This is a genomic window from uncultured Pedobacter sp. (assembly GCF_913776295.1).
Taxonomy (GTDB): domain Bacteria; phylum Bacteroidota; class Bacteroidia; order Sphingobacteriales; family Sphingobacteriaceae; genus Pedobacter.
The window spans coordinates 1-112,078 of sequence record NZ_CAJYOJ010000010.1 but is presented as its reverse complement, the minus strand read 5'-3'; the positions used below and the strand labels follow the sequence as shown (position 1 = coordinate 112,078).

The 112,078-nt window shown below is 38.9% G+C and carries 89 protein-coding genes and 1 tRNA gene; 48 read left to right on the top strand and 42 right to left on the bottom strand.

Annotated features, from left to right (window positions below; all coding sequences use genetic code 11):
* Nucleotides 1-240: 240 nt before the first annotated feature.
* From QZ738_RS02090 to QZ738_RS02080, 3 genes are all read left to right on the top strand, one after another.
* Nucleotides 241-759, top strand: coding sequence for a DUF2911 domain-containing protein (locus QZ738_RS02090; protein WP_293783825.1), 519 nt, complete (start codon nucleotides 241-243; stop codon nucleotides 757-759).
* A 584-nt stretch (nucleotides 760-1,343) separates the two neighbouring features.
* Nucleotides 1,344-3,440 (top strand): glycoside hydrolase domain-containing protein, encoded by a 2,097-nt coding sequence (locus QZ738_RS02085; protein ID WP_293783822.1) that lies wholly within the window; start codon nucleotides 1,344-1,346, stop codon nucleotides 3,438-3,440.
* Nucleotides 3,441-3,497: 57 nt separating this feature from the next.
* A complete protein-coding gene (locus QZ738_RS02080) occupies nucleotides 3,498-3,689 on the top strand; it encodes a hypothetical protein (protein ID WP_293783819.1) in 192 nt (63 codons plus the stop codon).
* 212 nt (nucleotides 3,690-3,901) lie between these two features.
* Here the strand turns inward: QZ738_RS02080 and QZ738_RS02075 are convergent, their stop codons facing one another.
* Nucleotides 3,902-4,561 (bottom strand): hypothetical protein, encoded by a 660-nt coding sequence (locus tag QZ738_RS02075; protein WP_293783816.1) that lies wholly within the window; start codon nucleotides 4,559-4,561, stop codon nucleotides 3,902-3,904.
* 109 nt (nucleotides 4,562-4,670) lie between these two features.
* Between QZ738_RS02075 and QZ738_RS02070 the strand changes: the two genes are divergently transcribed.
* Complete coding sequence (locus tag QZ738_RS02070; RefSeq protein ID WP_293783813.1) at nucleotides 4,671-5,129, top strand: NUDIX domain-containing protein; 459 nt, start codon at nucleotides 4,671-4,673, stop codon at nucleotides 5,127-5,129.
* Here QZ738_RS02070 and QZ738_RS02065 read toward each other — a convergent pair.
* Complete coding sequence (locus QZ738_RS02065) at nucleotides 5,118-6,221, bottom strand: DNA alkylation repair protein (RefSeq protein ID WP_293783810.1); 1,104 nt, start codon at nucleotides 6,219-6,221, stop codon at nucleotides 5,118-5,120. The genes QZ738_RS02070 and QZ738_RS02065 overlap by 12 nt on opposite strands.
* Before the next feature lie 160 nt (nucleotides 6,222-6,381).
* On the opposite strand from QZ738_RS02065, the gene QZ738_RS02060 reads away from it, so the two are divergent.
* Nucleotides 6,382-7,236, top strand: coding sequence for an NAD(P)-dependent oxidoreductase (locus QZ738_RS02060; protein WP_293783807.1), 855 nt, complete (start codon nucleotides 6,382-6,384; stop codon nucleotides 7,234-7,236).
* A gap of 73 nt (nucleotides 7,237-7,309) precedes the next feature.
* Here the strand turns inward: QZ738_RS02060 and QZ738_RS02055 are convergent, their stop codons facing one another.
* The 4 genes from QZ738_RS02055 to QZ738_RS02040 form a co-directional block, all read right to left on the bottom strand.
* A complete protein-coding gene (locus tag QZ738_RS02055) occupies nucleotides 7,310-8,521 on the bottom strand; it encodes an ATP-binding protein (protein WP_293783804.1) in 1,212 nt (403 codons plus the stop codon).
* A gap of 104 nt (nucleotides 8,522-8,625) precedes the next feature.
* Nucleotides 8,626-9,027: a DUF1634 domain-containing protein gene (locus tag QZ738_RS02050; RefSeq protein WP_293783801.1), complete on the bottom strand. Its 402-nt coding sequence runs from the start codon at nucleotides 9,025-9,027 to the stop codon at nucleotides 8,626-8,628.
* Between the two features lie 11 nt (nucleotides 9,028-9,038).
* Nucleotides 9,039-9,872, bottom strand: coding sequence for a sulfite exporter TauE/SafE family protein (locus QZ738_RS02045; protein WP_293783798.1), 834 nt, complete (start codon nucleotides 9,870-9,872; stop codon nucleotides 9,039-9,041).
* A gap of 4 nt (nucleotides 9,873-9,876) precedes the next feature.
* A complete protein-coding gene (locus QZ738_RS02040) occupies nucleotides 9,877-10,527 on the bottom strand; it encodes a FadR/GntR family transcriptional regulator (RefSeq protein ID WP_293783795.1) in 651 nt (216 codons plus the stop codon).
* A gap of 273 nt (nucleotides 10,528-10,800) precedes the next feature.
* Between QZ738_RS02040 and QZ738_RS02035 the strand changes: the two genes are divergently transcribed.
* The 3 genes from QZ738_RS02035 to QZ738_RS02025 are packed head-to-tail and all read left to right on the top strand — an operon-like array spanning nucleotide 10,801 to nucleotide 15,592.
* Nucleotides 10,801-11,190: a BlaI/MecI/CopY family transcriptional regulator gene (locus QZ738_RS02035; protein ID WP_293783792.1), complete on the top strand. Its 390-nt coding sequence runs from the start codon at nucleotides 10,801-10,803 to the stop codon at nucleotides 11,188-11,190.
* A gap of 33 nt (nucleotides 11,191-11,223) precedes the next feature.
* On the top strand, nucleotides 11,224-13,110 hold the full coding sequence (locus tag QZ738_RS02030) for a M56 family metallopeptidase (RefSeq protein ID WP_293783789.1): 1,887 nt from the start codon (nucleotides 11,224-11,226) through the stop codon (nucleotides 13,108-13,110).
* 34 nt (nucleotides 13,111-13,144) lie between these two features.
* The gene (locus QZ738_RS02025) at nucleotides 13,145-15,592 is read left to right on the top strand and encodes a TonB-dependent receptor family protein (protein ID WP_293783786.1); all 2,448 of its coding nucleotides are present in this window, start codon (nucleotides 13,145-13,147) and stop codon (nucleotides 15,590-15,592) included.
* Nucleotides 15,593-18,023: 2,431 nt separating this feature from the next.
* Here the strand turns inward: QZ738_RS02025 and QZ738_RS02020 are convergent.
* Nucleotides 18,024-19,271 carry a YdcF family protein gene (locus tag QZ738_RS02020; RefSeq protein WP_293783783.1) on the bottom strand — a complete coding sequence of 416 codons (1,248 nt, stop codon included), beginning with the start codon at nucleotides 19,269-19,271 and terminating at the stop codon, nucleotides 18,024-18,026.
* Nucleotides 19,272-19,595: 324 nt separating this feature from the next.
* Here QZ738_RS02020 and QZ738_RS02015 point away from each other — a divergent pair, with 324 nt between their 5' ends.
* Entirely contained in the window at nucleotides 19,596-22,880 is a 3,285-nt protein-coding gene (locus tag QZ738_RS02015; protein WP_293783780.1) for a TonB-dependent receptor, read from the top strand.
* Between the two features lie 10 nt (nucleotides 22,881-22,890).
* Nucleotides 22,891-24,420, top strand: coding sequence for a RagB/SusD family nutrient uptake outer membrane protein (locus tag QZ738_RS02010; RefSeq protein WP_293783777.1), 1,530 nt, complete (start codon nucleotides 22,891-22,893; stop codon nucleotides 24,418-24,420).
* Between the two features lie 412 nt (nucleotides 24,421-24,832).
* Here QZ738_RS02010 and QZ738_RS02005 read toward each other — a convergent pair whose 3' ends face one another.
* A complete protein-coding gene (locus tag QZ738_RS02005; RefSeq protein WP_293783774.1) occupies nucleotides 24,833-25,486 on the bottom strand; it encodes a S24 family peptidase in 654 nt (217 codons plus the stop codon).
* Nucleotides 25,487-25,585: 99 nt separating this feature from the next.
* Here QZ738_RS02005 and QZ738_RS02000 point away from each other — a divergent pair, with 99 nt between their 5' ends.
* From QZ738_RS02000 to QZ738_RS01955, 10 genes are all read left to right on the top strand, one after another.
* Nucleotides 25,586-26,761, top strand: a complete 1,176-nt coding sequence (locus QZ738_RS02000; protein WP_293783771.1) for a hypothetical protein — start codon at nucleotides 25,586-25,588, stop codon at nucleotides 26,759-26,761.
* Nucleotides 26,733-27,572: a HEPN domain-containing protein gene (locus tag QZ738_RS01995; RefSeq protein WP_293783768.1), complete on the top strand. Its 840-nt coding sequence runs from the start codon at nucleotides 26,733-26,735 to the stop codon at nucleotides 27,570-27,572. The genes QZ738_RS02000 and QZ738_RS01995 overlap by 29 nt, the downstream gene beginning before the upstream one ends.
* Before the next feature lie 139 nt (nucleotides 27,573-27,711).
* Entirely contained in the window at nucleotides 27,712-29,181 is a 1,470-nt protein-coding gene (locus QZ738_RS01990; RefSeq protein WP_293783765.1) for a hypothetical protein, read from the top strand.
* A 13-nt stretch (nucleotides 29,182-29,194) separates the two neighbouring features.
* Nucleotides 29,195-29,788, top strand: coding sequence for a hypothetical protein (locus tag QZ738_RS01985; RefSeq protein ID WP_293783762.1), 594 nt, complete (start codon nucleotides 29,195-29,197; stop codon nucleotides 29,786-29,788).
* A 188-nt stretch (nucleotides 29,789-29,976) separates the two neighbouring features.
* Nucleotides 29,977-30,567 carry a hypothetical protein gene (locus tag QZ738_RS01980; protein ID WP_293783760.1) on the top strand — a complete coding sequence of 197 codons (591 nt, stop codon included), beginning with the start codon at nucleotides 29,977-29,979 and terminating at the stop codon, nucleotides 30,565-30,567.
* Between the two features lie 179 nt (nucleotides 30,568-30,746).
* Nucleotides 30,747-31,430 (top strand): hypothetical protein, encoded by a 684-nt coding sequence (locus tag QZ738_RS01975; protein WP_293783758.1) that lies wholly within the window; start codon nucleotides 30,747-30,749, stop codon nucleotides 31,428-31,430.
* An 832-nt stretch (nucleotides 31,431-32,262) separates the two neighbouring features.
* Nucleotides 32,263-32,775 (top strand): hypothetical protein, encoded by a 513-nt coding sequence (locus QZ738_RS01970; RefSeq protein ID WP_293783756.1) that lies wholly within the window; start codon nucleotides 32,263-32,265, stop codon nucleotides 32,773-32,775.
* A gap of 163 nt (nucleotides 32,776-32,938) precedes the next feature.
* Nucleotides 32,939-33,271, top strand: coding sequence for a hypothetical protein (locus tag QZ738_RS01965; RefSeq protein WP_293783754.1), 333 nt, complete (start codon nucleotides 32,939-32,941; stop codon nucleotides 33,269-33,271).
* A 342-nt stretch (nucleotides 33,272-33,613) separates the two neighbouring features.
* On the top strand, nucleotides 33,614-34,453 hold the full coding sequence (gene kduI / locus QZ738_RS01960) for a 5-dehydro-4-deoxy-D-glucuronate isomerase (RefSeq protein ID WP_293783752.1): 840 nt from the start codon (nucleotides 33,614-33,616) through the stop codon (nucleotides 34,451-34,453).
* Nucleotides 34,454-34,556: 103 nt separating this feature from the next.
* Nucleotides 34,557-35,321 (top strand): SDR family NAD(P)-dependent oxidoreductase, encoded by a 765-nt coding sequence (locus QZ738_RS01955; RefSeq protein WP_293783750.1) that lies wholly within the window; start codon nucleotides 34,557-34,559, stop codon nucleotides 35,319-35,321.
* A gap of 170 nt (nucleotides 35,322-35,491) precedes the next feature.
* Here the strand turns inward: QZ738_RS01955 and QZ738_RS01950 are convergent, their stop codons facing one another.
* The 3 genes from QZ738_RS01950 to QZ738_RS01940 form a co-directional block, all read right to left on the bottom strand.
* Nucleotides 35,492-36,118, bottom strand: coding sequence for a carbonic anhydrase (locus tag QZ738_RS01950; RefSeq protein WP_293783748.1), 627 nt, complete (start codon nucleotides 36,116-36,118; stop codon nucleotides 35,492-35,494).
* 390 nt (nucleotides 36,119-36,508) lie between these two features.
* The gene (locus tag QZ738_RS01945; protein ID WP_293783746.1) at nucleotides 36,509-37,117 is read right to left on the bottom strand and encodes a hypothetical protein; all 609 of its coding nucleotides are present in this window, start codon (nucleotides 37,115-37,117) and stop codon (nucleotides 36,509-36,511) included.
* A 318-nt stretch (nucleotides 37,118-37,435) separates the two neighbouring features.
* On the bottom strand, nucleotides 37,436-38,071 hold the full coding sequence (locus tag QZ738_RS01940; RefSeq protein WP_293783744.1) for a Crp/Fnr family transcriptional regulator: 636 nt from the start codon (nucleotides 38,069-38,071) through the stop codon (nucleotides 37,436-37,438).
* A gap of 78 nt (nucleotides 38,072-38,149) precedes the next feature.
* On the opposite strand from QZ738_RS01940, the gene QZ738_RS01935 reads away from it, so the two are divergent.
* The 4 genes from QZ738_RS01935 to QZ738_RS01920 all read left to right on the top strand — a co-directional run bounded on the left by QZ738_RS01935 (nucleotide 38,150) and on the right by QZ738_RS01920 (nucleotide 40,885).
* The gene (locus tag QZ738_RS01935; RefSeq protein ID WP_293783742.1) at nucleotides 38,150-38,845 is read left to right on the top strand and encodes an HAD family hydrolase; all 696 of its coding nucleotides are present in this window, start codon (nucleotides 38,150-38,152) and stop codon (nucleotides 38,843-38,845) included.
* Nucleotides 38,842-39,486: a chloramphenicol acetyltransferase gene (locus QZ738_RS01930; RefSeq protein WP_293783739.1), complete on the top strand. Its 645-nt coding sequence runs from the start codon at nucleotides 38,842-38,844 to the stop codon at nucleotides 39,484-39,486. Before QZ738_RS01935 ends, QZ738_RS01930 begins: the two co-directional genes overlap by 4 nt.
* Nucleotides 39,487-39,885: 399 nt before the next feature.
* Nucleotides 39,886-39,959, top strand: a tRNA-Ala gene (locus QZ738_RS01925).
* A gap of 335 nt (nucleotides 39,960-40,294) precedes the next feature.
* The gene (locus QZ738_RS01920) at nucleotides 40,295-40,885 is read left to right on the top strand and encodes a hypothetical protein (RefSeq protein WP_293783736.1); all 591 of its coding nucleotides are present in this window, start codon (nucleotides 40,295-40,297) and stop codon (nucleotides 40,883-40,885) included.
* 138 nt (nucleotides 40,886-41,023) lie between these two features.
* Here QZ738_RS01920 and QZ738_RS01915 read toward each other — a convergent pair whose 3' ends face one another.
* Nucleotides 41,024-43,696: an alpha-L-rhamnosidase gene (locus QZ738_RS01915; protein WP_293783733.1), complete on the bottom strand. Its 2,673-nt coding sequence runs from the start codon at nucleotides 43,694-43,696 to the stop codon at nucleotides 41,024-41,026.
* Between the two features lie 307 nt (nucleotides 43,697-44,003).
* Between QZ738_RS01915 and galB the strand changes: the two genes are divergently transcribed.
* On the top strand, nucleotides 44,004-46,469 hold the full coding sequence (galB, locus tag QZ738_RS01910; RefSeq protein ID WP_293783730.1) for a beta-galactosidase GalB: 2,466 nt from the start codon (nucleotides 44,004-44,006) through the stop codon (nucleotides 46,467-46,469).
* A gap of 174 nt (nucleotides 46,470-46,643) precedes the next feature.
* Here the strand turns inward: galB and QZ738_RS01905 are convergent, their stop codons facing one another.
* The 8 genes from QZ738_RS01905 to QZ738_RS01870 all read right to left on the bottom strand — a co-directional run bounded on the left by QZ738_RS01905 (nucleotide 46,644) and on the right by QZ738_RS01870 (nucleotide 63,232).
* Entirely contained in the window at nucleotides 46,644-46,943 is a 300-nt protein-coding gene (locus tag QZ738_RS01905) for a hypothetical protein (RefSeq protein WP_293783727.1), read from the bottom strand.
* Nucleotides 46,944-47,369: 426 nt separating this feature from the next.
* The gene (locus tag QZ738_RS01900) at nucleotides 47,370-48,569 is read right to left on the bottom strand and encodes a DUF4998 domain-containing protein (RefSeq protein WP_293783724.1); all 1,200 of its coding nucleotides are present in this window, start codon (nucleotides 48,567-48,569) and stop codon (nucleotides 47,370-47,372) included.
* A gap of 53 nt (nucleotides 48,570-48,622) precedes the next feature.
* The gene (locus QZ738_RS01895; RefSeq protein ID WP_293783721.1) at nucleotides 48,623-49,822 is read right to left on the bottom strand and encodes a DUF5000 domain-containing lipoprotein; all 1,200 of its coding nucleotides are present in this window, start codon (nucleotides 49,820-49,822) and stop codon (nucleotides 48,623-48,625) included.
* A gap of 29 nt (nucleotides 49,823-49,851) precedes the next feature.
* Nucleotides 49,852-51,849, bottom strand: a complete 1,998-nt coding sequence (locus QZ738_RS01890) for a RagB/SusD family nutrient uptake outer membrane protein (protein ID WP_293783718.1) — start codon at nucleotides 51,847-51,849, stop codon at nucleotides 49,852-49,854.
* A gap of 5 nt (nucleotides 51,850-51,854) precedes the next feature.
* Nucleotides 51,855-55,037 carry a TonB-dependent receptor gene (locus QZ738_RS01885; RefSeq protein ID WP_293744562.1) on the bottom strand — a complete coding sequence of 1,061 codons (3,183 nt, stop codon included), beginning with the start codon at nucleotides 55,035-55,037 and terminating at the stop codon, nucleotides 51,855-51,857.
* A gap of 1,101 nt (nucleotides 55,038-56,138) precedes the next feature.
* Nucleotides 56,139-60,164 carry a two-component regulator propeller domain-containing protein gene (locus QZ738_RS01880; protein ID WP_293783715.1) on the bottom strand — a complete coding sequence of 1,342 codons (4,026 nt, stop codon included), beginning with the start codon at nucleotides 60,162-60,164 and terminating at the stop codon, nucleotides 56,139-56,141.
* Nucleotides 60,165-60,968: 804 nt separating this feature from the next.
* Entirely contained in the window at nucleotides 60,969-62,270 is a 1,302-nt protein-coding gene (locus tag QZ738_RS01875) for an HAD-IB family phosphatase (RefSeq protein ID WP_293783712.1), read from the bottom strand.
* Nucleotides 62,270-63,232 (bottom strand): SDR family NAD(P)-dependent oxidoreductase, encoded by a 963-nt coding sequence (locus tag QZ738_RS01870; protein ID WP_293783709.1) that lies wholly within the window; start codon nucleotides 63,230-63,232, stop codon nucleotides 62,270-62,272. Before QZ738_RS01870 ends, QZ738_RS01875 begins: the two co-directional genes overlap by 1 nt.
* 71 nt (nucleotides 63,233-63,303) lie before the next feature.
* On the opposite strand from QZ738_RS01870, the gene QZ738_RS01865 reads away from it, so the two are divergent.
* From QZ738_RS01865 to QZ738_RS01855, 3 genes are all read left to right on the top strand, one after another.
* Nucleotides 63,304-64,485: a formimidoylglutamase gene (locus QZ738_RS01865; RefSeq protein WP_293783706.1), complete on the top strand. Its 1,182-nt coding sequence runs from the start codon at nucleotides 63,304-63,306 to the stop codon at nucleotides 64,483-64,485.
* Between the two features lie 116 nt (nucleotides 64,486-64,601).
* Nucleotides 64,602-65,762 carry an ATP-binding protein gene (locus QZ738_RS01860; protein WP_293783703.1) on the top strand — a complete coding sequence of 387 codons (1,161 nt, stop codon included), beginning with the start codon at nucleotides 64,602-64,604 and terminating at the stop codon, nucleotides 65,760-65,762.
* 168 nt (nucleotides 65,763-65,930) lie between these two features.
* On the top strand, nucleotides 65,931-67,076 hold the full coding sequence (locus QZ738_RS01855; RefSeq protein ID WP_293783700.1) for an AhpC/TSA family protein: 1,146 nt from the start codon (nucleotides 65,931-65,933) through the stop codon (nucleotides 67,074-67,076).
* A gap of 118 nt (nucleotides 67,077-67,194) precedes the next feature.
* Here QZ738_RS01855 and purD read toward each other — a convergent pair whose 3' ends face one another.
* The 5 genes from purD to dcd all read right to left on the bottom strand — a co-directional run bounded on the left by purD (nucleotide 67,195) and on the right by dcd (nucleotide 74,782).
* Nucleotides 67,195-68,466 carry a phosphoribosylamine--glycine ligase gene (purD, locus tag QZ738_RS01850; RefSeq protein ID WP_293783697.1) on the bottom strand — a complete coding sequence of 424 codons (1,272 nt, stop codon included), beginning with the start codon at nucleotides 68,464-68,466 and terminating at the stop codon, nucleotides 67,195-67,197.
* A gap of 72 nt (nucleotides 68,467-68,538) precedes the next feature.
* Nucleotides 68,539-69,414 carry an SDR family oxidoreductase gene (locus QZ738_RS01845; protein WP_293783694.1) on the bottom strand — a complete coding sequence of 292 codons (876 nt, stop codon included), beginning with the start codon at nucleotides 69,412-69,414 and terminating at the stop codon, nucleotides 68,539-68,541.
* 140 nt (nucleotides 69,415-69,554) lie between these two features.
* Nucleotides 69,555-70,316 (bottom strand): enoyl-CoA hydratase/isomerase family protein, encoded by a 762-nt coding sequence (locus tag QZ738_RS01840; protein ID WP_293783691.1) that lies wholly within the window; start codon nucleotides 70,314-70,316, stop codon nucleotides 69,555-69,557.
* A 97-nt stretch (nucleotides 70,317-70,413) separates the two neighbouring features.
* A complete protein-coding gene (locus QZ738_RS01835) occupies nucleotides 70,414-73,104 on the bottom strand; it encodes a carboxypeptidase-like regulatory domain-containing protein (RefSeq protein WP_293783688.1) in 2,691 nt (896 codons plus the stop codon).
* Nucleotides 73,105-74,245: 1,141 nt separating this feature from the next.
* Nucleotides 74,246-74,782 carry a dCTP deaminase gene (gene dcd, locus QZ738_RS01830; RefSeq protein WP_293783685.1) on the bottom strand — a complete coding sequence of 179 codons (537 nt, stop codon included), beginning with the start codon at nucleotides 74,780-74,782 and terminating at the stop codon, nucleotides 74,246-74,248.
* Nucleotides 74,783-74,853: 71 nt separating this feature from the next.
* On the opposite strand from dcd, the gene QZ738_RS01825 reads away from it, so the two are divergent.
* The 5 genes from QZ738_RS01825 (at nucleotide 74,854) to QZ738_RS21285 (ending at nucleotide 77,939) form a co-directional block, all read left to right on the top strand.
* Nucleotides 74,854-75,501, top strand: a complete 648-nt coding sequence (locus tag QZ738_RS01825) for a 4'-phosphopantetheinyl transferase superfamily protein (protein ID WP_293783682.1) — start codon at nucleotides 74,854-74,856, stop codon at nucleotides 75,499-75,501.
* An 11-nt stretch (nucleotides 75,502-75,512) separates the two neighbouring features.
* Nucleotides 75,513-76,241, top strand: coding sequence for a lipoyl(octanoyl) transferase LipB (lipB, locus tag QZ738_RS01820; protein ID WP_293783678.1), 729 nt, complete (start codon nucleotides 75,513-75,515; stop codon nucleotides 76,239-76,241).
* Nucleotides 76,242-76,283: 42 nt separating this feature from the next.
* Nucleotides 76,284-77,009 (top strand): SGNH/GDSL hydrolase family protein, encoded by a 726-nt coding sequence (locus QZ738_RS01815; RefSeq protein WP_293783675.1) that lies wholly within the window; start codon nucleotides 76,284-76,286, stop codon nucleotides 77,007-77,009.
* A gap of 87 nt (nucleotides 77,010-77,096) precedes the next feature.
* Complete coding sequence (locus QZ738_RS01810; protein ID WP_293783672.1) at nucleotides 77,097-77,606, top strand: DUF5684 domain-containing protein; 510 nt, start codon at nucleotides 77,097-77,099, stop codon at nucleotides 77,604-77,606.
* A gap of 6 nt (nucleotides 77,607-77,612) precedes the next feature.
* Complete coding sequence (locus tag QZ738_RS21285) at nucleotides 77,613-77,939, top strand: DUF2752 domain-containing protein (protein WP_367268553.1); 327 nt, start codon at nucleotides 77,613-77,615, stop codon at nucleotides 77,937-77,939.
* Here QZ738_RS21285 and QZ738_RS01805 read toward each other — a convergent pair.
* A complete protein-coding gene (locus tag QZ738_RS01805) occupies nucleotides 77,936-78,679 on the bottom strand; it encodes an RDD family protein (RefSeq protein WP_293783669.1) in 744 nt (247 codons plus the stop codon). The genes QZ738_RS21285 and QZ738_RS01805 overlap by 4 nt on opposite strands.
* A gap of 197 nt (nucleotides 78,680-78,876) precedes the next feature.
* On the opposite strand from QZ738_RS01805, the gene QZ738_RS01800 reads away from it, so the two are divergent.
* The 6 genes from QZ738_RS01800 to QZ738_RS01775 all read left to right on the top strand — a co-directional run bounded on the left by QZ738_RS01800 (nucleotide 78,877) and on the right by QZ738_RS01775 (nucleotide 85,027).
* A complete protein-coding gene (locus QZ738_RS01800) occupies nucleotides 78,877-79,842 on the top strand; it encodes a stage II sporulation protein M (protein WP_293783666.1) in 966 nt (321 codons plus the stop codon).
* Entirely contained in the window at nucleotides 79,826-80,710 is an 885-nt protein-coding gene (locus QZ738_RS01795; protein ID WP_293783663.1) for a hypothetical protein, read from the top strand. Before QZ738_RS01800 ends, QZ738_RS01795 begins: the two co-directional genes overlap by 17 nt.
* 1 nt (nucleotide 80,711) lies before the next feature.
* On the top strand, nucleotides 80,712-81,440 hold the full coding sequence (locus QZ738_RS01790) for a DUF4129 domain-containing protein (protein ID WP_293783661.1): 729 nt from the start codon (nucleotides 80,712-80,714) through the stop codon (nucleotides 81,438-81,440).
* Nucleotides 81,437-82,627, top strand: coding sequence for a DUF4350 domain-containing protein (locus QZ738_RS01785; protein ID WP_293783658.1), 1,191 nt, complete (start codon nucleotides 81,437-81,439; stop codon nucleotides 82,625-82,627). The genes QZ738_RS01790 and QZ738_RS01785 overlap by 4 nt, the downstream gene beginning before the upstream one ends.
* Nucleotides 82,608-83,585, top strand: a complete 978-nt coding sequence (locus QZ738_RS01780; protein WP_293783655.1) for a MoxR family ATPase — start codon at nucleotides 82,608-82,610, stop codon at nucleotides 83,583-83,585. Before QZ738_RS01785 ends, QZ738_RS01780 begins: the two co-directional genes overlap by 20 nt.
* A 95-nt stretch (nucleotides 83,586-83,680) precedes the next feature.
* Nucleotides 83,681-85,027, top strand: coding sequence for a DUF58 domain-containing protein (locus tag QZ738_RS01775; protein WP_293783652.1), 1,347 nt, complete (start codon nucleotides 83,681-83,683; stop codon nucleotides 85,025-85,027).
* A gap of 73 nt (nucleotides 85,028-85,100) precedes the next feature.
* On the opposite strand, the gene QZ738_RS01770 is transcribed toward QZ738_RS01775, so the two are convergent.
* Nucleotides 85,101-86,159 carry a nucleoid-associated protein gene (locus tag QZ738_RS01770; RefSeq protein ID WP_293783649.1) on the bottom strand — a complete coding sequence of 353 codons (1,059 nt, stop codon included), beginning with the start codon at nucleotides 86,157-86,159 and terminating at the stop codon, nucleotides 85,101-85,103.
* A gap of 119 nt (nucleotides 86,160-86,278) precedes the next feature.
* Nucleotides 86,279-86,851, bottom strand: coding sequence for a TlpA disulfide reductase family protein (locus QZ738_RS01765; protein WP_293783646.1), 573 nt, complete (start codon nucleotides 86,849-86,851; stop codon nucleotides 86,279-86,281).
* Between the two features lie 185 nt (nucleotides 86,852-87,036).
* Here QZ738_RS01765 and QZ738_RS01760 point away from each other — a divergent pair, with 185 nt between their 5' ends.
* A complete protein-coding gene (locus tag QZ738_RS01760) occupies nucleotides 87,037-87,369 on the top strand; it encodes a hypothetical protein (protein WP_293783643.1) in 333 nt (110 codons plus the stop codon).
* A gap of 111 nt (nucleotides 87,370-87,480) precedes the next feature.
* Nucleotides 87,481-89,793 carry a TonB-dependent receptor gene (locus QZ738_RS01755; protein WP_293783640.1) on the top strand — a complete coding sequence of 771 codons (2,313 nt, stop codon included), beginning with the start codon at nucleotides 87,481-87,483 and terminating at the stop codon, nucleotides 89,791-89,793.
* 162 nt (nucleotides 89,794-89,955) lie between these two features.
* On the opposite strand, the gene namA is transcribed toward QZ738_RS01755, so the two are convergent.
* The 3 genes from namA to QZ738_RS01740 form a co-directional block, all read right to left on the bottom strand.
* Nucleotides 89,956-91,035, bottom strand: coding sequence for an NADPH dehydrogenase NamA (gene namA / locus QZ738_RS01750; RefSeq protein WP_293783637.1), 1,080 nt, complete (start codon nucleotides 91,033-91,035; stop codon nucleotides 89,956-89,958).
* A gap of 96 nt (nucleotides 91,036-91,131) precedes the next feature.
* Nucleotides 91,132-92,121, bottom strand: coding sequence for an aldo/keto reductase (locus tag QZ738_RS01745; RefSeq protein WP_293783634.1), 990 nt, complete (start codon nucleotides 92,119-92,121; stop codon nucleotides 91,132-91,134).
* Nucleotides 92,122-92,123: 2 nt separating this feature from the next.
* Nucleotides 92,124-92,519: a DoxX family membrane protein gene (locus QZ738_RS01740; protein ID WP_293783631.1), complete on the bottom strand. Its 396-nt coding sequence runs from the start codon at nucleotides 92,517-92,519 to the stop codon at nucleotides 92,124-92,126.
* Nucleotides 92,520-92,874: 355 nt separating this feature from the next.
* On the opposite strand from QZ738_RS01740, the gene QZ738_RS01735 reads away from it, so the two are divergent.
* The 5 genes from QZ738_RS01735 to QZ738_RS01715 all read left to right on the top strand — a co-directional run bounded on the left by QZ738_RS01735 (nucleotide 92,875) and on the right by QZ738_RS01715 (nucleotide 96,877).
* Nucleotides 92,875-93,702, top strand: a complete 828-nt coding sequence (locus QZ738_RS01735; RefSeq protein ID WP_293783628.1) for an ATP-binding cassette domain-containing protein — start codon at nucleotides 92,875-92,877, stop codon at nucleotides 93,700-93,702.
* Nucleotides 93,703-93,705: 3 nt separating this feature from the next.
* The gene (locus tag QZ738_RS01730; RefSeq protein ID WP_293783625.1) at nucleotides 93,706-94,521 is read left to right on the top strand and encodes a hypothetical protein; all 816 of its coding nucleotides are present in this window, start codon (nucleotides 93,706-93,708) and stop codon (nucleotides 94,519-94,521) included.
* Between the two features lie 16 nt (nucleotides 94,522-94,537).
* Entirely contained in the window at nucleotides 94,538-94,930 is a 393-nt protein-coding gene (locus QZ738_RS01725; protein ID WP_293783622.1) for a GntR family transcriptional regulator, read from the top strand.
* Nucleotides 94,917-95,765 carry a DUF2807 domain-containing protein gene (locus QZ738_RS01720; protein ID WP_293783619.1) on the top strand — a complete coding sequence of 283 codons (849 nt, stop codon included), beginning with the start codon at nucleotides 94,917-94,919 and terminating at the stop codon, nucleotides 95,763-95,765. The genes QZ738_RS01725 and QZ738_RS01720 overlap by 14 nt, the downstream gene beginning before the upstream one ends.
* Before the next feature lie 125 nt (nucleotides 95,766-95,890).
* Nucleotides 95,891-96,877, top strand: coding sequence for an alpha/beta fold hydrolase (locus QZ738_RS01715; RefSeq protein WP_293783615.1), 987 nt, complete (start codon nucleotides 95,891-95,893; stop codon nucleotides 96,875-96,877).
* A 46-nt stretch (nucleotides 96,878-96,923) separates the two neighbouring features.
* Here the strand turns inward: QZ738_RS01715 and QZ738_RS01710 are convergent, their stop codons facing one another.
* Genes QZ738_RS01710 through QZ738_RS01700 form a run of 3 tightly spaced genes read right to left on the bottom strand, consistent with a single transcriptional unit; the run spans nucleotide 96,924 to nucleotide 99,652 of the window.
* Nucleotides 96,924-97,814: a DUF6263 family protein gene (locus QZ738_RS01710; protein WP_293783612.1), complete on the bottom strand. Its 891-nt coding sequence runs from the start codon at nucleotides 97,812-97,814 to the stop codon at nucleotides 96,924-96,926.
* Between the two features lie 18 nt (nucleotides 97,815-97,832).
* Nucleotides 97,833-98,606 (bottom strand): zinc-dependent peptidase, encoded by a 774-nt coding sequence (locus QZ738_RS01705; protein WP_293783609.1) that lies wholly within the window; start codon nucleotides 98,604-98,606, stop codon nucleotides 97,833-97,835.
* 8 nt (nucleotides 98,607-98,614) lie between these two features.
* Nucleotides 98,615-99,652 carry a Gfo/Idh/MocA family oxidoreductase gene (locus tag QZ738_RS01700; protein WP_293783606.1) on the bottom strand — a complete coding sequence of 346 codons (1,038 nt, stop codon included), beginning with the start codon at nucleotides 99,650-99,652 and terminating at the stop codon, nucleotides 98,615-98,617.
* 104 nt (nucleotides 99,653-99,756) lie between these two features.
* Between QZ738_RS01700 and QZ738_RS01695 the strand changes: the two genes are divergently transcribed.
* Nucleotides 99,757-100,107 (top strand): hypothetical protein, encoded by a 351-nt coding sequence (locus tag QZ738_RS01695; protein WP_293783603.1) that lies wholly within the window; start codon nucleotides 99,757-99,759, stop codon nucleotides 100,105-100,107.
* Between the two features lie 579 nt (nucleotides 100,108-100,686).
* Here the strand turns inward: QZ738_RS01695 and QZ738_RS01690 are convergent.
* From QZ738_RS01690 to QZ738_RS01670, 5 genes are all read right to left on the bottom strand, one after another.
* Nucleotides 100,687-101,364 (bottom strand): OmpA family protein, encoded by a 678-nt coding sequence (locus tag QZ738_RS01690; protein WP_090983723.1) that lies wholly within the window; start codon nucleotides 101,362-101,364, stop codon nucleotides 100,687-100,689.
* Nucleotides 101,365-101,543: 179 nt separating this feature from the next.
* On the bottom strand, nucleotides 101,544-102,236 hold the full coding sequence (locus tag QZ738_RS01685) for an ABC transporter ATP-binding protein (RefSeq protein WP_293783598.1): 693 nt from the start codon (nucleotides 102,234-102,236) through the stop codon (nucleotides 101,544-101,546).
* Nucleotides 102,237-102,238: 2 nt separating this feature from the next.
* Nucleotides 102,239-103,711 (bottom strand): DUF5687 family protein, encoded by a 1,473-nt coding sequence (locus QZ738_RS01680; RefSeq protein ID WP_293783595.1) that lies wholly within the window; start codon nucleotides 103,709-103,711, stop codon nucleotides 102,239-102,241.
* 66 nt (nucleotides 103,712-103,777) lie between these two features.
* Entirely contained in the window at nucleotides 103,778-105,058 is a 1,281-nt protein-coding gene (locus QZ738_RS01675) for a replication-associated recombination protein A (RefSeq protein ID WP_293783592.1), read from the bottom strand.
* A 256-nt stretch (nucleotides 105,059-105,314) separates the two neighbouring features.
* On the bottom strand, nucleotides 105,315-106,613 hold the full coding sequence (locus QZ738_RS01670; RefSeq protein ID WP_293783589.1) for an MFS transporter: 1,299 nt from the start codon (nucleotides 106,611-106,613) through the stop codon (nucleotides 105,315-105,317).
* Nucleotides 106,614-106,795: 182 nt separating this feature from the next.
* Between QZ738_RS01670 and QZ738_RS01665 the strand changes: the two genes are divergently transcribed.
* The gene (locus QZ738_RS01665; protein WP_293783586.1) at nucleotides 106,796-107,533 is read left to right on the top strand and encodes a class I SAM-dependent methyltransferase; all 738 of its coding nucleotides are present in this window, start codon (nucleotides 106,796-106,798) and stop codon (nucleotides 107,531-107,533) included.
* A gap of 108 nt (nucleotides 107,534-107,641) precedes the next feature.
* On the opposite strand, the gene hisS is transcribed toward QZ738_RS01665, so the two are convergent.
* The 3 genes from hisS to QZ738_RS01650 all read right to left on the bottom strand — a co-directional run bounded on the left by hisS (nucleotide 107,642) and on the right by QZ738_RS01650 (nucleotide 111,762).
* Nucleotides 107,642-109,033: a histidine--tRNA ligase gene (hisS, locus tag QZ738_RS01660; protein WP_293783583.1), complete on the bottom strand. Its 1,392-nt coding sequence runs from the start codon at nucleotides 109,031-109,033 to the stop codon at nucleotides 107,642-107,644.
* Between the two features lie 373 nt (nucleotides 109,034-109,406).
* Nucleotides 109,407-110,150, bottom strand: a complete 744-nt coding sequence (locus QZ738_RS01655) for a LytTR family DNA-binding domain-containing protein (protein WP_293783580.1) — start codon at nucleotides 110,148-110,150, stop codon at nucleotides 109,407-109,409.
* Between the two features lies 1 nt (nucleotide 110,151).
* Nucleotides 110,152-111,762: a sensor histidine kinase gene (locus QZ738_RS01650; RefSeq protein ID WP_293783577.1), complete on the bottom strand. Its 1,611-nt coding sequence runs from the start codon at nucleotides 111,760-111,762 to the stop codon at nucleotides 110,152-110,154.
* Nucleotides 111,763-112,078 lie beyond the last annotated feature (316 nt).

The following is a 112,078-nucleotide window of genomic DNA, read 5'->3' as shown; positions in this document are numbered from 1 at the left end:
TGGTTAAGCATAAATATCTGCAAGCTTTTGATATAAATATAACCAAAACCCGCAATTTATAATACTGAAATTTATCAACAAATTATTGATAATCAAATGTTTAAATTGTTATTAAGGGGCGACTAATGAGATGTTGCCTTAATCGTCATTCCCATATCAATTTCTTAAAGGTTATTGTTTTATCGTGTTAAAGCCATAAATTCGTAAAATAAAAACAACAAAACAGATAGATAAAATACTATGAAAACGATGATTAAATCAATTGCATTGCTGTTCACGGCAATTACCATTTCAGCAACTGCAATGGCACAAGATGCGCAACCTAAACCAAGTCCGGCGGCAACTGCAACAGGAAAAGTCAAAGGTGCAACCATAACCATCAATTACAGCAGTCCGGCAGTAAAAGGACGTAAAATCTGGGGCGGTTTAGAGGCATTTGACAAAGTATGGCGTGCAGGTGCAAATGAAGCCACTACTTTCGAAACCGACAAAGATATTATGGTTGAAGGTAAACCTTTGGCCGCAGGCAAGTACAGTTTCTTTTTAATCCCCAGAGAAAGCGGTACCTGGACAGCTATCTTCAACAAAGAGCCAAAACAGTGGGGCGCTTACAAATATGAAGAAGCAAAAGATGCTTTACGTGTTGATGTTAAAACCAAAGCATTAAAAGCAACACAAGAGCGTTTGGTTTATAAAATTACCAAAAGTGGTTTTGCCTTAGAATGGGATAAAATTTCTGTTCCGGTAACCATTAAATAATTAGATTAAATTCTTGAAAGCCGTTCTAATTTAATATTGGAACGGCTTTTTTTGTGTGTCTTGTCGAACAATCGTCATTTAGGGCGGAGTGTAACGCAGTCGCGAAATCTGTCCAGATCAGGTCTAAGTAAATAGATTTCAAATCTATTTCAATAAGCCAATATCGAAAATGGTTTTAGGAAACGAATGGATTGTGGTTCTTGGCGGCTTCTGGTCCCGCTATTCATTCCAAGTCCTCGCTGCGCTCCGGGCTTTACATTGCTATCGGGTTTAGGAACAAAGGTTTGTGCATATGGCAACCTAAAAATGGAAGGCTATTATGGCCATATAGCCCCCCTGCCCGTTGCAGGCGAGGGTTGGCGCGATTACCCTGCAGCAACGAGGTGCGAGGCAGCGAAGCGTAAAAGCGTAAAACGGGAAGGAACTTGATGTTATGCACGGGCATTGCGTCCCAAATGATAATGTATTTATTATTTAGCTGTAATTACTTAGCCTCTCTCTTCCCCTTTGTAAAGAACCTAACACATAATACCCGCTTCATGTTAAAATGTTATTTTAGGCCGAAATACAAACAAGCACATATAATGAAGTTTTCTGTTAACTTATTAGCCTTATTATTATCTCTTTCATTAAACGTTTTAGCGCAGCAAAAAACGCAATTCTTTTCCTCTAAAACTGCGAAACCTGTTGATCAGGTTAACGTTTTTTTAGGATCTTCTGGCGATCACGGACAGATGTCGCCAGCTGCCTCTGCACCTTTTAGTATGTTGAGTATAGGTCCGCAGACTTACCCCAAAACGCATACGGGGTATGAATACCTGGCCAAAAAATTTGAAGGTTTTACCCACAACCGTTTCGAAGGAGTGGGCTGTCAGGGTTCGGGTGGTAATATTTTCATCAAGCCGTTTTTAGGTGATGATCCGGCAATGTCTGAACTGATTAATGTTTCTCAGAAAGCCAGTCCAGGTTTTTATGAAGTTGGTTTTGAAAATAAAATTAAAGCCAGTTTTGCGGTACTGGGTAAAGCAGGGAAGCATGCCTATCAATTTCCGAAAGGGAGCAAAGGTTTTTATATTGATTTGGGTTATGCTTTTAATGGTGCTTTTGTGGCCGAATCGCATGAAGTAAACGGCAATACCATCAGTGGGTGGATTACCTCCAAAACAACTTGCGGAGTAGGTAAATACAAATTGTTTTACCATATGGAGATTGGCGATAACGTATCGTGGAAAGTAATCGATGCACATAAACTGATAGCCACGCTCAAAGAAGAGTCGACTTCGGCAGGCATTAACATCGCCCTTTCTGCCGTAAGTGTAGAAGCGGCGAAAGCTTCCATCAATAAAAATACGTTTGACACTGTAAAGGAACAGAGTAAAGCCGATTGGAATACCAATCTTTCAAAAATCGCCGTAAATGGCGATCTGGAAAGTGCAAAGCTTTTCTACTCACTTTTATACCGTACCATGCAATCGCCATATGTGATATCTGAGGCTGACGGAACATACCGCAATACCAAGGGTGAAATTCAAAAAGATAAGGAAATCCGCTACAATGGTTGGGCCATTTGGGACAATTACCGAACACAATTGCCTTTACTTTCATTAATTGAACAGGATAGATATGCCGGAATGGTAAGTTCAATTGCCGACCTATACAATTCGGGTAAAAAAGATTATGCAGGTCAGCATGAACCTTCAAATACGGTACGCTCAGAACATGCTATTGTTGTTTTGCTTGATGCTTACCGGAAAGGATATCCGGTCGACTTCGGCAAGATTGCTGATTCACTGATGAAAGAAGTGAATGGACTGGATTACAAATCGCCGGATAAAGCTTTAGAATCGAGTTATGATAATTGGGCGCTGGCAGAAATCTTCAAGATTTTAAAGGATAAAGAAAAATCAGATTTTTATCTGGATAAAGCGCTTGAATACAAAAAATATTGGAATAAGGATTTCAAAGATATGACCAAAAATGATGTTGACCGGATGCAGGCCCGAGGTTTATACCAGGGTACCATCTGGCAATACCGGTGGTTTGTACCTTATGATTTTAAAGGATTGATTGAATTAGATGGAGGAGAAAAATCGTATCTGGCCAAACTTGATGAATTTTTTGCCCACGATTTATACAACCATGCCAACGAGCCGGATTTACAGGTTCCGTTGATGTATAATGTAACCAGGTCGGGTTATAAATCTCAATATTGGATGCATCAACTCGCGGCTGATACGGTTATCCAGAACTATTTTAATGATAACAGCCGTGGAATTGGCAGTTACATCGGTAAAATTTACAGAAACCAGCCAAATGCCTATCTACGTACCATGGATGACGATGCAGGAGCGATGAGTGCCTGGTACGTTTTCGCCGCAAGTGGTTTTTCTCCCGCCTGTGTAGGCTGGCCCTTGTATTATTTAAATGTACCCTTATTCCCATTGCTAACGTACAACCTGCCAAAAGGAAAAACTTTTACGATTGAAACAGAAAATTTTGGTGCAAAAAATAAATATATCAAGGCGGTTTTCCTCAACGGAAAGCCTTTCAAGAAGAACTACATCACACAAGAGGATATTAATAGCGGAGGAAGGTTAAAAATAGTGGCGTCAGCGGTTCCAATTAAAATTTCTGACACTGAAAACTGGATTTCGGACCTCGAAAATAATTTAAAAAATTAGCAGAATTTGGCAAACCAAATTCTGTTATTGCTGTTGTTGTAGTATAAATTCAAGATCATGGCACCTTTAAAATTAAGCGAAGAACAGCATGCTACATTAAGCAATAGAAACACATTTGAACAAGTGAACGAACAGCCTTTAGAACTTCATCCAGAGGCTTATAAAGTTAAAGGCCCATCTCCGGATAAAATGAAGACGGTATCATCCTCATTAAGAAATTATGCGCATGGCCTTTACGGGTTGTTGTAAAACGCCTCCAAAAAAACTCTTCGTAACAGACGATATAGAGCAGCAGACTTTAACAGTTTGCTGCTTTTTTATTGGGATTTAGAAGAAGTCAAGTTTCAAAAACTTGACTTCTTTGGATATAAGCATAGTATAATAAGCGCCTGAGGTTTATGATATCAGTTTTAAATTTAGATCAAAGCCGATAATAAGTTTTCAAACTTTGAATTCATCGACTATTCGATTTGATAATTGTTAGTGTAGAAATACTGACTTTGGATTTGATGCTGTTTCTCAAAACGATCTTTACCACCAAAAAAATCTAATATTTCTTCTCTTTGTAAAATTGTCTTTTTTTCAGATATTATAGATTGATATGAAGACCATTTGTAGTTCTTGAATTCTGCACATATACCATGTTTCAGTGCATTTGCATGAACATAAATAACCAATTGGTATAAGTGCACCTCATCAATAACTCTTACTCTCCGAAAAGGGTTCACAAATAAAGATCCAGATCTTTCATTTTTCTTATTAAATGCCATAGCATAAGCAATAAAAAAGTCTTTCATCTGAAATTCAACTGCTTCACTAAAGCATATTTGATTAGCTAAATATTTTTTCTGGTGTGTTTTTAATGAATCTTTACTCAAGGATTTTAAACACGATTTGAGCTCATCTGAACTTGTGTTTTTTATTAAAAAGTGAGCATGATTGTCCAATAGAATATAAGCATAGGTGTTCAGATAGCCAGTAGAATATTGTGCGTATTTGAGAAGAAAATAAAATCTATTATCATCGTCTTTAAATAGTTTCGACCCGCTAACCGATTTACATATGATATGCATGAATCCATTTTCAATAAAATCTTCTATGTATTTTTCATTAATTGGCATGAATGAATTTATTGAATTTTTTTTACAGCATCAAATCATATTGATTAATCTGAAAGAAGTCAAGTTTCAAAAACTTGACTTCTTTGTATACAATTCATACCTTAATGAAATGAAACAAAGTGCCGGAATACTGCTTTTCAGAAGAAAGGATCAAGAGATAGAATTTTTTCTGGTTCATCCTGGCGGGCCGTTCTTTGCAAAAAAGGACCTTGGCTTTTGGACTGTTCCAAAAGGGGAATTAAATGAAGGTGAAGATGCGCTAACTGCGGCCATCCGTGAATTTAAGGAAGAAACCGATCAAAGTTTGGGTGGCGATTTCATTGAATTAACACCGATTGTACAAAAAGGAGGTAAAAAAGTGTGGTGCTGGGCATTTGAGGGAGACCTTGAGCCCTCAACCATCGTTAGTAATACTTTCGAAATAGAATGGCCGCCACGATCAGGTAAAAAACAAAGTTTTGCGGAAATAGACAGAGCCAATTGGTTTACTTACGCTGATGCCATTACCTACATTAACGAAAAGCAGATTGCTTTACTTGATGAATTAAAATCAAAGTTAAGCCGTTAATTCAAAGTGTAAAATGTTCTTTTCGGCACCGTTAATAATGATCGAGATCTGGTGGTCGCCCAAATGAAATTTACGTGTGGTAATCAGCACAAATTTTTGTTTTCTGATGATATTTATTGCAGCACCTGCAACATAAATCCTTTCCGAAATTTTATATACTTTTTTAGTATTCTGCCCATTTTGTTTTTTATAATAAATGGCGTATTCCAGTCTCACTTTTTGTTCAGCAGGATTACTGTTAAAAACAGAAAATGAAAACTCCAGGCTTTCGCCGATGCTGATCCGGGGCGTTAAGATTTTGAAATCTTTCAGTAAAATCCCTGCGTCATCTAAACCATAATGTTTAAGGATATCGGCGTGGCCTTGTTTAAGCAACGTGCGACTGCCATGTTTAATAATAGCATCGGTTTCGGCACCTAAACCCGACCATTTTTTTGCAATATTTAAAACCACCTGGGGATGATCTTTTGCAATGTCATTTAAGCTATTGGCAACACTCCGTCTTACATATTCTGATGAATCTGTCTTTAGATTTTCCAGTATCGGTAAAATAGATGTTGGGTCTTTTTTAAGAAAAGGAATGCCCATGGCCCATGGCAATCGCGGACGGCTGCCTTCGCTGGCGAGCCTTCTTACTTTATGGCTTTCGTGCAGCGACCATTCCTGCATCCTTGAAATCATGTCATTATCATATTTTAAGATAAATGGACGAACTGCAAATTCGCAACTCACAAATTGTGTGACAAACTCAAGCGCTTCAACAGAACTTTCGAAATCATCAATTCCATAGGTTTCAATATAATCCGGTAAAAACATATAAGCCAGTCCATCTTCTCCAATACCTTGTACCCTTAAGTGCTCAATTGTTTTTTTAATGAGCGTAATCGTTTGTGGATAATCTTCCGGTAAAAAATCATGTAATACCTTCGTAGTGTGTTTCATCCGCTCTTTTAGTTCTTTCGATTCAAATTCGGGTAGGAAGATCTTGTTGACGAACAATTCTTTGTCGAAACCTGGTACCGTGGCTGCCAATGCAGTGGTTAATCTATCGTAGAAAGCAGGTGAATATAAATCTTTGAGTGGGCTGGCCATATAAAATGAGACAAGGTTTTTAACAGGTTGCTAACTTACTAAAAATATTAGTATTGCATGCTGTACATTCAAAATATTTATTTTATGCTATTATTTTAATGTTGTATTAAGAATTTAAGCTTTTTCTTTGGCAAATTTGTTTATCGTAAAAAATAGCAAAATGAATACAGTAAAAATAGGTTGGATTGGCTTAGGTAATATGGGAATCCCAATGGCCGGACAGTTAATAAAAGCGGATTATGCCGTTACGGTTTATAACAGGACCGAGGGCAAGAATGCTTCATTGAAAGAAATGGGTGCATCAGCTGCAGAAAACCCCCAGGAACTGATCAATACGACTGAGGTGGTAATCATTATGGTAGCTGATGATGCCGCGGTTGACCAGGTTTTTAACGGAACCAATGGTATTTTTGATGCCGATATTTCAGGCAAAGTGATTGTTAACATGAGTACGGTTTCTCCTGCCATTTCAAAGCGGATGGCAGCATTATGCCAGGAAAAAGGTGGACAATATTTAGACGCGCCGGTTTCAGGAAGTGTAAAACAGGCCGAAACTGGTCAGTTAGTGATTATGGGTGGCGGTGATGAAGCTGCTTTTAATAAGGTAAAACCGATTTTAGAAAAAGTGGGTAAGCTGGCAAAGCTTGTTGGTGCCACTGGTGCGGGTAATAGTGCAAAACTGGCAATCAATTCGCTCCTGGCACTTTATGCGCAAGGCTTGGCCGAAACTGTTTTATTCGCTAACGAGCAAGGAATTGCAACGGCTGATTTATTGGAATTGATCAATAACGCTGCTATCGGAAACGTTTTTACTAAAATTAAAGGCGATGCCATTATTACTGACAATTATAAAGCAGCATTCGCACTCAAGCATATTGTGAAAGATTTAAATTTGGCAAAAGCAGAGGGTATTTCATCTCCATTGGCTAAAACTACGCTCCATACTTTTGAAAATGCAGCATCAAAATATGGAGAAGAAGATATTATTGCCGTGATTAAGCAGATTAAAGAATAAAGAGATTTTAAATATCAAAACCATAGGCGATTTTAGTGATTTCCTATGGTATTATATTTAAGCTCAATATTTATTAATTATCGTGTTGTTCCGATAAGAATTCCAGCAAGTTTTTCTGGATTATACCGTCTTTATTTTGTCCGAATATCACATCATTTAAGGTGATAACATATTTCGGATGGTTATCTTCTATTTTAAGGAGGTTTCCAAACTCCCGGTTAGCAGTGTCAGCACTTTGTATGGTCAGGCAAACTTGTACGTACATCTTTTTACCATTTTTTTCTGCCACAAAATCAATTTCATTGTCGCCGAGTTTACCAACAAAAACATCAAAATTCTGCTGTCTTAAATGTAGATAAACTGCATTTTCCATTAATTTATGGATATCTGCCAATTGATTAAAACCGATAATGGCATTTCTAAGACCTAAATCTTCAAAGTAATATTTTTCCCCTATTTCAAATATTTTTAGCCCTCCCACTTCAGCGCGCTGAACTTTATGTACAAAAAAAGTATTGCTTAATGCGCGCAGGTAATTTATGGTTAGCTGGGTAGAAATATCCACCTTTTGTGATTTTAGGTATTTGCTGATATTGTTGGCAGAAAATAGACTTCCCATATTATCTGCGAGATAGGTAACGAGGTTTTCTAAAAACGATACATTACGGATGTTTTCTCTGGCTACTACATCTTTTAATAATATTGTGGCATAAACACTTTTAAGGTATTCATAAGGCAAGTTTTCTTCCAGCCCAATATTTGGTAGAAAAGGCATTCCCCCGTACTTAAGATAAAGCCTAAGTGAATCTGATTTGTTTTCAAGCTGATGAAACTCAAGAAATTCAAGATAGCTTAATGCATGGATTTGAAAAACCATGTACCTACCTGATAAATGAGTAGCAAGTTCACCAGAAAGCATATTAGCATTGCTACCAGTGCAATAAATATCGCAGATGTTTTTCGCCAGCAAGCTTCGCAAAGTCCGTTCAAATTCTTTTACTTCCTGAACCTCATCAATAAAAAAATAGTTGTTTTTATCTGACGGGAATTTGTTTTTAAGATAATTGGATAAGTCTTCGTGAGTTTTAATGTGCGAAAAATTATCCACCTCCATATTAACATATACAATATTAGCATTGCTGTCCGTGGCCTTGATATCTTCTATTAATTGGAGCATGATATAACTTTTGCCTATACGCCTTTGACCAGTAAGTACTTTAATTACTTGCTTATTGATAAATGGAGTAATCCTACTGGTATATGTCGGTCTTTTTATAAGCTTCATGTATATCGTATACTTTTGTCAAAAATAACAAAAGTTTCATGTATATCGTATACTTTTTTCGAAGATAAAAAAAGTTTCATGTATATAGTATAAAAATGGATTTCCTATATTTTCAACCCGCCAAAAGTACTTCCCAATATGATGGCTAGTACAATTAATGTGATCACCACGTATAGCTTATCTTTTTCTAGCAAAAAAGCCACCAGCGAGAATATGATACGCAAAATTGGTGTGATGATCAAAAGTAATACACCGAACTGGATGATGGCCATTGGCCTGAAAGTGAAGAGTCCTTTAAAAATGCCGTCAAAAGTGATAAAGTCGTTTTCTTCACCTTTAAAGATGTGATAGTCGGGTCTGCTTTCATTACCGTTTTGTACCAAAAAAAGTATGCCGCCTAATAAAACCACCAGGCTTGCGGTAATTACACCGAACCTTAATAGTTTGCCCACAATTTTTTCTACATCGCGGTCTTTTATAAGATGGGTTGAGATCATATTTTTCATTTTATTTTAACTTAAAATTTGTGATGATAACCGTTATAAATCATTTCGAGCGCGACGAAAGTAATGGCAATACAGAAAATAATCCTTAAAGTGGAAGGGTTGATCCTGGTTAATAATTTAGCTCCGGTAAACGCACCGCCCAATACCCCAAGCACTACAGGAAATGCAATTCCGGGATCCATGTAGCCGCGCTGCAGATAAACTACAGCACTGGCAGCGGCGGTAACACCGATCATAAAATTGCTGGTAGTAGTGCTTACCTTGAAGGGGATTTTCATGGCGGTATCCATGGCTAATACTTTTAATGCACCGGAACCGATCCCCAGCAAACCCGACATTACGCCGGCTACGGTCATAATGGAAAAACCGGCGCCTACATTTTTAAGCTTGTAATTAACCAAGCCGGTTGGTGTGGGGTAACTGCTATTAAGTTTTAAGATAGCCGAAAGTTTGCTGCCCTCGGTTAGTGCTTCCTGGTTCTTTTTTCTTAACGTCATCGCTGCCGAGAAAAGCAGAACGCATCCGAAAAGAATGGCAATAGTATTGGTGGGCGTGTAAATAGCAATTAATGCACCCAATACTGCGCCTATGGTGGTTGCAATTTCCAAAAACATACCCAGGCGGATGTTAGTAATCCCCTCTTTTATGTAAGCGCTGGCGGCTCCCGATGAATTGGCGATAGAAGCAAGTAATGCCGCACCGATGGCATACCGGATATCGACGTGAAAAACAAGTGTAAGCAAGGGGATGACGACTACGCCGCCGCCAAGTCCTGTTAGCGATCCAATCAGTCCAGCCAGGTAAGCACCAAGAATTAGGATCAGGGTAAAAGTTAAAATGGTCATGATATTAATGATTATTGTTCAGAATGGTAGTAGTTATGGAAACGGCTGAATCGGTGTTGCCGGCTTTTATGGTATCAAATAATGCCTCATGCAGGTGATGGCTCATGGCAAAGTGAGTGATGCCGGATGGTGCTCGTTTGGCAAAAAAATCACGGATGATTACCGTAAAACTTTCATAAAGATCGCTTAATACACGGTTACCTGATGCGCGGGCAATAGCCAGGTGGAATGCGATATCTGCATCGGCACATTCAGTTCTCGATTCTTTTTCGATAGCTGATTTTCTTTTCTCAAGTGCTTCGCTGATGGCAGCCAGATCTGCTGCGGTCCGGTTTTTAGTAGCCAGGCGAACAATTTCCTGTTCGAGCAAAGCCCTAACCAGATTAATTTCTTTAAAATCAGCACTGCGTAACCGTTGTTCAATAGGCTCAGTAGTGGTAGCATTAACTTTTGTTCCAAAACCTTGCTGTACCGTGAGAATTCCGGATAACGTAAGTGATTTTATGGCTTCCCGAATGGTAGAGCGGCCAACACCGTATAAGTCCATCAAGGCTGGTTCTGATGGAATTTTTTCCCCTACTTTAAATCTGCCTTCTTTAATGTCGTTCCTGATTTTAGTGGCTATCTGCTCGAAAAGTCTGCCTTCTTTTTCCATAATATGAAATCAATAATACAAACATACGATGTTTTATTTAAACATCATATGTTTTGCGTCTGATCAATATCATTTTATTCAGGCGGTGTTACTTCAGCTAATTACCCTACCTAAGTTTCGGACGGATAGGGCTTGGGAACAATAATCATATCAGGCAAAGCGATTAAAAAAAAATTAATATTTAACTTACTTTAAATCATACACTTATATTAATTTATCATAAATAAATAACCTAATATTTGTATCGTACGAAATTTGTCGTACCTTTAACATATGAAAAGTAATCAAACTGAAAATAATCTGCCCGAACCAACCAAAGCTGAACTGGAAATTCTTCAGGTGCTGTGGGAATTCGGACCATCAACCGTTCGGTTTGTAAATGATAAGCTGAATGAACTCAGAGAGGTTAATTATACCTCAACTTTGAAACAGATGCAGATCTTAACTGAAAAAGGAATTTTAAAACGTGATGAAAGCCAAATGAAACACATTTATATTCCGGTAGAAGCAGAAGAGAAAACCAAAGATCAGTTGTTGGACCGTTTCGTAAACACTTTGTATAAAGGCTCCGCATCGAAATTGATGATGCAGCTTTTGGGTAACGAGAAAACATCAAAAAAGGAAATAGAAGAGATTAAGCGGCTATTGGATAGCATGAACTAATTAAACCAGAATAAAAGCTAAAGAACCACCCTCATGGAATTTAAATTAATCGATCTTTTGCCCGAAAATTGGCTTCATGCCCTGGGCGCTACTTTGTTCCACTCTTTGTGGCTTGGCGTAATTTTAGCTTTGCTAGCTGGTTTGGTCATGTTTACCTCCCGTAAGGCGAGTGCAACATCTCGTTATAATTTGCTTACGGTATGTTTAGGCTTGTTTGTTGTGGCAGTAGGGTATACTTTTTATCAGGAGCTTCAGCAATCGGATCAAGATACACAATCACAGGTTACTCATCAGATAGGGATTAATTTGCCAAAGGCAATTGCAGATCAGCAAGCAGTTACAAATGTACAGCAAGACATGTATTCGGGGCTTAATCGCATCTTATCTTTGTGGAATGCTTATGCCAATCAGATCGTATTGGTTTGGTTCCTGATTATTTGCGGAAAAAGTATCCAGTTGATGGTGGGTTTAAATGGTATTTATCACCTGCGTAATTATAAAACCTACGCGGCGGGAAAAAAATGGGACGAAAAACTAAACGAACTGGCACAAAAACTGGGTTTGACACAACAGGTTAAGCTGATGCAATCGGGTATTGCGCAGGCACCTTTGGTAGTGGGGCACTTCAAACCTTTGATCCTGATTCCTTTGGGCTTGCTAAATGGTTTATCCAATGCCGAAGTAGAGGCTATTCTCTCTCATGAACTGGCCCACATTAAACGGAAAGATTACCTGGTAAATATTTTACAAAGTTTTATCGAAATAGTATTCTTCTTTAATCCGGCGGTACTTTGGGTATCGCAATTAATAAAAACAGAACGCGAGCATTGCTGCGATGATTTGGCCATCGCCTGTGTAAACGATCGTAAAAATTACATTCAGGCCCTTATTGTGTGCCAGGAGTTTAAGCAGCGTGCACCTGCTTATGCCATGGCCATGAGCGGAACTAAAGGTAGCCTGCTGCAGAGAGCAAGCAGGATGTTGTTCAATACCAATTCAACCTTAAACAAAATGGAAAAAACTATATTAACCATCGCCCTGGTATCGGTAGTACTTTGTAGCGCTGCTTTTAAAAGCACAGGCCATACCAAAACAGTTACCAGGAAAGAAATATCTACTACAATTGTAACCCTACAGGATACAACCAGAAAAAAAGCTAAGGCTGCAGAAGGAAAATCTGCAGAGCAAATGGAGCGGGAGATCAATGCAAAAGTAGATAGCCAGCTGAAAAAAATGAATGAAAAACAACAGCTGCCGGAAACAAAAGAAGATAGGAAGGCCAGGTTTGCTGATGAAGAAGCCCGGCAAGCGGATGAAAAAACATGGGAGAATGATGTGAGGCAGGCTAAGGAAGATGCTAAGCAAGCTGTTATTGATGCCAGACAAGCAGAAATAGATCGTAAACAAGCCATGGTTGATGCTAAGCAAGCCATTATTGATGCCAGACGAGCTGTTGAAGATGCAAAAGAATATCAAAAGCAGGCAGAAGAGTATAAATCTCAGGCCTATGGAATAACTGCAGATTTGCCTCGTGTGCCTAAAACTCCAAAAACTCCAAAAACACCTAGCGCTGCATATGCCGTATCAGCAGTAGCTCCTGCACCTGCTATGCCCGCTACACCACCAACACCAGCAGTTTATGGCCAAAGTAGCAGTACCAAAACCAGTTCACAGCGTACAGTTACTTCAAAAACAGTAACCAATGGTGATGGACATGATTATACCAACGCAATCAATCAGGAATTGAGGAAAGATGGTATCATCAGCAGTACCAATAAGCTCTCATATAAGCTCAATAAAGATGAATTGATCGTAAACGGTGTGAAACAGCCTGCCGAAGTTCAACAGAAGTATAAAAAGCGGTTTTTGAAAAATGACAACCATTCATTGATGTATAATTTTCTGATTGAAAAAAATTAAAGTTAATTTCTAAAACGCTAACCCAATTTACATCATGAAATTTAAGATCATGGCTTTTTTAGCCGTATGGATGAATATTGCCCTTACTTTTGCCCAGGTCCAAGGCCCACAGCCCAAAATTTACGGACGGGTAGTGGATGCCGAAGGAAAGGATTTGGAATTTGCTACAGTTGCCCTCCTTAAAGATTCGGTGCTTTTTAAAACCACCTTTACAGAGAAAGATGGATTGTTTAGTTTTGATCAGCTTGGATATGGAAAATATCTGATAAAAATATCGGTGGTCGGATCGCCTATATACCAAACCGATACATTGGTGCTAACTGCAGACCATACCATTATTGCCTTACCAGATATTAAAATCAAAACCGGGGCAACCAATTTGAAAGAGGTAACCATTTCAGGACAAAAAGCTTTTGTGGAGCGGAAAATAGACCGTACTGTGGTTAATGTAGATGCCTTGATTTCGAATGCAGGCACGACGGCACTGGATGTACTGAGCAAATCGCCTGGTGTAAATGTAGATCAGAACGGGGTAATTTCGTTAAAAGGTAAAAATGGGGTGACTATTTTTATTGATGATAAGCCCACTTATTTATCAGGTTCAGATCTGGAGAATTATTTGCGGTCATTGCCTTCCTCTTCGCTTGATCAGATCGAGCTGATGACCAATCCACCTGCCAAGTATGATGCTGCCGGCAATGGAGGTGTAATTAACATCAAAACCAAGAAAACCAAAAATGCAGGTTTTAACGGGGGCATTAATCTGAGTTTAAACCAGGGCGAGCTAAGCCGTTCAAGCAACAGTTTCAATTTTAATTACCGAAAAGACAAGGTTAATGTTTTTGGCAACCTGAGCTATAACCTCAATAATAGTTTTACCGATCTAGATCTGAACCGGAAATATAAAAATGCTGATGGCAGTACCAAATCCTACTTTAATCAAAATTCTTATTTTCGCAGGCATGGCAATACCTTAAACCTGAAAACGGGACTTGATTATTATGCATCTGAACAAACTACCTGGGGGGTGGTACTTACCGGAATGAACAGGATTTCCAAACAGGTAAACAACAATACCAGTAACCTGTCTAACGCCTCCATGCAGTTAGATTCGGTCATCAGGGCTGAGAATATCGATCAGATCAAATACCAAAATGCAGGTGCAAATTTAAATTACAGGCATAAATTTAAGCCGACAGGGCGGGAATTAACCTTTGATGCAGATTATCTGCTTTATCGGGACCAAAACGATCAGACCTATTATAATTTCAGTTACCTGCCTAGCGGAGTTTTAAAATACCAGGATATCTTGAGCGGAAATTTACCATCAGATATCGATATCTATACGGCTAAAATGGATTATTCGCATCCTTTAGAAAATAAGTGGAAGCTGGATGCGGGTGTTAAAACTGCTTATACCAAAACGGATAATATTGCCGATTACGCTAATACCGCAAATGGAAAAACAAGTGTCGATTATGAAAAGAGTAACCACTTTTTGTACAAAGAGAATATCAATGCGGTTTACCTGAACATGAGCAGGGAAGGGAAGCGGTTTTCGCTCCAGGCAGGCTTAAGATATGAAAACACAGTTTCCAACGGGCATCAGTTGGGAAATCCGATCAAACCTGATTCTACTTTCAAAAGAACTTACAACAGTTTGTTCCCAACGCTTTATTTCTCTTACAAGCTTGATACGGTAGGAAATAACGAACTAGGGCTGAATTATGGGAGAAGGATCGATCGTCCGTATTATCAGGACCTGAATCCCTTCTTTTCTCCTTTGGATAAGTTTACCTATTATGTTGGCAATCCGTTTTTAAAACCTTCTTTTACGCAAAGTATCGAACTTTCTCATACCTATAAAGGTAAAATTACCACAGCATTCAGTTATAGCTGGGTAAGGGACGAAGTGAACGAAACCATCGAAATTTTAAATGGTACCTATTACAGCCGGCCAGCAAATGTGGGCAAAACGAGGGTAGCCAATATTTCGGTAAATGCAGAAATTGATTTTGCCAAATGGGTTAAACTGAATGCCTATATTGAATATGCAAAAATAGTTTCCAAAACTGATTTTTATACGGGCTTTCTGGTTACCAACGGAAGTTATTTAAGGACAAACCCTAATTTGCAGTTCAAAATCAGTCCGACATGGAATGCTGAACTGAACATGAATTATCAAAGTAAACTTTCCAATGTGCAGTTTTTACTGGGGGCGGTACATGAGTTTGGCGCAGCCGTGCAGAAAAAACTTTCAGCAAAAAGTACCCTGAAATTAACGGCAAATGACATTTTTAGAACCCGGATATATAATGGGATAATCAACAACCTTGCGGCTGCAGAAGCCGGTTGGAGAAACAGGCAAGATTCCAGAAATTTTGTTTTAAGCTTTAGCTATCGTTTCGGTAAGACCTTTTCTTCTCCAGACAAACATGAACCTTCTGGTGCGGATGCGGAAAAGAACAGGGTAAAGAATTAAGGTTTTAGATAGTTAAGCTTTCCGTGCTTTTTCCGGCGGAAATCTGCGAGGCCGGGGAGTAGAGTGCAGATCGCATGGAGTAAAGGGAATCCTTCTCTAGCTGTCATCCTGAGGTACGAAGGATCTTTTGATTGCGGGTTGTCGCGAAAAATCCGTCATTTCGACCGTAGCGGAGAAATCTTTTAAGTTAGGTAATAGCTACAGTTTTGCCCTTCGCCCGGGCTTGCCTCGGTTAGCCACCGAAGGTCTCTTACTTTTGGCTTGGCCCAAAAGTAACAAAAACCCAAGGCTTGCAGCCTTCCTTGTAAAAAGCTACGGAAATCTTGATAGCGGCAGCATCGAGGCTCTTAGCCCTTGCTTTGTTCCACCGCTCTCGCTTTGATCCTGCCTTGGGCTGTAGGGTATAAGGGGGGGTGCAAAGATTTCCGTGCTTTTTTCGGCGGAAATCTGCGAGGCCGGGGAGCGGGGTGGAGATAGCATGGAGTAGAGGGAATTCTTCTCTAGCTGTCATCTTGAGGTACGAAGGATCTTTTAATTGCGGGTTATCGCGAAAAATCCGTCATTTCGACCGCAGTGCCCGCCCGTGCGGACAGGCCTGCCCGTACAGGCGGGGAGAGATCTTTGAACTTTTCATAAACAGAGTCCGTCATTCCCGCGCAGGCGGAAATCTTAATGCACTCGCTATTTTTTGTCCTTCGCTTGGGCTTGCCTCGGCTCACCGACGCCGAGGGGCTCTTACCTTTTTCTTGATAAAAAGGTAACCAACCTGAGCGTAGCGAAAGCATGCCTGCCATTGAAAACAACAACAAAAAAGGCATAACTGAAAGGCTTGCATCGTTTTTTATGAGTTGATGTTGTTTTTATCGGTATAAAAGATTGCTGCGCAATTCCTTGTAAAAAGCTACGGAAATCTTGATAGCGGCAGCATCGAGGCTCTTAGCCCTTGCTTTGTTCCACCGCTCTCGCTTTGATCCTGCCTTGGGCTGAAGGGTATAAGGGGGGGTGCAAAGATTTTCGTGCTTTTTCCGGCGGAAATCTGCGAGGCCGGATAGCAGGGTGCAGATCGCATGGTGCGGAAACAATATTTATGTATTGATCCCTGTGAAACTATGAGGGGAACTCCCCTCCTGATTTAGGAGGGGCGGGGGTGGTTAGTAAATGATATTTTCGGGCTTCCGTTATTATTCTCTGTCATCCTGAGGGATAATTTATTTTATAAAAATCAATATAGATGACGTAACTAATTACTTATGCCATACAGCCCAGTCTTGCCTCGGCTTACCGCCGCCGAATGGCTCTTACTGTTTGGCATCAAAAAGTAACAAAACCGAGGCATTGCCGAGCTCATTAATACAGATAAAAAACAATAGACAAACATTAATAAAATGCCGGCTGAAAATTTTTCTTTCAAAGCCGGTAAATGGGGTTTGGTCGGTGGAGTCCGAAAAATTTGTTAGGCCGGACTTAAGTAGAACGGAGACCCAGTGCGAAGGCCTTGTTGGATGGAAATGCATATTTTATAAGTAACTAATTATCAAATAATTAAAAATTAACGTCAATGGTAGCGTAGTCGAAGGATCTTTTACTACATAAAATTACACGATCATATATTCCTCACATGGTTAAACAAATCCGGTTCTTCGACTTCGTTCAGACTGACAAATTTAGGCGACCGCAAGCTTATATTTTGGAGCGCAAGGCCTCTGTTAATAGGGTAGCGTGTTCCCGTCTTTTGCTTTTACGCTTCGCTTCCTCGTGCCTCGTCGCTGTAGGGTAACGCTTCAACCGGGGCTGATAGGTTAAGGTAGTTTTTCATTTGTGAGGTTGTAGGAAGCACAAGCCTTTGTTCCTAAACCCGATTAGAGCGAAATAGCCCGGATCCCGACATTCTGTCGGGAGAGGACTATAAGCGGAAGCGGGACTACGGGCCTCCAAGAACCCCAGGTCGTTCATTTCCTAAATCTATAAACTCATTCATTTCGGTCGGTACAATAAGTTTTTATTTTGGAGCGCAAGGCCTGTAAAAAACACTAGGTTTCTTCCCGTCTTTCGCTTTTACGCTTCGCTGCCTCGTACCTCGTTGCTGCAGGGTAAAGGCTTCAGCCGGGGCTAGGTGGCCACAGCAGTATTTCATAGTAGAGATTGCAGTGTGCACTAACCTTTGTTCCTAAACCCGATTAGAGCGAAATAGCCCGGAGCACAGCGAATGATTTAAAATGTTGTCTCATTACCACCCCTGACACTTCTAAATCAGGAGGGGAGTTACCCTCATAGTTCCGGATTTAATTGAAAAGTGAATGCATTCAAGTTTCTACAAAGTCATTCATTTCGGCTGGTAAAAAAACTAATTATTTAGGTCGATGTGATACTAACCGATAGGATGAAACCGATAACGTTTGGTATCATCCAGGGCAGAACGGAAGTAATAAGTTTAAGGATCTAAAGGTTCATCAAAATCAATTTGTAAGGATGTTGTGTCCAGGTAAAATTCTGATTCGGTATCACTTAAACGTTTCCCGTTTCTGTAAGGATAGTAACCGAGTTCTTTTTTGCATCGTTCCGGCAAGACATTGGTAACGTAATAACTTTGCGATTTTACAGTACAGACTAAACCAGGTTTGTCTACAGGCATTCCATACCTGAACATCAGTCTGGCACAGTTACGAAGATTAGTGGTGGTATGGCGGGCGTGCGGCTCCATTATAATAGCACTTTCGGGTACCTGCAGCACCTCCGTTAAAAATTTCTTCATTTCATAAGCTTCGCTGAACTTGGTTTTGTATGGATGTACCCTACCGCCAGATACTACAATAAATGGCGCCATGCCTTTTTTATATTGCAAGGCGGCTAAACGACACCGGATCATCCCGCCGGGGCTTAGCGCAACATATTTTTCTTCAGGGCCAGCACCCGGAACGAGGATTACGCTGTAAGGGTATTTCTTCCAATCCACTTTTTTGATCTGTTGAATGGCACTTAGGTTTACACCTTTACTCATTGGTTCATAATCGGCAGCCTCGCTACGGTCATTGAGTTCCAATGCCTCGAGTGCAAATTGCATAGCGGGTTCAAAAAACATTTTATGGTTGCTTTGTAAAGCTAACCAGGCATTGGCTGCAGTAAGTTCCGCAAACGCTGCATCCTTTACTTTGAAACTAATGGAATCTATTTTCGGGTAATTGGGTTTATTTCCCTCTACATATACGCCAATAGCGTAATTAATGGCTTTGGCATCTTGCTCCCATGCTTTCAATAATAAGTTTTCGGGCGTCTCCTGAGCATACAAAACATAACAGCCTGAGGGGATGAGGTGGTTTTTAATCAGTTTTCCAAGGGGATTATCTTTTTTATAAAGCGTAGCTAATCGATTTTCAATACCGGATATTTCATCATCGGTAAATTTTAAAGCTTTCGCAAAGCAGTTGATATCGGTTTTACAGGTTTTAATTGCCTCATTTACACGGGCCGCTTTTAACTGATATATGCCGTTAAGTACGGTATCTGAACGGAGCATTTGACGGATTTCAGGTAGTTGCCCGAAAAGGGTAAGCAGGTAATAATTTTTGTATTGTACAGCATTTCTGCTTTGGATCTGCTGATAAGATTGAGAGGGTAGGTTTTGTGCGGTTAAGCATTGGTGCAGCAAGCAGAATACCAGAAAGAGATAAAAGGATTTCATAAATGGTTTTGGGTGTAAAATTAAAAGAAAACTATTAAATCAGCATTAACAAGCTGTTATGATTTGGTGGTGATAAACCGATTTACCAGCATCTTAATCTCAATTAATATTAACTTAACGAAGCGTTTTGTGTTGGTATACAAAGTTAACATAGGGGATATATCCTGTTAAAAACACAGCCCTACTTTTGCGGCGGTAGAACGCTCAAAAAAGTACTCGTTAACCTTAAAAAAGGATAAGCCTATGTAAATGTGAAAGTCTACGCTTCTACTTAAAAAAACAAATCCCCAATTATTTAAAAAAACCATTACAACGAACAAAAAGATGACATCATTTTTTTTAACCGCAGGTACAAGTCGTACTTGCAGGAAATTGCTTTTGCCATTAGGTTTACTGGCCATCTGTAATGCCAATGCAATAGCCATAAACCATGATGAAGCTGTTTCTGCCATATACCATAAAGCTTTTGCCACGGTGAGCGGAACAGTTACCGATCAAAACAACCAGCCATTACCTGGTGTGAGTGTATTTGAAAAGGAAACAAAAAAAACTACCGTTACCGATTCCAATGGAAGATATTCAATTAATGTAGAGGAAGGTGCTGTTCTGGTATTTTCTTACATCGGCTACGATAATCAGGAGGTGGCCGTTAATGGCCGCCAGAATATCAATATTGTTTTAAAAGAGAGTAGCAATACTTTAAATGAAGTAGTGGCCATTGGTTACCAGAAAATCAGAAAATCGGATGTAACCGGAGCGATCAGCAGTGTTAAGGCCAGCGAGATGAATTTAACTTCGCCTACGGTTGGCCAGGCATTGGTTGGTAAAGTGGCAGGTGTACAGGTGTCGCAAACCAGTGGAGCGCCGTATTCCGGTACCAAAATCAGAGTAAGGGGCATTGGTTCCATTAACGCCAGTTCCGATCCTTTATATGTAATTGACGGGTATCCGGCTGGAAATAACGTGTCGATCAATCCAGAGGATATTGAAACCATTGACATTTTAAAAGATGCGGCTTCTGCTGCTATTTATGGTTCCAGGGCATCAGGCGGGGTGGTTTTAATTACCACAAAAAGAGGACAGGATGGAAAAGGAAGATTTCAATATGATGTTCAGGGTGGATTTTCGCAATTGGCCAAAAAAATAAAACTATTGGATGCCAACCAGTTTATCCAGCTGCTGATCGACGGACGTAACAATGCGTACAAGGATTTGGTGGTAAATGGTGGAAAATTAACCTGGAACGACTCGATGTTTAGTGATAACAATGCTACGCGAATTTCCAATGTGGGTAATGGAAGCAGTGTGAGTATTCCTGCTGATCTTTATAATTTTAGCACACAACAGGCCATCCCTGCTACGTACGATACCGATTGGCAGGATGAACTTTACCGCAATGCTGCGTTTCAGCGCCATAACCTTTCTTTTTCTGGCGGTACTAAAGATATCAAATACTTTTTGAGCGGTGGCTACCAGAACAACAATGGTATTGTAACCAACACCAACCAAAAGGTAACCAACTTCAGGGCAAATATCGATGGCAAAGTGAGTGAACGTTTGCGTGTAGGCGCTAACATATCATATACGCAGAACGATAACCGTGAGGTACAGGAGGGACGTTATAATTTAAGTCCGATGATGTCGGCATTAATTTATTTGCCTTACCTGCCTGCAAGAGATGCCAATGGAAATCCGATCCAGTTTGGCATGGGTGCTTTAGCCTCTCAATATGGTATTCAAAACCCTGAAAATCCTTTGGCTACCGTTGAGCAACTAAAGATTACCAGAAAGGGATCCAGAAGCACCTACAATGCCAATGCCACTTATAGTATATTGAAAGGATTGGATTTTAAAGCCAATTTAGGTACGCAGACCTATAACGAGAAATATGATTTTTATTTGCCAACCAGCTTAAGTAACGGTAATAATCCGCCTTACTCTACCGCTGCAATAACGGCGGCGAATGCGATTGCACAAACCCTTAGCCAGGTTGATCAGCTTGGTGAGTTTACCTTAAATTACAATAAAACCTTTGGTAAGCATAAAATTGATGTACTTGGCGGCTATTCTGCGCAAAAAACAACCAGCGATTTAATCAGGATTTCTGCTACGGGTTTTCAAAATGATAAAATCGGCGAGATTACCGATAAAGGTGCTGAAGCAGGCTTTTTAACGCTAATAACAGATGGGGCAAATAAAACAGCAAAGGCAACCAATACTTTGCTTTCTTATTTTGGCCGTTTCAGTTATAATTATGGAGGCAAATACTTTTTAACCGGTTCATTCCGTCGTGATGGATCATCAAGGTTCGGCCCGTTAAATAAATATGGTAATTTCCCTTCGATAGCCGCAGGATGGAACCTTTCGGAAGAAGATTTCTACAATAGTTTTCTTGGCGAACAATCAACCGTTAAGTTAAGGGCAAGCTGGGGCTTGAGCGGTAACAACAACATCCCTAATTACAGAACTGCGCAGGAAATGAGTGCGCCGGGTGGTGTGGTTTTTGGAAATGCGGTTTCAACGGCGATCTGGCCAAATGCCATACAGGATTCGAAGTTAGGATGGGAGTCTACCTCTCAGTATAATTTTGGTGCAGATGTCAGCCTATTCAAAAACAGATTGAATATTATCGCAAATTATTACTTAAGTTATTCTTACAATCTCTTATTCAATCAACCCATCTCTGCTGTATCGGGTGCTTCTTCTATTCTTACCAATCTTGCCGATAGTAAAATCCGTAATAAAGGTTTCGACATCCAACTGGATGGAAGAATTATCCAAAATCAGGATTTTACATTGGGTTTAAGCGGAAACATTGCCGTTAACCACAATAAGGTATTAAATATGGGTGGAGCAAGTACCATCTATACTGCTGGTGCAGAGCGGTCATATATTACACATGTTACCCAAGAAGGTCAGCCGGTTGGTATGTTTTATGGTTTTAAAGTTTTGGGCAGGGTCACAGCTGATAATTTGGGTAAGGTTGCTCCGTCAGCTTCTTCAACCAATCCGGCAAAAATTGGTGATTTATATTTTCAGGACACCGACGGGAATGGTATCGTAAATGATGCAGACAAAACGGTTATCGGCACACCATATCCTAAATTTACCTACGGTTTTGCCCTAAACACCTCTTACAAAACGTTCGATCTGCGTGCGTCTTTCAACGGATCGTATGGGAACCAGGTTTTAGATGGACAGGATTATTACCTCTATAATTTCGAAGGTTCTGGTAACCAATATGCAGATGTGGCCAACCGTTACCGGAATGAAGCCAATCCGGGCAGTGGCTTAAATTATCGTGCATCTCGTGCAGGTACGCAAAGTAACAGTACGCGTTTATCGTCATTTTACATTCAGGATGGATCTTACTTCAGGTGTACCAACATTACATTAGGCTATAGTTTTCCAAAGCAACTGGCCAATACGCTTAAAGTAAGTAATATCCGTGTTTATGCGAGTGTAGATAATGCCTTTACCATTACAGATTATAAAGGTTATAATCCTGAAGTGGATTATAGTGCAGGCAATAACCTTGCGCCCGGGGTAGATTATGGTAACTATCCATTGGCAAGAACCTATAACCTGGGTATTAAACTTACTTTTTAGAATTAAGGAAATGAAAAACAATATATATGCAATTTTGGCCATGGGTGTATTTTTGAGCCTAAGCGCCTGTAAAAAAGATTTTTTGGCACAGAGCAATCCAAACGCTGTTACTGTAGAAAATTATTTTAAAACTGAGAATGATGTATTATTGGCCGTAAATGGGGCTTACCAATCGTTAAGAAGTAGTAATACGCTGGGTGAAAACAGCGGGCTGTTTACCGATGAGCGTTCAGATGATACGGGTAGAAATGATAACCAGAGTAATGCCGGAGAGCCCTTTCAATTTAATGATTTCTCTTTATTGCCAAGTAACTCGTATTTAAAGGCGCATTGGGTTGCACTTTATCAATCCATCTCCCGAAGTAACGTAATTTTATCAAATATTGATAAGGTAAGTTTTGCTAACCCTGCAACCAAGGTTAACTATGCAGCAGAAGCCAAATTTATCAGGGCAATCATGTATTTCGAACTGGTAAGGAAATGGGGAGCCGTTCCTTTGGTTACCAAACAATTGCTTACTACCGATGAAGTTATAGCCGCAACTTTCCGCGTACCTGAAGCTGATGTGTATAACCAGATTGTTGCCGATTTAAAAGATGGTTTAAATAGTACGCTACCAAACTTCCAGACAACCGCCAATATTGGCAGGACTTCAAAAGCGGCTATCAATGCATACTTAGGTAAGGTTTATTTAACTATGGCGGCCACCCTGCCAAACAATAAGGCTGAAAACTTAAGTAATGCCAATACTTACCTGTTGGCAGCCTATAATATGAAAGCTTTTGGCAACCTTTCTGAAATTCCTTATACTGACGTTTTTGATGTAACCAAGAAAACTACCTGTAAAGAACTGATTTTCCAGATCTCTTACAAACAGGGCGATATTAACTACAGTTCGAGCATTGCTGCCAACAACCAGGCGAAAGGTGAAACCATCAATTCGCTTAAAGTTTCTACCGGGATTGGTGGTAATGTAAAACTTGATCTGATCAACGAATACGAAACAAATGATTTGAGGAAAGATTTCTCGGTTAAATTTGCGAATGAGCAGACCGTAAGAGATTGGTTTATCACCAAGTTTCGCGATGCGAGCTCCCTGGCCACCAATAATGGTTACGGCGGTAATGACTGGATCCTGATGCGTTATGCCGATGTAATCTTAATGTTGGCCGAAGTAAATATGCTACAGGGTAAAGATGCGGTGGCTATTCAATATTTGGATATGGTAAGAACAAGAGCAGGTATGCCAGTTTATGCGGTTGCTAAAACCGACGCCACTTATGCAGCTAAATTCCCAACTTTAAAACTAGCTATTTTGCATGAGCGGAGGGTAGAATTCGCTTTTGAACACCAAAGGTGGTTTGACCTGATCAGGAATTTTACTGCTGCAGAATTGGTTACCTACTTAAAAGCCAAACCGCAATCTTCCTATGGTATTGCTAAGCTTGCCAATGTAACCACAAAAGACAGGTATTTTCCTATTCCTTTTGATGAGGTGAAATTAGATCCGGTTAAGATGTATCAGAATCCCGGGTATTAATTAAATCTTAAGGAAGTCAAGTTTCAAAAACTTGACTTCCTTTTTATAAAGCGTTTTCAGTTAACAGTTGGCAATTTTCAGTTTTCAAGTAATTGAATCAGAAAATAATCACTCTTATTGGATCCTGAAACACCTGTCCGGCCGGGCGGAAGTTACCATTGATACCCTCCATTAGTTCGGTCGTCATCCGATAGCAATCGGATCTCGCACATGCGGGAGTCTTAAAGCAACATAAAAAACCTGCGAAGGCATTACGATTATTCATCAGACTTTGCTTTTATTATTGGCATTCATGAGCACTGCGTGGTTGACGGTCAAGTTGTGAATAACGATATCTCCAGCCCTTTCCTCTCCAATACGATTGGTTTTCAGTTAACTGTAAACTATTAACTGAAAACTGTCAACCGCTTCTCTAAATCACATTCCTAGTAATTTTCCCTTTAATGATATAAAGCGACAGGATATTCTTTTTACTGATCACCGTATCGCCGTTAAAATTAGGGTTTGAAGAACGGAGAATGAGTTTGGTATCATCAGCATGTTGGTAAATAAGTTTAATGGTGCGTAAACTGTTACTGTCTTCATCGGTCATCACTACATAAGCCTCGCCCCATTGCAGAATTTCGTAATTAGTGATCTCTTTTATGGCTATAATTTCACCTGCAGCATATTGCGGGGCCATGCTATCTCCATAAACTGGTAAGTAGGCCGTGCAATCGTTAAAAGGCAAATAGTTCACCAGGTATTCTGCGCGTTGCTCTTCCACAATGTGTTCTTTCGCATCAGATAAACTCATATCGAAATAAGGTACACCTTCCTTGCTTTCGCCAACGGCTGGCCTCTTTTTGAAAAATGGTTCGCCAATTCCATCCTCCAGCCAGGTTAAATTAACGTCGAATTTCATTTCCAACCTGTCTTTAATAGCATTAGAGACTTTCAAGCCATCTTTTCCCCTCATTATATCAGATAAGGAACCAGCTTGAATGTTTAAAGCATCAGCAAAAGCTTTTTGAGTTTTGAAATTCAATAAATCCATTAAAATTTTTAGTCTCTGATTTTCAGTCATTTGCATTGTATTATGGAAGAAATTCTACCAATCGTTAGAATTTCTTCTGTTTTTTTTGCTAAATTCGTTAGCTAATATAATCATTTAAAAACATACGATATGAAAGAGAACCTGAATTTTAAAAAAGAAACGATGGCATTAATAGAAGCGATTGAAAGTTTTTTTGCTACCAATGGGGTAGATTACCATTTGAATTTTCTAAAAAACTGGTTAAATCCGCCCCGTAATGAATTCGATTTTTCGCCCCAGAAGCACCCCGCGCAGCTATTGGTTTTTTATGAAAAACTGGTTCCGCTTTTCGATTATTCGGATCTGGTTTTTAACCATATTGAAACTGATACTGCATTTGTAGAAGCAATTTCGGCTGATGAATGTGGTGTAGAACGCGAAATGGTATTGCTTGAGTATTGTCCGAAATTATTGAGCAGCGGAGAAGTTAGAAATCCAAAACTAACCTTTCTTGATATTTTCTTGTTCTTCCAGTCAGATACCTATAAAGTGATGTACAAAGAATGGTTGTTGGCCGCATTGGAAAACAACCTCGACCTGGATTGGGACCAATATATTTTTCCGTTTTATGAGAACACCAAAAAAATGCTGGAGGCTTGCTGGCTCATACACGAAAGGATCATTACCAGAAATAGTTTCAAAAGTATCGATCGCTATTATCACATGGCCATATTCGAAAGTACATCGCCTTTGGCTTTTGAACAGGAATTATTTAACGATCCATTTAAGGTAATAGAATTTTTCTTCAGCCTCGATAACCTCAGCGGTCATAAAACTTATTTAAAAAACTGGTATAAAGCGGCCCTGGCTGAAGAGAAATGTTTGAGCGATGCAGCCGATTATTTTTTTCTCTATAATCAGTTTATCAAACTGCTTAATGCCGGTTTTTTGATTACCGCTAAAAATTTAACTTATCAGGGTACACCGCCTAAAAACTTGCTTGCCGCTACAGATCAGTCAAAAAACAGTGATAACTACCAGAAAAACCTGTGCGAGGTAAATACACTGAGTGCGTTGCATATCGAAAATCCTTATCTGTTTGTCGCTTCGTTCTTTATTCCCGAAAAAATTAAGCGGCTACGTTTAGGGCTTCTGGAATGGTTGTATGCCGCTTTCAGCACCAAAAGCAGCATTAAACTACTGGATAAGGAATTTTTGTTTGAACAGTATGAATCCATGCTGATGATTATGGAAGCTTTTTTTGTGATGATCACCCATCCTCCTTTGGATGAAATTGATGAAAGGAACTATTATTATGCGGAGTAAGTTTTTGAATCTGGAACACGTTGCACTTAAGGACGATCGGATATTGCGTTTGCTGAAAGATGTTGTTGCGGCAGTACCCGTTCAGTACATGTATTTCCACAACAACTTTTTAGCCGGTAAAGCGGTTCAGGAAATGTTGATTATGGTTCCGTTTAAACAGGTACATGTTTTAAATGAATTAACGCCAGTGTTAAATATGGTATTTAACGGGCAAACGGAATGGAGTTATCGGGTTTTTCATGTGCATGAGGTAGAGCAGGCACTTTTGGAGGGGAGTTTATTTTTTCATTATGCTACAGCTGCACAGAATTGTTTATTCAGTAAATCCGGTTGTTTTCCTGATCGTAGCATGCCTGATGTGATTGCAGATCAGGTGGGCATTGCTTACCAGCAGGAAATTAACAAGGCTAATAAATTTTTAACAGGGGCGGTCTTCTATTTTAAAGGACAAAATTTCGAATACTGTGCTTTTATGCTACACCAGGTTTTCGATCTGATGTACCGTGCCATTGAGGTTTTGGTAATGGGCAAGGATAAAAAAACACACCGCATCCGGGTTCATCAATTGTATATCAAGCCTTTTGTCAAGCCGCTTTCAACGCTGTTTAACGATAGTGAAGAAGAAGCAGGCCTGTTGCATTTGCTTGATGAAGCCTATCTGGCTGTGAGGTACGAAAACAATTATGTGATTAGTGAAGCAGTGATAGTGAGCCTGTTTGAGAAGGCAGATTTATTGTATATAATTGCTGAGCAGGTTTATCAAGGGATTATGAACAAGCATTTCGATCGGCAGATGAATAGGATGGCGTAAATTAACACTTGCCGGAAAACTATAGTATCTTGTCATGCTGATAATAATTAATATGTTGTACTATTTATTTGTAATTGTCAGGTGGTTTTTTATATTTGTATTTAAGTAGCTCTCCATAAATCTTAATCTAAATTAACGAATGAATAAAAACTATTCCCTATTAAAGCAGTATCTGCTGGCTTTTGCATTTTTAATTTTCATAACATCTATTCTCCATTCCTGTAAAAAGGAACGAAAGTTTTCACCCCTTGAGGTTAGGAAAGAGCTGATCCTGGAAGCCAAAACATATTTTGAGGAGGAAGTGCTGAGTAATAATTTTAAATTGCCTAATGATCCGAATGTTAGGCACAGTATCATGAAGAGGGCAGAATGGGAAAAGGCCATTATCAAAAAAATATCGATTGGCGATGCTGTTATTGTACCCATTTATTTTGATGAGGATGTTTTTAGTGGACCGGTAAATAGTCATCAAAAAAGCTCATTAAATAAAAACAGTTATTTAATGATCTATAAAGATCATATCGAAAAAATGCATGTAGAGTGGGTTACCTTATTGCCCAATAAGATAAGAGGTGCACAAAACACAAAGTTTAGCGGGATAGTAGTTGTAGAAAGCTGGAACGGAATGTTTAACAAGGCTTTTGCTTTTAACGATACCGGGAAACATATACCCGTGTATATAAGTGAAGCGATTACCTTTGATAAAAGTAGTTATAACCGTTCTGTTACCTGCTTTGAGGTTGAACATTGGGGAGCAGTTACCGTTGGCGGCATAACTACGCCGAAATATTTGGGTAGTGAAACCTTTTGTTCCAACAACGGCAGTGGCAATGGAAATGAAGACCAGGGCCATCCCAATAACCCGGTTACCGAAGAAGAAGCGACACCCGATGATTATATTACCTATTTTATTGATTGCAATGGCGATATTGATGGCGCTGCAACCATTGATCCAAATTGTGGATGTATCGGTGGGAATACGGGAGTATTAAATTGCGGTCAAAAAGAGATCATCGATAGTTTAAAAGGATATCCTTGTGCGCAGGCGCTGTTAAGGAAAATGCGTACGAATATCAGTAGTGATATTGCTCTTTTGATAAAAAATACCTTCGCGAAGGATGACAATGTAAATATAAAATTTAAAGCGGATCCTTCTCTAGTAGGTACAGATACAGATGGGCAAGAAAGCAAGGGGAATTTCTCAAATTTAACAGGAGAATTTATAGTTGGATTGAATCCTGATATTTTAAATAAATCTACACAGGAATACATCTTAGTAACAATGTATCATGAGGGGCTTCATGCATTTTTTGATAGAAGACTTCAGGTATTAGGAGAAACAGAATTTAAAAAGAGATACGAAGGGGTTAATGTAAACGGTGGTAGGTTATTAGGTGTTATGGACGATGGCCATATACCTATGGGTTATCAAAACTACTTGAAGGGATTAAAGGATGTAATAATGAAATTTAACCCGAATTTTGACGAAAATAGAGCATGGGGTTTAGCAAAATATGGTATTATCCAAATGTCTAAAGAAGATAATGATCTGAACAAACAAGAAAGGGATACAACTAAGCCCGGTTTTACAGGAACCAAATGTCCTTAAATAATATATATAAATGAAAAACAGATGTAAATCAGCTATTGTCTTTGTTATAGTTTTATGTAGCATTTCTATAAAAGTGGCAAATGGTCAAACGCCCAAGTTAACGCCACTTGAAAAAGCTTTTATCCAGATATTCTTAAAAAGTTCTCCAGGTGATATCCTGAAAGATAGCGTTTCAATGTATGCGATAAACTTTACAGTAGATGTGATAAAGAAAAAGAATAAAACAGTTGTAACAGGCATTACAGCAAATGATAGTTTAGGATATAGGCTTTTCCCTAAATATAATGAAGTAAAAAAGCTTGATTACGCAGAACTGTTTCTTCCCGGAGAAAAAAGAATCAGCATCATTATGCCAATACTTATATTTGGGCGCACCGAAAAAAAGATAAAGTACAGGGACGATGATGGAAACCCTTTAATCAGTTTGAAAACTGCTGCTAATACTGCATTCCATCTTTATACAGATTTTCCCTATAACAATCTGAAAGAAGGAAATATTGGTTATCCGTCTTATTTAGATGATTATAAAAAATATTATAAAAGTTCTTTTATCAGGAAGATTATGCTTCAGCCAATGATTTCCGATTTAACCACTGTGCATTAAATTCCTCTTGGGCATGAAGACTTATTTGAGTTTAATTTTGAGGATGTCTATCTGCATTGTTATTCTATGATGCTGCAGAAAAATATAAACACACTTCCACTATTTACAATTAGGCGAATGGATATAAAATGATAAATCTCCCATAAATACTAACAAAAACAAGAGTTTCATGTACACAATATTATGAAATGATATTTAAAAGATTTATTCTAGTAGCAATTACTTTGATTAGCTGCCCTTTATCATCGTTATATGCCCAAGAGAGCTTGAGTAAACAAACAAGAGAAATGTCTTTTCTTAAAAATGTTTATTCTATTTTTATAAAAAGTAATCCTCAAGCTTTTTTGAAAGATAGTTCCGCAATCTATTCCTTTAATTTTAAATTGCATATTCTCAAACAAAAAAGTGGTAAGGCTATTGCCGTTAAGATATTCGCTAACGACAGCTCAGCCTATAAGTTCTTTCCTTCATATAAAAAATTATATAGTATTGACTATTCATCCATTTCCGGATCAGATAAAGAAATAACTCTGGTAATCCCATTATTAATTTTTACGATAAGCAGTAATGAAATTAAAAACGGAAAACATTCAATTAATATGCAGTTGGTAATGGAAATGTTAAAAACGTTTAATGCCAATCCCTATTATGATAAGGCTATCTACACAGGAAAGCAATCTGATGCTCAAAAGGTATTTAGTAAAATAACTTTGGCTGCTCCTGTTATTTTTGACTATAGTAAAATGCCGGTTGCTCACGGTCCAGATTTCATTAAATAGTGGGGCTACATTTTTGTAATCGAATGATGATCGTCACTTATTTATTGGTTAATGAGATTTAAATTAACAAATGGAAAAAAGCTCTTTATGCATTTTTGAAAGCAAGCTTCAACTGCTGGGAGAAACCGAATTTTAAAGAAGACATTAATGGTACAGTTTATACAGACAAGTAATACAAAATGGCTGCTATTTATGGTTTCAACTATCCTGGTGAAAGAACATACAACTATTTGGGAAACAATTTAGATTTATACGCCATTTATAAAAGTAAGTTGGAAAGATCTTATAATAATTTGCTTGCTAAGTATGGGATTACCGTGGCAGAACGAGATGCGTTTTATCTCGATAATCTTAAAAATGTAGCAGCAAATAAAAAATACCTACATATTGTACGTAATAAAAGAACCATGAAAAAAATAATCATAATAGGGTTTTTGATGTTCTTATTTCACGAAGCCTTTCCGCAAAATAAAAAAAAGTTATATTTCCTAGCCGATACTCTTCAGGCCAATGCATCAAACCCAAACAAAATATTAGAAATTAAATGGACAACCCCTTTTCATTATTCATTTATTTTTCAAACTGAGTTTAAAGCTCCGTACTATAAGTATATCGAATTTTCTTGTAGGATAGATAAAAAGAAGGAGATAGGAGAAGTTAAGCTTAAAAAGCCTAGATGTAGATATATTTCTCTTAAGGAATTTCTGGCTTTAGTTAGAGAAAATACTCGATATTTTAACGACATATATGATTTATATATTACGGAAGTGCTAGCAGGAAATAAATATCGAACGTTTAAAGTAGAAATAATGCCGCAATATGCACCTACTCAAGATAGTATGGTATTGAAAGAAAAACAATAGTTTAATAGATGCAGATATTGGAGTATTAAAATATGATTAAAACAATTTCGCAATGCATTATAGGTTAGACTTTATAAGAAATGAGTGAATAGTCGTATTGATATTAGTCTTTTGATGATAACAATTTTTCATGTTATATAAATAAAACTATGGGTCTCCATAATATAGATTCAGTTTTAGTATTGAAGCTAGTACCAAATCATATTCTAACAGGATGTTTTGCCGAAAGCGTATCACACCAACCTTTAAACTCATTAAACCTAAGGTACTCTGTTTTATACAATACAGGTAATATATGCCCATAATTGTTTATAAAAAAACTTAATCACAGCAAACTTTTTCTATAAGGAGAGCAAAAAGATAGATATTGTGACGCCTATACTTAGTTATAACTATACAGAAGATAAAGTAAAGTATAAAGATGAAAGAGGAAACCCACTTATTAGCTTAAAAGAAGCAACAAATGCTGCATTTCATCTGTATAATACAACTTTACGGTATAACAACCTGAAAGAGGCTACAAAATCTTATCCTAGTTATCCCGTAAAAAGGAATAGATATCTATATTTGAATAAGAGTATCTTTTTTAGGCAAATTACTCTTGAACCCATGATTTCGGATTTGACCACTACACACTAGATTTTCTCCTATTGAAAGTTTGATACGCATATTTTATAAGTCATGATTATTCATGTATGAAAATGATCAATTAGTTTTGTCCGAATGCCGCTCTATGTAATACTTATAAACTTGTAACAGTTTTCCAAATGTCTATTCTGAGAAATAGCGTTTAATCCTGGAGTTTGGATTTAAAACTCTTAATATTAAGAACATGAAATATAAACTAATTTTTACGCTTTTCTCTCTATTCTTTTTTTCAGAACAAAGCATCGCCCAATCTAATCAGAAGATTGGTAAGTCTGACTTTGTAACTGAGATGTCGAAATTTCTGGCCCGTCAGTATGATATATCTTTCTTAAGATCTAAAAAAGATGTGTATGCTTTTAATTTACGAATTCAGATAAAAAGGGCAGGTAAAATTTTTAATGTTCAGGACATCCGGTTTACCGATAGTATTGGATATAAAGTATTCCCCGATTATTTGCAATTAAAGAAAATGAGCTATAATGGACTGACACTTAAAAGTGATGGTGCTGTTACTTTGATTGTACCAATACTAATCTTAAATAATGCAAAAGCTGGCCAGAACCCAGCAGAAAATAATATAGTTCTAAGTAACAATTCTTTAATAAGGATGGTATCTGCCTTGCTATATCCTGATACCTTACAGAAAAATATAACCACTTTTCCATTGTTTACAATTAGGCGGATGGATATAGAATGATAAATCTCCTAATGAATAAGAACTTCATACCTATGATACTATGAAAGGGAAATTATTTTTAATTGCCTCACTATTAGTTATAACCTTTGAGGCATTTTCCCAAAACACGAACAGGGAAATTTATTTCTTAGCAGATACGATAAATGTATCTCTGCCTAATCGAATGTTAAAAATCGAAACGGTAAGTTTTTTCGAACATCACTTTACATTCTTTTGCAGGTGTACACCTCCTTATAAGAGTTACGCAACATTTTCATACATCAATAAAAATGGAGACAAGAAAGCAGAAATCGTATCGAAAAAGCCGGCTCACCCTTATATCAGTTTCAAAGAGTTAATGGATATTACGGCAGAACATCATCGTTCTCTTGATCATTACTGCGATCTGTATATTACAGAAGTTTTGCCCGGTAATAAATACAGGACGAATAAAGTAAAATTTGTTCCTTACAGCCCTCCGATAGATGATGGTGTGAATATAAAGGAGAAGCAGTAAATGGCATCTGCATTACATCCTGATGCATTATAGAAAAATATAAACACCCTTCCACTATCAATAATTAGGTGGATAGATACAGAATGATAAAAACTTTTTTGTGAAACAATAATTCTGTAAAAGGGAAGTGAGTTAACCTAGCTGGAAATTAAAGGGTGCTTTACTGAAATGCTTTTTCGCTTAGACCTGCCTTTTGACAATTTTAGACAGGTGCTGCTGCACCCTGCACAAAAAAAGTTGATAAAATTGAGTATTCATACCGATTATCATAATCGTATAAATATATTTGCGGAGAGGATCTGATGCCGTTTCTGATTTTCTCTCAAACTCAATTTTTAACCAATGAATAAATTCGAAAGCCGTTACGCCCAAAGCCCCAAGGAAGTTAAACAAATGGATACCGCAGCTTTGCGGGAGAACTTCCTGATCGAAAATGTATTTGAAGCCAACCAGGTAAACCTCACTTTATCTCATTTTGACAGATATATTGTTGGTGGTGCAATGCCAGTTGATCAGAAAATTGCCCTTCCAAACCCTGATGATTTAAAAGCGAATTACTTTTTGGAGCGTAGGGAGCTGGGCATGATCAATGTCGGTGGAAAAGCAATTGTGACTGCGGATGGTGAAAGATATGAACTGGAGTATAAAGAAGCTTTATATATAGGCAAGGGAATTAAAGAGGTATTTTTTGAATCTGCTACTCTTGGAGAAGCTGCTAAGTTATACATCAATTCTGCTCCTGCACACCATACTTACCCTACTAAAAAAGTGAGTAAAGCTGAAGCGGAGGTTGTAGAATTGGGCACGCCTGAAACGGCAAACCATAGGATAATTAATAAACTTCTGGTGAATAGTGTTTTGCCGACCTGCCAGTTGCAAATGGGGATGACGGAACTAAAATCGGGCAGTGTTTGGAATACCATGCCAGCGCACACCCATGATAGAAGGATGGAAGCCTATTTCTATTTCGAGGTTCCAGCGGGGCAGAGTGTTTGCCATTTTATGGGACAGCCGCAAGAAACCCGCCACATTTGGATGCAAAACGATCAGGCGGTAATTTCGCCAAACTGGTCTATCCATTCAGGAGCAGGTACCAGTAACTATACTTTTATTTGGGGTATGGCCGGCGAAAACCTGGATTATGGCGATATGGACCATTGTGCCATTACCGAGCTGAAATAATAATTTTACCGTCATCTCAATCCGATAGCTATCGGATTGAGCGTAACGAATGCCCGCCAGTACGGACAGGCGGGGAGAGATCTCAAAACTGAATTTAAACATCATGTCTAACATATTTAATTTGGCAGGTAAAACTGCATTGGTTACTGGCTGTAAAAGAGGAATAGGCAAAGCGATGGCTTTGGCTTTGGCCGAAGCAGGGGCCGATATTATCGGTGTTTCTGCAAGTCTCGAACTTCAGGGTAGTGCTATTGAAAAAGAAATTTTAGCACTAGGTAGAAAATTCTATGCCTACCAGTGCGATTTTGGTAAACGCGAAAATACTTTAGCTTTTGCGGCTCAGGTAAAATCAGATCATCCTGTGATCAACATTTTGGTGAATAACGCCGGAACGATTTTGCGCCAGCCGATTGCGGAACATTCAGACGAGTATTGGGATGAGGTCATTGCTGTAAACCAATCAGCGCCATTTATTTTAACGCGAGAAATAGGCAGGGAAATGATTGCAAGAGGAAGTGGAAAGGTCATTTTCACGGCATCGTTACTCTCCTTTCAGGGTGGTATTACCGTACCTGGTTATGCAGCGAGTAAAGGTGCGATCGCGTCTTTAACTAAAGCTTTCGCAAATGAGTGGGCGTCAAAAGGGGTAAATGTTAATGCAATTGCGCCTGGATATATTGCAACCGATAATACCTCTGCCTTACGTGAAGATCAGGACAGGAGTACCTCAATATTATCACGTATCCCGGCCGGAAGATGGGGAACACCAGAAGATTTTAAAGGACCAACCATATTTCTGGCTTCAGCAGCCAGCGATTACGTACACGGAACGATTTTAACCGTTGATGGGGGTTGGATGGGAAGGTAGGTAAGTTATGAGTTTGGAGTCCTTAGTCTGGAGTCTTTAGTCCTGAGTCGACATTTATGAGTTATATTTCAAGAAGTCAAGTTTTGAAACTTGACTTCTTATTTATTTCGAAAGCTGTAAAGGTTTTACGCGTTTTCGAACGGCAAGCGCTTTACACCAAACGCTTAGCCTTAATAAAGATTATAAATCTCCTTAATATCCTTCAAAATACTTTCGAAATCGATTTTAAGGTCGATTAATTTACCGGTATGGATATCGAAAACCCATCCGTGAACGGTTATTCCGCGTTCGGTAATGGCTTGCTGTACCGCTGCGGTTTTTAACAGGTTAACACATTGTTCCTGAACATTCAATTCTACCAGTCTGTTGTAGCGGGCGCCTTCATCCTCAATGGCATTTAATTCCTCTTTGTGGATACGGTAAACATCGCGGATATTCCTTAACCATGGATTTAATATGCCCATATCAGCAGGCTGCATGGCAGCTTTAACACCTCCGCAATTATAATGGCCGCAAACTACAATGTGGCTTACTTTTAAGTGGCGAACAGCATAATTCAAAACCGTCATCACGTTTAAATCTACGTTGTTTACCAGGTTGGCCACATTCCGGTGCACAAAAGCCTGCCCGGGTTGTATACCCATTAAATCTTCGGCCGTAACACGACTATCTGAACACCCGATATACAAAAACTCCGGACTTTGTCCTTTAGATAATTCGGTAAAGTAGTTGGGATCAATTGACAGTTTTTCTGCGATCCATTTTTCGTTGTTGTTAAAAACGTCTGCTACATTCATACTTGTGCTTTAATAGCGTTATCGGATAAATTAATTATTCTTATAATACAGCAATAATATTAAAAAGATCTATTAAGCTTGCAAGTTCTGCTGCTGTAATATTGCATAGAGGTTATGAGAAACCGCGCTGGTAGATTTCTTTTTAATAGATTTATTAACAAGTTTTATCCGGAAATGTTTACTGATTTGACAGGTATTTTAAGGTGCCGAAAATGCAGTTGATAGCACTCGGTTCTGTGATCAGGCCTGATGATGTGGCCGTTTGAGTAGAAAATCGTCATCTCGATCGGACAGCTTTCGGGTGAAATGGAACTAGAGATTGATTTTTATAGTTTTCTCGAATTCGCTGCACCCGCTCGAAATGACGATTAATCTTAGGATTCTGATATTTTAGCTCGCAACCGCTACCGAATTTTTGTTGATATGGTTAGGCAATTCTTCCAGTGTATATAAATTAACTAACGATTCTCTCAGTACATCTTGAGCGTTATACCACGCATTTGCCTGAGTAAAATGACAAATGCCATTGGTTAATTCGGTGATAATTGCGCCAATTAATGTTGCAAAATGATTTTCGAACACATCTCCCGGGTGATATTTCAGAGAAAATACCTTATTGTAGTTTTGTAGTTGCGCTTCAACTGTTGCACTCAGCTTTACAGGTTTTGCAACTTTCCTTTTTTTCTTTTTAAATAAGCCAATGATTTTCTGGACAATACTCTGTTTAATGATTTTCTCTTTAAAAAGCTTTTTCTTGTATTCTTTCAAATCAAATGATTTATGAGAAACACTAAAATTTAATTTTAAGCTATTTTCATTAAATATGGCCAGGGTAGGTTTGTCCCATTTAAAAACGATCGGTAAGCTTCCGTTCGGGTTCCGGAATGAAAAAGAGGAATTAATATCCAGAACGTTCTCATGTTCATTTAAACGTTTTAAAATTGTTGGGATAAGATCGTCTGTTAAAGAATTGGTGTAGATGTTAATATAAGAGCTCATGTGATTAAGATTGGTTGAATCAATGTAATGGCATAGTTTGTTTGCACTATGCGTTATTTCAATGATAATTAAGGATATCCTCTCGTTGAAGTGTAGTCTATGTATCGTAGGTGTACTTCAATATATCGATTAACTTGGAAATCTCAAGTTATATTGGTCGTAATTATTTTTCATTTGTATGTGGTTTTTGTGCGTAATGTTGCCCGAAAAATAGTGGCTGCTTAATTTCAATTACTTAAACGATCCCAAACTGGAAAACGTTACAATGAGTTACAAAATTACCTGATTACAATAATTATACCAAAAATACCCGGCTTTTTAATTTTCCAGTAGCTTTTTCATATTGGTTAGCTGTAGAGTATTTTTAACGCCAGTTGTATCACAATCTCCTTTAGCTATTAGCTGTTTTAAGCTTCGGTTAAAACTCCTTACTGAGATACCCAAATAGGCCGCCATGTCTTCTTTCGAGACAGAGATATGCTCATCAGCCTGCAACTTAAGTAATTTTAAAAGTGCATATTCTAAAGTGTATAGCTGTTGAAATGATGCACGCGTACTGGTTTGTATTATCCTGGTAGATAGTTCTTGTAATAAGATTGTGGTGAACTCGCTATTCTGATTAATTAATGAAAGGAAAAAATGATGAGGTATAACATAGGCCGTAACATCACTAATTGCAGCTATACTACACAGGCAATTGATCTTTTTTAGTGCTTCCAGTTCTCCAACCACTTCGCCCTTGCCTAAAAACTCGATAATAAAATCTTTACCGTTTTCTTCAGAAATGAAACATTTGCTGATTCCGTCTTTAATGATATAAATGTAGCTGATTTTTTCGCCCTGTTCAATAAATCTATATCCTGCTTTAAAGTTTTTGAGTGTAACCGCCGCGTCTTTATTTTCGGCGCAAAAGCGTTCAATAAAGGATAAGAATGTAAGATTGGTGCGTAGCATATTTATTTAGTCGAGACAAATGTCCTTTTGTAAAGGAAGTTGGTGCTTTACTTTTGTGAAGCTAAAATAAGCATAACCATGAAAAATCAAATTACCGTAATTGCTTTTGACGCAGATGATACCCTTTGGGTAAATGAGCCTTATTTCAGGGAAACTGAAAACCAGTTTGCAGGGCTTTTGGAAGATTTTATGCCTCATCATCAGGTACTGGCAGAACTTTATAAAACAGAAATTGACAATCTGCCACTTTATGGTTATGGAATTAAAGGCTTTGTATTAAGCATGATCGAAACTGTTCTAAGGATAACAGGAGGTAAAATAGATCCGGTTGTGATCAACAGAGCGATAGCGCTGGGGCAGGAAATGCTCCATAAACCGGTAGAACTGCTTGACGGGGTTGAAGAAGTACTGAAAGCCTTACATGGAAAATACAAACTGGTATTGGCTACCAAAGGCGATTTATTGGATCAGCAACGAAAATTGACCAAATCAGGACTGGACCACTACTTTCATCATATCGAAATTATGAGTGATAAACAGGAAAGAGATTATCAAAAACTGATCAAACACCTGGATTGTAAGCCTGAAGCATTTTTAATGTTGGGAAATTCCCTAAAATCGGATGTTTTACCTGTGCTGAATATTGGCGGACATGCCGTTCATATCCCATTTCATACCACATGGGTGCATGAGCATATTGATCATGCCATTGAGCACGAAAATTTTTACCAGATGGAAACACTAGCTGAAGTTTTACCCAAATTAATCGAATGAAAGAAAAAATAAATATAAACACCTGGATCAGAAAAGATCACTTTGAATTTTTTAGCGCCTTTGAAGAGCCTTTCTTCGGTGTAACTGTAGAGCTGGACTGTACCGCTACCTATAAGGAAGCAAAAGAACAAAACGTTTCCTTTTTTCTGCTTTATCTGCACAAATCGTTGGTGGCCGCCAATTGCGTAGAGCCTTTTAGGTATCGGATTATTAATGGTGAAGTTTGGAAATATGATACTATAAATGCTGCGGCCACCATCAACCGCCCCAATGGAACTTTTGGATTTGGGTACCTGGATTTTTATGAGGATTTTGAAGATTTTAGAATGGCAGCTGATCAGGAAATTGAAAAAGTAAGAAACAGCACTGGTTTAATCCCTTCCGCATCGGGAGAAAATGTAATCCATTATTCGGCACTGCCCTGGTTAAATTTCACTTCTTTATCACATGCCCGGAACTACGCTTATCAGGATAGCTGTCCTAAAATATCTTTCGGCAAACTTAAAGATGAAAATGAACGAAAAATAATGTCGGTTTCTATTCATGTAAATCATGCTTTGATGGATGGGTTTAACGTTGCCCAGTTTGTGGATAGCTATCAGGCGCTATTAAGCAACACAGGAGTGAAGGCATATTTTTAATCTCAACATTAGCGTATGAAACCTAAGAAATATTTTATACCCGGTTAACATTAGAAATTTATTTTCGTAAATGTTTATCGCTGCCGTAATTATTCCCATTTACCTTTTGGCCATTGTAGCCATGTGTTATATGGACAGCGCTTTCAAGGCAATGATGTTTTTTATCATGTTATTAGTTGCCACATTTGTACTTTTTTTTTTATCAATTATCCTTTGCGATCAGCTCTTGGGATAATCTGTTTGATGGCACTTTTTGCTTTTAAATTTAAAAATTAATTAAATTTTAATTTATCATTTGTATTCGAGAAAGTATTTGCTATTTTTGCTGCTCGAGCTGGAAGCTTATTCTCAATAATCGATTTGATCATTCTTACTTTGGTTGTTGAACATTCAAAATTTGGGGGATTAGCTCATTTGGCTAGAGCGCTTCGCTGGCAGTGAAGAGGTGATCGGTTCGAATCCGATATTCTCCACCCTTAAAAGCCGATTTATTAAGTTAAATCGGCTTTTTTGTTTCTAATAAACCTGAAACTGATGCACTACACTTGGAAAAAGTAATTGAGTTCCGGTGCCTGAATTCATACTATTGTCTAAGCCAATTCGGATATCAAATCCGAAGTTGAGGTAAGGATATAATAGGTAAACCAAAAGTTTCTAAAAACGTCATATAAGTAATACGATTATCTTGGTTTTTGTTACATTATTAAAATGTGCTAATTAGCTGTTTCAAGGCAGTTTGTTGATAAATATCAAAGATTTATTTTTGTTAAGTGAACTTTAAAAAATAATTAAGAGTAATTTTGTTTTCATGAACAACGCTCTTAAAATCATTGTGTTATCATTATTAATGAATAGCGCTAAAGCTCAAATTGTTAAGCCATTGTCTTCCGACATGTTATCGGCTACCCGTATAAATTTCAATAAAAACCTGTTGAAACTCGATTCGTTTGATATAGATAATCTGCCTCCTTCTGTCTACTTGTTTTCTAGAGAGGGTAAGCACGAAATAAATATTGAAGGTGTTACGGTCTTGACTGATGAAAAAGAGATTGTTGGTATTAAAGACATGGAGCTCTCGGAAGAGTCGTTGAAAAACATCAGCGACAGGCTAAAAGTTCTTGATAAACTTCAGAAAGCCTATAGCGACGCATCCAATGATGAATATAGGTCTGGTAAAAGAAATAAGAATAAAATTGTGTTATATGATCGCAGATTTTTTGCAATTCTCCGCGGAATGAGAGTGACCTTGAGAGATTTTAAAAAAATGTATGTTGCCAATCAGAAAGATAAAACGAAAACGATATCAGTGGCTGCAATGAGAAATCCGAATATCGACTGGAAGTTCTACAGTCAATTGATAGAAGCTGAACACGAAAAGATACTGGCGCTAACCAAATAATTTTGCCCTAATTAAACTAGCCATCTGTAGCGAAAGTTTTAGATGGTTTTTTTATCAGAATCACAGATTGAAATATCATTAAAAAAAGATTTGCATGTAGATGTTATTTCATGTACATCAAATAAAGCCAACATTTTATTATCTGATTTCAAAAACGTAACTGCCGGCTGGCCTATTGAGCCTATTGTTAACCACTTTTCCATTTAAGTAAGCTTTCTTGCCTGCTATGTCCGGAATGGTGATACTGGCGCTTGAATTGGCCGGGATTTTTACCTCGTATTTAATACCCTTTGCATTTCTTTTCCATGAGGATAGAATGGTGCCATATGGACTCTCATGGCTCACTGTAAAATGTGTTAATCCTTCAACAAAGTGTGGTTGCAATAAAATGTTTTTAAAACCAGGTTGCTGCTCATCAATTTTTATTCCACCTATTCCTTTAAAAAACCATCCACCAATTTCGCCAAACATCATGTGGTTATCAGAAATATCCCTGGTAGCCTGCATATCCCAGTTTTCATGAAGCGTTGTTGCACCATTGGCGATCCACCAGCCCCAACCCGGGTAAGTGTCTTGTGCAGCCAGTTTATAGGCTGTTTCTGCCTGCCCGTTATCACTTAAGGCATTCAAAACAGCTTTAGCGCCCAAAACGCCTACATCAATATGCATGCCATCAGCCGCAACACGTTTAGCCAGGTTTTCGGCCAATTTCAACCGGTATTGATCTTCTACAATATTCCATTGCAAAGCCATGCTCAGTTCCGTTTGTACGCCCGAACCATAGCTAACTTTTTCCGCATCAAAATACTTACTGTTAATGGCTTTTTTAATCTTATTAGCCAGGGCACTATAAATGAGATAATCATTTTGCTTATCAAATAATTTAGCGGTTTTAGCTAAAATATCAGCATCCACATAAAAATAAACGGATGAGGTATATTCTAAGTTGGAAGTAGATTTGACAGGCACCCAATCTCCCCGTCCAAAGGTAGTTAAACCATCTTTACTGATGCTGTTTACATAATCAACATACTGTTTGATGTGGTTATAATTATCAGCCAGTGTTTTTGGATCACCGTAAAACATATAAATATTCCATGGAACAATGGCAATGGTACTGGTCCAGTCGGTTCCATTAGCTGTGCCGTAGCCCCATCCGCTGGTAGGAATAATATCGGGCAAAACGCCATTTGGTTGTTGTTCATCACGGTGGTCACCTAACCATTTTTCGTAAACAGTTAAAGCATCAAAATTATACAAGCCGGTTTCTACGGCAAAGTGTCCATCTCCGGTCCAGCCATTTTTTTCTCTTTGCGGACAGTCAGTAGGGAGGCCAAATAAATTCGATAAATAAGAATTGTTCGTTGCCCACCAAATTTTATCAATCAGCGGATTTGAAGAAGCTATTTCTCCAATAGCGGGTACATCGCTATGCATAAAATAAGCCACTAAGCTTGTCTTTTCTAACTTAATAGGCTCACTTGAGGTAATTTCTACGTATTGAAAGCCTTTATAATTAAACAAAGGCATAAATTCTTCTTCGCCATTTCCATTTAGTATAACAATATCGGTTTGGAAAGGGTCGGTATCATCTTTAGGGCGGTAATAAACATCAATGTTGGATAAGTTTGCCCGACCGTTTGCAGATAAGCGCTCTGCATGTTTAAGTTTAATCACAGTACCTTTTTTGCCTGAAACCTTTATTTTACTCACTCCGGCAATGTTCCTTCCCAAATCATACAGGTAAACGGTGTCATTAAACTTACGCAGGCTTTTGGCTTTTATTTCCTCCACATTACGGATAGGATGCATGGTTTGGGCAACAATATTTTTTGATGGGGCCGCCCTTAGGTTTATTCCATGCCATTTTGCATCATCAAAATCAACTTTATTCCACCCTTTTTGCTCCAGTCTCGCATCATAATGTTCGGCAGTATAAATATTATTAGAAATGATTGGCCCTAAACTGGTTTTCCAGGTACTTCCGGAGGTGATGGTCTCAATTGTACCATCGGTATAGGTAATTCTTAAATTTAAGCAAAATGCCGGTCTGGCCCTCCAGGGTGCTTTATCAAAATTCCAAACGGCCATGGCCTGGTGGTTATACCAACCATTTCCCAGAATAACGCCAATGGCATTTTTACCCTGCATGATGTTGGATGTTACATCATAAGTAACATATAGATTTTTTCTGTCAAAACGCGTGTACATGGGGTCTAAGCGGTGATTGCCAACTTTTTTTCCGTTCAAATAGAGCTCATATAAACCTGCAGCTACCATATAGACCCTAGCAGATTTTATCTGCTTTGCAGATTCAAATACATTTCTAAAATATGGTGCCGGGCGGGTATTGATATCATTTCCGTCGCTAATCCAGGTTCCTTTCCAGTTTTCAGCACCCATCATGCCCGTTTCAAAACTTAAGATTTTTGATGAGATGAGCTTATCATTTTGATCTAAAACATCTACTTTCCAGAAATATTTGGTGAATGGCATTAATGGCCTGCCTTTATAGGTAGCTAAATTGTTGCCTGAATTTACCTGATCCGTATCCCATTGTATATTTGTTTTGCCTTTAAGCTGTAAAGAATCGGTACCAACTGTAATTCGATAAGCCTTCTGTAGTGCACCTTTACGGTCATCGTCCATTATCCACGATAGGCGTGGATTTGGAATGTCAATGCCAATGGGATTAATTAAATGTTCGCATTTTAACTTGATAATTTCAGTTGCCTTTACCGATTGAGCGCCCGAAAAAAGCAGTATAAAAACAAAGAATTGGTTTAATAAAGTTGATTTGGTTACGTACATATGGAACTAGATAATAAAGAATAACAGGCAAACAAAACGTTTCGCTATTTATTGAGTCCAATAATAATTAAAATTAGTGCCCCAACTGTCCTTTACTGTTTACCTGTATTTTTTGCTGCTCAATATCGGTAATTATAGTCCAAAACAAGTTCTGTTTAATGTTTTGCTTAGTGTAAAATTTTGATTATTAATCTGAAATGAATCAGGCCACTGAAGCAAACCAATTAAAATTAAACCATTTATTGGCTTATTTTAACCTGTTCATTCCCTAAGTTGTTGAGCACTGTTTTAACATTTAGATTTGAGGATGAATGCAATTAAAATAACGTTATATCGGGGTTTATCCATTTTATTATTAGCTGTGCTGTTCTGTGGAACAGTACAAGGACAGGGCAGGACAGAATACCTGCTGGAAAGAAACTGGAAGTTTAGCAAAGGTGATTTTCCTGAAGCCGTAAATCCTGCTTTTGATGACAACAAGTGGGAAACGGTATGTATACCGCATGATTGGGCCATAAAAGGCCCATTTGATGGCAACAACGATAGCCAGAACGTACAGATTGTACAAAATGGCGAGCAAACGGCATCATTAAAAACAGGAAGAACAGGTGGTTTGCCTTTTGTTGGCAAGGCCTGGTACCGCAATACTTTTGTTGCACCTGCTTTTACAAAAGGTAAAAAAGCAGTAATACTAATTGATGGTGCCATGAGTTACCCAAAAGTGTTCTTAAACGGAGAGGCTGTTGGACACTGGGCGTATGGCTATAATTCTTTTTCAATTGATATCACCGACAAAATGAAAGTTGGCAAAAATACACTCGCCATCGGCCTGGAAAATTTGCCTGAAGCCTCTCGCTGGTATCCTGGCGCGGGTTTATACCGGAATGTGCATATTATCATTACCGACGACATAAGCATTCCGGTTTGGGGCACTTATATCACCACCCCCATAATCAATAAAGATTTTGCGCGTGTGAAAATAAAAACTCAGGTCAATTCAATAAGCGGAAACTATTCTGGTTTGAGCCTGCAAACCACTATAAAAAATGCAAAAGGTGAAACGGTAGCCTCAGCAACCAAAACCTTGAATGAAGGTGATTTGAACGAGTTTGAGCAGGATTTGATAGTTAGAAAACCTGAACTATGGTCGCCGGAAACGCCAAACCTATATGCTGCCGTAACAAAACTATATGCAGGAAACAGTTTGAAAGATGAATATACCACCACTTTTGGTATCCGTTCCATTAAATACGAAGCTGAAAAAGGTTTCTCGCTAAATGGTGTTTACCGCAAATTTAAAGGTGTTTGCAACCACCACGATTTAGGTCCACTTGGAGCCGCCATTAATGTTGCTGCCCTGCGTAGGCAGCTTGTATTATTAAAAGATATGGGTTGCGATGCCATCAGGACTTCGCACAATATGCCTGCGCCCGAGCTGGTAAAATTATGCGACGAAATGGGATTTATGCTCATGGTAGAGTCTTTTGATGAATGGAAGGCACCGAAAGTGACTAATGGGTACAGTCACCTTTTTGATGAGTGGGCCGAAAAAGACATCGTAAATATGATCCATGCCAACAGAAACAATCCTTCTGTGGTGATGTGGAGTATCGGAAACGAAGTGCCCGATCAATCGACGAAAGAGGGTGGCAAGATTTTAAAGTTTTTACAGGATATATGCCACCGTGAAGATCCAACCCGGCCGGTAACTGCGGGTATGGACAGGATAAAAGACGGGCTGGACAATAATTTTGCCTCGGTGTTGGATATTCCAGGCTTTAATTATAAACCATTCTGGTATGGCGAGGCGTACAAACGCTTGCCGCAAGGAATGATTTTAGGATCTGAAACTGCCTCTACCGTTAGCTCCAGAGGGGTGTATAAATTCCCTGTAGTGCCGCAGAAAATGAAAATGTACGATGACAATCAAAGTTCATCATATGATCTGGAATATTGTAACTGGTCGCAGATTCCTGACGACGAGTTTATGATGCAGGATTCACTGAAATATGTAATCGGCGAATTTGTTTGGACAGGTTTTGATTATTTGGGAGAACCTACGCCTTATGATGAAAAATGGCCGTCGCACAGCTCCTATTTTGGGATTATTGATCTGGCAGGTATCCCGAAGGATCGTTTTTACCTTTACAGGAGCAAATGGAATCCTGAAAAACCCACCCTGCATATTGTGCCACACTGGACTTTCCCTGGTCGCGAGGGACAGGTTACCCCGGTGTTTGCCTATACCAATTATCCATCGGCAGAATTGTTTGTTAACAACAAAAGCCAGGGCAGGCAAAGCAAAAATAAAGCGACGAGTACCAGCAGGTATCGGTTAATGTGGAACAATGTAAAATACGAACCCGGAGAAATCAAGGTGATTGCTTACGACGAAAATGGTAAACCTGTTGCCGAACAAAGCGTTAAAACAGCAGGCAAGCCGCATCATATTGTTTTGGATTCAGATCGTAAGACTTTGAAGGCTGATGGAAAGGATCTGGCTTATATTACGGCAAGTGTGGTAGATGCCAATGGTACCGTATGCCCTGACGCAGATAATAGCTTAGCTTTTAAAGTTACCGGAAACGGAACATATAAAGCTGTGGCCAATGGCGATCCGACCAGTTTGGAATTGTTTCACCTGCCAAAAATGAAGGCTTTCAAAGGTAAACTGGTCATTACCGTTCAATCAACAGAGCAAGCTGGAAAATTAAATCTAAGTGTTTCTGCTAAAGGTTTAAAAGCTGCGGTATTACCGATTGAGACCAAATAAGAATTAAACTTAGAGATGTTAGTAAGCGTACATCAACGGCTTAACGCGTAATCGGCGAACCAAAATGATTAGCCATAATAATCAGCTACAAGCACTACCTTTGTAAAGTGATGAAAAAAATAGAAGTCCTGGCAATTGCCGGGACTTTTACGTTGAACCCATAGCTACTAAAAATTACTCCCCAACTTTCTCGTACTTATAAATCTGGGTTCTTCCACTGGCATTGTAAATACTGTCTTGTTGTATATTTTTTCGGTGTTCTGTTAAGATAACCATGCTTGAGCTCAAAAAGATGGCATCTTGATTCATGGAAACATTCGGATCTTTTGAATTAAATACTGCAGGCCCATCGCTATGAACCCGCGCCCTGTACAGATCTCGCTTCCAACGATAGGCGGTAATATCATCATCACCATTTTTTTTACAGCCGAATATCACCACCAATAGCATTGCAGCCAAAAAGTTTTTTGCCATGTCTTTTTTTTATTTAAAATGAGGAAAAAAAAGCGATTTGCGAAATTTTGGCTCATATTTAACAAAAAATAACAGATGGTAGAACACTGTTCAATATACAGTTGAGCTTAGTTGGAAGGCTTACTGATCAGTGTTAGAAAAGTAGTGCAGGATAGGGCCCTAATTATGGCTTTTGGAGGTAATGCTATTAATCAAGAGGTGGTCGTCGGCTTATAGATCTGCAAAGTGGCCTGTCGCTGTTACAACGCCAGGGCGGGACGCGGTTTTCGGATAACTGGCATTTACAGAAAAAACCCTTTCACCCAAGTATTCAGGATGAAAGGGTAATGATTGAGGTTAATTTATTTAAATACACTTTAAATATTCAGTATTCACCAAAGTAAACACTAAGGAGTTAAAAGAGCTGTTAGTTTATACTTAAAATATCTAAGGTGCACTATACAATAGTTTTACTTGATAAACTTTCAGAAAAGTACCATTATCCGGTAATTTAGCCTGTAGGCCCAAACTTACCTGGGTAGAAGCTGAGAGTTCGAAATCCAACCTGTTATCCGTAAGCTTATCTATGCTTTTATAAGTGATGGCAGATGAAGACACGTTATTGATATCAGGCAGCTCATTTCCCTGAGCAACGGTTATATATTTAGTGCCGCCACTTGAGCAATCACCGGCAGTTACCACAAAGACGTACTTTCCGGCAGGTAAGGTAAAACGTTGATATATTTTTCCATTATCTATAGCGGGTAAGCCCCAACCTGCTTCCATGGACAAGGCTTTATAAGGTAGCCAATTGCCGGCATCAAGTCCGCCGATATCGTTACCTGTATTTCTCACATCAGCCGTTGTAATCCAGCCTGCTGGAGTTTGCCAACGATTGTTGCCACCGTCGGAATTTTGAAAATCAACGCCAAAGTTAACAAAGTAGGAAGCTGTCACATCGTACATTACATTAACCGTTTGTTTGGCTGAATAAAAATCATCTATCGTGGTTTTGTTTGGACGGTATTGGGTACGCAAAGTCAGTGAGGTGCCCGACTTAAAATTGGCCAGCAATGTCTCCGACTCACTAATTGGGACAAACACAGAATCAACCGAATTCGTGGATTTGGTATATTTTACCCATGTACCAACGGCTCCGGTTGTGGTATCGAAGATACCCCAGGTAATCCGTACATTTCCGTTGCTTAAAAGCTCTGCATTGCCTACAGGTCTGTTTATCAGGCCACTTTCATATTTTGGGCCGTAGGCGGTGCCACTTGTCGTTGTTAGTACAGAAACATTACCTTTCTCATCATAAGTTTGGATCTTAAAGTTCTGCAATCCCTCGGTAACCGTAATAATTTTTGACAAGGTGTCTATCTTGCCAGATTTGTTGATGTCAAAAAATACCGAATCCCTGCCATCATTCCATGTAATTTTACATTTAGTTATTTTAGGATCAGCAGGTAAAAGCCCTGTGATTTTTACCCTAAGACGTCCGCTAAGCACTTTAGCGGAGTCCAGTTTACCTGGATAAAGCGTTTCTCCATTTTCCGTATATCGCTTGTAGTCGTCCCATTTGGAACAACTTCCCATTGTCACAGCCAAAAGGAAACCCATTAAAATATTAATACTTTTTATTTTCATCTCATTCGTTATTTAATTGAATTTAGTCTGTCCTTAACTTCGCATCGTATTGTTTAACGGTTGTCTCCAAACACACTGATTTCGTTGATACTTTGATTGGTACCTCCAGCAAAGTTTTCCAGACAGCGGATTCGGAGATATCTAACCTTTGGCGCGGAAAGATTTAGTTCCCAGTTAAAGCCAGCTGCCGCTGTAGTCTGGTCAGTACCATTATCATTTCCATACGGTAGTCCAGATGGTTTTTTAACCGTATAGGAACCTAACAATGTCCAGGTATTGTCGAGTGCACCACTTAGCGATGGATTTGTGGCCCCATAAATTTCAAAACGTTTCATCGTAGAGAGATAATACCAAAGGTTACCTTCCGGATATGGCCTGATCCATATTCGACTCAGTTTGGCGGTGACACCAAGACTAAAGGTTACCATGTGTGGTTCTGTTCCACTAGACTGGCTGGTAAAGCTTGTCCAGGGCCAACCTAAACGGTCATCCCACATGTATTGCAAGGCTGCGCCGTTCGTCACCTGGGCAGCATCTCCAGGTAATACATAGGCCGTAAATTTTGATTTGGACAGTTGTGTCTCGTATAGCGGCCTTACATTTGAGTAGAGTGTGTCTGTCTTATTACCCCATCTATCTTGTACATAAAAACCAAGGCGATAAAGCGTGGTATCAAGACCTCTAACCTTCGATAAGATGGTATCCGCATTTGAATACACACTTTTATCCCGGTCTGCTTCGTATTCATTGAAAACATTTTTTTTGATCACGATGATAGCAATGTTTGCTTTAGGAGTGTTTACAGCGCTTAGGTTGTACCCTCCAAATGCATTTTGTATGGATAAGCTCTTGTATGCCAGCCAAATAGGAGATATTAGGGGTTTAACTTTTACCGTAACTGGTTCGGAAACTACATTAGATCTGCTTACTGAATAAAGTTTAACCTCGTGTTCCAGTGTATCGGCAAATCCTTCTACAAAAATAGTATTGTTATAAGACGACGATTTTGTTTCGAATTCTGTACCGTTAGCGGTTTTATAAACTGCTTTTACATAAAGCAAAACCGGATCTTTGCGCAATGCATAGGTAATGGTTGCATTACCATTGCCGTTTTTTACCGTTACATCAGTAACTTTAGCAGGGACAGTGGGGTCATTCGTCAAAGGTTCATTGAGTCCTTCCTCTTTAGTACACGACGTTAAGGTTAAAACTGATATTGAAATGAGTGCAAATAGCTTTTCTAAAATCTTCATAATTTTAAAACTTGTAAGTTTATAATTGTTTACCATCCAGGATTTTCTACCAAACGAGGGTTTCGTCTGGTATCATAATTACCGATAGGCCAGAAATAATCGCGGGGAGTTATAAAACGCTGGGTAAATATATTCCGTTCCCGATAGTATGTATTGTCACTGTTACCCTGGATATTCCAACCGGTAATGTCTTTATTAAGCTCTTCTCCAGCTTCTTTCCATCGTTTCAGATCCCATAACCGTTGTCCTTCAAACATCAGTTCTATAGTCCTCTCGCGATGTATGATGCTACGAAGGCCTGCCTGAGTAGTGTATTTGGAAGGATTACTTGAATAGGTTGTCCAGGAACTAACAACTCCGGCTAAACCTGCACGGGCACGTACACGATCTACATAATTAATTGCAGTGGCAGACCCACCTGAAACCTCATTTTCTGCTTCCGCATACAGCAGGTATAAATCAGCCAAACGAACTTCCGGCCATGGATACTGACGCCACACCGGTGCAGACTGTCCATTGGTGGTTGACTCCCAACTTACCAGTTTTTTAACAAAGTATCCGGTTTCGCTCCAGTACGTAACCGAACCGAAGCCCGCACTTTGGCTATTTTTGGCTTTAAGGTAAAATGTGGACAAATCACTGCTTGTTGCATTTCCGTCTTTCATATACCAGATGCCGCCATCAAAACCTAAATCAGCATAAAAACGTGGTTCGCGATCAAAATTTAATCGTGCTGTTACAAAGCCGGGCTCAATTTGATAGCGTTCGGCATTGGTTCCGGTTCTTAGCTGTTCGTAACCTGAAAAGTTTAAGCTTTTGTCTTCTTCGATAGGTACACCATGTGAGGTATAAAATAGTTTTACGATTTTAATCGGAGGAGACCACGCACCCTGTAACTGGAAGCGGCTCGTATTTGTTCCACGTTCTGTAGGTGGCATACATAAAGCTTCATTAACGAAATACGACTGTGAGTTTCCCCACACGCATTCACTTCCCCATCGTTGGGTTACGGCATTGCGTATACTCAGCTGCGTTTTGGTGGCATCACTGAGGTTATAGATATCGTTAGTATATTTGTACAAGGCAAAACCATTTGCTTCTGCTGATTCAACTGCCGCCTTTGCAGCATCACGGGCTTTTACCCATTTGCTGGCGTCATAAGTAGGGTTAAACAAGGCAACACCATCCTTATCTTTAAATCCTGCATAATCTGGATTCCCGTTAAATAGCGGACTTGCCGCCATTACCCACAGCCGTGCTTTAATGGAAAGTGCAATAGGCTTGGTGATGCGTCCCAATTCGGTATTTTCATTGATAATCCGGTCTGGTACCAACGTGGCTGCGGTATCAAGCCATCCGGAAATCGCGTTTACGCAGGCATCAACCGGCATTCTTTTTACGTATGAACTTTCTAAATCGGCGTCTACAGGAACATTGGTGTTCATTATAGGAATAGGCCCGTACATTCTAAGCATGTAAAAATGGTAGTAAGCTTTTAAAAACATGGCCTCTCCAATCCATCTCGAACGCTCAGCAGCCGTTAAATCAGGAACTTTACTTAAATCCTTTACATTTTCCAAAAAGATATTACAGTTTCGAATTCCGGTCCATATTTTTAAGTAATCATTTGAACCGTAATTACCTTTCAGATTTCCTCCCCATTCGTCGAAGTAAGGGGTAGACGCATTTTGTTGTCCTTGAGCGATGCGGAATGCAGGATGCCAGGTATTTTGCTCTGCCTGCGGATACCATATCTCATCTGCTGAAGTAAGTGCCGCGTTATACCAGCCGTCTCCATTTTTCGGTAAATATGAATAACAGGTAAACAGAAACTTTTCAGCCTCAACGCGAAGCTTAAAAGCATTATCAATAGTGGAGATATTATCCGGAACAACGTCAAGGTATTTCTTGCAGGAACCTAAAACCAACATCACCAGCGCGGTAAGTAATAAGATTGAATTCTTACCTTTTTTAGGCTGTCTGTTCAATGTTTGATTGTGTATAAAATGTGTAATTGATTTCATCATGATATTTAAAAATTGAATTGAACCCCCATACTATATACCGACTGAACGGGATAGTTAAGACCATTTCCACCCATTTCAACATCCCAAAGTTTGAAATTACTTAAGACAAAGAGGTTGCTCGCTGAAAAATATATCCGGGTACTTTTAAGTCTGAGTTTTTCTATACTAGGAATCGTATAACCAAAATCTAAGCTTTTCAACCTCAAGAAATTTCCATTGCGCATCCACCAAGTCGAGACCATGTTGTTATTGTCTACACGCCCTGTGCTAAATCTAGGCCAAAATGCATAAGGATTTTGATTGCTCTCAGACCAGTAGTTGTCGGCTATAACCTGTAACAAGTTATTTTGGGCACCTCCATTGATAAAAAACGGCTGAATGTTCGCGGGATTAATAAAAAATGAGGAGCGGGCAGATCCCTGAAAATAAAAGCTGAAGTCAAATCTCCCTATGCCTGTGGTAGCACCAAAGCCATAAATAATCTCGGGCTGTTGGGGATAACCAATTGGTACCATGTCATCGTCGTTAATTATCCCATCTTTATTAACATCTTTATATTTGATATCACCACCCATTAGGCTATTGTCGCCAAACTGAACTGGCGAGTTATTCACCTCGGCCTTGTCAATGAACAAACGTTCAGCTATCAGCCCCCATGTTTGCGAAAGTGATTGGTTAACCTGCGATAGATAAGCGATGTTGGATGGATACCGGATCTCATCAGTAACTTTCAATTTACTTGTGGCGTAAGTTAATGTTGCACGAGGGTTAACCCATATTTTACTGGATAACTGATGGTTATAATTCAATGCCAGATCTATACCCTGTGTTTCAGCCTTGCCATAGTTAGAAGATGGCGTAGCAGCAAAACCGGCTGCTGATTCAACAGACGATTTTGGCAAAAGTATTTGCGAACGCCATTGTTTGTAGACCTCTAGCGTCAGGTTGAAATCCCGAAACATCCTCAGGTCCATACCTAAGTTAAGTGATCTTGATTTCTCCCAGGTAATGTCATTATTCTGGTATCTGGAAATAGAAATACCCGGACGATTGTAAACAGCCACACCATCGTTTTTACCGAAAGAAGCGCCATAGGCTGCATCATTTAGGTTAACATTTGATAAATAGAAAAAACGATCATTGATGTTTCCGATCTGGTCATTCCCCACTAAACCGTAAGTAGCCCTTATTTTTAAGTCATCAATCCAACTTTTTAATGGGGCAAAAAACTTTTCGTTGGATATGCGGTACCCAATACCTGCTGACGGGAAGAAACCAAAACGGTTATTTTTAGCAAATCGTTCTGATCCATTGTATCCGAAATTAAACTCTGCCAGGTAGCGGTTATCAAAACCATAAGAAAAACGGCCTGAAAGCGTTTGGTTGCGTTGTGGAAGCGATGTTGTAACGCTTCCGGCATTACCTGTTTCGTAGCTAGATAAAACTGATATTAAAGAAGCGCCTACTGTATGTTTTTTGAACGTGTGGTTATAGTTCAGCGTGCCCTCAATCCACATTCTGGAGTCTACATTTTTTTCGCCTTCATTGTATCCAAGGTACTCGGTACCCACTGTGCCAATAGACGTTGGTCCTCCATCATTTAATGGAGAGAGGCTGTATTGTTGTGTGGTAGGATCAATTACTGCAGTATAGTAAAAGGGATTATAGTTCCGGTTTACTGTATAATAGGAGTATCTCCGCAAGTAACCCATTGCCCTAAAATTTAAACCCGGTAAGATGCCGTTTAAATTTTGCAGTAACTCAAGTTGTGGCTGAATGTTGGAGGTTTTGTATACAGAATAACCTTTAACCATTTCTGCATAGGGGTTGGAATACAAGGTAGTAGTAATGCCGCCAGAATTTACCACCTGTGCCGAGCCAAAAAGAGGGTGTTCAATGTATGGCAGCTTAGATTGTGGATAAACCGCAGGAAACATAACGGGATTTGACCAAAGCGCCCTGTTGAATGTACCGGCCCCTCCACCAATTGGACCATTGTAATCATCAAACTGTGCATAGGTACGTATAATTAACTCAGTGGTATTTGTCAGGTTTAGGTTGATATTGGTCCTGAGGGAATAATTCCGTAGCTTGATATTACTGTTAAAATTATTAATGGGGTCAACCTTAAGAACTCCATTATCTAAATTGTAAGTACCTGCTACATAATAGCGTGCGCGTTCTGTACCGCCATTTACATTCACATTGTAGCTTTGGTTAAGTGTGGCCTTTTTGATAAGCTGATCAATCCAGTTATTGTTTGGGTACAAATAGGGATCATCACCAGCACGTGTATGTTCTATCTTATTTTGAGAATAAGGTTGAATACCTAATGGTGATCTCGTCAGCGCAGCTTCATTGGCTAATTCCATGTAGGTGATATTATCTGCCAGTTTAAAATTCTTGGTATTGGTTGATAACCGGGTTTGGTTTTGAAAATAAAATTGAGCAGCTCCGGCTTTTCCCGAACGGGTATTGATCAATACTACGCCATTCGCGCCACGTGCACCATACACCGATGCAGCAGCAGCGTCTTTCAACACGGAAAAGTTAGCAATATCATCAGGTTGTAAGCGAGCCATATCTACCGCAGAGGATTCCACACCATCAATCAGGATCAACGGATCTTGTTTACCTGTACCAAAAGTTGATAAACCACGGATGTAGAAAGTAGAATTGTTGGTTCCAAGACCTGGTTCTCCGCTTCTTTGGAATGAAATCATACCTGGTATACGGCCTGCAAGTGTATTGGTTAGGTTGCCAGTTGGCCCTTTTAATTCCTTTACATCAACGGTGGTAATGGAACTTACTGCACTCGCCTTTTTTTGTGAACCGCCAAAGCCGGTTATGACAACCTGGTTCAGCGTATTTTCACTTGATTTTAGAATCACGTTAATAACGGGACGGCCGTTGATCGGGACTTCCTGCTTTTCGAAACCGGTATAAGTGAAAACAAGGACACCATCTGAAGGTACTTTTATGGAATATTTCCCTTCGACATCCGTAGAAACTGCTCTTTTCGAATTTTTTAATTGTACGGTTACGCCAACAATAGTAGTGGTATCAGAACTGACCTTACCCTTAACAGTAATTTCATTGTTTTGCGCAAAGCTGATGTACGGAGCAATCAGTAGAAATAGCAATAGGATTTTAGGAATAATTTTTTTTTGTAAAGTTTGGTTAGTCATATATTGTGCTGTTTGGAGTTTAATAATTATGATTTGGGGTCATTGAAGATTAGCGATACATTATCTTTTCATACATGGGCTTTTAAAGGGTTCATAATTTGGTTTTTTATAGATTGCAAACCAGAATATCACGATCACTAGTCTGTTTGGTTCGCGCCGGTATTTTTTTATATCTGGTTAAATGGCTGTATTTCTGACAAAGGTTTTAAGATCTGCATACAGCCGGTTAATCCCAACGAATAGGTAAAGCACTATTGAATTTTCCTACCGTGGTATTTGCTAATAAAAGGATTCAGTTAAATTTGGTTTATAATCATTTTATGAACGACTAAGCTAGCACGACATGATGTTTGGCGAGGGAATAAATCGGTCAAATAAGAGGGTGTAAATCGCCAATTTTTGCTTCTGAGCCTATTTAAAGCGCTTTTTATAATGGCTTTTTTAATAAACCCGATTTTGGGTTCAGGTTTGCATGGTTTAAGTTTTTTTGCGGTCCTGAAACGGCGATCATTTAGGTAAAAATAATCTTGAAAAAATGTACTTTAATCTTTTCTGTTTTTTTAAAATTAGTTGTTAGAGTGGAAGGCTTATGGGCTTTACACGAATCCAAGATCGACCGATTTGAGTTTTGATCATTAGCTATGAGGCTACAGATTACAGGTACTTTAACCTCCCATAAGGAATGTATCTGTTTGCTGGCTGGGGAGGTTAAAGGTAGTATGATATAGTGGTTAGGCTGTTCGCGCAAACATTGCCGGTGCAAGAAGCAATTTGCAGGATAATATCAGTACAAATAATGATAACGTTTATGGATGTAAACCTCTCCAGGGTGTATTCGTCGCAGGAAGATTTTTCCAGGCGGCAAGCTGTGCCGCTTTTTCGCAAAAGCAACTTTACGGTAAGGTCATCCCCGTGAAAGATAGCCTGTCTGTTGCAGACATGCATCGTCATTTCACTTCATAACGACGCCATTTTTAAGGGGCAGTCAATGGTAGGGTAGTGGGAGAAACCCTAAGCTTGCATCAGGTTGGATTTGAGAAACGGAGCAATTTTATAATATTCGCCGATAGCAATCGTTAGCGGAATAACACTTTCGATATTTTATTTTTTAGGCTTATTTCGATAGGTTTTAATATAATCAGACGGATTCATTCCGAATAATGCGCTAAATTGTTTACGGAAATATTTGATATCGTTGATGCCTACTTCCCAGGCGATTTCTTTAATGCTATAATTGGATTCGACCATAAGTTCGGCAGATTTTCTGAGTCGGATGAAGCGAATAAAGCCTGCAATTGATTGGCCCGAAACAGATTTTACCTTGCGGTATAAGCCGGAATGGCTCATGCCAATTTCCTGCGAAAACTTTTTTATGTTAAAAGATTCATCGCCGATATTCTGCTCTATGATTTTAATGCATTTTGATAAAAACTCGCGATACTCAGGTGAGATTTTGAAATTTTGTTTTTTGAAGGTGATTTCGTTATAAAAATATTGTTGAAGTTTGGTTCGGTTTTCAAGCAAAGCATTTACCCTTGCCAATAATAATTCCTTTTCAAAAGGTTTGGTAATATAGTCGTCCGCACCACATTGCGTGCCCTTTAAGCGATTTTCAGCATCAGACAATGCCGTTAATAAAATCACTGGTATGTGGCCAAGTGTGGGATTATTTTTAATGGCGCTGCATAGCTCTAGTCCATTCCCATCCTCCATCATAATATCACTGATGATGACATCAGGCAAATGTTGGACGGCCTGTTCAAGCCCCTCTTTTCCGCTGGAGGCGGTAATAACAAGGTGGTCGTTCTTGAATATGCCCTGAATATATTCGCGGATACCTTCATTATCTTCAACGATTAAGATAAGGTCTTGTGTGCTTAGCAATAGATTTGGGTCTGTTTTTAATGTGGGCGGTTCTGGTTTTACCTGATCTTCGCTTTGAAAAGTTTCTGAAGAAACATCTTCATAAACGGGAAGATTACCAAAATGACTTTTACCTTTTTTGAAAGACAGAAAGAATGTCGTGCCATTTCCGGCGCCGCTCTCATAAGAAATTAATGCATCGTGCTGATCCATAAATTGCTTTACAAGATACAGGCCGATACCGAATCCTGATGCAGAATTATCGTCTCCTACCTGATAAAACCGATCGAACAGTTTATCTTTAACATGGCTGTCGATACCGATCCCGTTGTCTTTTATACTCAGTTCTACTGAATTTTCTGTTTCCCACAACTGTATGTTAATTTCGCCATTAGGCTTGGTAAATTTTATGGCGTTTGAAATGAGGTTGTAAAGGATTGCCTGGATCTTTTCCCTATCGGCATATAGCTCAATGTGCGTATCGGGGCATACAAAATCATAATTTAAGTTTTTTAATGCGGCCTGGCCGGAGAAACCAACATAAACTTCTCTGCATATTTCGGAAAAAGGGATTTTTGAGATTCTTAAATCTTCGCTTTCCCCGCCAACTTTTCGAAATAGCAGTAACTGGTCTACCAGTTTCAGCAGGCGTTTTGCATTTTGGTAAACAAGATCCAGCCCACCCTTGCTGCCAGAAGCAGGATGATGTTGTATGTAATCTTTTAAAGGATTGATGATCAGTGTTAGCGGTGTTCTAAACTCGTGCGAGACATTGGTAAAGAAAGCAAACTTTTTCTCGTTCAGTTCTTTTTCCTTTTGTGCATTCATCTGGGCTGTTTTGATTTCGTAACTCAGGTTTGCCTGTCGCACTCTGTAACCATTGTAAGCGTAGATCATGGCGGAGCCAAGAATTGCATAGCAAAGATAGGCCAGCCAGCTACGGTACCAGGGGGGAAGTACGTTAATAATCAGCAGGCGATGTTCTGTTCCCCATCCGCCAACGTAATCATTGCGCTTAACGTGCAGTATGTATTTGCCATCTGTTAGCCGGAGAAATGTAACAGGGGTTGATGCTGTAGTTTCCATCCATCCGTTATTCCCCCCCTCTAAACGATATGCGAATTTAATTTTGCCTCTGTCGGTAAAATCAATGGCAGAGAAAGTGAGCGATAAAACTGCATCATTATAGGGTACAGTTAATTCGTAAATCCGTTCCCGCCGGGTTTGATCCACCAATTTATCGGTTGCATCAATAAATCGGTTATTTACATACACTGATGACAGATATGGAGGAGGGAGGTTAGCCTGATCTGAAGCAAAGGTTTTAGGGCTAAAGAGTGTAAAACCTTTAACGCTGCCGAATGCCATCTCACCGGATTTCAGGTGCAAAGCCGCATTGCAAGAGAATTGGTTGCTCGAAAGGCCATTTTCACTGTAATAATTACTGAATGTTTTACGTACCGGATCAAACCTGGACAAACCGTTGTAAGTGCTGAGCCAAAGATACCCATCGCCATCTTGAAGAATGTTAAGCACCGAATTGTTGCACAAACCTTCCTCATCGGAAAACTGTTCCTTGATTTTACCCTTTATCCTGTCGAACAGGATCAGGCCACCGCCTTCAGTTCCCACCCAAAGGTTTCTATTCCGATCTTCGAATATCGACCTAACCGGCTTGCCTAAAGGATAATAAATATGTTTTTTCGTTTGTTTATCAATCTTTACCAGATTATTTGAAGTACCCGCCCAAAGCTGCCGAAAAGAATCCTCTTTAATGGTGTTAAGGTCGGAAAGGCTCGCATCAAAGAGTTCAAACTGATCACTTTGAGCATTTAATTTGTATATGCCGCCATCAACAACCGCAGTTGCCCAGATCATATCTTGATGGTCCTGGTAAATAAGCCAGATATAATTGCTTTCCGGGCCTCTGTCGTTAATGCAGTGATACCTCTTAAAAGATTTCGTATGCTCATCATACCTGTTAATACCTCCACCAAAGGTGCTGATCCAGGTATTACCTTTTTTGTCTATTAATATACTCGTAACGATGTTATTGCTTAAGGAATTTTGTTTGCCTGGATCGTGCCTGAAATGGGTAAAAATATTTGCTTTTGTAGAGTACAGGCTCATTCCACCTCCATCTGTTCCAACCCAAATGTCGCCATTAACTTTCTCTGCCAGGCAGGAAACATAATCGTGGATCAGGCTGTTTTGGATTAGTGGGTTATTTTTAAATGTCTGAAAGTGCTTTTTGGTGCTATCAAGAATCACAACGCCTCCATTTAATCTGGCAATCCATTTACGGTTATCCTTATCGCTATACATACAGGGTATAGTTTCGCCGCTGGTATTGTTAGCGCTATGCTGTATGAGTTTAGTTTGAGTAATTTGTGAGGTCTTTAAATCCAAAATAGACAAACCCCGGCCTTCCGTTCCTATCCAGAGTTTATATCCAGGATTTTGCAGGAGTGAGAATATGTTGCCGTTGGCAAGCTTTTTTCCGGGTGACACCTTTGGGGCTTTGTTGCTGTAAATAACCGAATATCGATATAGGCCTTCCCTGGTTCCAACCCATAAATAATCTTCCTTTGCCAGCATACAATTGGTAAGCTTAGTTTCGGCGTTTATCAAAACCAGTTTTTTTTGTTTTGCATCAAAATGGTAGAGTCCCACCCCGTTTACCATAATCCAGATATTGTTCTGCTCCCCCTCTGCTATACTGGTTATATTCGCATTGATGAGTGGCTGGTTTTTATCGCTCTTGTATATTTGGCAGGGGTATTTATCGTTTTTGCCCTTATAAAACAATCCGGCTCCATTGGTGCCAATAAATAAATTACCTTTTGAGTCACGGACTATTGTGTTCACCGCAATCGTTAATTTGTACGGTTTATCTCCTTTGTTTGACAGGTAGTAAGCAGTTGCAAATTTTCCACTTTTGGCGTTATATATGGCCGCGCCTTGACCTGTACCAACCCATATGTTGTTTTCTGCATCTTCTGCAAGGCAATAAATATAGTTGTGAGGGATTGAATGATCGTCTTTAAGCCGGTTTCGAAACACTTTAACAACAGTCCCGTCATAACGGTTCAGTCCATCGTAAGTACCAAACCACATAAAACCGTAATGATCCTGAAATATACACCTTACCGAATTATTGGAAAGTCCTTCATTGATATCAAACAGGCGCTCATTATATTGATCGGCTCTAGTACGCCCGGTTATAAATAACAAAAAGAATAATAACAACAGGGATTTTGGCATAATTGGTCAGTTTTCTTGAAAATGAATCTGACTTTTGGTATTCATCGGGATAGACTGCATATCAGTATAGTTGATTTATTAAACTTAAATTCCATGAGAATCCATGATCCTCTCCTGGTTAGACGTATGAATTTGGTTAGTTACAATGATTGCATTAAGCACTGCATTGTTTATACTAAGTTAGTATTTTTAAATTAAATGTTATGATAACGTTTAATTTATTTTGCTTTCATTTTTTTTAACCAATCAATGTGTGGTTTGCAGTTATATTTCCAAGGAAAAAATACCGACCGATATTTCAGTAATAGAATCAACATTTCGACTGGGCCATAGTCAAAGGGAAATTCGTCTTGCGTAAAAGAATCTGAAACACCCGTCCGACCGGCCGGGCGGAAGTACCATTGACGTTAATTTTTAGTTATTTGATAATTAGTCACTTATGAAATATGCATTTCCATCCAACAAGGCCTTCGCACTGGGTCTCTGTTCTACTTAAGTCCGGCCTAACAAATTTTTCGGACTCCACCGACCAAGCCCTATTACTGGCTTTTAAAGAAAAATTTTCAGCCGGTGTTTTTTGTTTCTTTTTGACATCAAAAAGAAAGAGCCCTTCGGCGGCGGCGGACCTGTACCGATTTTTCATCGGTAGCCGAGGCAAGGCTTAGCCCTGGGGCAAAAAAAGAAATGTATACGTCATTCATATTGATTTTTATCCAATAAATTATCCCTCAGAATGACAATAATTAATAGATGCTGAAATAAATCCGATCGCTATCGGATCAGCATGACGAAACCAGATACTTTTTAATAAAGCACCCTAAACTTTATCGTTTGCTCGATCTTTTTAAGCGATTTAAACAATTGTTTATCGTATTCGGTATTGATATCGGTAATGGCGTAGCCAATTTCAGGATTAGTCATTAAAAACTGGCTCACGATGTTAATATGGTGTTTGGCAAAAACGGTATTAATTTTCGCCATGATACCCGGAACATTTTTATGAATATGAATTAAACGGTGCGATTTATCAATTTTTGGCAACTGCAGATTAGGAAAATTACTGCTTAAATAGGTTGCACCGGTGTTCATAAAATCTGCAACCCGTTTCGGGATAAAACTAATATTACGTGGGTTGTTTTTAGGGTCATCAAAAACCACAATACCTTGTGTAGTACACAAATTGAGATCTATTTTATTTTTTGCATTCCCTAAATAGCCAATGGTTTTCAGTTTAGCAGCACTTTTCAATTGCTCTTTACTTATTTTTTCACCATCAGCTAAAACGATGATTCCTACATCTTTTACATATTTATCCTCAAAAGAGGTTTTATGTCTAATGGATAGGCCATCATTTTTAAGGATAGAAATGGTTAAGGGATCAACTTCACCAATGACCAGGCAGAGGATTCTATTTTTAGGATATGAAATGGCACGCGGCAGATTATTTACGTACAGAAACTCGTCGAAACTGGGTGTGACGTGGTCTGCTTTAGAAACAATACTTTCACGGGCAATATTTTCAGTAAAGGCAAAAAATTTATTGATGATACCGCTTTCGCGCAGCTGAAAATCGGAATAACCATCACCTATACCAAATAGCTCGCCTTCAAGTTTTAAGTGCTGGAGCAATTTTACTTTCCCCCCCTCTTCACTTAACGGATTGGCATGATCGTAATCTATGATTTTGCCATCACCGGTGGTTACAAAGGTATTGGCATAAATGTTTTCCTTTTTAATGTGGTATTGACTTACTACCGGGGTAATAAACTCCTTAAAACCGCCGGAAACAATCAGCACTTCATCTGCATGTTTCTTGAAAAACTCGGCATTACGCGAAAAAGAAGTAGATACTTTCTTTTTTAAATGTTTAATGAGCTGTTTTAAATGATCTTCATTTGCCTCAAGCAGTTTAACACGCTGTGCCAAACTTTCGGAAAAGGAAAGTTTCCCTTCCATGGCAAAATTGGTATAGTCTTCAATTTTTTGGAAAATCGCCTCTTTATCAGGGTGGTTCTTTAGCGAAATTCGGGCAAGTTCATCAAGGGCTTCTACCTGTGTAAAGGTACTATCAAAATCAATGATGTAATAGGCTTTCTGTTTGGGCATTATCTTAAATGTTGGGTAATTTCTTTTATGCTTTCGGCAACCGGCTTAAAGCTAATGCCTGTTGCTGTTTTTACTTTCTGGTTACTGTAATAGCTTAAGGTTAAACTGCTTTTCGCCGCATCTCTGGTGATGGAAGGCTGTTTACCCGTAAATACAGACACAAATTTTAGCGCCCTCCAGGCTATTCCGAGCATCCAGGGCTTTGCTTCTTTTGTTGGCGCTTTCACCCCAAATCCCTGTGCAATTTCACTGAAGAGCTCTTTATAATGGTAATCATTTGCAGAAATGATATACCGCTCTCCGGAAATTTCGGTATCCATTAACAGGATCATCGCTTTGGCCACATCTTCAACATCCACAAAACCCGAAGCACCATTGGTGTAAAACGGAAAACCGTCTTTTACCAATTTAAAAATTGCTCCGCTCCCTTCGAATCCCGCATTTTTACCAATAATTACAGAGGGGTTAACAATAATGGCATCTAATCCTTCAGAAATACCCCGCCAAACCTCCATTTCTCCTTCGTATTTAGATAAACCATAAGCATGTGCTTTTGCATCATATTCCCAAAAATCTGTTTCGGTAATTTTATGTCCTTTTTTTGCATTGCCCAGTGCAGCAACTGAACTAACATGCAATAACCTGCAGTTATTTTCGGCACAAAGGTTAACCATGTTCGATGTGCCTTCTATATTTACATGAAAAAGCTGTTTTTTATCTTTCGGGTTGAAGGATATGAATGCAGCGCAGTGGTAAACTTTGGTAATCCCGGTAAAAGCATCTTCTAAAGCAGCAGGTTCATTGAGATCGGCATCAAACCATTCAACCGAAGTAATATTTTCAATTAAAGCAGGGATTTTAGATTTCTCCCGCTTGAGTGCCCTGACACCTAAACCCTTATCGGTTAACTGCTTAATTAATTCAGATCCTAAAAATCCAGTTCCTCCGGTTACCAGTATCATTTTATTTTTTTCGGGCTATATGTGGAAATACGCATTCAAAAATAGATATTTGAGCCGAGAGTTTTAAATATATGTCATTAACGGATTTCTTTTCCCCCATAAACCCTGAAAGTTTTACGCCTAAACAAGGTTTTTTTACCAGTCAGTTAGGGCTAAAAGCGGAGATTTATACCGAATCGTTTCCTGATTTTGAGGAAAACACCTATGATCTGGCCATTTTTGGGGTACTTGATGGTAGAGGTGCTGTTAATAATGAAGGCTGTGCTTTGGCCCCTGACTATTTCAGAGAAAAATTTTACAGATTGAATGAAGGTGCTTTTAAGAGCCGGATTGTCGATTTAGGTAATATTAAACATGGCGCAACCATTGCTGATACTTACATCGCCATTAAAATGGTGGTTTCTGAATTGATTAAAAAAGACATTATCCCTATCATTATTGGCGGTGGACAAGACTTAACCTATGGTCAATACCTGGGTTATGAAGATTTAGAGCAGAAAGTTGATCTGGTAATCATTGATAACCAATTTGATATCGGTGATGATGACCACGAAGGAATTGCTACCCGATCGGATTGTTACCTGAATAAAATTTTCTTACATCAACCTAATTACCTTTTTAATTTCAGCAATGTAGGTTATCAAACCTATTTTGTAAATCAGGAGAGTTTGAGCGTAATGGACAAATTATATTTTGATGTACATCGTTTGGGTGAATTTGCCCAGGATATCACCTTAATAGAGCCTATCATCCGCAATGCCAATATGATCAGTTTTGATATTGGTGCTATCCGCTCAGCTGATGCTGTAGCAAATGCCAATACTACTCCAAATGGTTTTGATGGCGAAGAAGCCTGTCGGATTGCCCGCTATGCTGGTATGAATGACAAGTTGACTTCAATAGGGTTTTACGAGTTTAACCCTGCTTATGACAACAACGGACAAACTGCCTTCTTACTTGCCCAAATGGTATGGTATTTTGTGGATGGATATTACGCCCGAAAAAAGGATTTCCCGCTCACCCCGAAATCGCAGTTTATCATCTACAGAACCAGTTTAAAAGACGGTTCTGGAGAAATGACTTTTGTAAAAAGTAAGAAATCAGACCGTTGGTGGATGCAGGTTCCCTATCCATCTGGCCAATCCAAAAACGAGCGTTACCATCTGGTACCTTGCCAATATGATGATTACCAAATTGCTGTTAATGGCGAGATGCCCGATTTGTGGTGGAGAACCTATCAAAAGCTAAATTAAAAGCTGTGTAATTTCAAAGTTAAAGATGTGTAATTTCAAAGTTGAAGCTGTGTAATTTCAAAGTTGAAGTTGTATACGCTTATCTTTTTTAGTACTTTTGACTAAAACAAGCAACTATGCAACAATTAGTTAAAAGGCATATAAGTAAACATATAGAGCACCAAAAAAATAAATTTCCTATTATCGCCATTACTGGCCCAAGGCAATCGGGAAAAACTACATTGCTAAAGAATTTATTTAATAACTACAGATATATTTCCCTTGAAAACCCAGATGTTAGGGCATTTGCAACCGAAGATCCTAATGGCTTTTTAAGTGAATATGATGATAAAGTGATTTTTGATGAAGTGCAAAGAGTTCCATTACTTTTTTCTTACTTACAGGGATTGGTTGACGAATCTAAAATAATGGGACAGTTTATTTTATCAGGTTCACAGAATTTTCATTTAATGCATGGCATCACACAAAGCCTTGCGGGAAGGGTAGCACTATTTAAACTTTTACCTTTTGATTTATCAGAACTTAAAGCCAACGACTTACTTCAGTCTTCATTTGCAGAGGCCTGTATTAAAGGCTTCTATCCTGCTATTTATGATCGTGATATAGAACCTAATATATATTTTACCAATTATATACAAACCTACGTAGAAAAAGATGTAACAGAACTTCTAAATATTAAAGATTTGCGTGCATTCAGAACCTTTATCGGATTATGTGCCAACCAGGCCGGCCAGCTGCTTAATCTAAGTGCACTAGCTAATGCCTGCAATATATCACAACCGACCGCAAAAAACTGGCTTTCTCTTTTAGAAAGCAGTTATATCATATATCTGCTACAACCCTATCACGAAAATTTCAATAAACGTTTAGTAAAAACACCAAAACTTTACTTTTACGATTCAGGTTTATTGTGCCATTTACTTAAAATTAAAACCAGCGAAGCCCTATTAAAAAATAGGTTAAAAGGAAACATCTTTGAGAACATGGTAATTACAGAATTCCAAAAACAAAATTATCACCACTACTTAAATATTGAATATTATTTTTGGCAGGATAGCCATGCTAACGAGGTAGATCTACTTCAACCAACAGATGAGGGCTTTAGTGTATTTGAAATTAAGGCTACGCAAACCATTACGCCTGATCTTTTTAAAAACATGAATAAGTTTGAGGTTACTGCGAGCCCTAAAAAAGTTAAAAAAACATTAATTTTTGGCGGGTCGGAAAACCAAAAACGCAGCCAGTATGAGGTATTAAGCTGGCAGTGGATTAAATGAAGGATAAACTATATAAACAGTCTATCATAATTTTACACAGCTATTTACGTTTTAGCGATACAGATTTCTATATTTGACATGATTAAACTAACCTCATAAAAATATCATGGTTCTCAAAATCACAAATTAGGATCGCAATCATGATAACTAATGAAAAAATTTATATAAATGAAAAAAATATTATTATCAGCAATGGCTTTATTGCCACTTGCAGCATTGGCACAGAAGCCATTCACCGTTAATGGCGACATAAAAGGCCTAAAAACCGGGGATAAAGTTTACCTTATCTATCAAACAGAAGGTAAAAGCATTACTGACTCCGCAATGGTAACAAATGGTGCTTTTGTTTTTAAGGGAACATTGGCCAGCCCTGCTCAGGGAAGCCTTTTCTTAAATAAAAATCCTTATGTAACCCGTCCGGCCCAAGGTGAAAAATTAGATGGTTTATCACTTTACGTAGAGCCTGGAAATATAAAACTGGCTGCAGCAGATTCTTTGAAGAAAGCAACCATTACAGGATCTCCGGTTAATGATGATGCTAAAAAGCTGAAAGCATTAACTAAGCCCGTAGCAGATAAACTTGCCGCAATTAATGCAGAATATGCAGGTTACACACCAGAACAGAAACAAGACAAGGCTGTTATGGAAGCTTTAAGTGCCCGTTATGAAAAAGAAGCTGCAGCAATGCCTCCGTTATTATTACAGTTTGCCAGCAGTAATCCAAAATCATTTGTAAGTTTAAGTTCAATCAGTCAGCTGGCTTCAGATCCAGATCAGGCAGCCACAGCAGAAAAGGCTTTTGAAACTTTATCACCGGAACTGAAGGCTACTTACACAGGTAAAAAAATTGCTCAGATATTTGAAGCAGGAAGAAAGACAGCCATTGGCGCAATGGCCATGGACTTTACACAAGCAGATACTGCTGGGAAACCAGTTAAATTATCTGATTTTAAAGGTAAATACGTTTTGGTTGATTTTTGGGCATCATGGTGCGGGCCATGCCGTCAGGAAAACCCTAATGTGGTAACCGCTTACAATAAATTTAAAGATAAGGGTTTTACTGTTTTAGGTGTTTCTTTAGACCGCCCGGGTAAAAAAGATGCATGGTTAAAAGCAATTGCTGATGATAAATTAACATGGACACATGTTTCTGATTTAAAATTTTGGGATAATGAGGTTGCGCAGCTATATGGAATCCGCTCCATTCCAGCCAACTTTTTAATTGATCCTACCGGAAAAATTATTGCCAAAGGCTTAAGAGAACAAGCTTTACAAGATAAACTTCAGGAATTATTAGGAAGTAAATCAAAGTAAGAAATATTTTTAAAAACAAGAAAGTCCCAATTAAAAACCGGGACTTTCTTTATTTTAAAGGAAAATATTAACCTCGATTTGATTAATATTTATTCATATATCTCCAACTTATCTTCCTCTAAATCAAATCAAAGCCAATATCTTCTCTGAAATATTTTCCATCGAAATAAATCCTGCCAGCATCGGCAGTTGCCGATTGTAAAGCCGTAAACAAATCTTTTTGTAAACTGGTAATGGCCATTACCCTCCCTCCGTTTGTTTTTACGACATCATTTTCTAGTAAAGTCCCGGCATGAAATGCGTTGGAATGGCGTAAATTCTCGATTCCGGCAATAGCCTTACCTTTCAGGTAGTCGCCTGGGTAACCACCTGCCACAATCATTACCGTGGCAGCGGTTTGCTCAGAAATTACTAAATTAATCTCGTTTAATTCTTTCTTAGCGGTAGCTAGAAACAATTCTACCAGGTCATTTTCAATTCTGGGGATCACACTTTCGGTTTCCGGATCACCCATCCTTGCATTGTATTCAATAACAAAGGGCTCTTCTCCAACTTTAATCAGTCCAAAAAAGATAAAACCTGTATATTCGATATCGTCTTTCTTTAAACCATCAACGGTTGGTTTAATAATACGTTCTTCTACTTTGGCCAAAAATTCTGGTGTAGCAAAAGGAACAGGTGAAACCGACCCCATACCACCGGTATTTAGACCGGTATCGCCCTGGCCGATCCTTTTATAATCTTTAGCAGAAGGCAGTGTAACGTAATGTTCACCATCAGTTAAAATAAACACCGAAAGTTCTATTCCGCTTAAAAATTCTTCGATCACAACTGTTGCCCCTGCTGCACCAAATTTACCACCAAGCATCAGTTTTAATTCTTCCTGGGCTTCGATGGTTTCGGTACAGATTAATACTCCTTTACCCGCTGCCAAACCATCTGCTTTTAAAACAACAGGCAAGGCATGGTTTTGCAGGTAGGCCAATCCATCTTCCAAGGTTTCGGGCGTGAAAGATCTTGAAGCCGCAGTAGGAATCCCGTGACGCTCCATAAACTGTTTAGAGAAATCTTTACTTCCTTCCAGAATAGCGCCTTCTTTTTTTGGCCCGATAACCGGAATGTGGGCAATGGCCTGATCGGCAAGGAAAAAATCATGAATACCATTTACCAAAGGTTCTTCAGGGCCTACCACAACGAGTTCGACGTTTTCGGCAAGCACTACTTTTTTGATGGCATCAAAATCGTTTACATTGATGTTGATGTTTGTACCATAAGCCCCTGTACCACCGTTACCTGGAGCAATAATTAGTTTATCGCAGTGCGAAGACTGGCTCATTTTCCAAGCGAATGCGCTTTCTCTGCCGCCTGAACCTAAAAGTAAGATATTCATACCGGCAAAGATAATATTTTAGCAGGAAGTAGCGAGTATCCAGTAATAAGTAGCGCGTATCAAATAGTCGTGTTATTTAGCGCTTCGCGTCATTTGCTCCAGCATATCCCACATTTCATTCGGAATGGCTTCCAAACCATTCATCTGCCCTGCCCCCTGCAACCACTCGCCGCCATCAATGGTAATAACTTCTCCATTGATGTAACCAGAAAAATCGCTCACCAGAAATGCGGCCAGGTTGGCCAGTTCCTGATGATCACCCACTCTTTTTAAAGGCACGCGGTTTTTAAAATCGAACTTTTTAGCTAAATCACCTGGTAACAAACGCTCCCATGCGCCTTTTGTGGGAAATGGACCTGGCGCAATGGCATTGGTACGGATACCATATTTCCCCCACTCTACAGCCAAAGATCTTGTTAATGCCAGAACGCCCCCTTTTGCACACGCGGAGGGCACAACATAGGCGGAGCCTGTAAAAGCATAAGTAGTAACAATATTTAAAACTGTCGCGGCCTGCTTTTCCTTGATCCAATGTTTGCCAAAAGTAAGTGTACAGTTAACCGTGCCCTTTAAAACGATATCGATAATAGAAGAAAAAGCATTAGCGGATAAGCGTTCAGTGGGAGAAATAAAATTACCAGCAGCATTGTTCAGTAACACATCAACAGCGCCAAACCGCTCTAATGTTTTGGCCAATACGTTTTCTACCTGCTCAATCTCCCTCACATCGCAGGCTACCGCCAGCACTTCACCACCGGTTTTTTCTTCCATTTCATCGGCAGTTTTTTGCAGTACATCCTGCTTGCGGCTGGTGATGACTACATTTGCGCCCAATTTCAAAAAATAAACGCCCATTGCTTTCCCAAGTCCCGTTCCGCCACCTGTGATAACGATGGTTTTTCCTTTTAAAGCATCTTCTTTGAGCATTGGTGAATTATAATTGAACATAATAATGAATTTGGTTAATTGGTTAACTGTTTAAATCTGATAATTGCTAAGCGGATTAATTTGTTGAACAGTACTGCCCATAGCAGATTGCCAGCTGGAAACTGTCAACTGCAACTGCAACTGCCAATGGTAAACTGAAATTATTTCCTTTGCAGGTTAGCTAAAATTGTTTTTAAAATATGGCGAGTTGCAGGCGACCACCATTGCGCCAGCATTTTCTCCAGCGTAGCAGATTGGTCGGCAGATACCGAAGCAATCAGCTCTTCGCGAATATTGATTTTACTTTGCGACCAGGTATTGCTTTCAAGCTCCATGTATTTTTTAATCTTACGCTCTGCTGCTGTTAATAAACTCTCGTTTTTAACCAATTCATCAACCAAACCAACCTTTAATGCTTCTTCGGGATTATACAATTTACCAGAAAGCAAACTGCGGGTCGCTTCGGCTTTACCGATCCAAAAAGCATATAATTGGAAAATACTATTGGGTACGATAATACCTACCGGCACTTCATTTAAACCAATAATGTATTGCCCGTCTGCCATTACCCGATAATCGCAGGCTAATGCCATTACACAACCGCCTGCCGGACTATGTCCGCTAATGGCAGCAACCATTGGTTTTTTAAACGAAACCATATTGGCTGTAAAATTTAAGAACAGCTGCCAGAAAGATCTAGCCTCGTCTTCATTATAATTATAAAGTTCAACGAGATCCAGTCCGGCAGAGAAGAAAGGCGCCGCCCCCGTTAATATTACACCGCCAATGTTATCATCGGCGGAAATATTCTCAAGCATATCTTTTAGCTCGGTAATCAGCTCCCGGTTTAGGGCATTTGATTTCCCTCTATCTAAGGTGATGGTTGCCAGCCGATCTTTAACACTTACTTTTATTGTATTCATATTAAAATAGGATCAAGATTTAAGAATCTGGTATCAAGACAAATATACGACAGCATAAGCTATGCATGCATACTAATTCAAATTTATCTATTTTTCTCTATTTAACATCATAAGTATACACTTTTCTGGCCAGGTGCCCTGCAGCGTCTATCCCCTCTATTACTACGCGATAGGTGCCTGGCTCATCTGCATTATAAAAATCAAATTGTGCTTTCCCGTCTTTATCTGTTACCACCTGTGGGTTCCAATAAATGGTTGTTCTTAAATCGGGCTTGTTTCCATTGCTTGCGGTATCGTATTTTGGCGAATAAAATTCTCTTGAAACCGTAAATCCTTTAGGATTAAGGGTTAGAATTCCCGGTGCATATTTATTTACACTTCTTCCACCGTCACCACGTTTGGTGGTAATAATAATTAATCCTCCACCTCCTCGTGAACCGTAGATAGCCGTATTGCCAATACTTTTTAACAACTCAATTGATTCCACATCCATAGGTACTACGTTATCCAGAAAATCAGCCTCCATTTGCATGCCATCAACAATAATCCCCATCGGCGTATCCTGACTACGCATGAGGTATGGCACATTTCCCCTAAATATTACACCTGGTAAACGCCCCTGTAAACATTGGGATAAGGTAACGCATGTAGATAACTGATCGGCTGTCATTACAAAATCGGCTCTACCAGCTCCGTTGAGGTTGGATGAATTTTTCGCCGGATTTTTCTTTTCTGTAATCGTTACCTCATCGAGTTTAATGGTTCGTTCCAGCAAACCCAAACGGGTCATTTCATTAAAATAGTTATCACTTTCTTTAATGTACCTCATTAAAGTATTGTTTACATTGACGTCAACATCGGCTCCATTTTTATTTTTCGTGACGATCTGCCCGGGAACAATATCCAGATTAATATCTACAAATTTCCGTTCTGTTTTAGTTCTTGCCTGAACAACAAACTTGGTACTATCGCCAAAACTTAAATTGTCAAAAACAAATTTTCCTTCGTCATTGGTTACCGTATCCAAAATATACATCGTTCCTTTCGTGGCCATAAGCATTACCTTACCACCAGGTACAGGCTTATTGCCTTTCATTACCGTTCCGCTGATGGTGATAGACTGTTCAGGCTTATAAGTGATGTTCGGACCAACATTATTGATAATATTTTTCCAAAGAAATCTTCTCCATCCCTGGGTAAGCATCAGGTTATCGAGTTCTTTTTGTGTTTGAAGATCATCTTTTAAAAAATAATGGTTGGGGTGTTCTACGTAGCCGGCCAGATCAGAAGTGAGTAATAGTGAAGTAAGGATATTCGATTCATTGTTTTCATCGGGAGCAACCTTTGTGGCATTGGTAACCGCTACCGAAAAACTACCTAAAACAGGTTTTTGATTATTATTTGCATTAAAAGTAAAAGCTGCTTTTCCTCTTTTTGAGCTTGATACATCAGATGAATTAAGTGATACATCAATTAACTCTGCCTTATTATTTATAAAAACCAGACGTTCTGCCAAAGGCTGATTGGTGCCTGAAAACAACGTAAACTGAACAATGCCCAGCGGCAGATTCTTTTTTGGGATACTGGCCACCAGTACCTGTTTATCCATTTTAGCTTTAGAGCCATAATATACATTGCCGCCTTGCTGGGCAACAACTTTTAATTCAGCTCCATTAGTAAGATCGGCACTGGCCATAATTTTAACTACTACTTTACCCGTATCTAAGGCATTTACTGAAAGTGCATAACCACTTTTAACCGCTACCGGAAGTTTAATCGTCTTTTCAGAACCATCTTTAAACTTAACTTTTGCCGAATATGATCTGCCCGACTGACTATTAAACACAAAATTTCCCATCCCCAGGTAATCTGTAGAAAAAGTAGTCACTTCATTTCCCGTTTCATCTATAACACTGCCTTTCACATCCTCACCACGACCATTAGACCCTACTGCTTTGATAGCTACCTTTTGTGGCAGTTCCTCAACAAGCGTACCTCCCTCTGGCATAAACTGCACATCTACATCATTAGAAGTCGAGGTAATCGGGATAGATTTGGTCACTTTTTGTTTATTATCAAGCGTTATGGTGGCAATAATTTTTCCAGATTTATTCTGAAAAGGCTGGTTATTGGTGAAATTAATCACGGCATCGCCTGTTAAACTGGTTTTAACTTTCCCTTTGCCAACCGAGCGATAATCTAACTGCACATCATAACTGACTTCATTCTGGCTATAAGCAATACCATTTTTATCTTCAAAATGAATGGTTGCCGTAACCTTATCTGCATTGTTTTCTTTGGCAAAATTGTAAGTGGTTTTTGTAAAAACTTTATTAGCCCAGCTATTGCCAATCTTAATGGTTTTATCATAAAAGAATTCGGTGCCAAAATTACGCATGTAGTTGGTGTAGGCCCTGATTCTATAATTACCCTCCGCTAGCGAATCTGTTAGCTTAAAATCGCCCCATGTAATTCCGCCCATAATAGGCAATTTAACCTGCTTTTTTAGCGAATCTTTTTCATTGATCAGCTCCACATACAGGATTTTACTGATATCAGATGGTGCTGAAGTTTTGGTATTTACCACATAAGCCTTAAACCAGATATCATCTCCAATGGCATAATAAGGCTTATCTAAATGAAGGTGGACTTTTTCCTGAGGATATTTACTGGTATAATCTTCCAATTTCTTTAAAAGCTGACTGAATGGATCATCATCCATCTTAAATGCGCCAAAAACGATAAGCAGAGATAGAAAACTAATTGCGAGAGTAATTTTAAGTTTCATGTGGTTAGGGTACAATTAAATACGTGTCAAGGTACAAAACCTAAGGCATACTTTTATGAAGTAAGCATGAAATTTAAAAAAAGCTTCTAAATTTTTAGTTGATCGCTTTAAATTTGCTTTATTTATCGAGTTGCAGGATTACAAGTCACATTATCATCAGCATTTCATTTCTATGAAAAATGTTGCCGGTTAAGGGGTATGAAAAGAGCATACGGTGGTTCTTGGCAGCATCCGCTCTGCCTGATGGCCATTTTATTCCTGCTGTTTATTGTTTTCAATATTCAGCTTTATCATTTGGTATTATTCTATCGGTTGGTGTCGCAGAGAGTGAAACAGGATTAGGAAATGAACATTCAGTGGTCGGATAAGATTTAGGAACAAGGGTTTCTGCGCCCTGCAACCCTACATATGGAATACTGCATTGGCCAATTAGCCCTGGTTGCAGCGGTACCCTGCAGCAACGAGGTGCGAGGCAGCGAAGCGTACAAGCGGAAAACGGGAGCAAAATTAATGTGTTGTACTAGCCCTGCGCTCCAAATAATAAAATATCTATTTGTAAGGAAATGAGCATATCGTGGTACAAGACCACGATTAATTTAACGCGTATTCTTTGCGCCCAAGCTTTAACGGATAGGTTTTGGATAAAGCTAGAACTTATTCTTCCACATCATGCTTTCTACCGGCTGGGGGGGTATTATTCTATCGGTTAGTATCGTACACGGTGAAATAGATTTGGAAATGAACTTCAGTAGTCTTTGGCGGAGGGCAGTCCCGCTTTTCATTCCAAGTCCTCGCTGCGCTCCGGGCTTTACATTGCAATCGGGTTTAGAAACAAGAGTTTCTGCGCCCTGCAACCCTACATATGGAATACCGCATTGGCCAATTAGCCCTGGTTGCAGCGGTACCCTGCAGCAACGAGGTACGAGGCAGCGAAGCGTACAAGCGGAAAACGGGAAGACACTTCGTGTTTCGCACAAAACCTGCGCTCCAAAAAATGACGCTTTTTATGAATCAAAAAACAAGTAGTTTATGGTTTAGGAAGCAGGCTTGTAGTGTCGCAGGCAGCCTTAATCCCATTTGACGACCGCTCCCTTTCAAGCTCTCAGCTTTGACAATAAATAGATCCCCAGAACAACATAGTTTAGAACTTATTCTTCCACATCATGCTTTCTACCGGCCGGGTGGTTTTATTGTTGTACTTTGCATTACCCTTTGAATTGTACATAGTTTCAATTTTACCTTCAACAACAAAATAAATCAATTGGCCAATGGGCATTCCGGCATAAACTTTTACTGGTTGCGCTACCGATATTTCCAATGTCCAGGTATTACAAAAACCGACATCGCCTTTACCTGCCGTGGCATGGATATCGATACCCAGGCGCCCCGTGCTGCTTTTTCCTTCTAAAAAAGGTACATGTCCGTGTGTTTCGGTGTATTCTAAGGTAACCCCCAGGTATAGCGTACCCGGGTAGAGTACATAACCATCCTTAGGAATTTCAAAATGTTCAATTTCGTTATGCGCCTTCGCATCAAGCACACGGCTTTTATAGGTAGCCAAATATTTACCTAAATGAACATCATACGAATTGGTTCCTAAACATTCGCGTTTAAAAGGCTCAATAATGATTGTTCCCTTCTCCATTTCTTCCAATATTCTGCTATCAGATAATATCATTTTTATGCGTATTTTTGGCCTAAATTATCATTTATTTAAGATAATTTTGCATGTAATCTCCAATTTAATCAATGCCAATAATTTACCACAAAAATATTGATCAGCATTCTGTTTTAGCCATTTGGAAAATTGAGGAAACAGAAGAAGAGTTGTTGGCCGGACTGCAGCTTAAGCAGCATGAACATGATATTATTTCATCACTAAACAGTGGCAAAAGGCTATTGCACTGGTTAAGCACCAGATTGCTTTTGAGAACCATGCTAAACACAACTGAGTATATCGACTGCCAATTTGATGAACATGGCAAACCTTATCTGGTTAATTTCGATTACCATATTTCGTTGAGCCATTCTTACGATTATGCTGCCGTAATGATTAGCAAAGACCATCCTGTTGGTATCGATATTGAACTTATTAAGCATAAAATAAAAAGCATTAAACATAAATTTTTAAGCGATTTAGAGCTTGCCCAAAAACAGATTGGGGATAATACGGATGGCTTGTATGTAGCCTGGTGTGCCAAAGAGGCCATTTATAAGTGGCATGGCAAAAAAGGATTGGAATTTAAGCAGCATATCCATATCAAACCTTTTAAGCTAAAAAACGAAGGTTCACTAAATGCATTGGTAGAGCTACCATCAGGTACGCGGGAGCTGACCATTAATTATTTCAAAACAACAGACGGTTACATGTTAGGCTACGTAGCCGGCAATTCTTAATTTACATGGAGATGAACGAGACAGCGGATAAAGCAATTGCAACACCATTAAAACCAACCATTTTTGCAGACTGGGGCTTAACGGACTACCAGGAAGCCTGGGATAAACAGGAAGATTTGCTCAATAAAACGGTGGCCATTAAAACAGAAAACCGGATTAACAATACGAATAAGCCTACACCTAATCATCTTATATTTTGCGAGCATCCACATGTTTATACTTTAGGTAAAAGCGGTCACCCCGAAAATTTATTGTTGGATGAGCAGGGTTTAAAAGATAAACAGGCAACCTATTATAAAATAAACCGCGGTGGCGACATTACCTATCATGGCCCCGGGCAGATTGTAGGCTACCCGATCCTTGATCTTGATAACTTCTTTACCGATATCCATTTATACCTACGTACCCTGGAGGAAGCCATTATCCTTACCTTAAAGGATTACGGGATAGAAGCAGGACGTTATCCTGGTTTTACCGGGGTTTGGTTAGATGCAGATAATGAAAAAGCACGCAAGATATGCGCCATGGGCGTTCGTTGCAGCCGATGGGTGACCATGCACGGCTTTGCCTTTAACGTAAATGTAGATTTAGATTATTTTAAGAATATTGTGCCCTGTGGCATTGATGATAAAGCGGTAACTTCGCTGGCAAAGGAATTGGGATATCAGCCGGATATGGAAGAAGTGAAAGGCAAACTGAAAAACCATATCGCCGAATTGTTTGAGATGAAGCTGGTTTAACAGCGATAAAACCAAGTTAGACATTACTTCGTAAATTAAGTTATGAAGTTTTTATTAAGTGCCATTTTATTTTCTTTCTTAACTTCGGGCTGCACTAAACAAGCCCCCATGATGAACGAGCCCGTAACCGATCAAGCTATAAATCCTTCAAAAGGAACAGGAAATTTTACTTATTTAGCCCTCGGCGATTCTTATACAATTGGTGAATCGGTTAAACAAGCAGAATCTTTCCCATACCAGCTTCAAGGTTTGTTAAAAGCTCAAAACATTACCGTAGCAAATCCCAAAATTATTGCGGTTACAGGCTGGACCACCAACGAGCTTCAGGCGGCCATTAAAAGTGAAAATGTAAACGGCACCTTCAGTTTTGTGACACTTTTAATCGGTGTAAACAATCAATACAGGGGTTACCCCTTAAGTACCTACAAAAAGGAATTCTCAGAATTATTGCAAACGGCAATTGCTTATGCAGGTGGTAATAAAACCAGGGTTTTTGTAGTTTCCATACCCGATTGGGGCGTTACTCCTTTTGGCAAAAACTCAGGAAGAAGCACGCAAACCATATCAAGTGAAATTGATAGTTTTAACGCGGCAAACCAGGAGATAACACTTGCAGCCGGTGTGAGTTACACCAATATTACCCCTGCATCAAGAAATGCAACTACCGACCTATCTCTGGTAGCAGACGATGGTTTACACCCAAGTGCTAAAATGTATGCCGAATGGGCCACTGCTTTATCAACAAAAGTATCAGCGGTGTTGAAATAATTAAAATACTCATTTATTCTGTTTTTAAATTAAAAAATTTATTTTAGTTCGACAATTTAAATTAATCACCTTTAAAAACAGTAATTTATGAATGAGTATGAATCAAGCGGAGTAGCCGCAGGCATTGGAGGGGGTATTGCAATCTTATATCTTGCAATAATCGTAATAATGATTGTGGGCATGTGGAAAGTGTTCGAAAAAGCGGGCAAACCAGGCTGGGCAGCTATTATTCCTATTTACAACTTAATTATCTTATTAGAGATTGTTGGTAAACCGATGATCTGGATTTTATGGTTAATCATTCCTTGCGTGAACATTGTATTTGCAATCTGGCTTTACAATTTAGTAAGCAAAAGCTTTGGCAAATCAGAGGGTTTTACAGTTGGTATGGTTATTTTCCCTTACATCTTCTGGCCAATTTTAGGTTTTGGAGATGCTAAATACTTAGGCCCATCAGCAGCGGAAGCACAAAATGGCGGTTTTGGAAACAATCCTTTTAACAATCCAAACAACCCATTTAACAGTACCAACAATCCTTTCAACAAACCAACCGGTCATCAAGATCATCCAAATGATACTCCGCCACCAGTAGTATAATTCAGGATGTTTACCATATTTATATTTTGCAGCCTAATCAACCTGGTTGATTGGCTGCAAAATCATTTAATTCCCTGCCCATTTAAGGCTTTAACCGGCATCGATTGCCCCGGCTGCGGCTTTCAGAGATCATTTATCGCGCTTATTCAAGGCGATTTATCAAAAAGCTGGTCACTTTATCCCCCAACCATTCCCTTACTGTTTTTATTTATCTCAACTGTTTTATTGTATCGCTTTCAGTTTAAAAAACGCTCTTTTATCTTTAAAATATTGGTTCTCGTTATCGGTAATTTTGTGATGATCTGCTATTTACAAAAGATGTTTTTCAGCTAAACGCCTATGTTAGCGGTAAGATGATTGTAATCCTTTAATACTGTTTCCAGAAACTGTAATTCGTTCATCCCAACCGGAATGTTTACCAAAATATGGGCTTTGGTTTTAGCCGCCATGGCATAAATTAAATCGGGATTCCCTGTTTGATAATAACTGGTCAACACTTCATGAATAAGCTCTATATCCCGATCGTTTAAATGCAGTACTTCCTTAAACAGCGGTTCATATTCTTCGGGTAAATTAAAACTGAATGCTACATTGGCCAATTCGGTACGGGGTTTGGTTTTTATTAAGGTGGTTTTGGCCAGTAAATCCCCTAACCGCTGGTGGTTTTTGGTTATGGCTACTGATACCAGTGCGACTACGCCCCAGCCAAAAGGAAAGCCGAAATCAATCATCCGGAATAACCACCTGAAAATATACTGCCCGAAAGTTGGCTGTGTACCATCAATGCTGATCACCTTGATCTTTAACACCTTTTTTCCAAAAGTTTGTCCATCCATAGTGATTTCGCACACCAGATCATAGAAAATAAAAACGGCCAGAAAAATAAAAAAAATGATCATTGCAGCAATGCCTGACATCGCCATCCGGGTTGCGCCCATAACAACCATCGTAATTACAGCAAGAACTGCAAATCCGGCCAGGTCGATACATCTTGCAGCTATCCGTTCTCCAAGACCGGCAATTTCGTAATCAATATCAATATTCTGAGCCGTGCTAATTCTGATGCTATCCATATTCAAACATAATTTTTTTTAAGATAATAGCCGCAGGTAAATCTTTATTTTTTGTAACTAAAGTTTTATTATATTTTTAGTTTAGCTAATTCATCTATGTATATTTGTTTTGATGAGTTAAAACATCTGAGAATAATGTGGGTTTTATTTCCATAAAATTTTAGCTATTTTAACCCAAGATTTGTTAACGCCTTTAAATGAGAGAAGCTTTATTTGTTAAACAGAATTCGAATAAGTGGCAGCATTACGATTCCATGCAGCAGGCAAGTCCTGATGAAGTAGCCAATCAGTTTATCGAGATCACCAACGATCTGGCCTACTCCAAAACGTTTTATCCAAATTCGAAAACTACTGCCTATCTCAATGGCTTAGCTTCCAAATTACACCAATCTGTTTACAAAAACAAAAAGGAAAAATCGAACCGATTTATTCATTTCTGGAAAACCGAGCTTCCGTTAATATTCTTACAACACAGAAAACAGGTGTTGTATGCCCTGGCGTTTTTTTTGGTTTCTTGTGCTATTGGCGCCCTATCTGCTAAATATGATGATACGTTTGTTCGTTTGATTATGGGTGATGCCTATGTAAATATGACGAACGAAAACATTGCAAAAGGCGATCCTTTTGGCGTGTATAAGCAGCGTAATGAATTGATGATGTTTATGCAAATTGGGTTTAACAATATTTTTGTCGCGCTGTACACCTTTGTTTTGGGCATCATATTTTCTTTCGGATCTATTGTTTCGTTGTTCAGAAACGGCATCATGCTCGGTTCGTTCCAATACTTCTTTTTTAGCAAAGGTATTGGCTTTCAATCGGTTATGGTGATTTGGATTCATGGAACACTGGAAATTTCTGCAATTGTTTTGGCCGGTGCGGCCGGGTTAGTTTTAGGCAATAGTCTTTTATTCCCTAAAACCTATACCCGAATGGCCGCTGTACTAAAAGGCGCAAAAGATGGACTAAAAATGGTAATAGGCCTGATACCCATTTTTATTGTGGCCGCATTTTTTGAAAGCTTTGTTACCCGACATACGGAAATGCCTTTGTGGTTAAGTGCACTAATTTTATTATCTTCTGCAGCTTTTATCATCTGGTACGTATTTATTTATCCCATTAAAGTCTATTATCATAAGCAACACCAACATGCTAGGGAAAATTGAATTTAAGAAAAAAAGAGATTTCGGACAGGTGATCAACGATACCTTTACCTTCATGCGTCAAAATTTTAAGCCACTAATCAAAGTATACTTTACTTTTTGCGGTTTATTTGTACTGGCCAGCATGTTAACCATGTTAATGCAACAATATAAGATGGTTAATATTATCAATACCATCGGTAATGGAAGAAACAGCAATGGTTTAGGATTCTCTGCATTATATGGTATAGAATATTTTCTTTCTATTTTGTTTTCTTTAGCCTCATATACCAGCATGAGTGTTGCCATACTCTCTTATATAGCCATTTACGTCGTAAAAGGGAACCAAACACCTACAACTGATGAAGTATGGGGGTACTTTAAATATTACTTCTTCAGGGTTTTTGGTAGTTCTATTTTACTACTCATTATGTTGGTTGTTGCTTTTATGTTTTGTCTTGTGCCTGGCTTTTGGTTATTCCCATATGTAGCGATGATGTTTCCCATCATGGTGATCGAAAATGGTTCTTTAGGTTATTCCTTTGGTAGAAGTTTCAATATTATAAAAGATAATTTTTGGATTACCTTTGGTACGCTGATCGTTATATGGATTATTGTTTACGCCTGTATGAGCATGATTGTTCTGCCTACCAGTCTCTTTAATATGATTGGGATGTTTACGCATAAAGGCCCGCACATGTCATTAACACTTACCATGATCACAACGGTTCTGCAGTCATTATGCCAGGTATTTACCATTATCCCCATCATTACCATTTCATTGGCGTATTTCAGTTTGGTTGAACAAAAAGAAAGCACCGGTTTAATGGAGAGGATTTCAAATTTTGGCGGTACCGACAAACCTATTGATAGCAGACCTGAAGAATACTAAAATGCAACGCGCACTGTTCCGATATCTTCTTGCTTCAGTTTTGTTTTTTATTCCGGTAATCAGCAAAGCACAAACTGTTAAGCCCAAACCTATTGTTAAGGAAATCAGGACAGACAGTGTTCAAATTACCCCACTAAAATTTGATAAAGATTCCATCAGCAGTTATAAAGAGCAAAAAGAATTTCAATATGACGAAATCGGCCCGCAACAACTGTCTTGGTGGGATAAATTCTGGAGGTGGTTTTGGCAGTTAATCGGCTCATTGATTCAGGGTGCAACCTCTAATTTAATTTCGAGGTATATTTTTATCGGACTAGGGATAGCAATTATTTTGTTTATCGTCATCAAAATAATCGGGGCCGAGAACATATTCAGTAAAAAATCAAAAGCAACAGTCCTTCCATACGATGTGATTACCGAAAACATCCATGAAATCGATTATGAACAGGAGTTACAAAGATTAATTGCCGAAAGGAAATTCCGGCTGGCAGTCAGGCTTCTATATTTAAGGGCGTTAAAAAAACTGAGTGATGCCGAAATCATCAATTGGCAGCCCGACAAAACCAATTATCATTATTTAATGGAAATTGATAAACCGGATCTTCGAAATCATTTTAGTAAGCTTACCCTACAGTTTGACTATATCTGGTATGGAGATTTCCCTATTGATGAGGTAAAATTTGAGCCTATCAACCAATCATTCAACCAGTTTAACAGCCAGATCAAATGAAAGGTTACAAAATATATCTGATTGCTGGTACTATCCTGATTCTCCTGTACCTGGTTGCGCAATACAACAAACCAACTCCAACAAACTGGGCACCAACTTATGCCGTAAATGATAAAATCCCTTACGGAACATACATTTTATACCACCGGATAAAGGATATTTTACCTGAGGCAAAGATAATGTCGTCTAAAACCGCCATTTACAATACTTTAAAGGATAAAAGTTTTAACAAAACAGCCTATTTAATCGTTGCCCAGCAAACAGATATCAGCAAAACAGATTTTGATCAGCTGGTTAAATACATGCAGGGCGGCAATGATGTTTTTATTGCCAGTTACGATCTGGGGAAAATAGAAAAAAACCTAAAAATACAAGCACTTAGTGCCATGTCGGCAGAAGGAAACACGCTGAATTTCACCAATCCAAACCTTAAAACGGAGGCAAATTATGGTTTTGAAAGAGGGATTGGCAGTCAATATTATAGTAAACTCGATACCAGTAAAGCTACTGTACTCGGCGTAAACGGAGACGGGAAACCCAATTTTTTGCGTTACAGCTATGGCAAAGGAAATCTATACCTGATTGCCGAGCCAGGTTTTTACACTAATTTTAATCTATTGGATAAATATGGTGCAGAATATGCTGCTAAGACCTTAAGTTACTTAAACGGAACTCAGCAGCTCATTTTTGATGAATATTTTTCTGCGCAAAAAGCCACCACTACAGATATGCTCAGGGTCTTCTTTAAACACCCCGAACTTAAATATGCTTATTATCTGACCATATTCAGCTTGATTATTTTTGTGCTGTACGATATGAAACGAAGGCAAAGAATTATCCCGGTTGCCGATCCGCTTACCAACTCTTCATTGGCTTTTGTTCAGGTGGTGGGTAGCGTTTATTACCACGAACGCAACAACCTGGATATCGCTTTAAAAAAAATCAACTATTTCCTGGAGTACTTAAGAACCAGGTATTATCTAAAAACCAACGAAATTGACAGCAAATTTGCCCAGGTACTCATGGAGAAAACAGGCATTAACGAATCATTGGCCAAAACCCTTACCCAGCATTTTATACAAATTCCAACCACGGGCAACTTAAGTGATACCCAATTGATTTATTTAAACGACAGCATAGAACAGTTTTATAAAAATACGCAAAGCAATGGAACAAGAACAGTTTAATCCACGTACCGATTTAAGTGCCTTAAATGAAGCCGTTAATCAGATCAGAAATGTACTTGGAAATATCATTATCGGCCAAAAACAGGTTATTGACTTCTTAATTGTTGGTTTGCTTGCCGATGGACATATCTTAATTGAGGGCGTGCCGGGAGTAGCTAAAACGCTCAGTGCAAAATTGCTCGCAAAATCCATAGAAGCCCAATTTTCGAGGGTGCAGTTTACCCCCGATTTAATGCCTTCTGATGTATTGGGAACCCCGATATTTAATACTAAAACAGGAGACTTTGAATTTAGAAAAGGTCCGATTTTCGGTAATATTATTTTGGTTGATGAGATTAACCGTGCACCAGCCAAAACCCAGTCAGCACTTTTCGAAGTGATGGAAGAACGCCAGGTCACTATTGATGGAGAAACCTACATGATGGACGAACCGTTTATGGTGTTGGCCACCCAAAACCCTATTGAGCAGGAAGGCACCTACCGCTTACCTGAAGCACAGCTAGACAGGTTTTTGTTTAAAATTGAAGTCAAATACCCCTCACTGGAGGAAGAAACCGCAATTTTACAGGCACAACATAGCCTGGTTAATAAAACATTGCTGAGCGAAGTAAAACCGGTATTGTCCATTCGCCAGATACTGGAAGCCAGGGGCGTTATCCGCAGTATGTTTGTGGAACCTAAGCTATTGGAATTTATTGCCAAGATTGTAAGCGAAACCCGCAATAACCCCTCGCTTTATTTAGGCGCTTCGCCAAGGGCTTCGTTAGCCATCGTACATAGTGCAAAAGCTTTTGCTGCCATTCAGGGCCGCGATTTTATTACGCCTGATGATATTATTGCTGTTGCTATCCCTGTATTGGCGCATAGGGTATTATTATCTCCTGAAAAGGAAATGGAAGGCTTAACCACAAGCGACATTATACACCAGATCATTAAAAAGATAGAGGTACCGAGGTAGGCCGGTTTGCAGTTTTCAGTTTGCAGTTTGCAGTTTGCAGTTGCCAGTTTGCAGTTATAGTTAACCGATTTAAATAATTAACCGATTAAAGAACATTGAAAAAATTCTTTCAGCAATATTACAAAAACCTGTTCCTGAGCGATCGTTTATTCGCGGCTTTAGGATGCTGCATTTTACTTTTCTTGCTGAAGTTCTTTTTTGCGTGGTTAGGCGATATCCCTGAAATTGCAACAGGTGCTGTTATCCTATTATTTTTTGTTGATGTGATTATTCTATACCGTAGTAACAATGGGATTGAAGCCCGAAGGTTAACTGCTAAACGTTTAAGTAATGGTGATGAAAACCCAATACAGATCGAAATAAAAAATAATTACGGCTTTGGGGTGAATGCAAGGGTAATCGATGAGATACCTTTTCAGTTTCAGATTCGTGATAAAGATTTTAAGCTCCATTTAAAACCCGCAGAAATAAAATCAATCTATTACAACCTGCGCCCAACAAAACGTGGTGAATATGATTTTGGATTTATTAGAGTGTACATTAGCTCTCCTCTGGGCTTGATCAGCCGTCACTACAATTTCGATGGAGCCAAAATTTTACCTGTTTTTCCATCGTTCATCCATCTCGGTCAATATGAATTAATGGCTGCTTCGCGCTATTTAACCGAATTTGGAATTAAAAAGATCAGAAAGATCGGACAAAGCAGTGAATTTGACCAGATTAAAAATTATGTTGGCGGCGACGATATCCGTACCATTAACTGGAAAGCCACGGCACGAAAAAGCAGTTTAATGGTGAATACCTATATCGATGAAAAATCGCAGCATATCTATTGTATCATCGATAAATCGCGTGTAATGCGCATGCCCTTTGAAGGATTGAGTCTACTTGATTATGCCATAAATGCAACCGTTGCGCTTTCAAAAGTGGCCATGCTTAAAGAAGATAAAGCCGGATTGATTACATTATCTGAAACGATCGGGTCGATAGTGCCAGCCGACCGTAAAGCCTCGCAGTTGGGCAGCATTATGAATGTGCTTTATAAAGAAAAAACAAGGTATTTGGAAAGCAATCTTGAGGCTTTATACACTACCGTTCGTTCTGTTGTAAAACAACGTGGCCTTTTGGTTTTCTTTACCAATTTTGAGAGTTTATCGGCCCTTCAGCGTCAACTACCGTATTTAAAAAGAATCGCTAAATACCACTTATTGCTGGTTGTATTTTTTGAAAATACCGAATTAAAAGAGTTGAGTACGGAACCTGCTAAAGATGTAGAAGGCATTTATCATAAAACCATCGCAGAGAAATTTATCTATGAGAAAAAATTGATGGTTAAAGAATTAAACAAACATGGTATTCTGGCTATTCTTACACCTCCGCAAAAGCTTACTGTAAATGTCATTAATCAATATTTGGCACTGAAGGCACAGCAGCGGATTTAGGCCACAGTCCTGAGTCTGTAGTCCGTAGGCGACTTATGACTCATGACTATCGACTCCGGACTCAAGACTACCCCTACTCTTCTTCCCTGAAATACACCTTGTAAAAATTCATTGATTTATCATCGTCATAACCTTTCTCGATCATGTCTTTATTGCCATGGATATAGATATGAAAATTCTTATCCAGTTTTAATACGCTTTTATAAGCCCTTGCCTGTTTTTTAACCGCAGATTCGGCAATCTCAAAATGATCGGCTATCGGACTTTCAAACTCTTCTTCGTAGTTTTTCTTATAGTTTTTGAATGACTCGATCCCTTCAGCATTACCAATCACCTCATTTCCAAACTCTTCCATATCAAAAGTTTCTTTTTCTTTAAAATACTTCATCGAACGGTTTAAGAGGTCAATTTTATCTGCTTTGCTGATTTCGTACTCGTCATCAAGTTTCTGCGTGACAAAGTTTTTATAAACTCCCAAGACATTATGGGTCTGATTATAACTATCATTCCTGATTTTCAGCTTTAAGAATTCATCTTTCCAATAAACGGCAGAGTCGTTGCTACTCTTTGATTGATCCAATACCACAACTTTATAACCATCTTCTCTATCCACATTGAAAATCAAGCAGCCTTTATCCAGCTTATTGATGTTAATGGCTTCCTGTTCGTAACTTACATTAAAGCCATCCTGTTCCGGGTAAACTTTTAGGTAGGTATCTTTCGTTTCAGATTTAAAAATTCCTACCACATCCAATTGTTCGCCTTCTATCTGCACTTTTTCAAAATAGGCAACATACAATTCACCCGATTTAATTTTGGGGTGATTGGCCACATCATATAAATGTTTGGCCAGTTGCTGCGAGTCTTCGTGAAACAGTTCGTTATTCTCAAAAATTTCATGAACGAAATGGAATACTTCGTTTAATTCTAAATTATCATTAGGATGATAAAAGCGGTAAACTTCATTTACCTTTTCAAAAGGTTTTAAAAAATACTGCAATAGCAGGTTTCCCAACATTTCATCCTCGATTTTTAAGGGCGCATCAGATAATTTATAATATTCTTCAACCAGTTTATTACCCGTATGGTGGATGGAAAGTTGCTTAAGCGAAGCCTCGAAAAATGAAATCATGAGCGCAAAAATAGCAAAATCATTGGTTACCCGGTGATCAAAATTCCCGCATCCTTCCCGGCATCCCTTCCATTATATTTTTCTTGAGATAAGCATTCAGGTTGCTTCTGGCATCTGAGTTATTTTACGCTTTTTAAGCGATTTAAGAAATCAACAATCTTTTGATCTGCATAATTAGCCACACCCTCATGTTTGAAAGATAACCGGCCCTGCTTATCGAAAATTACTGTTGTAGGTAACGCGCCGGTAAATAACTGCTCGGGGATGTTACTTTCTACCTTATAAACTGGCAAAGTATATTTCCGGTCAGCCATAAATCGGGTTGATTTGGTCAGTACGCCATCAGCATCGGCAAAAATGAAAACGAAGTCCTGATCATTTTTAAATTGATTGTATAACTTGTTGACCGAAGGCATTTCTGCCCTGCAAGGCGGACACCAGGTTGCCCAAAAGTTGAGAAAAATAACTTTGCCCTTTAAATTGCCAAGATCAACCAGATTTCCATTGACATCTTTAAACCTGATTCCGTTGAGACCCTCAACGTTTTCTTTTGGTGTCTCCACATCGGGCTTATAAAAGCCGATCTCCATCAATCCTTTAATAAAAAATGCTTTTGCATCAGGTACAAAAACCATAGCCAGAAAGCTAATGATCAATAATGCGCTGAATATATTTTTACTGATAAATTTCATTAATTGTCCATTTTTCCTATTATAAATCATGATGGAACAGATTTGCAATCTATATTTCCATAATTTATAGCTGATTTACGTCCCCTTAAGTTAAACCCCAGATTAGATAGAAAGTCAATACACTATAAATACAAAGTTACTTTGTATTTATATATAATTGCTTAGGAATTATTACTTTTGACCACTTGAAAAGGCATAGACAAAATATTCATCAATATTTATCGGTATTCCTACTGATTGTATTTGCTATTGCCTTAACTCCATGGAATATACTTCACCATCACACCTCACTTCCTGTTTTAGAGAAAGAGGTCAACTGCAAACACATTAGTCACGTACAGGCACATGGCGATACCTGTTTAATCTGTAATGCCAGTTTTGAAAAAAACTATGTGCAAACACACCACATTTACAGAATCTTCTTATCAGCCAAAATTTTTAAACGCACCTCACCAACATTAAAGAACGCTTTTACAGAAGTAAAGCGCACTTGTTTGCGCGGCCCCCCTTTGGCTTAATTTCTTCTTTCTCATAGCGCATCTGCGCTAATCAAATTATTTATCCGATAAACTAAAACCAGCTTTTAAGCTATCGTTTTGGTATTTCGTTCATTTTATTTACACACATACATGAAAAAATTACAGCTTATTGGCTTGGTAATTCTATATACATTATTAAGCAATACTGCTTTCGCCGCCATATTAAAAGATATAAAAGGTAAGGTTATTGATGCCAGTACCAAACAAACATTACCAGGTGCTACCATTTTTATTCCTGATTTAAAGGTCTCGTCCGTAACCAATAATGATGGAGAATTTACGTTAAATAACCTTCCCGCTAAAGGAAGTTACTTAATTGAGGTACATTATGTAGGCTACAAAACCGCTGTACAGGTAGTTAATTTTGCCAACGCAGCCGGACTGGAATTTGCCTTACAGCCTACGGCCATAGAAACAAAGGAGATTGTAATCACCGGAAGTTTAATTAGCAGTACAAGCAAACGAAATAGTGCTTCATCCGCTATAGTGGGCAAGGATCAGTTATTGCAACCTTCTACTAACTTAATTGATGCATTGGCCAAAGTGCCTGGTGTATCGCAGATCACTACGGGCCCATCTATTTCCAAACCGGTAATCAGAGGTTTAGGTTACAATAGAATTGTAACGTTAGATGACGGTATTAAACAACAGGGTCAGCAATGGGGCGACGAACACGGTATCGAGATTGATCAGTTTAAGTCAGACCGTGTAGAGATTTTACGTGGCGCAGCATCATTGATGTACGGTTCGGATGCTCTGGGAGGGGTAATTAATCTATTAGAACCAAGTTCTGCACCCGAAGGTCAGATAAAAGGAGAATTTATCAGCAATTACGCTACCAACAATGGACTTACCGCGAACTCATTAATGTTGAACGGTAATGAGAATGGCTTTGTTTGGAGGGCCCGCGGAACCTATAAAAATGCTTATTCCTTCAAAACGCCTACAGGTTATTTCCCTAATTCGGGTTTCAATGAAACTGACTTAAGCGGAATGATTGGTTTAAATAAAAGCTGGGGTTATACGCACTTAAATGTATCTAACTTTCACAATAACATCGGCTTTTACGATCCGCATTTAGATAACAACGGAAATTTTGTAAGAGAAGATAGTAGCGTATTCACCAATAAAGATAATAAAAACCGTACTTTAGAATATCCACGTCAGGATATCAGGCACTTTAAAATTGCCTTGAACAATAATTTTATTTTGGGTAATGGCAATTTTAAAGCTGATTTTGGCTATCAGCAAAACCAACGCCGCGAACTCGACGGACCAGACCCAGCATTATTTTTCGATCTTAAAACTTACAATGCCGACCTGAAATATTATATTAACGAAACCAATGGATGGCAGCCTGTTTTTGGTGTAAGTGTAGATGATGCACGTAGCCAGAATAAAGGAACAGAGTTTCTAATTCCAGCTTATGATACCTTTGGTTTGGGTGCTTTTGCATACGCCAAGAAAAATTGGGAGAACAGTACTTTTAGTATTGGTGCCCGTTACGATTACAGAAAAAACAATGGCAAACAGTTATTTGCAGATGGTGAAGAGAAATTTGCAGCATTCCAAAATAAATTTTCTAATGTAAGCGGTGCCTTAGGCTTTACCCACCAATTTAACGACGAATGGAACTTTAAAGCAAATGCGGGTTCCGCTTTCCGTGCACCAAACCCTGCCGAGTTAGGTTCTAATGGTGTGCATGAAGGTACATTCAGATACGAGATTGGTAATTCTGCCTTAAATCCTGAGCGCAGTTATCAGGTAGATGCGGCTTTAGAATATGAAGGAAAAATTGTGAGCGCCAGTGCGAGTATATATAACAACTATATCCATAACTATATTTATGCATCAAACAATGGCGAACAAAGAGTAGCCGAAGGTACGCTTTATGATGTTTACCGTTACGGACAGGTAAATGCCAACCTTTACGGTGCAGAAGCCAGTCTAACCATTCACCCCGTGCCATTTATCCACTTCGAAAATACTTTTGGATACGTACACGCACAGAATAACACGTTAAACAGACCGCTTTCGTTTATTCCGGCGGGGACTTTAAGAAATGAATTACGTTTTGAACCTAAACTTAAAGGCACAAATGATGCATACCTCTCTGTAGGTATTAACTCTGCATTTAAACAAACGCGTGTTGATGAAGTGTTCGAAACACCAACCAGCGGCTATACCTTGTTAAATGCAGGCATCGGTGCAACCTTTAATTTAGGCAAACAATCTGTTAAGCTATCCGTTTCGGCGAATAACCTGTTAAACCAGAAATATTATGATGCTTTGAGCAGGTTTAAACCAGGCCGTTTTGATCAGGAAAACCCAAATTTAGGCGTTTACAACCCTGGAAGAAATATTACTTTCGGCTTGTATATTCCATTTACAGTAGTGAAGTAAATAACAATCACAAAATAAAAAAAGCGGAGTTGATTGATGAGATCACTCCGCTTTTTATTTATCACATTTAAGATGAATCGTCCTCGCCAATGCGTTGCACCCGATAACCATCGGGTCCGCTCGAAATGACGGTGACTTAAGGGAGAGTTATTACCACCTCTCCTACTTCTTAAACTTTTCCCTTTTTGCCCTTACATACTGATTTGGCCATTCCACATCATCGCCAAGAACCTGTGCCGCATGTGTCGGAAAATAAGGATCTCGTAACGATTTTCGTGCGATAAAAATCAGATCGGCTTTTTCCTGTTCCAAAATTTCTTCAGCCTGGTGAGCTTCAACAATCACACCAACTGCACCGGTATAAATGCCGATCTCATTCCTGATTTTATCAGCAAAAGGAACCTGATAATTTGGCCCGGCAGGAATAAAGGCATCAGGTACATTTCCACCAGACGAAGTATCAATTAAATCTACTCCACGATCTTTTAGCACCGCAGCCAACTGCAACGAATCATTTTCGTTCCAGCCACCTTCTGTCCAGTCGGTTGCCGAAATGCGGACGAATAACGGTAGATGATCTGGCCATACCGATTGTACGGCTTCAACCACATCGATCACTAAACGGATACGGTTTTCGAAACTTCCGCCGTAAACATCGTTACGTTTATTGCTCAAAGGACTGAAAAACTGATGCAGCAAATAACCATGCGCAGCATGTATCTCTACTACTTTATAGCCCGCATCAAGTGCGCGTTTTGCAGCTGCCCTGAATGCAAAAACAATATCCTGAATTTCTGAAATCGTTAGTTCGTGTGGCTCCACCTGCCCCGGTTTGAAGGGAATTGGAGAGGGTCCAACCGGTTTCCAGCTATTTTCACCAGCAGCAATCTGCTCACCGCCATCCCAGGGCACCTCACAGCTGGCTTTTCGGCCGGCATGCGCCAATTGGATGCCTGCGACAGCACCATGATCATGAATAAAAGAAACAATTTGTTTCAGTTTTTCTACATGTTCATCCTTCCAGATACCTAAATCGGCATAAGTAATTCTCCCATCGGCAGTAACGGCAGAGGCTTCCTGGATAATCAGGCCTGCCCCGCCAACGGCCCGGCTCCCTAAATGCACCAGATGCCAATCGTTGGCAAAGCCATCAACAGCAGAATATTGGCACATCGGCGAAATCACAATTCTATTTTTTAAGGTTACATCCTTTATCGTAAAAGGAGAAAATAATTTAGACATATCTTGTTTTGTTTAACTGCAAAAGACGCAAAGTTTTTTCGCAAAGAAATCAAAAGCATTAACCTTGCGTATTCCTTCTTTTCTTTGCGGTTGAGGTTAAAAACCAGCGTTCTCTAATTCGGTATTGATAAACTGAATTTCATCAGCATTTAATTTTACGTTTATCGCTTTTGCATTTTGTACGGCCTGTTTTTCATTTCTTGCACCAACCAAAGCAATGGTGATACCCGGGCGTTCAATCGTCCAACGTAAAACCAACTGAGATAAGGTCGCATTCTTTTCATCGGCCAACGGCTTTATTTTTGCCAAAAATGCATTTGTTTTTTCGATACTTTCTGGCGAGAAAAATTTATTACCCTGGCGGTGGTCGCCCTCTTCAAACTTGTAATCGGCCGTCATTTTTCCGGTTAATAAACCACGTTCCATCGGGCTATAAGCCAAAACAGATTTATTGTTTTCGATACAATATGGAACTATTTCATTTTCAACACCACGGTTTACCATGCTAAAAGGAATCTGGTTCGAAATAATTTCCAGGGTCTGATCTGCTTCTTTTAATTGCGCAACATCATAATTGCATACGCCCGCATAACGCACCTTACCCTGCTCGATTAACCTGCTCACCGCTTCGAAAGTTTCGCTGATCGGGGTAGTAGAGTCTGGCCAGTGGATCTGGTAAAGATCTATATAATCGGTACCAAGGCGTTTTAACGACTGTTCGCATTCGTAAATTACACTTTCTTTTCCGGCATATTTATAAATGTCAATTTCCTTTCCGTCGTTATTCTTGCTCTTAAAACCAAAATCCCCTTTGGCTAAGTCCCAACGCATTCCGAATTTGGTTACCACCTGCAATTTATCGCGCGAAATACCTTTTATGGCATCACCTACAATTTCTTCACTATCCCCCTGACCATAAATGGGTGCGGTATCAATTGAAGACACCCCTAAATCGTAACTGGCTTTAATGGCGTTAACTGCATCGTTTCTGTCTGTGCTTCCCCACATCCAGCCACCAGCTGCCCATGCACCAAACGTGATTACTGATAGTTCTAAATCTGAATTTCCAATTTTCCTGTATTCCATAATTATTTTTTGATGATTTGATCAACCGCATAACTGTTATGCGGTAAGTAAATGAGTAGTACCGATAAAAATGCCACATGAATAAGCTGCGATGGTAGCGCTTCCCAATTTTCAATGAGTGTGGTTCCAAAGATCAGCATCAGTGAAATTGCTCCGGCAAATAATAGCCCCAGCCTGGTAAATAAACCCAAAACAATCATCAATCCTGCTATCAATTCTGCAAAGGGCAAAATATAACTAAAGGGAACTACTATTGCATCAGGCAAATATGACTCCGAAAATTGCCCAACCATCCAATGGCTAAAACCGGCAAGTTTTGGTAAACGAACCAAACCATGTCCGAAAAAACTGAAGCCAATTGCTAAACGGCTAAGCAGGTATGCCCATTTTGTATCCATACTATATCAATGTACTACTACAAACATACAATCTGAGTATTAAGGATGTTTTATTGCAACAATGATTAAACTGATATTTTACGTTTCCATGGCCTTTAGCAGAGAGCGGAGAGCGTTTAGTTTAGGGCGAATAGTGTTGAGATTATATCCAAATTAATCACATAGGCACAAAGAATATAATAAGAGTCTTAACACACATCGCGTTAGAACATAACTCACTTCCATTAGCCCTTTTACGTATTTACATATAACAACGCCATCCGCCCCACGCTCCACGTCATTTTTTTTCTCCAAAAATTTGGAGATAAAAAAATTAGATTATACTTTAGTGTATTATTTAACTAATACAGTAGATATGATCAATATTAACAATCTTAATTTTGGCTACAGTAAGCACAAGCCATTATTTAAAAATATGAGCATGCGGTTAAGCAATGGCCATATTTATGGTTTGCTGGGTAAAAATGGTGCCGGCAAATCGACATTATTAAAAAACCTCGCTGGTTTGGTTTATGCACAGGGAGGAACCCTGGATGTAATGGGTTACGATCCTGCAAAAAGGCAGTCCGCATTATTGGAACAAATCTGCTTTATACCAGAAGAATTTTACCTGCCTTCGGTAAAAATGGGTACCTACCTAAAAGCTAACGCTCCTTTTTATAAAAACTTCGATCATCAATACTTTAATGATCTGATCAAGGAATTTGATATTCCGGTTGAACAGAAACTGATTAACATGAGTTACGGCCAGAAGAAAAAGGTAATTATCGCTTTTGGATTGGCAACACAGGCCAAACTGGTGATTATGGATGAACCTACCAATGGTTTGGATATTCCATCGAAAGCGCAGTTCAGGAAGATTATGGCATCAGCCATGACAGACGAGCGCTGCATCATCATATCCACCCACCAGGTTAGAGACCTGGATAACCTGATCGACACGGTGATTATGCTAGATGAAAACGATATCGCTCTGAAAGCTACAGTGCAGGAAATTACGGAGAAACTGACCTTTAAAAAAGTAAAAGAGGTTGATGACAGCATCTTTTATGCCGAGCCATCGCTTTCGGGTTATAATGCCGTGATGCCAAATTACCACCAGGAAGAAAGCAAGTTAGATATGGAACTACTTTTTAATGCCATCCTCGCCGAAAAAATCAAATTTAAACCTTTATTCAGCTAAGCGATGAACAACACTTTTAATATCAATCGATTTGGCTTATTGCTTAAAAGACAATGGCTGGAATTTGGAAAAATCTATTTAATGAGCCTGGTGGTACTAATCGGAATTTTAATTGCCTTTTATTTTTTTAATGCGCCCGATTTCAACCGTTCATTTTTTTACAAATGGGACGATCATGGTCATGTTCAGCTGGGTTTCCGGCTGCCTGTTTTTATTGCTATAGGCTTCCTGTTCCTGACCATTCAAGCCAGCACTTATTTTAGTGCATTTGGTCAAAAGCCAAAGGCCATTATGGAGTTAATGACACCCGCCTCCGTTACCGAAAAGTTTATTTGTGCGATTCTTTTTTCTACTATTCTTAGTCTCATTAGTTATCTGCTTATTTTCTACATAATTGATGCAATTTTTTTAAACTATTTCAATGAGTTATGGCAGCATAGCAAAGCGACAAACTACAATACGGGTAAGCTAACCGCAGTTTCCTTCAGCACATTGTTTGATGATTTAACTTCGGAAAAAGAGTTCAAGTTTTTATTTGCAATGCCTTTTTTCTTCTCGGGCATTTTTCTGCTAGGCTCTATCTATTTTAACCGATTTCATTACATCAAAACAGCTTTATCCATAACAGCATTATTTTCATTCATCATTTTCTTCACCATTAAGTTTGGAAATTGGATAACAGCAGGTAAAAGCCGCATATACACTGTAGATCATGTAGAAAAAGATTTTGTACTTGCCATCTTTTTTTGGTCGTCAGTTGCACTTAGTTTAATTATTTGGCTGATCACTTATGTCCGCCTCAAAGAAAAAGAAGTTTAATTAAAAAGGTATAGATATGGAATTTAGAGATAACAAGGCAATATACCTTCAAATCGCAGAGTATGTGTGTGAGCATATTCTGTTAGGAAAATGGAAAGCCGACGATAAAGTTCCCTCGGTAAGGGAACTGGCTATAGAAATGGAAGTAAACCCCAATACTGTCATGCGTACCTACGAGTTGTTACAAAGTAAAAACATCATTAACAATAGGAGGGGAATAGGTTTTTTCGTAGATGAAGCTGCAACTGAACATGTTAAAAACTACCGAAAGCAACAGTTCATGGCAGATGAGCTACCCGTCTTGTTCAGGAATATTTACTTGCTGAACATCGGTTTTGATGAACTTGAAAACCAATACAAAACATTTGTAAAAGAAAACTTTAACGCTAAAAATCATGAAAACAAGTAATAAACTACTCATCGCACTTGCAGCGCTGCTGATTATTATCCCAATATTTGTTGTGGCTGTAAATGTCAAATTGAATTACCAAGACCAAAATAGCTCCCAAAAGGACTATGTTGACGGCTATAACAGTTTTGATAAAAAATCGCCAGAAGCTAAAAGTTTAGAAACAAGCACATTCTCAGCAATAAATATTGCCAATGCGAATGACGCTTATTTAAACATTAAAATAATTAAAGACGAAAAAAGCGGAATAAAAATTTCAACAGACATTGCAGATAATTTTGGTTTTGCAGTAGACAAGAATGGTACATTGCAAATTACAATGAAAAACGGTGATCAAAAACTACCCTACTCACCAACAATTTTTATTTATGGCAACAACATTTCCAAAATCAGCATAGCAAAAGCGGGCGCCCTCTACGTTGATATTAATGCAGATTCATTGATTATAGAGGCAAAAGATATGAGCCACTTAAGTTTTGAATCTACGGCCAGATTGAAAGTACTAACAATTAATGCCGACCATGTTCAAGATATTATACCGGGCAGCAATTCTATTAATAAAATAGAATCAAATATAAATGAAAGTGAATTTAGAACTGGCGAAGTCAATTACAATTGGTTAGCAATTAATGCTAAAGGAGAATCAAAAATCGAAATAACAGGGGATGAAAAATTGCCTGAAAAATACAGAATCGATAATCTGAAAATCAATACATCTGATCACACAGCTCTTTCCATAGAAAACATCATAATAAATAACATTTCCGGAAACCTTGCCGATGAAACCAAAGTGCAGATGCCTGTAAAATATTTAAAACAGATGCTAAAAAATTAATTCGAAACGCATAAAGGTTAACATCTATTCACGAGTCATGTAAAAAAGGCATGATTTTTAAGCTAACTAATTGGCAAAAGTTTAACTTGGGCCAATTAGTTTAATTTTAGATCAATACCGGACCTGTGAAAAAGTTTTTCCTTTTATTTGCTATCTTTTTATTCGTTTTTGGCCAGCTCAAAGCACAAAAAACAGATACATTATCCATCACACTAGATAATGTTAAATATCCTTATCCGGTTAAGTATTTCCCCATCAATACCGAAGGACAGGATATTAAAATGGCCTATATGGATGTTGCCCCCACTTCTAATGCCAATGGCAAAACAGCGATCCTGTTTCATGGAAAAAACTTTGGCGGCTACTATTGGACCAATGTCATCAAAGCCCTCAGCAATATCGGTTACCGGGTAATTGTTCCTGATCAGATTGGCTTCGGTAAATCGTCAAAAGCATTTATCCATTACAGTTTCCATCAAATGGCTACCTGGAACAAAAAGCTTTTAGATACACTGGGCGTTCAAAAAACAGTAGTTTTAGGCCATAGCATGGGCGGTATGCTGGCCACCCGTTTTGCATTGATGTTTCCCGAAAAAACAGAAAAACTTTTACTTGAAAACCCAATCGGATTAGAGGATTATAAAACGTTTATCCCATATATTACTACAGCACAGCAGTACCAAACGGAACTTAAAACCACGCCAGAAAGCATACGAAAATATTATCAGCGTTCTTATTTTACTTATTGGAAGCCCGAATATGAATATTTGGTAGACATTGCAGGTGGCGTAACTAATAGTTCAGATTACCCACGCTGGGCTAAAGTTGCCGCGTTAACATACACGATGATTTATGAGCAACCTGTGGTATACGAATTTCAGAATTTAAAGGTACCCACTGTTTTATTCATCGGTAAGGAAGACAAAACCATTGTCGGCAAGGCATTGCTTACACCAGATCAACAGGCTTTACACGGGCAATATAAATTGTTAGGAAAGCAAACCGCGGCCAAAATTATCGGCGCTAAAATTATTGAGTTTGATGCCTGTGGGCATATCCCTCATATCGAAATTCCTACTGAGTTTTTGGTGGCGCTAACGGGTAGTTTATAGTTTTTAAATACCTCGAAGGTTTTTGAAACCTGTGAGGTATAATAAATCAATTAATCTCTTTCCCTGTAATTTTATTAATACCTTGCATTTCGAAATCGATATCCTGCCCCATCGATTTCATTTTTCCGTACAACTCTACACGCAGGTGACTATTCAGTACAATACCAGTCCTGATATCAATAGAGGTCTCTCCGGAATTGGTCCCCTGTAAATCTGCTTCCATTTTATTCCCCATTGCTTCAAAATTCCCTTTTGAAATTAATGTGCCTTTTACGCTCAATATAGCTATGCCATCTTTTACTTCTTTCAAAGTGTATTGCGTAATCGTTTCAATCGGCATACTCATTTGCATTTTGGTATCAATAGTCCAGCTATCGCCTATTTTAACCGCCCTCTCCGGGTAAATTTTAAATGACGATTCCATGGTTTGCTTCACAATTTCAGTGCTAAACTGTTTACTCAGCGCATTTTTGATCTGCTTAACCTGGCTGGAATCTTTACTCATCCTCGCAGCCATTTTATCTAACATCTGATCGATGCCAGCAACAGTTTTTATCGTACCGCCTGGGCTTATCGTCATATAAAATGACGCACCTTTCAAACCGCTCAAAGGATTCTTTTTTGTACTATCCTGATCATCAGAACTCAATGTCATGGCATTTCCCATGGCTTTCGACTTTATAAATAACCTATTGTAGGTTATCTTTAGATCCTTATCGCCATTATGCCCTTCGGTAATATCAAAAATGTAATCTGTGCCGATGGTTTGTGTGGAATTAATGTTTTTTCCAGCCATTTTCTGATTGATGATCTGGTCAGATACAAACGAAAAATCATACTTATTCCCTGTAGGGTAATTTTGCTTAAGCAGATAAGTTTTTTGTGCCCATACACCGAATGATGCCAAACTCCAAAGTAATGTGATTATTATTTTCATTTTTCGTTACTGATCAACCTATCCGGCAGGTTGCTGGGCAAAAATGCGACTTAACTGAAAATACAATTCGGGATGTTTATCTTTTAACTGCTCAGGTTTCTCAAAGAAATATTCAGATACTACAGCAAAAAATTCGGCCTGATTGGTGATGGCATAAGGGTTAATATCCGATTTGTTATCCTCAATTTTTTCCATTTCCTCATGCATCATTTTAATCCATGGTAAAGTATATTCGTGTGCCAATAAATTTTCGGGAACACCATCTGTAGCCCCATCAGATTTATCTAAAAGATGTACAAACTCATGTATGGCAGTATTTTCTTTGCCTGCACTTTTAGAAAAACCATGGCGCAGTGCCGAACGCGATAAAATCATCTGTCCGTTCATGTAACCTGTACCCACCATGCCCATAATATTTCTTTCGCCACTATCAAACTGAAAATCCTTATTGAAAGTATCCGGATATAATAAAACACTGGTCAGGTTTTTGTATTCCCAATTTTCGAAACCAAAAATGGGGATCACTGCACTTGAAGCAATCAACAACTCATCCAGGGTGGTCATCTCCAAACCAACCGGTTCGATTTTTACCGTACTGAAAAATGTGGCTACCTTTTCTTCAAACCTCAATTTATCTGTCGAATCGAGATTATGGTAATAATTTACATAATCGTCAAGTATTTTCTTGTCTACATCGGTTAAAGGCGTTACTGCTACTTTCTTTTTCTTCAGGATTAAATACAGGGCGATCAGAAAAATTGGAATAAGGTATATAAAAGGTAGAGAATTCATGATCAGGGTTAGGTTGTTACCGGGCTTTCTATAATTTCAATTTGCATTAAAACGTCTTCCCGTGTTACCGGATAAGTTTTATGGTTGGTTATCGCCTGATAAACAGCTTCGAAAAGCGGCAGATAACTTCCAGTTTCCGAAGGAATTTTCTCCTCCGTTTTTTTTCCATCAGCATCAATGGTCGTTAACAAACCATCTTTATTTGCAGGCTCAATGCCATAACCAGGATCAGTTAATTTCATACCTGCCAAAAGCTGTTCTTCCTGAATATCCGTTCTTTGTTTAATAAAGCTGCCTGTTACGCCGTGTAAAACAAACCCAGGCTGCGGGTTTACCACCAGCATACTCGATGTAACAAAAACATGCAGACTATCCGGGTAAGTCAGTTGAATTGAAAAGTAATCATCTACCAAAGTACCTTCCCTGTTTTTACCCAAAATTTTATGGTAATTTAAAGGCTTTCCAAACAGGCTGATGACCTGATCCAGAAGATGTGGCCCCAAATCGTACAACAGTCCACTGGCCTCTACCGGGGTTTCTTTAAACACCTTTGGCCCAATCACATTGCGGTACCGATCGTAACGCAAATGAACTTCAACCAGTTTACCTAATTTACCACTGTCAATTACCCTGCGTACAGATGTAAAATCACTGTCCCAGCGCCGGTTCTGGTAAAAGAAAATCTGTTTGCCTACGTTATCGGCCAATTCGAAAAGTTCTTTCGCCTGTGCAGTTGTTGCAGTAAAAGGTTTCTCCACCAAAATATGTTTGTGCTTATTTAAAGCTGCTTTTGCATGCTCATAATGGAGATTGTTAGGCGTGTTAATTACGACCAGATCTATTTCCTCATCATTCAATAGTTCATCAACACTATTGTAGCTGGTAATATCAGGATAATCGTTTACTGCTTTTTTTTGGTTGCGCTCTACTACAGCCTTTAAATTGAATCCGCTATGCGCCTGCAAAAAAGGAGCATGAAAAACTTTCCCCGACATGCCATAAGCTAATAAACCTGCATTAATTATTTTGTTGCTATTGGTATCCATAGGTTATAAATGTAACCAAAAATACCGTTACCATTCAAGCCCGGGTGTTAAAAGCCTGAACGTTTTACTTAAGGCTTACACGTTTTTGCACTATCTTTGCGTTTATGAAGCCGTCAGAGATTAATGCAAAGTGGAAAGTTTTACAGGAAAGGATTTCAACCGAATTTGAATCAGATTTTCCTGATTTAAAGGTCATGCTTTTCCTCATCGGCGTTCAGGAACTGGGGAAAGGCCCGAAGAAATATAGTAAGCGCCAGAAAGAAGAGTTGATGCACATCGCCACTTGCCGTTTATTGAGCGAAATGGGATTTTACGAACTGGAAGGTTTAGATCAGGATGGCTGGCCCCACTGGAAATTGGTCAAAGCCATTCCACCCTACACCATGCTGGAGCAGGAAATGTTGATGAAATCATTGATCGTGAGTTATTTTGAGGATATCTACTCTTCAGATTAATTTATAGTGGTGTTGGATGTGCGCCAATACGACACAAATCTATTTTTATTCTCCGTGGTGACAGATATTGCTATCTGACACTATTTTACTCAACCGAAAGGTAACGCCAGACCGCACAGCATGCATCGTGGTGGAGGATGTGTGCCCATCCGACACAAATCTATTTTTTATTTATAGGGTTTGGAAAGCAAGGCTATCTACTTTTTTTAATGTCAGCCGGGCTTTTTGCTAGATCTCCGATGCTGATGAAAAATCAGATCGGAGGATGCTGCTTCATCCGATAGCAATCGGATCCCGTTTAAGAACACTCCGTCCGGACAAATATTAGGGTTGCAGGGTAGTTTAACTTCCGTGCACAACCCTCGTTATCTAAACACGACAGTAGCGGGCACCGACCGTAGGGAAGGTAAAGCGGATGGCGGGATTACCGCAACCTATAAACACAGGAACCTGCTTTCCAAAAACCAAAGAAAAGTATTATCCAGTGTCAGATGGTAACATCAGACACCACAAAAAACCCCAGTGCGTGTGCACCGGGTTGAATATATATTGACCTCATAGGTAGAGGGAATACTGGTATTAACCTTGTTTTTGTGCGGTAGATTTTAAGGCATCATTTGCAACAATTACGATTTCCACACGACGGTTAGCCGCGCGGCCTGCGTCAGTGCTATTATCTGCAATTGGCTCAGAAAAACCTTTACCAATAGTCACTAATCTTGAAGATGGAACGCCTTGAGAAACGGCATAAGCTTTAACCGCAGCCGCTCTTCTTTCTGAAAGGCCCATATTATATTGTTCGGTACCACGACTATCGGTATGGCCAATAATTTTGATATCGGTATCAGGATATTGGTTTAACGAAGAAGCTAAACTCTGAATGTTGGTTTTAGCGGCATCTTTTAAAGCAGTTTTATCAAAATCGAATAAAATACCACTATCAAATTTTACAATGATACCTTCACCTTCACGGATTACCTCAGCATTAGGAATAGCTTTTTGAATTTCAGCAGCCTGTCTGTCCATTCTACGGCCGATAAAAGCTCCGGCTGTACCGCCTATAGCACCACCAATTAAAGCACCAACTGCAGTATTACCTGCTTTTTTACCAATTAATGCACCAACCACACCACCAGCTGCTGCGCCAATACCGGCACCTTTTTGTGTTTTTGTTAAACTATCACAACTTTGGAATGCCATTGATCCTACAGCCAATCCTATACTTAATGTTGCTATTCTTACTTTTGAAATACTCATGATATGCTAGATTTATAATTACCAAGCAATATATTCAAACACAATGCCAAAAAGCAAGAGTGCTATGTTTTCGCTCTATTTTTATCACAATCCCCAATAAACCGGAATTGTTTTTACAAAAAAAGAGTCCCGATCAATCAGGACTCTTTGCATAAATTGTATCAATCTTAGTACAAAAACTAAGCAGAAAAATAACTCTCCAGCTCCTTTAAGGTATTTTCGTCTGTTTTGAAATCTTTGATCACTTGCCCCTTTTCTACCAGCACGATCCGGTTACAAACATCGGTAACATGGTTTAAATCGTGACTGGAGATAAAAGTCGTCATGTTGCCTGCCTGTGCCTTTAACAAGTTCTTCAAACGGATCTGCGTGGTTGGATCAAGGTTGGCAAAAGGTTCATCCAAAATCAATATTTCGGGCTTCTGCATTAAAGCGGCCGCAATACCGACCTTTACCTGATTTCCCTTACTAAAATCACGTATATATTTCCCACTGTTCAGGATTTCGCCATTAAAAAACTCACCATACTGGTTAAGGTAGGCGGAAACATCGGCAACACTTAAATTGTGTAAACTACCGATAAAGATAAAATACTCTTCAGGTGTTAAATAATCGATCAGGAAACCCTCATCCAAAAAAGATGCGGTATAATTCTTCCAGTTATCGTTTTGCATCACGTTTTCACCTTTCGATAGCACCTCACCTGACGTTGGGCGGATCAGATCTAAAAGCATCCTAAAGAAAGTCGTTTTACCTGCACCGTTATTTCCTACTAAACCAACGGTTTCACCAGCAGCAATCTGCAGATCTGCTATGTTTACAACGGTTTTATCGCCATAAACTTTTTGTAATTTCCTAACTTCTAAAATCATAATTATTCTCTAAAGCCTTCGGCTATTTTATATCGTTGTTTTTCAAGTCGTTTTGCAATGTAGTTTACCCAAAAACCTCTTAGCAAAAGCATGGCTAAACCGAATACACCCACTACTGCCAAACCCCAGTACGGTTTATTTAATATGCCAAATGGCACATACATGATAATGGGAGTAAGTGCATAAGGAAACATTAAAAGCCATTGGGTAGCACCCGTTCCCTGGTAATTAAAGCTTGCGGCTTTGGTAATGTCCAATCTCTTATAATTTAAAGTAGCCAGGTAAAGTACCACCACAGTTCCAAACCCGATGTTATAGAAATAAGCCGCCAGGTGCAGCAGCAATAATTTTGAACTTAAAAACCCATAGAAACTTGCCAATACGGTAATAATGGTACAACCAATAGTAAAGAGCAAAAACTTGGCTTTTATATAATCTTTAAAATTGATTTTATTGGCCAATATGCCATCAAAATGGGCACTTTGCCAGGCAAACATAAACTGTCCATAAATAATGATCGAAATACCTGTCATAAATATGGCGCCAAACATCATTTGTCCAAAGGCATCGCTATTAATCGCTTTTTCCTTATAAAAAATAAACCCATAAAAAAGGAAAAAGAAGCCCATAATTACCGCTGAGCGTGGGCGTTTATGGCGGAGGATTAATTTTAGCTCTAAAGCGGCCAGTTCGCCAACTTTTCCAAAGCGGTTAAGAAAAGCATAATCAGTGCTGCCTTTTTTCTCCTGCTTAGTGCTCAGTTCTTCTACGTATAAGTTTTTACGCAAGAAACCGGAATTGAGATAAAATATAGCAATAGCTGCGAGTGTAAAAACAAAGCCATAGGCAGGTTGTGCGGAAATGGCCCTGAATACGAAATCAGAAGCGGCCATAATTGAAATAACTTTATAATATTCCAATGCCGCAAAAGTTGCAAAGATGACCAATCCGAAAAAGGTATAAAGGGTATTGGTAATGGATTTTCGCTTAATGTACAACACCAGATAATTGTTAAAAACCTTCATCGAAAGTATAGAAACGATGTACATGATGGTGGTAACAGCACCGAAAACTGGCGCAATTTTAGTAAAGCAGAAAGGCAGAAAAATAAAAAACGGCCAAAGGTTAAAGGCAGAGAATAGTGCTTTAACGTTTAAAAAACTGATGATTTTGCTTCTCGAAATCCTTAAATGCAGATAGGGAATGATACTCAGTGTAGGCAGTTCCTGAAACTGTAAACGCATAATAAAATCAAACGCAAAATAATAAAGGATAATGCCATTGAAACTGGAGATTACATCTTTGTTAGGGAAAATTTGTGGCAGAAAATGCGACATTCCAAAACCGATGCCAACAGCAATGGCAAAAAAGTAAAGCATGAAAAAACCCAAAACAATCTGGCCGGCAATGCTACTGCCCCGGTTTCGCGAACGCCAGAAAGATTTTCTTTGATGGCTTAAAAAAATACTCAGCATATTTAGTTTAGGTGTTTGATTTTTAATCGATATACTATTAGTATGCATTTGGAAAAAAATGTTACACTAATATTTGTATTTGTCTTTCCAGTTCTGCCTAAGCTTTTCGCGCAGTTTCTCTTCTGCGGGGTTTTTACCGGGATCGTAGAGTTTTGTACCACTCAATTCTTCCGGAAAGTATTCCTGAGGTGAAAAATTACCTTCATATCCATGCGAATATTGGTAATCTTTTCCATATCCGATGTTTTTCATCAGTTTGGTGGGTGCATTTCGGATATGCAGCGGCACAGGTAAATTACCGGTTTGCTTAACCAAAGCCTGTGCCTTGTTAATGGCTTCATATGATGCATTACTTTTTGGCGAACTGGCCAGATAAGTTACACACTGTGATAAAATAATCCGCGCCTCCGGATAACCAATTACATTTACCGCCGCGAAACAGTTATTGGCCAGTAACAGTGCATTCGGATTGGCATTGCCGATATCTTCTGAAGATAAAATCAATAACCTGCGGGCAATGAATAGTGGATCTTCTCCACCCTCAATCATCCTGGCCAACCAATAAACCGCTGCATTGGGGTCGCTACCACGTATGGATTTAATGAATGCCGAAATGATATCGTAATGTTGTTCTCCCGCCTTATCGTAAAGCGCAAGGTTCTGCTGGGCATGCGCCAGTACATTTTCATTGGTCAGCACGATTTTACTGCCACCAATACCATTAATGGCTATTTCGAGCACGTTCAACAATTTCCTTGCATCACCACCAGATAAACGGATTAAAGCCTCGTGTTCTTTGATCGAAATTTTCTTTTCTACCAGAACAGCATCTTTTTTAATCGCGGTTTGCAATAAGCCTACCAATTCTTCTTCGGTAAGCGATTTTAAAATGTAAACCTGGCAACGGGAAAGCAAAGCGGAAATCACCTCAAAAGATGGATTTTCTGTCGTCGCACCAATCAAAGTAACCAAACCACGTTCAACTGCCCCCAGTAAACTATCTTGCTGCGACTTGCTGAAACGATGAATTTCATCAATAAACAAAATAGGCAAACCCAAAAAGCTATCTTTTAACTGTGCAGCCCGGTCAATCACCTCGCGTATATCTTTTACGCCGCTGTTAATGGCACTCAAATTAAAAAAAGGCCGGTCTAACGCCTGCGAAATAATATAGGCCAACGTAGTTTTACCAACTCCCGGAGGACCCCAGAAAATCATGGATGGCAGCTGACCACTTTCAATGGCTTTGCGCAATACCGCTCCCTCTCCTACCAAATGCTGCTGACCAACATATTCATCTAGGTTTTTAGGGCGCATACGTTCAGCTAAAGGAGGTAGGTTTTGCATACTGGTAAATATATAAAAATTGAATATTTTGTCGGTCGATAATTTACTAACCAAATAGAACCAGCATAAGTTTGTTACGGATGCACAGACTAACAAGGGGGAATTATCGGTTATTTTTATCGTCTGCGTTTGTAACGCGGATGAAAGAGAGTAGCGATTTTATCGCTGCCTTTTTTTATTTATCTGCATTATCAATGCAGATCTCAATAATCCTCATTACAAACAAAGTCCATTTGGGAATGACAGCCAAAAACGTCTAATCTTCGATCTTCGAATGGTGTTTGGTATCTTTCATGGTGGTGTATAAAACCAGCGAAATCAAGATACATCCGGTTACATACCAATAAAAATAACTTTCATGACCAATATTTTTAAACCAGAGCGCAAAATATTCTGCCGTTCCACCGAAAATAGCAACGGTTAAAGCATATGGTAAACCCACACCCAAAGCCCTGATTTCGGCAGGGAACAGTTCAGCTTTCACCACCGCATTAATACTCGTATAACCACTCACGATGATTAATGCACCAATCATCAATAAAAAGATAATGGTCGTATTGGTTTCGCCGGCTAAGCCTGTTAAAATCGGATAGGTGCATAAAGTACCTAATATCCCAAACCCAATTAACAGTGGCTTTCTACCTATTTTGTCGGACAGCAAGCCAAATAAAGGCTGCATAATGGCAAAAACCAATAACGACACAAATGATAATGTGGTAGAAGTTTCTTTACTTAGGTGAACCGTGTTCACCAGAAACTTTTGCATATAAGTACTAAAGGTATAAAAAGCGATGGTTCCACCCAATGTTAAGCCCACTACGGTAAAAATCTCTTTCGGATACTTTAATAGTATGGTAATGCCACCTTTTTTATCTTCCTTATTTTTAATTTTAAAGGCTGCTGTTTCATCAATATGTCTACGCAGATACAAAGCGATAAAAGAGAGAACCGCTCCTATAAAAAAGGGAACCCTCCAGCCCCAGGCATGAAGCTCTGCAGGGCTAAGCAACCAGTTCTGCAAAATCAACTGAATCCCTAAAGCCAGCAGCTGCCCACCGATTAAGGTTACATATTGAAAACTGGAATAAAATCCACGGTATTTTTTGGTGGCCATTTCGCTAAGGTAGGTAGCAGAGGTTCCATATTCACCACCGGTACTTAAGCCCTGAATTAATCTGGCAAAAACAAGCAATAGTGGGGCAGCTATGCCAATCCTTTTGTAACCTGGGGTTAAGCCGATGATTAAAGACCCTATCGCCATAATCAGCACAGATATTGTCATGGAACGTTTTCTGCCCAGTTTATCTGCAATACTGCCAAACAACCAGCCACCGATGGGACGCATTAAAAATCCCACGGCAAAAATTCCGGCAGTGTTCAATAACTGCGCGGTTGGATTACTGTTTGGAAAAAAGGCAGGAGAAAAATACAATGCAAAAGCAGAATAGGTGTACCAATCGTACCATTCAACCAGATTCCCGACCGAACCTCCAAATATAGATTTTAACCGGTATTCTACCTCTTTAACATCAGTTTGCTGTACTGTTTTTTCCATAGATATAGAATTATTAAATAAGTGAATCCCGAATGGTTGAATCAGCGAGTGATTGAATGCCAAAAGTGAAACTTAAATCATCACGGATTGTTTATCAACAATATAATAATTTTATCAAGAAAGAGGTAGGTTATTTACGATGCAATACCATTCAATCCTTTTTTTAAAAACCAATTATTACCATGAAAGATAACTTTTCTGCCCAATCTGCCGATTATGCCATCTACCGACCCACTTATCCACAGGAATTGTACGATTATCTGTTCGACCTGGTAAAAAATAAGGAAAGGGCGTGGGATTGTGCCACGGGGAATGGCCAGGTTGCTCGGGTATTGGCGCGGTACTTTAATGCGGTTTATGCTACAGATATTAGCGAAAATCAGTTAAAAAATGCTTTACAATTGCCCAACATCACTTACAAAGTGGAACCGGCAGAACAAACATCAGTTAGGGATGCCAGTTTCGATTTAATTACGGTAGCGCAAGCCATCCATTGGTTCAATTTCGAGGCATTTTATATTGAAGTAAAAAGGACATTAAAACCTGACGGACTTTTCGCAGTAATTGGTTATGGCTTAATGGTTATCGACAAAAAGGTAGATAAAGCTGTACATAAACTTTACGAAGATATTCTGGGCAAATACTGGGATAGTGAACGCCATTATATTGAAGAAGGTTACCAAACCATTCCTTTTCCTTTTGAAGAAATTATTGCGCCACATTTCCGGATCAAAGCCACCTGGAATTTTGAACAGTTAATCGGCTACCTGAATACCTGGTCTGCATTACAACATTATAAAAAAGCCAACGAACGCAACCCATTGGAATACATGCTTACCGAACTAAAGGAAGCCTGGGGTGATGACGCAGAAAAGGATGTTCATTTCCCGGTTTTATTACGGGTTGGCAGATCGGTTTAACACAGAGCCAACAGCTTAAAGGCACGGAGCACACCGAATAAATTTTAAGCAACTGAAGTTGCTCCGTTTACGCTATGAAAACTTAGTGATCTCTGTGGTTAATAACTTCTATTTCAACGATTCCAGAATACCCAAAACGGTCAGTCTTTTTTGTTCGCCGCTCTGCATATCTTTTAATGTCAGTTCGCCACTGGCCATTTCGTCGCCACCAATTAAAATTACATAAGGAATGTTCTTGGCATCAGCATAAGCCATTTGTTTTTTTAGTTTCGCCGAACTTGGATATAACTCTGCTGCAATCCCGGCATTTCTAAGCTGCTGAACAATCGGCAAAGCATATTTCTCCGCTGCTGCATCGAAATTACTGATCAAAACTTTCGTTCCCACTTCTGCAGACGCCGGGAAAAGATTTAGTTCTTCCAGGACATCATAAATGCGGTCGGCACCGAAAGAAACACCTACACCGGTTAAGCCTTTTAAGCCGAACATACCGGTCAAATCATCGTAACGACCGCCGCCACCAATGCTCCCCATGGCCACTTCGTTGGTTTTAACCTCGAAAATACAGCCGGTATAGTAATTCAATCCACGGGCTAGAGTAATATCCAGTTCCAATTTAGCCGTTAAAGGTAAACCATAAGCATTCAGACTTTCTACATAGTCAAAAACCTCTTCAATTTCTGCAACACCTTTTAAACCCGTTTCAGACTGGGCTAAAACTTCTTTCAGGCTCGCTATTTTTTCCTCGTTGAAACCTTCTAACAAGATTACCGGACGGAGTTTTTCTAAATCCTGTTCGGTAAAACCACGCTCCAATAATTCTTTACTTACCCCATCTAAACCGATTTTATCCAGTTTATCAATGGCTACCGTCATGTCGATAATCAGATCAGGTTTACCGATAATTTCAGCAATGCCCGATAAAATTTTCCGGTTATTAATTTTGATGCTGAAATCTTTTAAGCCTAATTTGCTCAAAGCTTCATTATAGATCAAAATAAACTCGGCTTCGTTCAGTAAACTCTCTGAGCCTACCACATCTACATCACATTGGTAAAATTCACGGTATCTTCCTTTTTGCGGACGATCGGCACGCCAAACCGGCTGTACCTGAAAACGTTTAAAAGGCAACGTAATTTCGTGCTGGTGCATCACCACGTAGCGGGCAAAAGGCACAGTTAAATCGTAACGGAGTGCTTTTTCAGAGATTAAAGGAATCAGCTTGTTGCTATTATCTTCTTCAGCAAAATCGAACGCCTTTTTTTTTGGATCTTTAAGGTACTCCCCGCTATTCAAAATTTTAAAAATCAGCTTATCACCTTCATCGCCATACTTCCCGGTTAAGGTAGAAAGGTTTTCAAAACTTGGGGTCTGGATTTCAGCATAACCATATTTTCTGAAAACCGTTTTAATGGTATCGTAAATAAAGTTGCGTTTAACCATTTCAACCGGGGTAAAATCGCGGGTACCTTTTGCTAATGAGGGTTTAATAACTGACATAGCCGCAAAAGTACAAAAATGTAGGGTTTAAAAACAAAGATTCGTCATTGCGAGGCGGAACGACGAAGCAATCTTAAGCACGAATCAGTTGTTTTAAGATTGCTTCGAGCCTTTTAATGACGTTTATTTGAAAACTGATATTCAGTGTTGTTTTTTTAACCATATAAGACATTTGAGCACCATATAAGCTTATATTTCTTATATGGTTTGAAATCTTAAGGATTATTTAATGAATTAGAAACCGATGCTCAATGCGTTTTGCAGGATGCAAAATATTAAACCTAATACGTTGGAAAGTGTATATTAGGATGTCATTCCTTTTTTCAGGCCACAGACCTGATGGTTACTCTCGATGATGCAATTATTTTAAAAACTATTTCCCCAGCGCCTCTTTAACCATTTCCCTATTCGGTTTAGAAACCGGGATTTTATCGCCATTATCCATTAACAGTGTTCCGCCATCTTCTTTTAACCAGCTTTTTACAAATTTAGGGTTTACCAAATGACTCTGGTGCGCCCGCACAAAACCCTGTGGTTTGAGCATATCTGCATACTCTTTCAGCGGTTTCGAAATCAAAACCTTGTCGCCATTAGCCAAAAAGAAAAAAGTATAGGTATTATCTGCCACGCAACGCACAATATCTTCAACCGACACGTAGCGGATTTCATGTTGTTGCGGCAGTGCTATTTTCGGAATAGCAGACTCACTTTTTTTAATCTGGCTCAGCAAAAAATTAAGTTGCTCACCATCGATTTTGTTTTTGATTCTAATTTTGGCTTTCTCTACCGCAGCTTTCAGCTCTTCGGGGTCAACCGGCTTAAGCAGATAATCTAAAGCCGCAAATTTTACCGCCTGTATACCGTAATGGTCATAAGCAGTTACAAAAACCACCTCAAAAGTTTTCTCCTCAAGTTGCCTTAATAAATCGAACCCAGTTGTTTTACCCATCTGGATATCCAGAAAAAGCAGATCGGGATGATGAAGGTTAACCTGTGCAAAAGCATCCTCAATGGTGGTAGCGTGTCCCACTACTTTGATCTCTGGACAATGTTTGGCCAGCAAAATCTTTAAATTTTCCAGATTGCCCGCTTCGTCGTCTACTAAAATTGTCCGCATCTTATATCCATTGGGTAAGCGTAATTTTAACAGTTGTGCCGTTGCTTTCAGATTGAATATCGAGCACAAATGGTGTTTCTTTATAAATTGAATTCAGTAAAGATATCCGGTTTTTGCTCAGTGCCAACCCCAAACCTTTGTAATTTTTTGCGGCATCAAAGCCAGCTCCATTGTCGGTTATGCTTAATATTAGATCAGATTCCACTTTGATAAAATTAATTTTGATCTGACCGGCACTTCCCTTTTCAGCTACACCATATTTAACTGCATTTTCAACAAAGGGCTGCAAAAGCATCGCCGGAATTTCGACATTCTCTGCATCCAGATCAGGTGAAGCGCTAATACTATAATGAAAGCCAAAACGCAACTGCTCCATCTGCAAGTAATCATCTAATAGTGTTTTTTCAGAAGTTAAGCTGATAAGGTCTTTATGATCTAAAACATTCCTGGTTAAACGTCCAAATTTAGTAAGGTAACGATTGGCATTATCAATTTCGTTTTTATTCATCAGGTTTTGGATGCCGGCAAGTGCGTTAAATAAAAAGTGTGGATTTAACTGTGAGCGAACGGATTCTAACCGGAGTTTTGCGATTTCCTTATCACGATGTTTTAAGGCTAACTTTTGGACCTCTTTCTTTTTGATAAAGACTACCGCTGTGCCAAAAATTACCCCGCATATTGCACATAAAGTTAAACCATAAATAATGACCTGTTTTTGGGAGAAAAACTTGTCTTGAGTATTATTCACATGAAAAGAATAACGAGTTGTACTTTTTTCAATAGATTTTGAATTAAAACTTTGAGAAAGCTTAGGAATAATAAGCAATTCATAATCGCCTGACTTATTAAAATATTCTGCTCCAATTAATAAATAAGGTACCCTTGGCGTAATATAGCCGTAAAGCCAATTGTTAGAACGGAATAAAATTTTACCTGTTAATTTATCTTTTAAATAAACAGTATACACAAAATCTAAATCTGTGCTTTTAATCACAATCATCAGATTTTGGGTATTTTGGTTCACATTAATTTGATTAGCATCTTTTCTATTCTTCATTTCCACCCCGTTCACACCTTTGATACGGACATCCATGGCAATAAACGATATATACGCAGGTTGAATTTTTTTATTATAGATAATGATTGTTGCTATTTCACTCCGATTGGTAATTTTATAAAGGTTAATGGTTAGTTTTTTATTTTGCACATTAAACTTTCCTAAGTTTATCACAACTTTAGCTCCGCTTTGATAGAATTTGGCAACATTTTTTACCAAAGGGATTGCATCTGAAATGATTTGATGATTATCATTCTCAACGATATTATAGCGGTAAAAAGATAGACTATCTTTATTGATATAACCAAAAAGATTAACTTCTTTTGTTCCTTCCAAATAAACTAAGTTACTGAGTGGTTGATTTTGAATGGTGTTATGATAATCGACCGTTTTGGTGAAGCTATCCACAGTTAAAGAAACACCAAAACGTTCGCTCCCACCAGCAGAATAAAAATTGCTATTACCGTAACTTACGAAGCCATTATTATTACTTTTCTGAGCATTTGCCCAAAACGCAAATAAGAATAAGAAAATGGAAAGAACTATCTTTTTCATAAAAGTTTAATTTTCTATAAACATCTTGCAAAAAATCTACTTAAGAAACATTAAAACAGGATGTGATTTAGGTAAGCTAGTAAACGACAGGATTGGGACAGGATTTATATTTGGAGGATAATCAGCTGATAATATGTAAAGCACACCCAATAGAGATTAGTTTAGAAGGAATTAACTAACGGTTGTCAGTCTGAGGGATAATTTATTGGATAAAAATCAATATGAATGACGTATACATTTCTTTTTTTGCCCCAGGGCTAAGCCTTGCCTCGGCTCGCCGCCGCCGAAGGGCTCTTTCTTTTTGATGTCAAAAAGA

Coding starts and splice junctions, on each gene's coding strand:
- QZ738_RS02090 (WP_293783825.1), top strand. CDS start 241: ATGAAAACGATGATTAAATCAATTGCATTGCTGTTCACGGCAATTACC.
- QZ738_RS02085 (WP_293783822.1), top strand. CDS start 1,344: ATGAAGTTTTCTGTTAACTTATTAGCCTTATTATTATCTCTTTCATTA.
- QZ738_RS02080 (WP_293783819.1), top strand. CDS start 3,498: ATGGCACCTTTAAAATTAAGCGAAGAACAGCATGCTACATTAAGCAAT.
- QZ738_RS02075 (WP_293783816.1), bottom strand. CDS start 4,561: ATGCCAATTAATGAAAAATACATAGAAGATTTTATTGAAAATGGATTC.
- QZ738_RS02070 (WP_293783813.1), top strand. CDS start 4,671: ATGAAACAAAGTGCCGGAATACTGCTTTTCAGAAGAAAGGATCAAGAG.
- QZ738_RS02065 (WP_293783810.1), bottom strand. CDS start 6,221: ATGGCCAGCCCACTCAAAGATTTATATTCACCTGCTTTCTACGATAGA.
- QZ738_RS02060 (WP_293783807.1), top strand. CDS start 6,382: ATGAATACAGTAAAAATAGGTTGGATTGGCTTAGGTAATATGGGAATC.
- QZ738_RS02055 (WP_293783804.1), bottom strand. CDS start 8,521: ATGAAGCTTATAAAAAGACCGACATATACCAGTAGGATTACTCCATTT.
- QZ738_RS02050 (WP_293783801.1), bottom strand. CDS start 9,027: ATGAAAAATATGATCTCAACCCATCTTATAAAAGACCGCGATGTAGAA.
- QZ738_RS02045 (WP_293783798.1), bottom strand. CDS start 9,872: ATGACCATTTTAACTTTTACCCTGATCCTAATTCTTGGTGCTTACCTG.
- QZ738_RS02040 (WP_293783795.1), bottom strand. CDS start 10,527: ATGGAAAAAGAAGGCAGACTTTTCGAGCAGATAGCCACTAAAATCAGG.
- QZ738_RS02035 (WP_293783792.1), top strand. CDS start 10,801: ATGAAAAGTAATCAAACTGAAAATAATCTGCCCGAACCAACCAAAGCT.
- QZ738_RS02030 (WP_293783789.1), top strand. CDS start 11,224: ATGGAATTTAAATTAATCGATCTTTTGCCCGAAAATTGGCTTCATGCC.
- QZ738_RS02025 (WP_293783786.1), top strand. CDS start 13,145: ATGAAATTTAAGATCATGGCTTTTTTAGCCGTATGGATGAATATTGCC.
- QZ738_RS02020 (WP_293783783.1), bottom strand. CDS start 19,271: ATGAAATCCTTTTATCTCTTTCTGGTATTCTGCTTGCTGCACCAATGC.
- QZ738_RS02015 (WP_293783780.1), top strand. CDS start 19,596: ATGACATCATTTTTTTTAACCGCAGGTACAAGTCGTACTTGCAGGAAA.
- QZ738_RS02010 (WP_293783777.1), top strand. CDS start 22,891: ATGAAAAACAATATATATGCAATTTTGGCCATGGGTGTATTTTTGAGC.
- QZ738_RS02005 (WP_293783774.1), bottom strand. CDS start 25,486: ATGACTGAAAATCAGAGACTAAAAATTTTAATGGATTTATTGAATTTC.
- QZ738_RS02000 (WP_293783771.1), top strand. CDS start 25,586: ATGAAAGAGAACCTGAATTTTAAAAAAGAAACGATGGCATTAATAGAA.
- QZ738_RS01995 (WP_293783768.1), top strand. CDS start 26,733: ATGAAAGGAACTATTATTATGCGGAGTAAGTTTTTGAATCTGGAACAC.
- QZ738_RS01990 (WP_293783765.1), top strand. CDS start 27,712: ATGAATAAAAACTATTCCCTATTAAAGCAGTATCTGCTGGCTTTTGCA.
- QZ738_RS01985 (WP_293783762.1), top strand. CDS start 29,195: ATGAAAAACAGATGTAAATCAGCTATTGTCTTTGTTATAGTTTTATGT.
- QZ738_RS01980 (WP_293783760.1), top strand. CDS start 29,977: ATGATATTTAAAAGATTTATTCTAGTAGCAATTACTTTGATTAGCTGC.
- QZ738_RS01975 (WP_293783758.1), top strand. CDS start 30,747: ATGGCTGCTATTTATGGTTTCAACTATCCTGGTGAAAGAACATACAAC.
- QZ738_RS01970 (WP_293783756.1), top strand. CDS start 32,263: ATGAAATATAAACTAATTTTTACGCTTTTCTCTCTATTCTTTTTTTCA.
- QZ738_RS01965 (WP_293783754.1), top strand. CDS start 32,939: ATGTTAAAAATCGAAACGGTAAGTTTTTTCGAACATCACTTTACATTC.
- kduI (WP_293783752.1), top strand. CDS start 33,614: ATGAATAAATTCGAAAGCCGTTACGCCCAAAGCCCCAAGGAAGTTAAA.
- QZ738_RS01955 (WP_293783750.1), top strand. CDS start 34,557: ATGTCTAACATATTTAATTTGGCAGGTAAAACTGCATTGGTTACTGGC.
- QZ738_RS01950 (WP_293783748.1), bottom strand. CDS start 36,118: ATGAATGTAGCAGACGTTTTTAACAACAACGAAAAATGGATCGCAGAA.
- QZ738_RS01945 (WP_293783746.1), bottom strand. CDS start 37,117: ATGAGCTCTTATATTAACATCTACACCAATTCTTTAACAGACGATCTT.
- QZ738_RS01940 (WP_293783744.1), bottom strand. CDS start 38,071: ATGCTACGCACCAATCTTACATTCTTATCCTTTATTGAACGCTTTTGC.
- QZ738_RS01935 (WP_293783742.1), top strand. CDS start 38,150: ATGAAAAATCAAATTACCGTAATTGCTTTTGACGCAGATGATACCCTT.
- QZ738_RS01930 (WP_293783739.1), top strand. CDS start 38,842: ATGAAAGAAAAAATAAATATAAACACCTGGATCAGAAAAGATCACTTT.
- QZ738_RS01920 (WP_293783736.1), top strand. CDS start 40,295: ATGAACAACGCTCTTAAAATCATTGTGTTATCATTATTAATGAATAGC.
- QZ738_RS01915 (WP_293783733.1), bottom strand. CDS start 43,696: ATGTACGTAACCAAATCAACTTTATTAAACCAATTCTTTGTTTTTATA.
- galB (WP_293783730.1), top strand. CDS start 44,004: ATGAATGCAATTAAAATAACGTTATATCGGGGTTTATCCATTTTATTA.
- QZ738_RS01905 (WP_293783727.1), bottom strand. CDS start 46,943: ATGGCAAAAAACTTTTTGGCTGCAATGCTATTGGTGGTGATATTCGGC.
- QZ738_RS01900 (WP_293783724.1), bottom strand. CDS start 48,569: ATGAAAATAAAAAGTATTAATATTTTAATGGGTTTCCTTTTGGCTGTG.
- QZ738_RS01895 (WP_293783721.1), bottom strand. CDS start 49,822: ATGAAGATTTTAGAAAAGCTATTTGCACTCATTTCAATATCAGTTTTA.
- QZ738_RS01890 (WP_293783718.1), bottom strand. CDS start 51,849: ATGATGAAATCAATTACACATTTTATACACAATCAAACATTGAACAGA.
- QZ738_RS01885 (WP_293744562.1), bottom strand. CDS start 55,037: ATGACTAACCAAACTTTACAAAAAAAAATTATTCCTAAAATCCTATTG.
- QZ738_RS01880 (WP_293783715.1), bottom strand. CDS start 60,164: ATGCCAAAATCCCTGTTGTTATTATTCTTTTTGTTATTTATAACCGGG.
- QZ738_RS01875 (WP_293783712.1), bottom strand. CDS start 62,270: ATGCCCAAACAGAAAGCCTATTACATCATTGATTTTGATAGTACCTTT.
- QZ738_RS01870 (WP_293783709.1), bottom strand. CDS start 63,232: ATGATACTGGTAACCGGAGGAACTGGATTTTTAGGATCTGAATTAATT.
- QZ738_RS01865 (WP_293783706.1), top strand. CDS start 63,304: ATGTCATTAACGGATTTCTTTTCCCCCATAAACCCTGAAAGTTTTACG.
- QZ738_RS01860 (WP_293783703.1), top strand. CDS start 64,602: ATGCAACAATTAGTTAAAAGGCATATAAGTAAACATATAGAGCACCAA.
- QZ738_RS01855 (WP_293783700.1), top strand. CDS start 65,931: ATGAAAAAAATATTATTATCAGCAATGGCTTTATTGCCACTTGCAGCA.
- purD (WP_293783697.1), bottom strand. CDS start 68,466: ATGAATATCTTACTTTTAGGTTCAGGCGGCAGAGAAAGCGCATTCGCT.
- QZ738_RS01845 (WP_293783694.1), bottom strand. CDS start 69,414: ATGTTCAATTATAATTCACCAATGCTCAAAGAAGATGCTTTAAAAGGA.
- QZ738_RS01840 (WP_293783691.1), bottom strand. CDS start 70,316: ATGAATACAATAAAAGTAAGTGTTAAAGATCGGCTGGCAACCATCACC.
- QZ738_RS01835 (WP_293783688.1), bottom strand. CDS start 73,104: ATGAAACTTAAAATTACTCTCGCAATTAGTTTTCTATCTCTGCTTATC.
- dcd (WP_293783685.1), bottom strand. CDS start 74,782: ATGATATTATCTGATAGCAGAATATTGGAAGAAATGGAGAAGGGAACA.
- QZ738_RS01825 (WP_293783682.1), top strand. CDS start 74,854: ATGCCAATAATTTACCACAAAAATATTGATCAGCATTCTGTTTTAGCC.
- lipB (WP_293783678.1), top strand. CDS start 75,513: ATGAACGAGACAGCGGATAAAGCAATTGCAACACCATTAAAACCAACC.
- QZ738_RS01815 (WP_293783675.1), top strand. CDS start 76,284: ATGAAGTTTTTATTAAGTGCCATTTTATTTTCTTTCTTAACTTCGGGC.
- QZ738_RS01810 (WP_293783672.1), top strand. CDS start 77,097: ATGAATGAGTATGAATCAAGCGGAGTAGCCGCAGGCATTGGAGGGGGT.
- QZ738_RS21285 (WP_367268553.1), top strand. CDS start 77,613: ATGTTTACCATATTTATATTTTGCAGCCTAATCAACCTGGTTGATTGG.
- QZ738_RS01805 (WP_293783669.1), bottom strand. CDS start 78,679: ATGGATAGCATCAGAATTAGCACGGCTCAGAATATTGATATTGATTAC.
- QZ738_RS01800 (WP_293783666.1), top strand. CDS start 78,877: ATGAGAGAAGCTTTATTTGTTAAACAGAATTCGAATAAGTGGCAGCAT.
- QZ738_RS01795 (WP_293783663.1), top strand. CDS start 79,826: ATGCTAGGGAAAATTGAATTTAAGAAAAAAAGAGATTTCGGACAGGTG.
- QZ738_RS01790 (WP_293783661.1), top strand. CDS start 80,712: ATGCAACGCGCACTGTTCCGATATCTTCTTGCTTCAGTTTTGTTTTTT.
- QZ738_RS01785 (WP_293783658.1), top strand. CDS start 81,437: ATGAAAGGTTACAAAATATATCTGATTGCTGGTACTATCCTGATTCTC.
- QZ738_RS01780 (WP_293783655.1), top strand. CDS start 82,608: ATGGAACAAGAACAGTTTAATCCACGTACCGATTTAAGTGCCTTAAAT.
- QZ738_RS01770 (WP_293783649.1), bottom strand. CDS start 86,159: ATGATTTCATTTTTCGAGGCTTCGCTTAAGCAACTTTCCATCCACCAT.
- QZ738_RS01765 (WP_293783646.1), bottom strand. CDS start 86,851: ATGAAATTTATCAGTAAAAATATATTCAGCGCATTATTGATCATTAGC.
- QZ738_RS01755 (WP_293783640.1), top strand. CDS start 87,481: ATGAAAAAATTACAGCTTATTGGCTTGGTAATTCTATATACATTATTA.
- namA (WP_293783637.1), bottom strand. CDS start 91,035: ATGTCTAAATTATTTTCTCCTTTTACGATAAAGGATGTAACCTTAAAA.
- QZ738_RS01745 (WP_293783634.1), bottom strand. CDS start 92,121: ATGGAATACAGGAAAATTGGAAATTCAGATTTAGAACTATCAGTAATC.
- QZ738_RS01740 (WP_293783631.1), bottom strand. CDS start 92,519: ATGGATACAAAATGGGCATACCTGCTTAGCCGTTTAGCAATTGGCTTC.
- QZ738_RS01735 (WP_293783628.1), top strand. CDS start 92,875: ATGATCAATATTAACAATCTTAATTTTGGCTACAGTAAGCACAAGCCA.
- QZ738_RS01730 (WP_293783625.1), top strand. CDS start 93,706: ATGAACAACACTTTTAATATCAATCGATTTGGCTTATTGCTTAAAAGA.
- QZ738_RS01725 (WP_293783622.1), top strand. CDS start 94,538: ATGGAATTTAGAGATAACAAGGCAATATACCTTCAAATCGCAGAGTAT.
- QZ738_RS01720 (WP_293783619.1), top strand. CDS start 94,917: ATGAAAACAAGTAATAAACTACTCATCGCACTTGCAGCGCTGCTGATT.
- QZ738_RS01710 (WP_293783612.1), bottom strand. CDS start 97,814: ATGAAAATAATAATCACATTACTTTGGAGTTTGGCATCATTCGGTGTA.
- QZ738_RS01705 (WP_293783609.1), bottom strand. CDS start 98,606: ATGAATTCTCTACCTTTTATATACCTTATTCCAATTTTTCTGATCGCC.
- QZ738_RS01700 (WP_293783606.1), bottom strand. CDS start 99,652: ATGGATACCAATAGCAACAAAATAATTAATGCAGGTTTATTAGCTTAT.
- QZ738_RS01695 (WP_293783603.1), top strand. CDS start 99,757: ATGAAGCCGTCAGAGATTAATGCAAAGTGGAAAGTTTTACAGGAAAGG.
- QZ738_RS01690 (WP_090983723.1), bottom strand. CDS start 101,364: ATGAGTATTTCAAAAGTAAGAATAGCAACATTAAGTATAGGATTGGCT.
- QZ738_RS01685 (WP_293783598.1), bottom strand. CDS start 102,236: ATGATTTTAGAAGTTAGGAAATTACAAAAAGTTTATGGCGATAAAACC.
- QZ738_RS01680 (WP_293783595.1), bottom strand. CDS start 103,711: ATGCTGAGTATTTTTTTAAGCCATCAAAGAAAATCTTTCTGGCGTTCG.
- QZ738_RS01675 (WP_293783592.1), bottom strand. CDS start 105,058: ATGCAAAACCTACCTCCTTTAGCTGAACGTATGCGCCCTAAAAACCTA.
- QZ738_RS01670 (WP_293783589.1), bottom strand. CDS start 106,613: ATGGAAAAAACAGTACAGCAAACTGATGTTAAAGAGGTAGAATACCGG.
- QZ738_RS01665 (WP_293783586.1), top strand. CDS start 106,796: ATGAAAGATAACTTTTCTGCCCAATCTGCCGATTATGCCATCTACCGA.
- hisS (WP_293783583.1), bottom strand. CDS start 109,033: ATGTCAGTTATTAAACCCTCATTAGCAAAAGGTACCCGCGATTTTACC.
- QZ738_RS01655 (WP_293783580.1), bottom strand. CDS start 110,150: ATGCGGACAATTTTAGTAGACGACGAAGCGGGCAATCTGGAAAATTTA.
- QZ738_RS01650 (WP_293783577.1), bottom strand. CDS start 111,762: ATGAAAAAGATAGTTCTTTCCATTTTCTTATTCTTATTTGCGTTTTGG.